The 112581-nt window shown below is 71.2% G+C and carries 103 protein-coding genes, 2 tRNA genes and 5 pseudogenes (2 of these 110 running past the window's edge); 51 read left to right on the top strand and 59 right to left on the bottom strand.

Annotation, left to right across the window (positions count from 1 at the left end):
• Positions 1-273, bottom strand: the 5' portion of a protein-coding gene (locus QBL25_RS22665) for a GatB/YqeY domain-containing protein (protein WP_365825907.1). 192 nt of this gene lie to the left of the window's left edge; only the first 273 of its 465 coding nucleotides appear in the window; the start codon lies at positions 271-273; its stop codon lies beyond the left edge, outside the window.
• A gap of 75 nt (positions 274-348) precedes the next feature.
• Between QBL25_RS22665 and QBL25_RS22660 the strand changes: the two genes are divergently transcribed.
• From QBL25_RS22660 to QBL25_RS22650, 3 genes are all read left to right on the top strand, one after another.
• Complete coding sequence (locus tag QBL25_RS22660) at positions 349-1290, top strand: metallophosphoesterase (protein WP_409058846.1); 942 nt, start codon at positions 349-351, stop codon at positions 1288-1290.
• 353 nt (positions 1291-1643) lie between these two features.
• On the top strand, positions 1644-2390 hold the full coding sequence (locus QBL25_RS22655; protein ID WP_409058845.1) for a Pr6Pr family membrane protein: 747 nt from the start codon (positions 1644-1646) through the stop codon (positions 2388-2390).
• Positions 2391-2444: 54 nt separating this feature from the next.
• Positions 2445-2518, top strand: a tRNA-Pro gene (locus tag QBL25_RS22650).
• Between the two features lie 75 nt (positions 2519-2593).
• Here QBL25_RS22650 and QBL25_RS22645 read toward each other — a convergent pair.
• Positions 2594-2812 (bottom strand): annotated as a pseudogene (locus tag QBL25_RS22645) (site-specific integrase); the annotation flags it as partial.
• Between the two features lie 133 nt (positions 2813-2945).
• On the opposite strand from QBL25_RS22645, the gene QBL25_RS22640 reads away from it, so the two are divergent.
• The 4 genes from QBL25_RS22640 (at position 2946) to QBL25_RS22625 (ending at position 7152) form a co-directional block, all read left to right on the top strand.
• On the top strand, positions 2946-3371 hold the full coding sequence (locus QBL25_RS22640; protein ID WP_409058844.1) for a hypothetical protein: 426 nt from the start codon (positions 2946-2948) through the stop codon (positions 3369-3371).
• A gap of 383 nt (positions 3372-3754) precedes the next feature.
• The gene (locus QBL25_RS22635) at positions 3755-4102 is read left to right on the top strand and encodes a hypothetical protein (RefSeq protein WP_409058843.1); all 348 of its coding nucleotides are present in this window, start codon (positions 3755-3757) and stop codon (positions 4100-4102) included.
• 141 nt (positions 4103-4243) lie between these two features.
• Positions 4244-4927 carry an ABC transporter ATP-binding protein gene (locus QBL25_RS22630; RefSeq protein WP_409058842.1) on the top strand — a complete coding sequence of 228 codons (684 nt, stop codon included), beginning with the start codon at positions 4244-4246 and terminating at the stop codon, positions 4925-4927.
• A complete protein-coding gene (locus QBL25_RS22625; RefSeq protein WP_409058841.1) occupies positions 4927-7152 on the top strand; it encodes a permease in 2226 nt (741 codons plus the stop codon). Before QBL25_RS22630 ends, QBL25_RS22625 begins: the two co-directional genes overlap by 1 nt.
• A gap of 147 nt (positions 7153-7299) precedes the next feature.
• Here the strand turns inward: QBL25_RS22625 and QBL25_RS22620 are convergent, their stop codons facing one another.
• Entirely contained in the window at positions 7300-7548 is a 249-nt protein-coding gene (locus QBL25_RS22620) for a hypothetical protein (protein WP_409058840.1), read from the bottom strand.
• A 117-nt stretch (positions 7549-7665) separates the two neighbouring features.
• Positions 7666-8211: a hypothetical protein gene (locus QBL25_RS22615; protein WP_409058839.1), complete on the bottom strand. Its 546-nt coding sequence runs from the start codon at positions 8209-8211 to the stop codon at positions 7666-7668.
• 206 nt (positions 8212-8417) lie between these two features.
• Here QBL25_RS22615 and QBL25_RS22610 point away from each other — a divergent pair, with 206 nt between their 5' ends.
• On the top strand, positions 8418-9032 hold the full coding sequence (locus tag QBL25_RS22610; RefSeq protein ID WP_409058838.1) for a hypothetical protein: 615 nt from the start codon (positions 8418-8420) through the stop codon (positions 9030-9032).
• 180 nt (positions 9033-9212) lie between these two features.
• On the opposite strand, the gene QBL25_RS22605 is transcribed toward QBL25_RS22610, so the two are convergent.
• On the bottom strand, positions 9213-10052 hold the full coding sequence (locus QBL25_RS22605; RefSeq protein ID WP_409058837.1) for a class I SAM-dependent methyltransferase: 840 nt from the start codon (positions 10050-10052) through the stop codon (positions 9213-9215).
• A gap of 185 nt (positions 10053-10237) precedes the next feature.
• On the opposite strand from QBL25_RS22605, the gene QBL25_RS22600 reads away from it, so the two are divergent.
• Together QBL25_RS22600 and QBL25_RS22595 are read left to right on the top strand one after the other, a co-directional pair.
• A complete protein-coding gene (locus QBL25_RS22600; RefSeq protein WP_409062739.1) occupies positions 10238-12013 on the top strand; it encodes a prolyl oligopeptidase family serine peptidase in 1776 nt (591 codons plus the stop codon).
• A 147-nt stretch (positions 12014-12160) separates the two neighbouring features.
• The gene (locus tag QBL25_RS22595; RefSeq protein ID WP_409058836.1) at positions 12161-12985 is read left to right on the top strand and encodes an SURF1 family protein; all 825 of its coding nucleotides are present in this window, start codon (positions 12161-12163) and stop codon (positions 12983-12985) included.
• Positions 12986-13271: 286 nt separating this feature from the next.
• Here QBL25_RS22595 and QBL25_RS22590 read toward each other — a convergent pair whose 3' ends face one another.
• Both QBL25_RS22590 and QBL25_RS22585 read right to left on the bottom strand, forming a co-directional pair.
• Positions 13272-14387, bottom strand: coding sequence for a hypothetical protein (locus QBL25_RS22590; protein ID WP_409058835.1), 1116 nt, complete (start codon positions 14385-14387; stop codon positions 13272-13274).
• Positions 14388-14707: 320 nt separating this feature from the next.
• Entirely contained in the window at positions 14708-15367 is a 660-nt protein-coding gene (locus QBL25_RS22585; RefSeq protein ID WP_409058834.1) for a SigE family RNA polymerase sigma factor, read from the bottom strand.
• A gap of 663 nt (positions 15368-16030) precedes the next feature.
• Here QBL25_RS22585 and QBL25_RS22580 point away from each other — a divergent pair.
• Positions 16031-17242 carry an IS110 family transposase gene (locus QBL25_RS22580; RefSeq protein ID WP_409058833.1) on the top strand — a complete coding sequence of 404 codons (1212 nt, stop codon included), beginning with the start codon at positions 16031-16033 and terminating at the stop codon, positions 17240-17242.
• 73 nt (positions 17243-17315) lie between these two features.
• Here QBL25_RS22580 and QBL25_RS22575 read toward each other — a convergent pair whose 3' ends face one another.
• Both QBL25_RS22575 and QBL25_RS22570 read right to left on the bottom strand, forming a co-directional pair.
• Positions 17316-18380, bottom strand: a complete 1065-nt coding sequence (locus QBL25_RS22575) for an aspartate-semialdehyde dehydrogenase (RefSeq protein ID WP_409058832.1) — start codon at positions 18378-18380, stop codon at positions 17316-17318.
• Positions 18377-19648, bottom strand: a complete 1272-nt coding sequence (locus tag QBL25_RS22570; protein WP_249588720.1) for an aspartate kinase — start codon at positions 19646-19648, stop codon at positions 18377-18379. Before QBL25_RS22570 ends, QBL25_RS22575 begins: the two co-directional genes overlap by 4 nt.
• Positions 19649-20050: 402 nt before the next feature.
• Between QBL25_RS22570 and QBL25_RS22565 the strand changes: the two genes are divergently transcribed.
• Positions 20051-20461, top strand: coding sequence for a PadR family transcriptional regulator (locus QBL25_RS22565; protein WP_409058831.1), 411 nt, complete (start codon positions 20051-20053; stop codon positions 20459-20461).
• Positions 20462-20493: 32 nt separating this feature from the next.
• Entirely contained in the window at positions 20494-21618 is a 1125-nt protein-coding gene (locus QBL25_RS22560; RefSeq protein WP_409058830.1) for a hypothetical protein, read from the top strand.
• Between the two features lie 324 nt (positions 21619-21942).
• Here the strand turns inward: QBL25_RS22560 and QBL25_RS22555 are convergent, their stop codons facing one another.
• The 3 genes from QBL25_RS22555 to QBL25_RS22545 form a co-directional block, all read right to left on the bottom strand.
• Entirely contained in the window at positions 21943-22686 is a 744-nt protein-coding gene (locus QBL25_RS22555) for a DUF5063 domain-containing protein (protein ID WP_409058829.1), read from the bottom strand.
• On the bottom strand, positions 22679-23278 hold the full coding sequence (gene recR, locus QBL25_RS22550; protein ID WP_383329406.1) for a recombination mediator RecR: 600 nt from the start codon (positions 23276-23278) through the stop codon (positions 22679-22681). The genes QBL25_RS22555 and recR overlap by 8 nt, the downstream gene beginning before the upstream one ends.
• A 67-nt stretch (positions 23279-23345) precedes the next feature.
• Positions 23346-23687 (bottom strand): YbaB/EbfC family nucleoid-associated protein, encoded by a 342-nt coding sequence (locus tag QBL25_RS22545; protein ID WP_409058828.1) that lies wholly within the window; start codon positions 23685-23687, stop codon positions 23346-23348.
• A gap of 346 nt (positions 23688-24033) precedes the next feature.
• Between QBL25_RS22545 and QBL25_RS22540 the strand changes: the two genes are divergently transcribed.
• Entirely contained in the window at positions 24034-24816 is a 783-nt protein-coding gene (locus QBL25_RS22540; protein WP_409058827.1) for an SLATT domain-containing protein, read from the top strand.
• Between the two features lie 168 nt (positions 24817-24984).
• Here the strand turns inward: QBL25_RS22540 and QBL25_RS22535 are convergent, their stop codons facing one another.
• The 5 genes from QBL25_RS22535 to QBL25_RS22515 form a co-directional block, all read right to left on the bottom strand.
• A complete protein-coding gene (locus QBL25_RS22535; RefSeq protein WP_409058826.1) occupies positions 24985-25635 on the bottom strand; it encodes a hypothetical protein in 651 nt (216 codons plus the stop codon).
• 91 nt (positions 25636-25726) lie between these two features.
• Positions 25727-28357: a glycosyltransferase gene (locus tag QBL25_RS22530; RefSeq protein ID WP_409058825.1), complete on the bottom strand. Its 2631-nt coding sequence runs from the start codon at positions 28355-28357 to the stop codon at positions 25727-25729.
• The gene (locus tag QBL25_RS22525) at positions 28354-29067 is read right to left on the bottom strand and encodes a GntR family transcriptional regulator (RefSeq protein WP_409058824.1); all 714 of its coding nucleotides are present in this window, start codon (positions 29065-29067) and stop codon (positions 28354-28356) included. The genes QBL25_RS22530 and QBL25_RS22525 overlap by 4 nt, the downstream gene beginning before the upstream one ends.
• Positions 29068-29257: 190 nt before the next feature.
• The gene (locus QBL25_RS22520; RefSeq protein ID WP_409058823.1) at positions 29258-30619 is read right to left on the bottom strand and encodes an aspartate aminotransferase family protein; all 1362 of its coding nucleotides are present in this window, start codon (positions 30617-30619) and stop codon (positions 29258-29260) included.
• A 343-nt stretch (positions 30620-30962) separates the two neighbouring features.
• Positions 30963-31445, bottom strand: a complete 483-nt coding sequence (locus tag QBL25_RS22515; RefSeq protein WP_409058822.1) for a hypothetical protein — start codon at positions 31443-31445, stop codon at positions 30963-30965.
• 72 nt (positions 31446-31517) lie between these two features.
• Here QBL25_RS22515 and QBL25_RS22510 point away from each other — a divergent pair, with 72 nt between their 5' ends.
• Complete coding sequence (locus tag QBL25_RS22510; RefSeq protein WP_409058821.1) at positions 31518-32336, top strand: response regulator transcription factor; 819 nt, start codon at positions 31518-31520, stop codon at positions 32334-32336.
• Complete coding sequence (locus tag QBL25_RS22505) at positions 32336-33688, top strand: sensor histidine kinase (RefSeq protein ID WP_409058820.1); 1353 nt, start codon at positions 32336-32338, stop codon at positions 33686-33688. Before QBL25_RS22510 ends, QBL25_RS22505 begins: the two co-directional genes overlap by 1 nt.
• On the opposite strand, the gene QBL25_RS22500 is transcribed toward QBL25_RS22505, so the two are convergent.
• Complete coding sequence (locus tag QBL25_RS22500) at positions 33621-34433, bottom strand: VTC domain-containing protein (RefSeq protein ID WP_409058819.1); 813 nt, start codon at positions 34431-34433, stop codon at positions 33621-33623. The two genes, QBL25_RS22505 and QBL25_RS22500, sit on opposite strands and share 68 nt — an antisense overlap.
• Positions 34430-35095: a DUF4956 domain-containing protein gene (locus tag QBL25_RS22495; RefSeq protein ID WP_409058818.1), complete on the bottom strand. Its 666-nt coding sequence runs from the start codon at positions 35093-35095 to the stop codon at positions 34430-34432. The genes QBL25_RS22500 and QBL25_RS22495 overlap by 4 nt, the downstream gene beginning before the upstream one ends.
• A gap of 193 nt (positions 35096-35288) precedes the next feature.
• Here QBL25_RS22495 and QBL25_RS22490 point away from each other — a divergent pair, with 193 nt between their 5' ends.
• The 4 genes from QBL25_RS22490 to QBL25_RS22475 all read left to right on the top strand — a co-directional run bounded on the left by QBL25_RS22490 (position 35289) and on the right by QBL25_RS22475 (position 40189).
• Positions 35289-35882: a DJ-1/PfpI family protein gene (locus QBL25_RS22490; RefSeq protein WP_409058817.1), complete on the top strand. Its 594-nt coding sequence runs from the start codon at positions 35289-35291 to the stop codon at positions 35880-35882.
• Between the two features lie 29 nt (positions 35883-35911).
• Positions 35912-36427, top strand: a complete 516-nt coding sequence (locus tag QBL25_RS22485) for a MarR family winged helix-turn-helix transcriptional regulator (RefSeq protein WP_409062738.1) — start codon at positions 35912-35914, stop codon at positions 36425-36427.
• Positions 36428-36506: 79 nt separating this feature from the next.
• Positions 36507-38507 carry a serine/threonine-protein kinase gene (locus QBL25_RS22480; RefSeq protein ID WP_409058816.1) on the top strand — a complete coding sequence of 667 codons (2001 nt, stop codon included), beginning with the start codon at positions 36507-36509 and terminating at the stop codon, positions 38505-38507.
• A 134-nt stretch (positions 38508-38641) separates the two neighbouring features.
• Positions 38642-40189: a substrate-binding domain-containing protein gene (locus QBL25_RS22475; protein ID WP_409058815.1), complete on the top strand. Its 1548-nt coding sequence runs from the start codon at positions 38642-38644 to the stop codon at positions 40187-40189.
• Here the strand turns inward: QBL25_RS22475 and QBL25_RS22470 are convergent.
• A complete protein-coding gene (locus tag QBL25_RS22470; RefSeq protein ID WP_409058814.1) occupies positions 40186-41469 on the bottom strand; it encodes an adenylosuccinate synthase in 1284 nt (427 codons plus the stop codon). The two genes, QBL25_RS22475 and QBL25_RS22470, sit on opposite strands and share 4 nt — an antisense overlap.
• A gap of 131 nt (positions 41470-41600) precedes the next feature.
• On the opposite strand from QBL25_RS22470, the gene QBL25_RS22465 reads away from it, so the two are divergent.
• On the top strand, positions 41601-42458 hold the full coding sequence (locus tag QBL25_RS22465) for a diacylglycerol kinase family protein (protein WP_409058813.1): 858 nt from the start codon (positions 41601-41603) through the stop codon (positions 42456-42458).
• 80 nt (positions 42459-42538) lie between these two features.
• Here the strand turns inward: QBL25_RS22465 and QBL25_RS22460 are convergent, their stop codons facing one another.
• Entirely contained in the window at positions 42539-43048 is a 510-nt protein-coding gene (locus QBL25_RS22460; RefSeq protein ID WP_409058812.1) for a GbsR/MarR family transcriptional regulator, read from the bottom strand.
• A gap of 92 nt (positions 43049-43140) precedes the next feature.
• Here QBL25_RS22460 and QBL25_RS22455 point away from each other — a divergent pair, with 92 nt between their 5' ends.
• The 5 genes from QBL25_RS22455 (at position 43141) to QBL25_RS22435 (ending at position 49041) form a co-directional block, all read left to right on the top strand.
• A complete protein-coding gene (locus QBL25_RS22455) occupies positions 43141-44073 on the top strand; it encodes an ATP-binding cassette domain-containing protein (RefSeq protein ID WP_409058811.1) in 933 nt (310 codons plus the stop codon).
• Positions 44070-45686 carry an ABC transporter permease gene (locus QBL25_RS22450; protein ID WP_409058810.1) on the top strand — a complete coding sequence of 539 codons (1617 nt, stop codon included), beginning with the start codon at positions 44070-44072 and terminating at the stop codon, positions 45684-45686. The genes QBL25_RS22455 and QBL25_RS22450 overlap by 4 nt, the downstream gene beginning before the upstream one ends.
• 136 nt (positions 45687-45822) lie before the next feature.
• Entirely contained in the window at positions 45823-47148 is a 1326-nt protein-coding gene (locus QBL25_RS22445; RefSeq protein WP_409058809.1) for a sensor histidine kinase, read from the top strand.
• Positions 47145-47813: a response regulator gene (locus QBL25_RS22440; protein ID WP_409058808.1), complete on the top strand. Its 669-nt coding sequence runs from the start codon at positions 47145-47147 to the stop codon at positions 47811-47813. Before QBL25_RS22445 ends, QBL25_RS22440 begins: the two co-directional genes overlap by 4 nt.
• Before the next feature lie 19 nt (positions 47814-47832).
• Positions 47833-49041, top strand: a complete 1209-nt coding sequence (locus QBL25_RS22435; protein WP_409058807.1) for a cytochrome P450 — start codon at positions 47833-47835, stop codon at positions 49039-49041.
• 29 nt (positions 49042-49070) lie between these two features.
• On the opposite strand, the gene QBL25_RS22430 is transcribed toward QBL25_RS22435, so the two are convergent.
• The 10 genes from QBL25_RS22430 to QBL25_RS22385 all read right to left on the bottom strand — a co-directional run bounded on the left by QBL25_RS22430 (position 49071) and on the right by QBL25_RS22385 (position 58438).
• Positions 49071-49952 carry an alpha/beta hydrolase gene (locus QBL25_RS22430; RefSeq protein WP_409058806.1) on the bottom strand — a complete coding sequence of 294 codons (882 nt, stop codon included), beginning with the start codon at positions 49950-49952 and terminating at the stop codon, positions 49071-49073.
• A 144-nt stretch (positions 49953-50096) separates the two neighbouring features.
• Positions 50097-51308, bottom strand: a complete 1212-nt coding sequence (gene kynU, locus QBL25_RS22425) for a kynureninase (RefSeq protein WP_409058805.1) — start codon at positions 51306-51308, stop codon at positions 50097-50099.
• Positions 51301-52122, bottom strand: a complete 822-nt coding sequence (locus QBL25_RS22420; RefSeq protein WP_409058804.1) for a tryptophan 2,3-dioxygenase family protein — start codon at positions 52120-52122, stop codon at positions 51301-51303. The genes kynU and QBL25_RS22420 overlap by 8 nt, the downstream gene beginning before the upstream one ends.
• Before the next feature lie 160 nt (positions 52123-52282).
• The gene (locus tag QBL25_RS22415; RefSeq protein ID WP_190084104.1) at positions 52283-52696 is read right to left on the bottom strand and encodes a DUF3151 domain-containing protein; all 414 of its coding nucleotides are present in this window, start codon (positions 52694-52696) and stop codon (positions 52283-52285) included.
• Between the two features lie 91 nt (positions 52697-52787).
• Positions 52788-53819, bottom strand: a complete 1032-nt coding sequence (gene fbaA / locus QBL25_RS22410) for a class II fructose-bisphosphate aldolase (protein WP_409058803.1) — start codon at positions 53817-53819, stop codon at positions 52788-52790.
• A 131-nt stretch (positions 53820-53950) separates the two neighbouring features.
• Entirely contained in the window at positions 53951-54502 is a 552-nt protein-coding gene (gene pyrE / locus QBL25_RS22405) for an orotate phosphoribosyltransferase (protein WP_125514075.1), read from the bottom strand.
• Positions 54503-54512: 10 nt separating this feature from the next.
• A complete protein-coding gene (locus QBL25_RS22400; RefSeq protein WP_409058802.1) occupies positions 54513-55301 on the bottom strand; it encodes an aldose 1-epimerase in 789 nt (262 codons plus the stop codon).
• A 31-nt stretch (positions 55302-55332) separates the two neighbouring features.
• Positions 55333-56217, bottom strand: a complete 885-nt coding sequence (locus QBL25_RS22395) for an SRPBCC domain-containing protein (protein ID WP_409058801.1) — start codon at positions 56215-56217, stop codon at positions 55333-55335.
• A 45-nt stretch (positions 56218-56262) separates the two neighbouring features.
• A complete protein-coding gene (locus QBL25_RS22390; RefSeq protein WP_409058800.1) occupies positions 56263-57831 on the bottom strand; it encodes a polyamine aminopropyltransferase in 1569 nt (522 codons plus the stop codon).
• An 88-nt stretch (positions 57832-57919) separates the two neighbouring features.
• Positions 57920-58438 carry a DUF2617 family protein gene (locus QBL25_RS22385; RefSeq protein WP_409058799.1) on the bottom strand — a complete coding sequence of 173 codons (519 nt, stop codon included), beginning with the start codon at positions 58436-58438 and terminating at the stop codon, positions 57920-57922.
• Positions 58439-59163: 725 nt separating this feature from the next.
• Between QBL25_RS22385 and QBL25_RS22380 the strand changes: the two genes are divergently transcribed.
• Complete coding sequence (locus tag QBL25_RS22380; RefSeq protein ID WP_409058798.1) at positions 59164-60372, top strand: pyridoxal phosphate-dependent aminotransferase; 1209 nt, start codon at positions 59164-59166, stop codon at positions 60370-60372.
• Positions 60373-60497: 125 nt separating this feature from the next.
• Here QBL25_RS22380 and QBL25_RS22375 read toward each other — a convergent pair whose 3' ends face one another.
• On the bottom strand, positions 60498-61037 hold the full coding sequence (locus tag QBL25_RS22375) for a YbjN domain-containing protein (protein WP_409058797.1): 540 nt from the start codon (positions 61035-61037) through the stop codon (positions 60498-60500).
• Positions 61038-61257: 220 nt separating this feature from the next.
• Positions 61258-63846 (bottom strand): annotated as a pseudogene (clpB, locus tag QBL25_RS22370) (ATP-dependent chaperone ClpB); the annotation flags it as partial.
• A 262-nt stretch (positions 63847-64108) separates the two neighbouring features.
• On the opposite strand from clpB, the gene QBL25_RS22365 reads away from it, so the two are divergent.
• Positions 64109-64543 carry a pyridoxamine 5'-phosphate oxidase family protein gene (locus QBL25_RS22365; RefSeq protein WP_409058796.1) on the top strand — a complete coding sequence of 145 codons (435 nt, stop codon included), beginning with the start codon at positions 64109-64111 and terminating at the stop codon, positions 64541-64543.
• Between the two features lie 201 nt (positions 64544-64744).
• On the opposite strand, the gene QBL25_RS22360 is transcribed toward QBL25_RS22365, so the two are convergent.
• The gene (locus QBL25_RS22360; protein ID WP_409058795.1) at positions 64745-65128 is read right to left on the bottom strand and encodes a hypothetical protein; all 384 of its coding nucleotides are present in this window, start codon (positions 65126-65128) and stop codon (positions 64745-64747) included.
• Positions 65129-65432: 304 nt separating this feature from the next.
• Here QBL25_RS22360 and QBL25_RS22355 point away from each other — a divergent pair, with 304 nt between their 5' ends.
• The 6 genes from QBL25_RS22355 (at position 65433) to QBL25_RS22330 (ending at position 71291) form a co-directional block, all read left to right on the top strand.
• A complete protein-coding gene (locus tag QBL25_RS22355; protein WP_409058794.1) occupies positions 65433-66422 on the top strand; it encodes a helix-turn-helix transcriptional regulator in 990 nt (329 codons plus the stop codon).
• Entirely contained in the window at positions 66419-67504 is a 1086-nt protein-coding gene (locus tag QBL25_RS22350; protein ID WP_409058793.1) for a LuxR C-terminal-related transcriptional regulator, read from the top strand. The genes QBL25_RS22355 and QBL25_RS22350 overlap by 4 nt, the downstream gene beginning before the upstream one ends.
• 105 nt (positions 67505-67609) lie before the next feature.
• Positions 67610-68584: a LuxR C-terminal-related transcriptional regulator gene (locus tag QBL25_RS22345; protein ID WP_409058792.1), complete on the top strand. Its 975-nt coding sequence runs from the start codon at positions 67610-67612 to the stop codon at positions 68582-68584.
• A gap of 25 nt (positions 68585-68609) precedes the next feature.
• Positions 68610-69386, top strand: coding sequence for an ATP-binding cassette domain-containing protein (locus QBL25_RS22340; RefSeq protein WP_409058791.1), 777 nt, complete (start codon positions 68610-68612; stop codon positions 69384-69386).
• Positions 69380-70681 (top strand): ABC transporter permease, encoded by a 1302-nt coding sequence (locus QBL25_RS22335; RefSeq protein ID WP_409058790.1) that lies wholly within the window; start codon positions 69380-69382, stop codon positions 70679-70681. Before QBL25_RS22340 ends, QBL25_RS22335 begins: the two co-directional genes overlap by 7 nt.
• Positions 70668-71291, top strand: a complete 624-nt coding sequence (locus QBL25_RS22330) for a hypothetical protein (protein WP_409058789.1) — start codon at positions 70668-70670, stop codon at positions 71289-71291. The genes QBL25_RS22335 and QBL25_RS22330 overlap by 14 nt, the downstream gene beginning before the upstream one ends.
• 123 nt (positions 71292-71414) lie before the next feature.
• Here QBL25_RS22330 and QBL25_RS22325 read toward each other — a convergent pair whose 3' ends face one another.
• The 5 genes from QBL25_RS22325 to dnaK form a co-directional block, all read right to left on the bottom strand.
• Positions 71415-71918: a hypothetical protein gene (locus QBL25_RS22325; protein WP_409058788.1), complete on the bottom strand. Its 504-nt coding sequence runs from the start codon at positions 71916-71918 to the stop codon at positions 71415-71417.
• Between the two features lie 154 nt (positions 71919-72072).
• Positions 72073-72537, bottom strand: coding sequence for a heat shock protein transcriptional repressor HspR (locus QBL25_RS22320; protein ID WP_361829121.1), 465 nt, complete (start codon positions 72535-72537; stop codon positions 72073-72075).
• 1 nt (position 72538) lies between these two features.
• On the bottom strand, positions 72539-73747 hold the full coding sequence (dnaJ, locus tag QBL25_RS22315) for a molecular chaperone DnaJ (RefSeq protein WP_409058787.1): 1209 nt from the start codon (positions 73745-73747) through the stop codon (positions 72539-72541).
• Between the two features lie 42 nt (positions 73748-73789).
• On the bottom strand, positions 73790-74539 hold the full coding sequence (gene grpE, locus QBL25_RS22310; RefSeq protein ID WP_409058786.1) for a nucleotide exchange factor GrpE: 750 nt from the start codon (positions 74537-74539) through the stop codon (positions 73790-73792).
• The gene (dnaK, locus tag QBL25_RS22305; RefSeq protein ID WP_409058785.1) at positions 74536-76410 is read right to left on the bottom strand and encodes a molecular chaperone DnaK; all 1875 of its coding nucleotides are present in this window, start codon (positions 76408-76410) and stop codon (positions 74536-74538) included. Before dnaK ends, grpE begins: the two co-directional genes overlap by 4 nt.
• Positions 76411-76765: 355 nt before the next feature.
• Between dnaK and QBL25_RS22300 the strand changes: the two genes are divergently transcribed.
• From QBL25_RS22300 to QBL25_RS22275, 6 genes are all read left to right on the top strand, one after another.
• Complete coding sequence (locus QBL25_RS22300) at positions 76766-79048, top strand: (Fe-S)-binding protein (RefSeq protein WP_409058784.1); 2283 nt, start codon at positions 76766-76768, stop codon at positions 79046-79048.
• 137 nt (positions 79049-79185) lie between these two features.
• Positions 79186-80565 carry a VCBS repeat-containing protein gene (locus tag QBL25_RS22295; RefSeq protein WP_409058783.1) on the top strand — a complete coding sequence of 460 codons (1380 nt, stop codon included), beginning with the start codon at positions 79186-79188 and terminating at the stop codon, positions 80563-80565.
• Between the two features lie 398 nt (positions 80566-80963).
• Positions 80964-82337 carry a hypothetical protein gene (locus QBL25_RS22290; RefSeq protein ID WP_409058782.1) on the top strand — a complete coding sequence of 458 codons (1374 nt, stop codon included), beginning with the start codon at positions 80964-80966 and terminating at the stop codon, positions 82335-82337.
• A gap of 191 nt (positions 82338-82528) precedes the next feature.
• Entirely contained in the window at positions 82529-84013 is a 1485-nt protein-coding gene (locus QBL25_RS22285) for an FG-GAP repeat protein (protein ID WP_409058781.1), read from the top strand.
• A 219-nt stretch (positions 84014-84232) separates the two neighbouring features.
• Positions 84233-85708, top strand: coding sequence for an FG-GAP-like repeat-containing protein (locus QBL25_RS22280; protein WP_409058780.1), 1476 nt, complete (start codon positions 84233-84235; stop codon positions 85706-85708).
• 136 nt (positions 85709-85844) lie between these two features.
• Positions 85845-86798, top strand: coding sequence for a Yip1 family protein (locus tag QBL25_RS22275; RefSeq protein WP_409058779.1), 954 nt, complete (start codon positions 85845-85847; stop codon positions 86796-86798).
• A gap of 83 nt (positions 86799-86881) precedes the next feature.
• Here QBL25_RS22275 and QBL25_RS22270 read toward each other — a convergent pair whose 3' ends face one another.
• Positions 86882-87379, bottom strand: a complete 498-nt coding sequence (locus tag QBL25_RS22270; RefSeq protein WP_409058778.1) for a phosphoribosyltransferase — start codon at positions 87377-87379, stop codon at positions 86882-86884.
• Positions 87380-87387: 8 nt separating this feature from the next.
• Positions 87388-87963, bottom strand: coding sequence for a dCTP deaminase (gene dcd, locus QBL25_RS22265; protein WP_409058777.1), 576 nt, complete (start codon positions 87961-87963; stop codon positions 87388-87390).
• Between the two features lie 514 nt (positions 87964-88477).
• Here dcd and QBL25_RS22260 point away from each other — a divergent pair.
• A tRNA-Gly gene (locus tag QBL25_RS22260) sits at positions 88478-88551 on the top strand.
• Between the two features lie 109 nt (positions 88552-88660).
• Here QBL25_RS22260 and QBL25_RS22255 read toward each other — a convergent pair.
• Positions 88661-89383: a DUF5677 domain-containing protein gene (locus QBL25_RS22255; protein ID WP_409058776.1), complete on the bottom strand. Its 723-nt coding sequence runs from the start codon at positions 89381-89383 to the stop codon at positions 88661-88663.
• Between the two features lie 83 nt (positions 89384-89466).
• Positions 89467-89919 (bottom strand): annotated as a pseudogene (locus tag QBL25_RS22250) (tyrosine-type recombinase/integrase); the annotation flags it as partial.
• Positions 89920-90147: 228 nt separating this feature from the next.
• Between QBL25_RS22250 and QBL25_RS22245 the strand changes: the two are divergent.
• Together QBL25_RS22245 and QBL25_RS22240 are read left to right on the top strand one after the other, a co-directional pair.
• A pseudogene (locus QBL25_RS22245) lies at positions 90148-90471 on the top strand (HNH endonuclease); the annotation flags it as partial.
• 15 nt (positions 90472-90486) lie between these two features.
• A complete protein-coding gene (locus QBL25_RS22240; RefSeq protein WP_409062974.1) occupies positions 90487-90804 on the top strand; it encodes a hypothetical protein in 318 nt (105 codons plus the stop codon).
• Between the two features lie 203 nt (positions 90805-91007).
• Here QBL25_RS22240 and QBL25_RS22235 read toward each other — a convergent pair whose 3' ends face one another.
• Positions 91008-91721: a GIY-YIG nuclease family protein gene (locus QBL25_RS22235; RefSeq protein ID WP_409058775.1), complete on the bottom strand. Its 714-nt coding sequence runs from the start codon at positions 91719-91721 to the stop codon at positions 91008-91010.
• Between the two features lie 386 nt (positions 91722-92107).
• On the bottom strand, positions 92108-92779 hold the full coding sequence (locus tag QBL25_RS22230; RefSeq protein ID WP_409058774.1) for a DUF4097 family beta strand repeat-containing protein: 672 nt from the start codon (positions 92777-92779) through the stop codon (positions 92108-92110).
• Positions 92780-93057: 278 nt separating this feature from the next.
• Between QBL25_RS22230 and QBL25_RS22225 the strand changes: the two genes are divergently transcribed.
• Entirely contained in the window at positions 93058-93798 is a 741-nt protein-coding gene (locus QBL25_RS22225) for a helix-turn-helix domain-containing protein (RefSeq protein ID WP_409058773.1), read from the top strand.
• A gap of 76 nt (positions 93799-93874) precedes the next feature.
• Here the strand turns inward: QBL25_RS22225 and QBL25_RS22220 are convergent, their stop codons facing one another.
• Genes QBL25_RS22220 through QBL25_RS22210 form a run of 3 tightly spaced genes read right to left on the bottom strand, consistent with a single transcriptional unit; the run spans position 93875 to position 97260 of the window.
• Complete coding sequence (locus QBL25_RS22220) at positions 93875-94159, bottom strand: SCO4225 family membrane protein (RefSeq protein WP_409058772.1); 285 nt, start codon at positions 94157-94159, stop codon at positions 93875-93877.
• Between the two features lie 33 nt (positions 94160-94192).
• Positions 94193-94864, bottom strand: coding sequence for a response regulator (locus QBL25_RS22215; RefSeq protein WP_409058771.1), 672 nt, complete (start codon positions 94862-94864; stop codon positions 94193-94195).
• Entirely contained in the window at positions 94861-97260 is a 2400-nt protein-coding gene (locus tag QBL25_RS22210) for a histidine kinase (RefSeq protein ID WP_409058770.1), read from the bottom strand. Before QBL25_RS22210 ends, QBL25_RS22215 begins: the two co-directional genes overlap by 4 nt.
• A gap of 335 nt (positions 97261-97595) precedes the next feature.
• On the opposite strand from QBL25_RS22210, the gene QBL25_RS22205 reads away from it, so the two are divergent.
• Entirely contained in the window at positions 97596-98072 is a 477-nt protein-coding gene (locus QBL25_RS22205) for a DUF5707 domain-containing protein (protein WP_409062737.1), read from the top strand.
• Positions 98073-98135: 63 nt separating this feature from the next.
• On the opposite strand, the gene QBL25_RS22200 is transcribed toward QBL25_RS22205, so the two are convergent.
• Together QBL25_RS22200 and QBL25_RS22195 are read right to left on the bottom strand one after the other, a co-directional pair.
• Complete coding sequence (locus QBL25_RS22200) at positions 98136-98813, bottom strand: TetR/AcrR family transcriptional regulator (RefSeq protein ID WP_409058769.1); 678 nt, start codon at positions 98811-98813, stop codon at positions 98136-98138.
• A gap of 48 nt (positions 98814-98861) precedes the next feature.
• Positions 98862-99335 (bottom strand): carboxymuconolactone decarboxylase family protein, encoded by a 474-nt coding sequence (locus tag QBL25_RS22195; protein WP_409058768.1) that lies wholly within the window; start codon positions 99333-99335, stop codon positions 98862-98864.
• A gap of 184 nt (positions 99336-99519) precedes the next feature.
• Between QBL25_RS22195 and QBL25_RS22190 the strand changes: the two genes are divergently transcribed.
• Together QBL25_RS22190 and QBL25_RS22185 are read left to right on the top strand one after the other, a co-directional pair.
• Positions 99520-99885 carry a PH domain-containing protein gene (locus QBL25_RS22190; protein ID WP_361190664.1) on the top strand — a complete coding sequence of 122 codons (366 nt, stop codon included), beginning with the start codon at positions 99520-99522 and terminating at the stop codon, positions 99883-99885.
• 142 nt (positions 99886-100027) lie between these two features.
• Positions 100028-100453, top strand: coding sequence for a MarR family winged helix-turn-helix transcriptional regulator (locus QBL25_RS22185; protein WP_409062736.1), 426 nt, complete (start codon positions 100028-100030; stop codon positions 100451-100453).
• 35 nt (positions 100454-100488) lie between these two features.
• On the opposite strand, the gene QBL25_RS22180 is transcribed toward QBL25_RS22185, so the two are convergent.
• The 3 genes from QBL25_RS22180 to QBL25_RS22170 form a co-directional block, all read right to left on the bottom strand.
• Positions 100489-101109, bottom strand: a complete 621-nt coding sequence (locus QBL25_RS22180; RefSeq protein WP_409058767.1) for a hypothetical protein — start codon at positions 101107-101109, stop codon at positions 100489-100491.
• 201 nt (positions 101110-101310) lie between these two features.
• The gene (locus QBL25_RS22175; RefSeq protein WP_409058766.1) at positions 101311-102405 is read right to left on the bottom strand and encodes an FAD-dependent oxidoreductase; all 1095 of its coding nucleotides are present in this window, start codon (positions 102403-102405) and stop codon (positions 101311-101313) included.
• A 112-nt stretch (positions 102406-102517) separates the two neighbouring features.
• Positions 102518-102901: a nuclear transport factor 2 family protein gene (locus tag QBL25_RS22170; RefSeq protein ID WP_409062735.1), complete on the bottom strand. Its 384-nt coding sequence runs from the start codon at positions 102899-102901 to the stop codon at positions 102518-102520.
• Between the two features lie 187 nt (positions 102902-103088).
• On the opposite strand from QBL25_RS22170, the gene QBL25_RS22165 reads away from it, so the two are divergent.
• Positions 103089-104069 (top strand): SGNH/GDSL hydrolase family protein, encoded by a 981-nt coding sequence (locus QBL25_RS22165; RefSeq protein ID WP_409058765.1) that lies wholly within the window; start codon positions 103089-103091, stop codon positions 104067-104069.
• Positions 104070-104088: 19 nt separating this feature from the next.
• On the opposite strand, the gene QBL25_RS22160 is transcribed toward QBL25_RS22165, so the two are convergent.
• Together QBL25_RS22160 and QBL25_RS22155 are read right to left on the bottom strand one after the other, a co-directional pair.
• Positions 104089-104367 carry a DUF397 domain-containing protein gene (locus QBL25_RS22160; RefSeq protein ID WP_409058764.1) on the bottom strand — a complete coding sequence of 93 codons (279 nt, stop codon included), beginning with the start codon at positions 104365-104367 and terminating at the stop codon, positions 104089-104091.
• On the bottom strand, positions 104327-105175 hold the full coding sequence (locus QBL25_RS22155; protein WP_409058763.1) for a helix-turn-helix domain-containing protein: 849 nt from the start codon (positions 105173-105175) through the stop codon (positions 104327-104329). Before QBL25_RS22155 ends, QBL25_RS22160 begins: the two co-directional genes overlap by 41 nt.
• 181 nt (positions 105176-105356) lie before the next feature.
• Here QBL25_RS22155 and QBL25_RS22150 point away from each other — a divergent pair.
• Positions 105357-105755 (top strand): annotated as a pseudogene (locus QBL25_RS22150) (hypothetical protein); the annotation flags it as partial.
• Positions 105756-105939: 184 nt separating this feature from the next.
• The gene (locus tag QBL25_RS22145; RefSeq protein ID WP_409058762.1) at positions 105940-107232 is read left to right on the top strand and encodes an ion channel protein; all 1293 of its coding nucleotides are present in this window, start codon (positions 105940-105942) and stop codon (positions 107230-107232) included.
• A gap of 31 nt (positions 107233-107263) precedes the next feature.
• Here the strand turns inward: QBL25_RS22145 and QBL25_RS22140 are convergent, their stop codons facing one another.
• Entirely contained in the window at positions 107264-107893 is a 630-nt protein-coding gene (locus tag QBL25_RS22140) for a MarC family protein (protein ID WP_409058761.1), read from the bottom strand.
• 49 nt (positions 107894-107942) lie between these two features.
• Positions 107943-108854 (bottom strand): LysR family transcriptional regulator, encoded by a 912-nt coding sequence (locus QBL25_RS22135; RefSeq protein WP_409058760.1) that lies wholly within the window; start codon positions 108852-108854, stop codon positions 107943-107945.
• Between the two features lie 189 nt (positions 108855-109043).
• Between QBL25_RS22135 and QBL25_RS22130 the strand changes: the two genes are divergently transcribed.
• Positions 109044-110351, top strand: coding sequence for an SGNH/GDSL hydrolase family protein (locus tag QBL25_RS22130; RefSeq protein WP_409058759.1), 1308 nt, complete (start codon positions 109044-109046; stop codon positions 110349-110351).
• Positions 110352-110422: 71 nt separating this feature from the next.
• Here QBL25_RS22130 and QBL25_RS22125 read toward each other — a convergent pair whose 3' ends face one another.
• Entirely contained in the window at positions 110423-112387 is a 1965-nt protein-coding gene (locus QBL25_RS22125) for an FUSC family protein (RefSeq protein WP_409058758.1), read from the bottom strand.
• Positions 112388-112438: 51 nt separating this feature from the next.
• A protein-coding gene (locus QBL25_RS22120) for an endonuclease/exonuclease/phosphatase family protein (protein WP_409062734.1) crosses the window boundary here: on the bottom strand, positions 112439-112581 show its 3' end. The gene runs 853 nt beyond the window's last position; the window shows 143 of its 996 coding nt (coding positions 854-996); the start codon falls outside the window, past its right edge; its stop codon occupies positions 112439-112441.

Raw genomic sequence — 112581 nt, 5'->3', positions numbered from 1 at the left:
CTCGGCGAGGACCTCGCCCTCCGCCTTCTCCTTGGCGGCCTGCTCGGCGCGGCCACCCTGGGCGAAGGCCTCCGCGGCCTCGCGGCGCTTCTTCGCCTCGCGGGCGATCACCTTCTGCACCTCGTCGTCGGAGAGCTCGCGGGCCGTCTTGCCCGAGACCTCCTCCTTGGTGATGGCGGTGAGGGTCAGCCGGAGCGTCGAGGAGCGCAGCTCGTCACGCCCCCTGATCGCGGCGGTGAGGTCTTCCTGAAGCTTCGACTTGAGCGTGGTCATGCGGTGATTGTCGCAGGTGCGTACGGCCCGACGCCCGCAGATTTACGGGGCCTTCGGGTCTGACACGATGGGTGGATGCGCGCGCGATACGCAGTACCTCTGGGAATCACGGCGACGGCCGCCGCCGGTCTGGTCTATTCGGTGGGCATCGAGCCCCGCTCCTTCCGCTTGCGCCGGGTCACCGTGCCCGTGCTGCCGCCGGGGATGAGACCGCTCCGGGTCCTCCACCTGTCGGACATCCACATGGTGTCCGGACAGCGCAAGAAGCAGCGGTGGCTCCAGTCCCTCGCGGGTCTTCGCCCCGACTTCGTGGTCAACACCGGGGACAACCTCTCCGACCCCGAGGGCGTACCGGAGACGCTGGACGCGCTCGGCCCGCTGATGCAGTTCCCGGGGGCGTACGTCTTCGGCTCGAACGACTACTACGGGCCCAAGCTGCGCAACCCCGCCCGCTACCTCCTGGAGAAGTCGCAGGGCAAGCACGGCCTGAACGGCAACCCGCCCGCGGTCGGCGTGATCCACAACCCGTGGGAGGACCTGCGCGACGGTTTCGACGCCTCGGGCTGGGTGAACCTGACGAACACGCGGGGTGCGCTCAAGGTCGAGGGCTACGAGATCGGCCTGACGGGGGTCGACGACCCGCACATCAAGCGGGACCGGTACGAGCGGGTGGCGGGCGGCCCCGACGCGGGCGCCGACTTCTCGATGGGCATCGTGCACGCCCCGTACCTGCGGGCCCTCGACTCGTTCACGGCCGACGGCTACCCCTTGATCCTCGCGGGCCACACCCACGGCGGTCAGCTGTGCATTCCCTTCTACGGGGCGCTGGTCACCAACTGCGACCTGGACACGAAGCGCGTGAAGGGCCTGTCGCGCCACGAGGCGGAGGGCCAGCGGTCATACATGCACGTCTCGGCGGGCTGCGGCGCAAGCCGCTACACCCCGATGCGCTTCGCGTGCCCCCCGGAGGCGACGCTGCTGACGCTGACGGCGGCTGGGGATGGCAAGGGGGCTTGATTGTCGGGGGCTGGTGCCTGGCGCTGGGGGGCGGGTTTTTCGGGGGGCCGGGTGCCGGTGAGGGTCCCCGGGGGGAGGGAGGGACGGCTGACGGTGGCCTTCCGCCCTGGCGCCCTTCCGCCCTAGCGACCCTCCACTTCCACCCGGGCCGGGTGCCAGCGGGGCGGCGGACGGTCGCCCCGCGGCGCTGATGGCTCTCCGCCTGGCACTGATGGCCCTCCCCCCTTGGGGCCTGCCCCCTCCGCTACCTGATTGCGCGAGCGGAGGGGCGGGCGAGACGGGGCCGGTGCCGTCCCTCCCCGTGCGGACGCGGTCCGGGGGCGCGCGGGCGGGAGCGTGCATACCGTGGAGCCATGATCACGCCGACGCCGTGGGACGCGCCCACGGAGGCGGTCGTACCGCCGGTGCGCCGCCCCGTGGCAGGGGTGTTCCGCGCGCTGATCGCGCTGGCGGCGGCGACCGGCATCACGATCGACCTGTGCGTGGGCAATCCGCTGCGGGCGCTCAGCTACTTCACGATCCAGAGCAATGTGCTGGTGGCGGTGGTCTTCGCGCTGGCGGCACGCCAGGCGTGGCAGGGCCGGCGGCCGTTGCCGCCGCTGGTGACGGGCGGGACGCTGCTCTTCATCTTGATCACTGGCCTCGTCTACCACCTGATCCTGGCGAACGACGCGAGCGGCTTCTCGATGACGGGAGACGGGCCGGGAGACGCCGCGGCCCGGTCCGCCTGGCACAGCGTCTCGAACACGCTGCTGCATACGGTGACACCGATCGGGGCAGCCCTGAATTGGCTCCTGCTGACGACCCCCGGCACGTTCCGGCTGCGCGACGCCGCGCGCTGGATGCTGTATCCGCTGGCCTACCTGGTCTTCGCCCTGATCCGGGGCGCACTGATGGCCCCGGGCTCGGTGGCGCGGTACCCGTACCCGTTCCTGGACGTAGACACCCATGGCTACCCGGGGGTCCTGGCCAACGCGGTCTTCTTCGGCCTGGCCTTCTACGCCCTGGCAGCGCTCCTGGTGGGCCTGGACCGCATCCGCCCGGCTCCTCCGCCCAGGGGCCCGAAAACCGGATTTCGTCTCCGGGCGCTGGTCCGCTAAAGTAATCGATGTCGCCACGGCCAGCAGCAATGCGGGCAAGTGGAGCAACGACATCGGGGTGTAGCGCAGCTTGGCAGCGCGCTTCGTTCGGGACGAAGAGGTCGTGGGTTCAAATCCCGCCACCCCGACAGCTAAGCAGCAGGTCAGAGGGCCGGTACTGATTTCAGTACCGGCCCTCTGGCGTTGTGCGTGACTCCGAGTGCCTACCGCTTCGGCGGCGGTGCCGTACCGAAGATGCCGTCCATGGCGATGGCCCCCGTCTGGATCACCGGGCGGATCTGCTTCCGGTAGACCTCCTCGGTCACGGCCGTGCTGGAGTGCCCGACGAGCCGAGGGATCTCTTCGAGCGGGATCCCGCCATCCGACAAGATCGAGACGAAGGACGTACGGGTCTCCCGAGGTGTCCACTCGTGAGACTCGATCTCAATGCCGGGCATCTTCGCAGCCTGGGCTGCACTCAGCCCATCGAGCGATTGTGGGCACTGCACCGGCACTGTACGTTCCCGCTCACGGATCGCTGTAGCTCAACGGATCGCTGTAGATCAGGGGGCGGTGATGGCTGGATACGGCCGCGCGGACAGTGAATGGGAAGAGCTGGTACACGCCGGTCGTGGCTTCCTCGTCGAGCGCGCGAAGTTGGGCAAGCTCACCTCGTACACCGAGTTCAACGTGACTCTGAGCAGGCGAACAGGCTGCCGTCCCTTCGACTTCGAGCGGGCTGACGAGCGTGCCGCGATGGGGCATCTGCTCGGACTCATAGTGGAACGCGACCAGGAGATCGCCCCCTGCGACCCGCCTGTCATGCTCTCGGCGCTGGTGAACTACCTGGATGCCAATGACGCTGGCTCTGGCTTCTATCAGTTGGCCAAGGAGCTCCAGCTTCTGCCCATGAGCGCAACGGCAGATGAGAAGTTCGGCTTCTGGGTCAAACAAGTGAAGCAGCTGTACGAACGTCATGGAGCTGATCCAGCGCTGGCCTGAGGTCGAGCCCCCTGCGGGCGTCTGCGGACCATCGCAGGGCTCCGTCACCCTCGGCGGGGTGAGACGGATCACATGGTGGTTGGACGTTGAAGCGTCAACCGTCTACTTGTCGGTAAGAAAGCGCCAGGTCACAGGTGATCAATGCGCCTCGGCGGGAGGCCTTTCGGCTCAACTGGGAGGGCTGCGTCCGCTTGGTCTGCACCTAACTTGCAGTTAACTCCCGCCACTTGTGTGTCATCTGTGTTTACGTTTGCCGTGTCCTGCAGGGGGGCTCCAGCAGGGACACGCCGGCACAGCACCATTCAAAAGCCGTCGGCCACACGCCCCGTGGCCGTCGCTTCTTCGGCGTGCCCTCAACGTGTTCAGACAAAGGAGAAGGACGCATGACGAGAATGAAGATCGTTGCTGCTGCGCTGCTCACGGCGGCACTCGCGGTTCCTACGGCGACCGCCGTCGCGGCTGACTCCTATGGTGGCGGCGCCCATGCCTGGGCTCCTGCTGCCGGTGACACCGGGCGGATATCCGTCAAGGACAACAGCAGTGACGGAGACCCGGTGAAGGCCGAGTACTACCGGACGGCCAGCGCGGACACGAAGCGGACCCTGTGGAACCACAGCGGCCCGGGGACGACCGCCACCTCCGGTGACGGATCCAAGATCTACAAGTTCAAGGCTTGCGACGAGAACTACGGCAACCCGGACGACTGCGCGGATCACTGGACCATCCGCTAGTCCGGATCTCCCGGCTATCTCGGATCTCTCGGATATCCCGGAAGATCCCGGGTCTTCCGGATATCCACCGTCGCTTCTGCCGCACCAGCCCGGGACGGGCTGGTGCGGCGCCCCCTTTTCTGACACAAGAGGCCAGATTCTGTGAACCGAAATGATTCGTCCGGGCTCCACGTGAGCGGTCTGTGCTACCAAGTCGAGGGGCGGACTCTCCTCGACAGCGTGGAACTGTCCGTCGCCCCGGGTGAGTCGGTCGCGGTGACCGGGCCCAGCGGATCCGGCAAGTCGACGCTGCTGATGTGCATCCTCGGGCTGATCAAGCCGCAGGCTGGCTCCATCACAGCCGGCGGCAGGGAGATCACCGGGCTCCGGTCCGCGCAGCTCGCGCAGGCACGGCGGGAGACTCTGGGCATGGTCTTCCAGTTCGGCGAACTCCTCCCCGAACTGACCCCGGTGGAGAACGTCGCCCTGCCCATCCTGCTCGACGGAGGCCGCCACCACGACGCCTACCGGCGCGCGGAGGAGCTCCTGGACGAACTCGGCGTCCCCACCAGTACCACCCCCACCGGCATGCTCTCCGGAGGAGAGCGTCAACGGACCGCCGTGGCGCGCGCCTTGATCACCGAGCCCGCCGTCCTCCTCGCTGACGAGCCCACCGGCGCCCTCGACCCCGAGGCCAAGGACGGAGTCGCACGCCTGCTCTTCACCACGGCCCGTGAGCGCGGCTGCGCACTGCTCCTGGTCACGCACGACCCCTCGGTCGCCGACCGGGCCGACCGCCGCCATCAGCTCCAGGGCGGGGTCCTGGCCGAAGTCGGAGCCGTCTGATGCGAACGAGGACGCCGGCGGAGGGCACACGCGCGGAGGGCACCCGCACGGGCACGGAGGGCACCCTCACGGGGACGGCGCACACAGCAGGCACCCTGCTGAGGATCGGCCTTGCCGCAGGGCGCTCCACTCCCGGCGACCGTCTGCGCTGGTGGGGACTCTTCAGCGCAGCCTTCGCCGTCGCCTTCGTCGCCCTGGCGAGCATCGCCACCGTCGCCACCTTTGACGGCCGGGAGACCAGAGCGGACGCCCGCGGAGCGGTGATCACCGACAACAAGCATGCCGCGCTGCTGTATCGGGAAGGCGCCGACTCCGTCGGCAGCCGCCCCGTATCCGTCATTTTCCTCCACCCCCTCACGCAGAAGGCCCCTCTGCCCGCCGGTATCACGCACTGGCCCAAGCCGGGCGAGGTGCTGCTCTCTCCCGAACTCCTGCGCACCGGCGGCTCGGAGGGGATCCGCAGCCGGTACGGTTCGTTCGCCGGGACCGTCACCACCGATGGCCTGGTCACTCCCTCCGAGCGGATCGCCTACGTCCGGGTGGCGGACACTCCGCCCAAGGACGATGACCGGTGGATGCCTGTGGCCGCCTTCGGCTCCGGTGGCGGAGCCACGGGTGAGATGCCCGATCAGCCGCCGGTGACCTCGCCTCTCCTCGCGCTGTGGTCCCTGGCCGGCCTCCCCGCCCTCGCCTTGACCGTCGTAGCCGCGCGGGTGGGCTCCCGCTCTCGTGACCGGCGCAGCAGCCTGCTGCAAGCCCTCGGCGGGACATGGCGGCACCGGATGATCGTCAACGTCGGTGAGGCCGCGCTCCCGGCGGCGTTGGGCACCCTCGCCGCACTCATCCCGTACGCCGTCGCCTCCTCCTGGGACCTCCGCCTCGGGCCCACCGGATACATCCTCGACCACCGCGACGTACTGACCGCCTGGCCCACCGCGGTCGCGGCGGCCGTCGTATCGCTGCTGGCCGTGCTGGGCATCGTCGTGGGCACGCACCGCGTCCACCGGGACGGCAGGTCCACCCGCCCGGCGTCCTTCACCTCGCGTGTTCCCGCGTGGCGCCTGGCCGTCTGCGGCGTCGGTATCGCGCTGGTCCTGACAAGCCAGTACGCGCCGCAGAAGGCGCAGTTGGCCGTGTTCACCTGCGGCACCGTCGTGATGTGGGCGTTTCTGTCCTCCGTCGTGGCGCTCGTCACCCGGCACTTGGGCTCCTGGCTCGCCGAGAACGGCAGGCGCAAGGGGCACGCGGGCCGCCTGATCGGCGGACGGTGGACGCATACTCATCCCGGCGTCATCGTCCGGCTGGCTCTGGCGATGGTGATCGGCATCGGGATCGTCGCGCAGATGCAGGTGTGGACCAGCAGGCTCGGAGTGCGGTCGCAGGTGGCCGCCGAGACTCACCACCGGATCAAGGACACGGTCATCCAGCTGACCACCGGTGGCATGACGGCGGCACAGACGGAACAGTTCCGCTCCTCCCTTCCCGCCGGGTCGCTCCTGCTCGTCCGCGCCTTCCACGATCCGGGCCCGCCGAAGGATCCGTGGGTGACGATCGCAGGCTCCTGCGCAGACCTGCGTACCCTGCGGGTCGCCTGTCCCGGCGACACGAAGACACCGGTCGGCACCAGCCCTCAAGTGCAGGAGATGCGCCGCTGGTACGGCAACGTCAAGTTCGCACAGACCACCCGGGTCTCCGTGCGGCCGGACGGCTCACAGTCCCTCGTCGTCGTGACTCCCGAGCCGGGTCAGCTCACCGCGGTGAAGGAAGCCGCGTACACGCTTCCCAATCCTTCGGTGCAGGTCGAGACGCTGGGGGGAAACTGGCTTGGCTCCTCGCGCGCCCATCTGGCGAACTGGATCCAGCTGTTCGGTGTCACCGGCATCCTCTTCATCCTCCTGGCGGGTGCGGTCAGCGCGGCCGCCGAATTCGTCCGCATCCGCCATGCGCTGGCCCCGCTCTCCGTCCTGACGGGTCGTCGCCGGGTCTTCCGGTCCGTGAGCTCATGGCACCTGACCGTCCCCTTGCTCATCGCCACGGTCCTGACCGGGGCAGTCACGGCGTGGCACTCGGTGTTCTTCATCTCCCTGGTGCAGGAAGGATCCGTGTCGTGGACCGTCCTGGCAGCGGGCATCTCGACGTGCGCCGTGGTCTCACTCGCCGTCGGGTTCCTCGGCGCCCGCGCGGCAGCACGAGAGGCCGACCAGTGGAAGCCCGTCGCGGATTGAGCGGCTGCCGGTCGCGCACACGAAGCGGGGCTTGATGGCCGCTTCGGTCGCGTATGGGGGCCAGGTACGGGGGCGCAGGGCGTAGTCCGGTGAGGCACCTACGGGTTTTCGTAGGTGCCTCGGCTGTACTTGTGCGTGCGTCCTGCGTCAGTTCTTTCGGCGGCGGCCCTGTGCATAGGGGCCGTCGCGTTCATACCGTCGATATTCCTCGTCGGTGGGGTCGCGGTCGTCGGCGGTCGTGCCGTCTCCCGGGGCCGCTATGTGTTCCCCCTTGTCGATCTTGGCCAATAACGAGGCAAGGGGGTCCGGCGGATCGTCGCTGAAGCGGCCGGGGACGCGCTTCGGTGGCGTGTCCTGCTTCGATGGCGTGTCCGGCTTCCCTGTCGTTCCGCTCATGAGCAGCCCCCTCCGACTCTCAGCGATCCACTGGGGATCTTTCCCCAGAAGGGCCCGGGGCACTCGGCTTCGGGAGTGTCAGTGTTGTGCGGGATCAAGTGCTGCGTCGTTGTGCGTCTACGGGTGGCGTGGGGCTGTTTCTTCGAGGGCCGGGTCTTCGGTTCGGAAGCGGAAGGCCTCGGTGACACCGAGGCTTTTTCGGGCGGCCAAGTAGAACGCGTCGCGCTTCTCCTGGAACTGACGGAGAGCCTGAAGCCAGTCCGCCGGAGTCGCCGGGCGCTGCTCGCGGGCGATCTGCTCCAGGATCCAGGCGTGGCGTTGCAGTGCTCGGGCCGCCGAGATGGTTTCGGCGTCTCCCATGAGGAGGACGGCCTCGAACGCGTAACCCCGCTCCAGTTCGGCGTCGGCCAGCATCGTCAGACCGGCCTCCTGCTCCAGGGGTTGAGGGAGGTCGAACAGCCCTCTGTTTGCCGCCAGCCGCCCTGCCAAGGAAGTGAACCTCTTGATCGCGTCGGCGTATCGGAGGTAGGCCTCCAGGCGGCGTTCGTCCCAGCGCGTGGAGAGTTGGCGGCGCCAGCGCGATCTCTCCATGAGGGCCCCGCCCACATAGGACGCCGCCGCGCCGACAAGTACCCCTATCAACGTGAACAGCTGTCCGGACATCGCTCCCCCGTCACTCGTTTCGCACCTCGGGTGACCCTACTGTCAGGGGAAGTTGGGCTTCGCGGCGGTGGGGCGGGAGCAGGGTCAAGACTTTGGCCAGGGATGTCGTGCCCCGTTCCGCTCGCCCTTTCGTGGTGCCACCATGCGGAGTCCATGGGTACCGAGGGGGCTGGCGCCTTTCTCGGCGGGGGCGGGTGGAGGAACTGATGGCTGAGGTGTTCTTGCGGCGGCTGACGCGGTGGCAGGCGGAGCAGCAGCGGGAGGCGGTCGCCGACCTCTATGTCGAGGCCTACGAAGGAGACGCCGGCGCCGAGTACCGGGACCGGCAGGGTTTTCTGCGTGTTTTCGAAAGCACCGTGCAGCGGCTCGACTTCGACATGGTCGTCGCCGGCGCGGCGGGGCTGGTCGGCTGCCTCTACGGCTACCGCGCGGCGCGTACCGGCGACTGGTGGGAGGGGTTCCGCGGGGTGCTGCCGCCGGAGGTCGAGGAGAGTACGGCGGCGGGCCGTGTCTTCATCCTCACCGAGCTGATGGTGCTGCCCGCCTATCGGCGCCAGGGGGTGTCCGACCGTCTGCGTACGTTGCTGCTCGTCCGGCACGCCACGGATCTCGTCGTCGCCGTCATCAAACGGGACGACGACCTGGGGCGTGAGGTCCTGCGGTCCTGGGGGTGGACCAAGCTCGGCGAGTTCGATCCGGCCGGGCCCGGCTCGACCGCGCCGCCCCGCCGCGGGGAGGGCGAGGCCGCGGCGTCACCGCCCGAGGGGCTGGTGTGGGAGGGGTGGATGCGGCCGGTCGGCGGCAGTGTCGGCGTCGGCTAGGCGAGGAGTCGGCCGGGGAGCGGCGGCGGCTTGTGGCGTTCCCCGGCTCGCCTTCTGGGGCGTCCTCGGCTCGTGGGGCGTCCTCGGCTTTGGGGCGTCCTCACCTCGTAGGGCGGGTTGTCTTCGGCTTGTGGGGCGGTCTCGTCTCCCTTTTAAGGCGTCCGTCTGGCTCGCGTTCTCTTACGGCTTCGTCTTGCGGGGCTTGCTTGCCCGTAGGGAGTACATGAGGGGGATCCGGGGCCGGGCCGTCGGGAAGCGGTAGGTGTCGCCGCTGCGTTCGAGGGTGCCGAAGCGCTCGAAGAGCGTCGTGTCGTGCTCGTGGAGGAAGTCGATCCGCAGGCCCGCCGCCGCCAGGGCCGAGACGACCTCGCCCACCGGGTGCTGCCACTCCACCGTGCGGTTGTGGACCGTGGGGGTGGTCATGTCCGCGTAACCGCCGGGGGTGTCCTCGATCCAGGCGTCGCGGGCGAAGTAGTCGTACTCGATCTTTGAGCCCGTCGCGTCGTCCAGGATGTCCGCCAGCGGATGGAACTCGGAGAGGTAGAGGAAGCCGCCGGGCGCGACGAGCGCGGCCGCGGTCTCGGCCCACCGCTGGATGTCGGGGAGCCAGCACAGGGCGCCCACCCCGGTGTAGACGATGTCGTACGAGGAGTCGGGCACCGCCTCTGCGGCGTCGTACACGTCCGCGGCCACGAAGGACGCCTGGTCGGCGCTGAGGCCGAGCTCGGCGGCGAGGTCGCGCGCCGCCTCCACGGCGGGTTCGGAGAAGTCGAGGCCGACCACGCGGGAGGCCCCGTGCCGGGCCCAGGAGAGGGTGTCCAGGCCGATGTGGCACTGGAGGTGGAGCAGCGAGCGCCCGGTGACGTCGCCGACCTCGGCGAGCTCGAAGTCGCGCAGCGGGTCCTTGCCGGCGCGGAAGGCTTCGAGGTCGTAGTAGTCGCTGGCGAGGTGGAGGGGGACGCGCTCGTCCCAGCGTCTTCGGTTGGCCTCGCGCCAGTCGGACGGGGTCGGTGAGTACATTCAAGAAAGTTATCCACAGGCTGGGGACCCTCGCCAGCGGATTGTCGGCGTGGACGTGCACTATGGGGTCCATGAGCGACTTGGGTGCGGGTGCAGGGAACGGCGCGGGAAACGCGGGGGACGCGGAGAACGCAGCAGAGGCGAGGACGGGCGCGGGGACGGGCGCGAGCGCGGGCGGCGCGGAGATGGCGGACTGGGAGAAGCGGTTCCGGGCGCCGCGCGTGTCCCTGCCCGACTGGGCCGAGGACGCCCCTGACCGCTCCTTGTTCGTGTCGAACGCGACGGGGACGTACGAGCTGTACGCGTGGGACCGCGCGAGCGGCGAGCAGCGCCAGGTGACGGACCGGCCGAACGGCACGACGGACGGGATCCTCTCGCCGGACGGCGAGTGGATCTGGTGGTTCAACGACACGGACGGCGACGAGTTCGGCGTGTGGATGCGCCAGCCGTTCGCGGGCGGCGGCACCGACGAGCCCGCGGTGCCGGGTCTCGAGGCGTCGTATCCGTCGGGTCTCGCGCTCGCGCGGGACGGGCGGATGGCCGTCGTCGGCCGCTCGACGGACGACGACGGCTCGACGATCCACGTCGTACGCGCGCCGGGCGCCGACCCCGTCGAGATCTACCGCCACCGCGAGTCCGCGGGCGTCGGCGACCTCTCCCACGACGGTTCGCTGATCGCCGTCGAGCACACGGAGCACGGCGATGCGATGCACTCCACCCTCCGGGTGATCAGGCCGGACGGTTCCACGGTCGCCGAGCTCGACGACACCAAGGGCGGCACGGTCGAGCTGGGCCTTGAGGTCCTCGGTTTCGCGCCGGTCGGCGGGGACACGCGGCTGCTCGTCGGGCATCAGCGGCGCGGCCGCTGGGAGCCGATGGTGTGGGACGTCGCGTCGGGCGAGGAGACGGAGCTCGTGCTCGACCTGCCGGGTGACGTGAGCGCCGAGTGGTATCCGGACGGCTCCGCCCTGCTCGTCGCGCACAGCTTCGAAGCCCGCAGCGAGCTGTTCCGGTACGTGTTCGCCTCCAGTGAGCTGATCGAGGTCGAGACGCCCGCGGGGTCGGTGTCGGGGGCGACGGCACGGCCGGACGGCAGCGTGGAGTACTTGTGGTCGTCGGCCGCCGAGCCGCCGGTCGTGCGCTCGACGTCCGGCGGAGTCGTGCTGGACCCGCCGGGCATGAAGGCTCCGGCGTCCGTCCCGGTGGAGGACGTGTGGGTGGAGGGCCCCGGCGGCCGGGTCCACGCCCTCGTGCAGAAGCCTGCCGGCGCGAGTGGCCCCCTCCCGACCATTTTCGAGATCCACGGCGGGCCGACGTGGCACGACAGCGACGCGTTCGCCGCGGGCCCGGCGGCCTGGGTGGACCACGGGTACGCGGTGGTGCGCGTCAACTACCGCGGCTCGACGGGGTACGGCCGTGAGTGGACGGACGCCCTCAAGCACCGGGTCGGCCTGATCGAGCTGGAGGACATCGCGGCGGTACGGGAGTGGGCCGTGACGTCGGGCCTCGCGGACCCGGACCGCATCGTCCTGGCCGGCGGCTCCTGGGGCGGGTACCTCACGCTCCTCGGCGTCGGCACGCAGCCGGACTCCTGGGCGGTGGGCCTGGCGGCCGTCCCGGTCGCGGACTACGTGACGGCGTACCACGACGAGATGGAAGCCCTGAAGGCCATGGACCGCACGCTGCTCGGCGGTACGCCCGAGGAGGTTCCCGAGCGCTTCGAGGCGTCGTCCCCGCTGACGTACGTGGACGCGGTGAAGGCCCCGGTCTACATCTCCGCGGGCGTGAACGACCCGCGCTGCCCGATCCGCCAGGTCGAGAACTACGTGGACCGGCTCAAGGCGCGGGACGCGGTGCACGAGGTGTACCGGTACGACGCGGGGCACGGCTCGCTGGTCGTGGACGAGCGGATCAAGCAGGTGCGGTTGGAACTGGACTTCGCCGCGCGGCACCTTCGGTAGGCGAGAGGGGCCGGGGCGGGGGGAGGCGTGGGTGTGTGTGGGGGGGGTGGGGCTGCGGTTGTGGCATCTCCCCCCTCGCCTCCCGGCCCCGCTGGTTTCGCGAACCCCGCGAGGCCTCTCCGCCGGGCGCCCCCGTACCGTGGGGGTGTGTACCGGTTCCTGCTGACGCCCCGATGGTGGGGGATCAACGTCTTCGTACTGCTGGCCATCCCCGTCTGCATCTTCATGGGGTCATGGCAGCTGGGGCGGTTCGAGGACCGCGTCGAGGCGCATGACGCCGCTCAGGAGCAGGCGGACCGGCAGGCGTCGCCCACGCGGGCGCAGGAGAAGCCCCGGCCGCTGGACTCGATGCTCCCCGTGGACAAGGAGACGTCCGGGGAACTCGTGTCGGCCAAAGGGCGGTACGGCAAGCAATTGCTGGTGCCCGACCGGGAGTTGGACGACAAGTCCGGCTACTACGTCCTGACCCTGCTGCGCACCGGCGACGGCAAGGACCTGCCCGTCGTACGCGGCTGGCTCCCCGGGGACGCGAGTGCGGCCAAGGCTCCCGCCGCGCCCACCGGCGAGGTCACCGTGAAGGGCGCGCTCCAGGCTTCCGAGAGCCCTGGTTCGAACGGGGTCAGCGCCACCGGAGGGCTGCCGGACGGGCAGCTGGGCGCCATCAGCGCGGCCTCGCTGGTGAACCTGGTCGAGGGCGATGTCTACGACGCCTGGGTCACCCTGGAGAAGGGCGACTCCGGGATGAAGGCGGTGCCGGCGGCGGCGCCGGAGAACTCCGGGCTCGACCTCAAGGCCTTCCAGAACCTCGGTTACACCGGGGAGTGGTTCGTGTTCGCGGGGTTCGTCGTCTTCATGTGGTTCCGGTTGTTCCGCCGGGAGCGGGAGTTCGCGCGCGACGCCGAGCTGGGGCTCCTGCCGGAGGATTCCGCCACGGCTGACGGGGCCAGGGCAGCCGGGGTCCGCGCGGGCTGAGGCCCTGCCCGGGCGACCGTCACTTCCCCGGGCCACCGCCCACTCCGAGCCACGGTCACTCCCCCAAGCCGCCGTCTTTCTCCCGGGCCACCGTCACTCCCCCGGGCCGTCCTCACTTCCGGCCGCCCCAGCCCACCCGAGCTGCACCCGAGCTGCACCCGAGCTGCACCCGAGCTGCACCCGACGTCGAACGGGCCGGATCCCCAGAAGGATCCGGCCCGTCTCGTTTGGTTCGTACTGCTGGCGCTGCCTACGGCGCCCACATCGCTGACGACGCCCGCCTCGCCTACGAAGCCGACAGCATTCCCGTCCGGTACACCGTCCCCGCGCACGCGTTGGCGATCGTCGCGCCCGCCGCGGGTGAGCCCTGGGAGGCGGTCAGGGAGACCGTGACGCTGCCGTCCAGTACGCCGCCGTCCTCGCGGACCATCTGGGGCTCCACGCCGCCCGGCGAGCCGCTCTCGGAGCCGCCGCCCTCGGTGGGGCTCGGGTCGGGCGACGGTTCACCGCTGTCCGTCGGGCACGCTTCCGTGGGCACCCAGGCGAACTTCACCTCGTACGCGGCGCCCGGCTGGAGGACCAGCGAGCTGAGGGCCTGCGACGGGTCCGGAAGGCCCGTCGCCGCGTCGCCCGCCACGTGGTCGGTGACGACGATCTTCGCGGGGTCGGCCGCACCCGCCGCGGCCGTGCTCACGCCGCCGGGCGAGGTGACCGTACAGCTGCTGCCGGAGACGTTGGCGATGCGGAAGGTGCCGTACACCTTGCCGTCGGCCTCCGCGCCGCCCGTGCTACCGCTGGCGTTGCCGAGCTGGTCCACCGTGCAGGCGGGCGAGTCGGCTGATGCCGTACCCGCCGGGTCGGGACCGCCGGTCGCACCGCTGCTGGCCTCGCCCTTCCCCTTGTCGCCCTTCTTGTCCTTCTTGTCTTTCTTGTCCTTCGACTTGGAGGGGCCGGAACCGCTGTTCTTGCCCTTCTCACCGCCGTCGGGGCCCTTGCCCTGGCTCGATCCGCCCTGGGTCTGCTCGCTGTTGCCCGCGATCGAGGGCCGGTCGTCAGAGCCGCCGCCGGAGTTCGTGACGTGCACGAGAGCGGGGATGGCGGTGCCGATGAAGAGCGCGGCGGCAGCCATGCCGACCACAGCCTGGCGCTTGCGCTGCCTGCGCGCCGGAACCGCGTGCCGCAGGCGCTCCAGGGCGTGGTCCCCCGGCTCGATCTCCTGGACGGCCGAGCGCATCAGCCTGCGCAGGGCCAGCTCGTCGGCGTCGGCGTTCGCGTCGGCGTCGGCGTTCGCATCGGCATCGGAGCCGTCCTGGCCGCCGAAGAGGGAGCTGATCCCGGAGCTCGCGGGCACAGCCCCGGCCTTCACGCCGGAGCCGCCCTCAGCCTTGGAACCTTCCGGCACAACACCTTCCGGCCCGGAACCCTCCGGCCCAGCACCTTCGGCCCCAACACCTTCCGTCCCGGAACCCTCCGTCCCGGAACCCTCCGGCCCAGCACCTTCCGTCCGGGACCCCTCGGCCCCGGCACTCTCGGCCCCGGCACTCTCGACCCCGGCGCTCTTCGTGCCGGAAACCTCCGCCCCGGCGGCCCCGCTCTCGGATGACCCGGACCCGCTCTCGGACGCGGTGGGCTCGACACCCTCGGCGTGATTCACAGTTCCGTCCCCAGCATGCCGCTCAAACTCGGCGCTCTCGTGATGCTCGCGCCCGTACTCGTGCTTGCTCATGCCGGTGCCTCCATGGCGACCCGCAGAGCCGCGATCCCGCGCGAGCCGTACGCCTTCACCGACCCGAGCGATATGCCCAGGGTCTCGGCGACCTGCGCCTCGGTCATGTCCGCGAAGTACCGCAGGACCAGGACCTCGCGCTGGCGGCGCTGGAGGCCGCGCATCGCCTTGATCAGTTCGTCCCGCTCAAGGAGGTCGTACGCGCCCTCCTCGGCGCTCGCCATGTCGGGCATCGGCTTCGAGAGGAGCTTGAGCCCGAGGATGCGGCGGCGCAGCGCGGACCGCGAGAGGTTCACTACGGTCTGCCGCAGGTACGCGAGCGTCTTCTCCGGGTCCCGCACGCGTTTGCGCGCCGAGTGCACCCGGATGAACGCCTCCTGTACGACGTCCTCGCAGGAGGCCGTGTCGTCGAGAAGCAGCGCCGCCAGGCCGAGGAGCGACCTGTAGTGGGCGCGGTACGTCTCGGTCAGGTGGTCGACTGTGGTGCCCGCGCTCATTGCCTCCTCAGCGCCCTCGCGCTGCGTCGGAATGCGGGCTGATCTCGTGGTGGGCATGGGGGCGATCACCGGCATGCCGGCGGGCGCACGGGGACGGCGAGGCGGGCGAAGGACCGCACCCCTCGCCTGAACCGCTGTGAAATCGAGTACCTCTGCCACGCCTGTTGGACACGCCTACCCCCTGGAGGGTTGTACGCATCGCGCGGCGCGTTTGCGGCAGGCATCGTCGTCGTTGGTGACGATGCATCAATTGCCCCCATGCGTACCAGCTCTTCCCCTATGCCCAAAATTTCGCAGCGCTCAGGTCATGCCCCCGGGAGGGCGCTCGCAAAGACGCGCCCCGCCCGGCTGCCGGTTGCAGAGGACGGGGACGAATATTGCGAATCTTCGAACGCGGCAATGGTCCAGTTCAAGCGATCCTGGCCACCGAGTTGGACACAGAACTTACACAGATCCTGCAAAGGCTTGCGCCCCGGGGAGCCCTCCGAGGGCGCCACACCCGCCCGTCTGGACCCTTGTGCACCCTTCTGCGGCTTTCCGCACCACCCACCACGCAGGTCCAGACCTTCTCAAGCCTTCCCAGACCTTCCCAAGCGGCCCATTACCTTCGTTGTAGAGCCCGGTTCGGGTTCGTGGCCTCCGGGGCCGGTATGACTGGTTGCCCCTGTCCTTGATGATCCGGGGGGTGCTGTCGCCGGTCCTGGCGGCACCGGATGGTCGCTGATGGAAGCGTGTCCGCCGACAGGCAGGGCTGCGTAATGTAGCTGCCGATCTCCGGTGCCCGGGCGGGCCACCGGTTGCGACTCCGGGGAGGGAAACCCGGTGACCAGCAACGACTTCACGTCGATCGATGTGTTCTGTGCCCTGGACGTGGGCAAGTCCAGCCACCACGGCACGGCCTTGCAGGCCGACGGCCGCCTCACCTTCGACAAGCCGCTGCCCAACGGCGAGCCCCAGTTGCGGGAGCTGTTCACCCGCCTCCAGCGCAAGGGGAAGGTGCTGGTGGTGGTCGACCAGCCGGCCTCCATCGGCACCCTGGCGGTGACCGTCGCCCGCGCCTGCGGCTGCGAGGTCGCCTATCTGCCCGGCCTCTCGATGCGCCGGCTGGCCGACCTGCACCCCGGCACCGGCAAGACCGACGCCCGCGATGCCCATGTCATCGCCGATGCCGCCCGCACCCTGCCCCACCTGCTGCATTCCATCGACGTCGACGAGAGCGTGCGGGCCGAACTGACCATGGTCCTGGGCCACGACGACGGCCTCGCCCAGGACGCCACCCGCACCTCCAACCGGCTGCGCGGCCTGCTCACCTCGATCCATCCGGCCCTCGAACGCATCCTGGGGCCGCGCCTGCGCCACCCGGCCGTGCTGGCCCTGCTCCAGACGTTCGGCTCCCCGGCCGCACTGGCCCAGGCCGGCACCCAGGAGCTCATCGAGGTCATGACCGACGCTGCCCCGCGCATGCGCACCCCGCGGGAGCTGGCCGATCAGATCCATGCCGCGCTGGCCGAGCAGACCGTCCAGGTCCCGGGCACGGCATCGGCCGGCGAGATCATCTCCGGCCTGGCCGAAGCCCTCGCGGTCCTGCTCAAGCGCCGCGACATCCTGGAAAGCCGCGTCGCCGCCCTGCTGGAGGCCCACCCTCTCGCAAAGGTCCTGACCTCCATGCCCGGGGTCGCGGTCAGGACCGGCGCCCGCATCCTGGCCGAGATCGGCGACGCCGGCGCCTTCCCCACCGCCGCCCACCTGGCCTCCTACGCGGGACTGACCCCCACCACCCGTCGATCCGGGACCTCCATCCGGGGCGAAGGACCGCCCCGCGGCGGCAACAAGGCGCTCAAACGGGCCCTGTTCCTGGCCTCGTTCGCCTCGCTGAGCACTCCCGAATCCCGCGCCTACTACGACAGGAAACGAGCAGAGAACAAGCGCCATAACGCAGCCCTCATCTGCCTCACACGCCGCCGCGTCGACGTCCTGCACGCCATGCTCAAACACCGCACCCACTACCAACCCAGGCACGAACAGACAGCCTGACCAAACCCACAGACCTTGACCGAACAGATAGAAGCACCCCCCAGGGGCGACACAAGACCGGCTCAGGACCGGCTCAGGAATGGCGGCCGGTGAGTTCCCCCGCCACCAGCTCCGCGATCTGGACGGTGTTCAGCGCGGCTCCCTTGCGCAGGTTGTCCCCGCACACGAAGAGCTCAAGGGCGGTCGGATCGTCCAGCGCGCGCCGCACCCGGCCCACCCACGTGGGGTCGGTACCGACCACGTCGGCGGGGGTCGGGAACTCCCCGGCGGCCGGATCGTCGAACAGCACGACACCCGGGGCGGTGGCCAGGATCTCGCGCGCGCGGTCCACCGTGACCTCGTCCTCGAAGCGGGCGTGCACGGTCACCGAGTGCGTGGTCACGACCGGTACGCGTACGCAGGTGACCGCGACCTTCAGACCGGGCAGGCCGAGGATCTTGCGGGACTCGTCCCGCACCTTCATCTCCTCGGACGACCAGCCGTCGTCCCGCAGCGTCCCGGCCCACGGCACCACGTTCAGCGCCACGGGCTCAGGGAAGGGCCCGGTGTCGTCCCCGACGGCACGCCGTACGTCACCGGGGCTGGTGCCGAGCTCCGACCCTGCGACCAGCTTCATCTGGCGGCGCAGCGTGTCGACGCCGTCGCGACCGGCACCGCTCACCGCCTGGTACGAGGAGACGATCAGCTCGCGCAGCCCGAACTCGGCGTGCAGCGCGCCGATGGCCACGATCATCGACAGAGCCGTGCAGTTCGGGTTGGCGACGATGCCACGCGGGCGTACGCGCGCGGCGTGCGGATTGACCTCGGGGACGACCAGCGGCACGTCCGGGTCCATCCGGAAGGCGGCGGAGTTGTCCACGACGACGACGTCCTTGGACGCCGCCACGGGAGCCCACTGCGCGCTCACCTCGTCGGGCACGTCGAACATCGCCACGTCGACGCCGTCGAAGGCCTCTTCGCTCAGCGCGACGACCTCGACCTCCTCACCGCGCACGGCCAGCTTCTTGCCGGCCGAGCGCGGTGAGGCCACGAGTCGGATCTCGCCCCATATGTCGGCGTGCTGCGACAGGATCTGGAGCATGACCGCGCCGACGGCCCCGGTCGCCCCGACGACCGCGAGCGTCGGCTTTCCGGTCATCGTCCGGTGCCTCCATAGACCACGGCCTCGTCCGTGTCGGAGTCGAGGCCGAAGGCGGTGTGCACGGCGCGGACGGACTCGTTCGCGTCATCGGCGCGGGTCACGACCGAGATGCGGATCTCGGAGGTCGAGATCAGTTCGATGTTCACGCCCGCGTCGCTGAGCGCCTCGAAGAAGGCGGCGGTGACGCCGGGGTTCGTCTTCATGCCCGCGCCGACCAGCGAGATCTTGGCGATCTGGTCGTCGTAGCGCAGGGAGTCGAAGCCGATCGCCGAGCGCGTCTTCTCCAGCGCGTCGATCGCCTTGCGGCCCTCGGCCTTGGGCAGCGTGAACGAGATGTCCGTCAGTCCGGTCGAAGCGGCCGAGACGTTCTGGACGATCATGTCGATGTTGACGCCGGAGTCCGCGATGGCACGGAAGATCGAGGCGGCCTCACCGGGCTTGTCCGGCACGCCGACGACCGTGATCTTGGCCTCCGAGGTGTCGTGCGCGACACCGGAGATGATGGCCTGCTCCACCTTGCGGTCCCCTTGCGGTTCGTTGCTGACCCATGTGCCCTGGAGTCCCGAGAAGGACGAGCGCACGTGGATCGGGATGTTGTATCGGCGGGCGTACTCCACACAGCGGTGGAGGAGCACCTTGGACCCGGAGCTCGCGAGCTCCAGCATGTCCTCGAACGAGATCCAGTCGATCTTCTGGGCCTTCTTGACCACACGGGGGTCGGCGGTGAAAACGCCGTCCACGTCCGTGTAGATCTCGCAGACCTCCGCGTCGAGCGCGGCCGCGAGGGCGACAGCGGTCGTGTCGGATCCACCACGGCCGAGCGTGGTGATGTTCTTGCCTTCCTGGCTGACGCCCTGGAACCCGGCGACGATGGCGATGTTGCCCTCGTCGATCGAGGCCCGGATGCGGCCCGGCGTGACATCGATGATCCGCGCTTTGTTGTGGACGGAGTCGGTGATGACACCGGCCTGGCTGCCCGTGAACGACTGGGCCGCGTGACCCAGGTTTTTGATCGCCATGGCCAGGAGGGCCATGGAGATCCGCTCCCCGGCGGTCAGCAGCATGTCGAATTCACGCCCGGCAGGGATCGGGGATACCTGCCCGGCAAGATCGATCAACTCATCCGTCGTGTCACCCATGGCGGACACCACGACAACGACCTGATGGCCGTTCTTCTTGGCGTCGACAATCCTCTTGGCGACCCGCTTGATGCCCTCGGCATCGGCTACGGAGGAGCCTCCGTACTTCTGCACGACAAGGCTCACGTGCGCTCCTCGCTCAGTCCGTCTCTTACCGCACTGCTGCGGTCGGCTCAGTCTAACGAGCGGCCGAAATTCGCCGCGCGAATATCGCATGGTGAGATGTCCCGCCCACCAAGTGATCACCCACCGGCATACGCGCCCGCTCACCGGGACGTACGTTTCGACCGCTCGGCTTGGCACATGCCCGCTGGGGAGTGGAGCACTCCGAAAGTGGGGCGGGTCACAGGACGGTGACGCGGCCTTGGGTCTGGTCGGGTGGGTCCAGCCGGGTGGGTCCGGACGGGGTCTGGCCGGGTGGGTCTGGCCGGGGTGGTCCCGGTCGGAGTCTGGCCGCCGGGTGGGTCTGGTGGATGTCCGAGACTTCGACTATTCTGAAATCTGAACTAGTCGGGGAGGCGGACGGACATGACGGAATTCAGCTCCGCGTGGCTGCGTGCGGCGTTGCCGTTGTGCCTGCTCGGGATGTTGGAGCGGGGCGAGAGCTATGGGTACGCGCTGCTGCAGGAGCTGAGCGCGGCCGGGCTGTCGAACGCCAAGCCGGCGACGCTCTATCCGGCCCTGACCAGGCTGGAAGAGGAAGGCGCTGTCGACATCCGCTGGAGCGCGGGCGAGGGCGGGCCGGGCCGGAAGTACTACAGCCTCACCGAAGCGGGACGCACGCGGCTGGCCGTCGAGTACAGCGCCTGGCGGGACTTCGACGGCGTGGTGACGGCCTTGGCCGAGGGCGACAGGGCGAGCACGGCGGATGTGGCGGACACGGCCACTGCTGAGACCGCTGACACCGCTGACACCGCCGCCACGGCTGAACACGGCTGACGCGGCGGATTGACCGGGACTGGGGGAAGTTGATGACGAGCACCGAGAACGTAGAAAACGTGGAGCGGAACGCGGGCTGGCCGAGCGGCGACGACGTGCGGTGGGCCGCGGAGTTCGAGCTCGCACTGGCCGTGGAACACAATCCGCCCGAGGGACTCGCAGAGCAGGTCCTTGAGGAGGCCCGGCTGACCGCCGTCGAGGCGGGAGCACCCGTCCGTGAGGTACTCGGCGATCCCGCGGCGTACGCCGCGACGGTGGCCGCCGAGCGGATCGACGAGGCCCACCGCAGCTCGGTCGACGTCGAGGGGTACGCCCCCGGCGACCGGTTCACCAGCTCCCTGCTGCTGGCCGGGGCCCAGGTCGGTCTCTTCGGCGTGGTGCTGTGGGCCGCCAACGGGCTGTGGATACGGCTCGGCTGGCCCACCGGTGGGGCCGGGCTGCTGCTCGCCGTGCTGATCGTGCTCGTGACCGGCGTCGTACCCGAACTGCGTGCTGCCGGGCGGCTGCGTGCCGGCCGGAGGGTCGTTGCCTGTGCCGCCGTGCTCGTCGTGGTCTGCGCCGCGCTGTTCACCGCCGTCCCGCGCGGGCCGCAAGTGAGCGTTCCGGCGCCCTCGTTGTTCGTGGCCGGGGCGCTGCTCGGGGTGCTGGGGTGGCGGATTCCTCCCACGGCCGTCGGCCGATGGTTCCGTGGGCGGGGCGTGTCCGCCGAAGGGATACGGGGTGACCGGGAAGGTGCCGCAGGGGACGAGGCCTGGCTCGCGCGGCTGTTCGCGCTGCTGCGGGGGCGGCACGGGATGTCGGCGGAGAGTGCCCGGCGCTGCGTGGCCGAGGCACGGGACCATCTCGCCGCCTCGGGCGGCAGTGCCGTGGGCGAGTTCGGGGACGTCGAGGTCTATGCGCTGCGGCTCGGCGAGGGGCCGGGGAAGACGCGGCGCGCGGCCCGGGCCGAGGTGATACCCACGGTCCTGTTCACCGGCGGGCTCCTGTGGTGGGGCATAGACCTGCTGGCCACCCCGGAGCCGACGTCCCTCTGGTTCTGGGCGAAGGCGCTGGTGCTGATCGCCGGCGGCTGGGCCTGGGCCACGACGACCTGGTCCCTATGGCAGAAACTCCGCCCGAGCGACACTGGCCGCGGGGGCGGCGGCGCGGGGGCTTAGGCGGGGCCTGGGGCTGGGGGCAACGCAGGTGGCCCGGGGGCTTGATCAGCGCAGGTGGCCCGGGGCTTGATCAGAACGCGCGGCCCCGGGGGGTCTGATCAGCGCACGTGGTTCGGGGGCGCAGACGGCGCTGGGGGTGCGCTGTTCTGGACGGTGCGTTCGGGCCGGGTGGCGGAGGCTCTGGACGGTGCGTTCGGGCCCCGTGGTGGAGGCTCCGGTGGCGGAGGTTCTGGGGGTGGAGGCTGGGGGCGGGAACGGGAGGCGCCACCCGCGCCGCGCCGCGGGGCGCGGGTGGCGGGGCGCGGGGTGCGGGTGGGTGGTTCGTTACTGGACCGAGCGGAGGCCCAGGGGCCCGGCGATCTCTTCGGCCATGACCTTGCCCGCCGCTTCCGCGAGGGCGTCGTCGGCCAGGTCCTCGTCGGTGTCCAGGCCGTCGAGGTCCTCCAGGGGCTGGTTCAGGCGGACGTGCGCCACCAGGGACTGGAGGGCGCGCAGGGCGCCCGAGGCCGTGGAGCCCCAGTTCGAGAAGTACGAGAACTGCCACCACCACAGGGCCTCTGTCGTGCGGCCCGCGCGGTAGTGGGCGAGGCCGTGGGAGAGGTCGGCGACGACGTCCGCCAGGTCGTCCGAGATCCGGCAGGCGACCGGGGCCTTGCGGGGCTCGTACGGGTCGAAGACCTCGGAGTAGACGTCGATCGGCTCCAGCATGGCGGCCAGGCGCTCGCGCAGGTCGTCGACGTCGCGCTCCGGACCGAGGTCCGGTTCGTAGCGCTCGTCGGGGAGGATGTCCTCGTGCGCGCCCAGGCGGCCGCCGGCCAGGAGGAGTTGGGAGACCTCCAGGAGCAGGAAGGGGACGGCCGAGTCCGGCTCGTCGCCCTTCGCGACCTCCGTCACCGCGACGATGAAGCTCTCGATCTGGTCGGAGATCTGGACCGCGAAGGAGGCCGGGTCCTGGGCCGAGGCGTGCAGGAGCACCGTCGCCTCGGGGGTGATGACCGGATCGGTGGCGGAGGACGGCTCCGGGGAGGCAGCCGCTGCCGGATTCGTGGACTTCTGCTTCTCAGACATCTAGGAGTCGTCTCCCCTCGAAGGCGCGGCCCAGGGTGACCTCGTCCGCGTATTCCAGATCTCCCCCGACAGGGAGCCCGCTGGCCAGGCGGGTGACCTTCAGGCCCATGGGCTTGATCATGCGCGCGAGGTACGTCGCCGTCGCCTCGCCCTCCAGGTTCGGGTCCGTGGCCAGGATCAGCTCCGTGACCGCGCCGTCCGCCAGGCGCGCGAGGAGTTCTCGTATACGCAGGTCGTCAGGGCCCACCCCCTCGATCGGGCTGATCGCTCCGCCCAGCACGTGGTACTTCCCGCGGAACTCGCGCGTCCGCTCGATCGCCACGACGTCCTTCGGCTCCTCGACCACGCAGATGACGCTGAGGTCGCGGCGCGGGTCGCGGCAGATGTTGCAGAGCTCTTCCTGCGCGACGTTGCCACAGGTCGCGCAGAAGCGGACCTTGTCCTTCACCTCAAGGAGGGCGTGGGCGAGTCGGCGTACGTCCGTCGGCTCCGTCTGCAGGATGTGGAAGGCGATCCGCTGCGCGCTCTTGGGACCGACGCCGGGCAGCCTGCCCAACTCGTCGATGAGGTCCTGAACCACGCCTTCGTACACGGGGTGCCTTTCCTGCTTTTGCCGAGTATCGCGCTTTGGTACGTACGGTAGTTGGCCTGGGGCCCTCTTAGAAGGGAAGGCCCGGGATGCCTCCGCCGCCCAGGCCCTGCGCGAGCGGGCCCAGCTTCTCCTGCTGGAGCGCCTGCGCGTTGTCGTTCGCCGCCTGGACCGCGGCGACCACCAGGTCCGCGAGCGTCTCGGTGTCCTCGGGGTCGACCGCCTTGGGGTCGATCACCAGGCCGCGCAGTTCGCCGGAGCCGTTGACCGTCGCCTTGACGAGGCCGCCGCCAGCCTGGCCTTCGACCTCGGTGCGCGCGAGTTCCTCCTGCGCCGCCGCGAGGTCCTGCTGCATCTTCTGGGCCTGCTGGAGCAGCTGCTGCATGTTGGGCTGGCCACCACCGGGGATCACGATCAGCTCCTGTCTCGGTTGGTCCGGGTTGGTTCGGAACGGTCTGTGGAGGTATTTACGGCGGATTTTCCACCTGGAACGAGCCTACGTGGTCGTGGGTGCCCTCGCCCCAGCACTCTTTCGAGTGAGATCGGCCGTCCTCCTATACCTGATCAAGCACCTCTTCCGGGCGGAAATACCGCGAAAAAGGGCTCATGGCCACCCATTGGGCGGTAGGACTGGGGCTGCGCATGAGCAGACGACATCTGTCGCATCAGCACCAGTCAGTACCTACTGTCACAGCGCGCGCACCGTACGGAACCGCCGCAGGGAACAGTCAGGGATCTCGTAGAGGTAGGAGTGCCGGGTGAGCCAGCCGGAGATGCAGCCCGAGGGGGTGCCCCATGAGGGGCAGGGTGGCGGGGCGGGTGCGCAGGGGGGCGTTCCTGGTGGCGGGACCGGTGGCGGGGACGGCTCTCGGCTCGGTGATCTGACGGGGCGGGTCTTTCCCCTCGGCGACTGGGGAGAGCCGGCGTCGCGGCTCGACGAGTTGTACCGGTGGGTGGAGCGGGGCGCGCTCAACACCGCCGAGTGGTACTTGTCCGACCGCGCGTGGAAGCGGCGCGGGGCGCGGCTCGCGCGCGTCGGGGCGGCGGTGGGGGCGGTCGGCGCGGGGGTGTTTCCGCTGCTCGATCTGGCGGGGGCGGTGGGGAACGTGGCCACCTGGGGGTTCGTCTCGCTGCTCGCGGGCGCGGCGTGCGTGGCGTGCGACCGGTTCTTCGGGCTCACGTCCGGGTGGATGCGGGACGTGGCCACCGCGCAGGCCGTGCAGCGGCGGCTTCAGGTGCTTCAGTTCGACTGGGCGTCGGAGAACGTGCGGGAGGTGCTCGGGCCCACCGAGGGGACGGCAAGTGAGGCCGCCGAGCGGTGTCTCGGGGTGCTGCGACGGTTCTCGGAGGACGTGACGGAGCTGGTGCGGTCCGAGACCGCGGACTGGATGGTGGAGTTTCGGTCCGGGCCCGCGCCCTTGGCCATGCAGGCCGTGGTGCCCTCCTCCCGGGGGGAGGCGGGGGTTCCTCCTGTACGGGCCGCCTTGCCGCCCGGGGCTCGACCCAACATGCCCCGGCAGCGGCCGCCGGAGCCTCGCTGAGGGGGCCCGGGGCAGGGCCTCGGGGCGGAGCCTTGGGGGCGGGGCCTTGGGGCGGGTGGGGGCCCTGCGGGGCTTTCCCCCATCCCGCCCCTTACCGAAACCGGGGCTCCGCCCCAGACCCCGCTCCCCGAGCGCCGGAGGGGCCGGAAAGCAGCCTGTGTGCCGGGGTCAGCTGTAGATGATCATTGAGCCCTGGGCCAGGCTTCGGGTTGTTGCCGCGTGCAGGCCCAGCCAGACGTGGCGTTCCCTCGCGAAGGGGCTGTCGTCCGGTGGGGCCGGGGCCGCGGGTTCCTCCAGGGAGGTGGGGGCCTCGGGCGGGGTCGGTGGGCGCGGAGGGTTGGACGCGTCGATGCCGATGGAGGGGGCCACGAACTCCAGTTCCCTCAGCAGCGCCTGGGCCGAGCCCAACGGCCCTCCGCCGGAGAGGAGTTCGTCGTTCGAGAGAGGCGCGGGGAAGTCGACGGGGACGTACGCCCCCGCGTGGTCGTAGTGCCACACCAGATGCGACTGCTGGGCCGTGGTGTCGAACATCTCCAGCAACTGCTCGTAGTCCCCGCCCAGTTCGTCCACCGGTGTGACCTCCAGGCCACAGACCTGGAGGAGATACGCCCGGCGCAGGAAGTGCAGCGCGTCGTAGTCGAATCCAGCGACCGGGGCCACGTCCCCGGAGAGGCCCGGCATGTAGGCGAAGACGGGGACAGGGGGGAGGCCGGCCTCGTGCAGCGCCTTGTCGTACGCCGCGATCTCCTCCGCGAAGGGGTTGTCGGGGCTGTGGCACAGCACGTCGACGAGCGGGACCAGCCACAGGTCACAGGCCAAGGGTGCTCCTCAGGTCAGGGTCATACGCGGACGGCATATCGGACGTCGGACGTTCCTCGCGTGCAGGCAGCGTAGTCCGGGCGGGCGCCCCCTAGCTCCCCTTGTGCAGATCCCAGATCCACACCCCGTCTACCCACTTTGCGGGCCGGTCAAGGAGTTCCTCCACCGTCGTCCGCAGCGCGTCGTCGTGCTCCTGCGGCGCGAGGACCACGACGCCCGCGTTCCAGTACGCCAGGTCCTCGCGCGCGACCCTGCGCCACGCGTCCGTGATCTGCGGGGCCCGACCCGAGGCGCGGACGTCCCGCAGGAGGTTGGAGGTGTTGCGGGGCGAGGCGCCGTAGATGCCCACGCGGTCCGGGCCCCAGGGCCCGTTGAAGTAGCCGCCGGGGAGGCGGAAGCCCAGGCCGGCGGTGGTCTGCCAGTGCAGTGCCTCCGCGCCCGCCGGGTCCGGGAGCGGCACCGGCACGAGGGACTCGCCCTCCCCCACGTACTTCTTCCAGGTCCCTTCGGCGATGAACGCGGGAGGCTGCGCCCGCTCCACGGCCCGCAGCGGCGCCGGCACGATCGGCAGCAGCGCGAGGGCCACCGCGGCCACACCCGCGTACCGCGCGGCCGTCGCCCCCCGGGGAGCACGGCCCGGCGCATGGTCCGGCGCACTGCTCGGCGCTCGGTCCGGCGCATGGTCCGGCGCATGGCTCGGCGAACGGCGCGGGGTAGCGAGCAGGGGAGCCAGCGCGAGGGCCACCAGCATGCCGAGCGCCGGGGCGCACACCATCGCCACCCGCGACTCGATGACCGACTCGAACAGCGGGAGCTTGGCCAGCGCCGCCCAGGGGCCGGGGAGCACGATGTCCGTCAGCGGAACGCGGAACTTCGGGCCCAGGGAGAGGACGGCCGCCGCGAGGACCGTGAAGGCCAGCGCCTTCACCACCGCCCGCTCCCACAGCCGTACGACGATCGCGAAGGAGAGGGCGACCAGGGGCCAGCCGTAGAACGCGTTCTGCTCGGTGGGGTTCTGGGCGAGGGCGGACGCCGTCTCCACGTTGCCCGCGAGCGAGCGTTCCGCGAAGGAGAGGAGCGCGAGCGGACTGTTGCCCGCGTTGTCGCCGTGCAGCACGTTCGTGTAGCTCTGCGGGCCGAAGAACTGCCAGTAGAGCGGGAAGGCGACCAGCGGCACGGTCACCGCCACGGCGATCCCGAGGCCGCGCGCCAGGGGCCGGAACGCGCGCCGGGCCACGTCCGGGCGCGCCGCGCCGTAGGCCGCCGCGAACAGCAGCATGCCCACCGCCGCGAGCAGGAGGGGCTCCTCGCCGAGGAAGATCTGGTACGTCGTGAAGAGCCCGAGGACGACTCCGTCGCGGACGACCCGGGTGGCCTGGATGTCCCGGGTGGCACGGATGTCCCCAGTGTCTCTGATGCCCTGGGGGTCTCTGATGCCCCGAGCGTCCCCGGCCTCGCAGAGCCGCAGGGCCCTGTCGATGATCAGCGGGATCATGAACAGGACCATGAAGTTCGGGTGCGCGTGGGCATGGCTGACCATCGGTGGCGCGAAGGCCGCCAGTGCCGCGCCGACCGCTGCCGCGCCCCGGTGCCGTACGAGACGCTTGCGGAGCAGCCAGTACCAGGCGACGGCGGTCGCGGCCAGGCCCAGCGTCATCGCCGCGTTGAGGGCGACCGCGGGGCCGAGGAGCCAGGTCACGGGGGCGAAGGGGACGGAGAGGCCGAGCATGACCGTGTTGGCCATGAGGTTCACGCCGTCGGGGGCGTTCTGGAGGGTCGTGAAGAGGGGGTTCTGGAGGTGGCGGACGTTGTCCGCCGTCACCGCGAAGAACCACTCCCACTGATTCTGGTCCTGGAGGGAGTCGGGGAGATAGCGCCCGCCCGGTGCCACCCAGCGGCCCGAGTAGAGGGTGATGGCCATGGCCAGGAAGAACGCGGCGACCAGGAGGTCCTTGGGGCGGATGGCGCGGGCCTTGAGCGAGGTCAGTTCGGCGAGGACCTTCGCGTAGTCGAACGGGCGGACCTTCGAGCCCTCTTGGTGCGCCCAGCGCACCGGCACCTCGGCGACCGGCCAGCCGGAGCGGCGGAAGTACTGGAGTATCTCGACGTCTATGCCCCAGCCGCGCAGGCGCGAGGCGGCGAAGGCTTCACGGGCACGGTCGCCGTCGAAGAGCTTGAAGCCGCACTGGGTGTCGCGGACTCCGGGGACGGCGACCGTACGTATCAGGAAATTGCCGGTACGGCCGAGGAGCTCGCGCAGGCGGTGCTGGTGCCTCGCGATCGTCGCGCCGGGGCGGGCGCGGGAGCCTATCGCTGCCGCGTGGCCCTCGGCGAGCGCCTTGTCCAGGCACTCCAGCTCCTCGATCGGGGTCGCCAGGTCGGCGTCGGTGATCAGGACGCGGTCGCCGCGGGAGGCGAGGACGCCCAGGCGCAGGGCGTGGCCCTTGCCGCGGTTGCGGGGGGAGTGGACGAGGCGGACGCGGGAGTCGGCGGCCTCGGCGTCGGCCGCGACGTCGAGGGTGCCGTCGGTGGAGCCGTCGTCCACGACGATGAGCTCCCAGCTGGGGCGGTGGCCGCTCTCGGCCTTGCCGCCGCCTCCGGTTCCGGAGGCGGTTCCCTGCTCGTTTCCGTCGTCCAGGTAGGCCCGGATCGCGGCGAGGGTCGGGGCCAGGCGCCGCTCCTCGTTGTAGGCGGGGACGACGACGGTCAGATCCACGCTCATGCAGCGGCCAGCCGCTCGATGAGGGCGAGGGAGTGCGCGTTGTACTCGTCGACGATCGCGTGCGCGGCCTTCGGGTCGCGGTGCGCGAGGGCGTCGACGAGCTCGGTGTGCCGGGCCCAGAGGGTGCCGCGCAGATCGCCGTCGCCGCGTTCGACGGCGCGGCGGAGGTAGGTGACGGCGCAGACCCAGGACTGGACGCGGATGCGGTGCAGGAAGTCCGAGAGGTAGGGGTTGCCGAAGAGGGCGCTGAGCTCGCGCCAGAAGCGGAGGTCGTAGCCGATGAGGACGTTCAGGTCGCCCGCGCAGGCGGCGCGTGCGGCTTCCTCGCCCCGGCGGCGTACGGAGATGAGGGCGGCGGTGGCTTCCTTCGGGCCCTTGGGCCCGAGGGGGGTGCCCTTCTTCACCAGATCGCGGAAGATCCCGTCCGCGACGAGGCCGCGGGCCTCCAGCATGCCCCGGTAGTCGGCGAGGGAGTGCTCGTGGACGCGGTAGCCGCGGTGCTGGTCGGCGTCGAGGAGGCCTTGCGCGGCGAGGTTCACCAGGGCCTCGCGGACCGGGGTCGCGGAGACGCCGTACTGCTCGGCGATCTCCTTGACCGTGAATTCCTGGCCCGGCTCCAGTCGGCCGCCGAGGATCTCGTCGCGCAGCGCGTCGGCGATCTGCTGGCGCAGAGTGCTGCGGATGACGGCGGAGCCGTCGGTGCCGGGCATCTGGATTCCCTCGGAAGTCTTGGCCTTGTTCCTGCTTACGAGCACGTCAGACTACGCGGTCGGGGTTCCCGGGGGCGGGGGTGTTTCTCCGAGGGGCGCCGCCGCCCTGCTGCGGGCGGCGCCGGTGGGCCCCGTACCGCCCGGCCGGGGGTGGGAGGCGGTCCGGCCGGGCGGTTGGGGGCCCCAGGGGTCAGGACGTGTGGGCGTCCGCCGCGGTGAGCGCGGTGTCCAGGGCCGCCAGGCCCTCCTTCGCCTCCGTCTCCGTGATGTTGCACGGGGGCACCACGTGCGTACGGTTCATGTTGATGAAGGGCCACAGGCCCTGCTTCTTCGCGGCGGCGCCGAACGCGGTCATCGGGGCGTTCGCCTCACCCGTGGCGTTGTACGGGACCAGCGGCTCGCGGGTCTCCTTGTCCTTGACCAGCTCCAGGGCCCAGAACATGCCCAGACCGCGGACCTCCCCGACGCTCGGGTGCCGCTCGGCCAGCTCCGCGAGGGCCGGGGCGATGATCTCCGTGCCGACGCGGGCCGCGTTCTCGACGACGCCCTCGTCCTCCATGACGTTGATCGTCGCCACGGCCGCCGCGCAGGCCAGCGGGTGGCCGGAGTACGTGAGACCGCCCGGGTAGGGCCTGCGGGCGAAGGTCTCGGCGATGGCGGAGGAGATCGCCACGCCGCCCAGCGGGACGTAACCCGAGTTCACGCCCTTCGCGAAGGTGAGGAGGTCGGGCACGATGCCGCCGTCGAAGTGGTCGGCCGCGAACCACTTGCCGGTGCGGCCGAAGCCCGCCATGACCTCGTCCAGGACGAAGACGATGCCGTGCCGGTCGCAGATCTCGCGTACGCCCTTGAGGTAGCCCGGCGGCGGGATCATGATGCCCGCCGTGCCCGGGACGGTCTCCAGGATGATCGCCGCGATCGTCTGCGGGCCCTCGAAGGCGATGGTGTCCTCGAGGTGCTGGAGGGCGCGCTCGCACTCCTGCCGCTCGTTCTCGGCGTAGAAGGGGCTGCGGTACAGGAACGGCGCCCAGAAGTGGACGACGCCCGCCGTGCCGTTGTCGGAGGGCCAGCGCCGGGGGTCGCCGGTGAGGTTGATCGCGGCGGAGGTGGCGCCGTGGTACGAGCGGTAGGCGGAGAGGACCTTGGGGCGGCCGGTGTGGAGGCGCGCCATGCGGGTCGCGTTCTCCACGGCCTCCGCGCCGCCGTTGGTGAAGAAGATCTTGTCGAGGTCGCCGGGGGTCCGCTCGGCGATGAGGCGTGCGGCCTCGGAGCGGGCTTCCACGGCGAAGGCGGGGGCGAAGGTCGTCATCGTCGCCGCCTGCTCCTGGATCGCGGCGACGACCTTGGGGTGCTGGTATCCGATGTTCGTGAAGACGAGGCCGCTGGTGAAGTCGAGGTAGCGGTTGCCGTCGTAGTCCCAGAAGTACGAGCCCTCGGCGCCGGCTACGGCGAGGGGGTCGATCAGTTCCTGGGCGGACCAGGAGTGGAACACGTGCGCGCGGTCCGTCGCCTTGACGGCGGCGCCGACCTGGGGGTTCGGCTGAGGGGTCATGTGGGCGAGGGTAAATGTCCACGGTGTGGACACGACATGGGCGGTCTGTTTTGCGGGGGTGGGGGGTACTGGACAGTGTGTCGGGGCTTGGGCCCCCCGGGGGGGGTGGGGCCTCCGTGGATTCGCCCCCGGCTGCGGGCGGCGCCTTATTTTTCCCCGACCCCGCCCCTTCCCGAAAACCCGCTCCGGCGCGGGGGCCTTGGTCACCGTCATCGCCGGCTGCGCCGAGCTCGTCCTCAAACGCCGGACCGGCTGTAACCGCACACCCGCACCACCGACTGCCCTCAGCTCGTCCCCAAACGCCGGACCGGCTGAAAAAACAACCCGCCCCGACCCCGCCCCCTCAGTCGTCCGTGTCCGCCACCACCCGCGCCACCGGGCGGCCCTGCTTCCCGCAGTCGATCTCGTACGGGAGGTCCTCGCGTTCGTCGTCGTCGCTCGGTTCTGCCTCCAGACGGGCCGTCGCCGCCGGGCCCCGTTCCACGTCGTCGTCGATGTGGAAGCCGTCCGCCGGGCTCCAGGAGACCAGGTACACCGTCCCGTCGCCCCTGCACTCCACCGTCGCCGTCCCGCCCGTGAACCGCAGCGTCGATCTCTCGGCGGGCTTCGGGGAGTGCGTCCGCGACCCCGACGGCGTGGGCGCCGGAGGGGACGGTGTCGCCGATGTCGCCGCCAGCGCCCTCTCCACCGCCTCCTCGTCCAGCGGACGACTGTGCGCCGCCACTCCGCTGTCCGCCGTGGCCAACTGCCAGGCGCCCAGGGCCCCCGCGGCCGTGCCCACTCCCACCCATGCCGCGGTCACCACCGCGCTCCGCCACTTCCTCATCCGGCCACTGTGCCGCACAGTTTCCTAACGCCCGGTTAAGGGCTGCCCAAAGCAGCTGACTACGGTGGATGTATGGCCCATCTTCTTGTCGTGGAGGACGATCCCCAGTTGCGCGGCGCCCTGGTGCGGGCCCTGCGCGACAGAGGGCACGCCGTCGCCACCGCGCCCAGCGGCATGGCGGGCCTGGACACCGCGGTCACCCACCGCCCCGACCTCGTCGTGCTCGACCTGGGGCTCCCGGACGTGGACGGCGCCCAGGTCCTGCGGATGCTCCGCGCCGTCAGCGACGTGCCCGTCATCGTGGCGACCGCGCGCGACGACGAGCCGGAGATGGTGGCGGTCCTGGAGGACGGGGCCGACGACTACATCGTCAAGCCGTTCGGCGCCGCCCAGCTCGACGCCCGCATCAAGGCCGTCCTGCGCAGGCTCGGCGCGACCGAGGCGGCCGAGGAGCCCCTGCGCGTCGGCGGCCTCGCCATCGACCCCGCTTCCCGCGAAGTCACCCTGGACGACCGGCCGCTGGACCTCACCCCGCGCGAGTTCGACCTCCTCGCCTACCTCGCCCACCGGGCCGGCCAGGTCGTCTCCCGCCGTGAACTCCTCGCCGAGGTGTGGCAGCAGCCCCTCGGGGGTGCCGACAAGACCGTCGACGTCCATCTCTCCTGGCTCCGCAGGAAACTCGGCGAGACGGCCCAGGCCCCCCGCTACCTCCACACCGTCCGCACGGTGGGCGTCAAGCTCACGCCGCCCGGAGCATGCCCCGCCGATCCCCCCGACGGGCCTCCTGACGGGCCTCCCGACGGACCACCGGAAGCCCGTCCCGGCCCGACGCCCGCTTCCGGTCCCGCGGCTTCCGGTCCCGCCCCGACCCCCGGTCCCAGGGCCCTCTGATGCGCCGCAGCCTTCTCCTTCTCACCGCCGCCACCACCGCCCTCGTCCTGACCGCGCTCCTCGTCCCCCTCACCCTCCTCACCCGCACCCACGCCGCCGACCGCACCACCGCCGAAGCCACCGCCCGGGCCCAGTGGGTGGCGCACGCCCTCGGGCCCGCGCTGGCCACCCCGGACGAGCGCGAGACCGCCGAGCAGACCGTGGAGAGCGTCAACACCCAGGACCTGCCGGTCACTTCGCTCGTGCTCGGGGACGGCACCGTCATCGGGCCCGACCCCGGGCAGCGCGGCCGCGGCCGGGTCACGGACGCCATCCGGCTGGCCCGCACCGGACGCGCCTTCACCTACGAGCCCTCCACCGGCGGCCGCGAGGTCCTCGTCCCCGTGCAGGGCGCGGCCGGCGGCACCGCCGTCGTGCGGGTCACGCTCACCGAGCGGCAGCTGTACGCGGGCACCATGACGTCCTGGCTCGTCCTCGCCGGGATCGGGGTGGGCCTCGTCCTCGTCGGGCTGCTGCTCGCCGACCGCCTCGGCGCCCGGCTGGTGGGCGCGACCCGCCGCCTCGCCGGGACCGCGGACCGGCTCGCTGCGGGCGACCTCACCGCGCGCGCCACCCCCGAGGGGCCGCCCGAACTCCGCCTGGTCGCGGGCGAGCTGAACCACCTGGCCACCCGCATCGGCGAGCTGCTCACCGCCGAGCGCGAGAACGCCGCCGACCTCGCGCACCGCCTGCGCACCCCCGTCGCCGCCCTGCGCCTGGACGCCGAGACCCTGCGCGACGCGGAGGAGGCGCACCGCATCGCCGCGGACGTCGCCGCCCTGGAACGCAGCGTCGACGACGTGATCCGCAAGGCCCGGCGTCCCCTGCGGGACGCGCCGTACGCGGATCTGGCCGCCGTGACGCGCGAACGCGTCGCGTTCTGGCTGCCGTTGGCCGAGGACCAGGGCCGAACGACGGAGCTCTCGGCGCTCGGCGGCACGCACCCCGTGCCCGTCCCCGAGGACGATCTGACCGCCGCCGTCGACGCCCTCATCGGCAACGTCCTCGACCACACGCCCCAGGGCACGCCGCTGCGGATCACCGTGCGCACCACTCCGGCGGGCGAGGCCGAACTCACCGTCGCCGACGAGGGACCCGGCCTGCCGCCCACCTACGCGGCACAGCGCGGCACCAGCGGCGGCGGCTCCACCGGCCTCGGCCTGGACATCGCCCGGCGGACGGCACAGGACGCGGGCGGCACCTTCGACATCGCCTCGGACGCGACCCGCGGCACCCGGGTGACCCTCACGTTCCCGCCGGCGCCTGCGCGGCCCGCGGAAACGCGACCCGGACGGCCCGGGCCCACCGGTTGACGCCCAGTTCGGGCCGCAGGGCGGCGAATCCGCCGCAGTACTTCGTGAACTCCGCGGCCCGCACCCCGTACCGGTGGAGGACGCGGTCCGCCTCCGTCAGATGCCCCTGCGTCTTGGTCTCCACCAGGACGAGCCCGGGGTCGGCCGCCACCGAGCGGCCCGTGGCCACGTCCCGCACGACCAGGCCCGCGTCGCACGTGATCCGCTGGCCGTCGGCCACGAAGGTCGCCCGCCGGTACTCGGTGACCAGCGCCGTCGTCAGCCCGGCCGGCGCCTCGATGCCGTACGACCCGCTCAGCACCCCGGCGAGGAACCCCTGGCGCTCGGGATCGAGCACGCGGTCGTCGCCCTCCAGGCGCCGGCGGTGCTTGACCGTCTCGCCGCGGCCGCTCTTCAGCTTGATCTCGAACTGCCGCTCGCCGCTGTCCCGGTAGACCCGCTCCCGGATGCGGTAGCGCAGCCGTCTGCCCTGCCGGTGGTGGTGGTAGGTGAGCAGCTCGGGGGTGTCGTAGTACGTCGAGTGGTACGAGAACCAGCGCTTTCCGCCGATGCTCAGCGCCCGGAAGGGGCCCGAGGGGCGGCGGGGGTCCGTGAGCAGCGCGGCCAGGTCGTCGAAGATCTCCACCGGCACGAGATAGCTGTTGTCGAAGCGGGCGAGCAGTTCGGCGCGTGCGTTGAGCTCGTCGAGCGCGATGGGGTGCGCGGCGAGCGCGGCTCGGCCGATGGCGCGTACGGCGGGGTTCACACGGTCTCCTTCTGGTGGGGGACGGCAGGCGTGCGGGACCGGGTCGTGCGGCGTCGTGGTGCTGTAGGGACGAACTCCCCGGACAGCGCGGAAGGTTCCGGCTGACGGAAACGGACTTCCAGAACCATGAGGTCGCGGACGTAGTCGACCTCCCGGACGGTCCAGCCGAGCGGCTCCCCCAGGCGCCGAGCGAGTTCGGCACGGAGTGCGTCCTCCTCGCGGTACACGGCGTCCAGGGTGATGACCGCGCGCCGGTCGCCGGAGAAGAGGCGGGGGTGGTCGGCGGCGTACATCACCAGGAGCAGCACGGCCGCGAGTCCGGCGGCGACCGGCAGGCCGAGCCCCGGAAGCCCGCACAGCAGGCCCAGGACGAGGGTGATGAAGTAGTACGCCACTTCCTGGTGCTGGAGCGCGTCCGAGCGCAGCCGCACGATGGACAGCACCCCGAAGAGCCCGAAGCCGAGCGCGAGGCCGCCGTTGCCGCCGGCGCTCGCGAGGGCGGAGACGACCGCGAAGAGCGCCACGTTCAGGGCGAGGTAGGCGGGGACCAACTCCCTTCTGCGGTGCCGTGGATAGAAGACCCCGAAGGTCAGGAGGGTCACGGCGACCAGGTCGAGCCCGAGGTGGGCGGCCATCTGTCCGAGGTTCTCTGCGCTGTCCATGACCGGGACGCTAGGGACCGGCGGGTTAAGGCCGCCCCCGGCGGGAGTTAACGCGGGCGGGGAGTGCTTCCCGGAGCCTCTTGACAGCATGCTGTCTATTTGACAGCATGCTTACACAAGCACAGCGAAGCACGTACAGCGCACAGCACTCAGCGGCACCCCACCCCGTGGACCAGGACCAGTGGAGGCAGTCATGACCCGCAAGCCCGTGCACCTCGCCGTTTACGACACGCTCGCCGACTGGGAGCCCGGATACGCCACCGCGTACCTCGCCCGCGCCGGGTACGAGATCCGGACCGTCGCCGCGACCCTCGACCCCGTCACCACCACCGGCGGCCTGCGCGTCCAGCCCGACCTGGCCCTCGCCGACCTGCGGCCCGAGGACAGCGCGCTGCTGATACTGCCGGGCGCCGACCTGTGGGACACCGGTGACGACCTCGCCCCCTTCGGCCGCGCGGCCCGCGCCTTCCTCGACGCGGACGTGCCGGTCGCCGCGATCTGCGGGGCCACCGCGGGGCTCGCCAAGGAGGGACTGCTCGACGACCGCACGCACACCAGCGCGGTGTCGTTCTACCTCGCGGCCACCGGATACAAGGGAGGTGAGCGGTACGTCGACGCGGACGCCGTCACCGACGGCGGCCTGACCACGGCGGGTCCGACCGAGCCCGTGGCCTTCGCCCGCGAGATCCTCGGGCGGCTCGGCGCCTTCGAGGGCGCGAAGCTCGACGCCTGGTACCGCCTGTTCCACGACTCGGACGCCTCCGCCTACGAGGTGCTCGAATCGTGAGCGGGCCCGGCGATGACACGGACCGCGCGGTGCGGGAGCGGCAGCAGGAGCTGCTCTCCCGCACGGCCCTCGGCGTCTTCCGGCTCAACGGCCAGTTCCTCACCGTGGCCGACGAGTTGGCCAGGCCGGGCGGCCTCACCGCCGCCTGGTGGCAGGTGCTCGGCGCCGTCCTGCGCGAGCCCCTGCCGGTCGCCGGGATCGCCCGCGCGATGGGCATCACCCGGCAGAGCGTGCAGCGCATCGCCGATCTCCTCGTGCGGCGCGGCCTCGCCGAGTACGTGCCGAACCCGGCCCACCGCCGCGCCAAGCTGCTGCGCCCCACGGACGAGGGCCTGGCCGCCGTGCGGAGGATCGGCCCCGGTCACGCGGAGGTGGCCGCCCGGCTCGCCGACGCGCTCGGAGAAGCCGAATTCGCCGAGACCGTACGGGTGTTGGAGCGGCTTTCCGGGGTTCTGGGTGAGGCGGTCCTTCCCCATATGGCCGGGAATCCGGTTATCACGGGGAATTCGGCCACGGATTCGGAACAACCCGTTACGGAGCCGTAGCAGGCAGTCCGTGCCCCGATGTCCTACCGCCCCACTATCCTCGGTCTGTTGCACACCAACGGGGGAGGTCGGCGCGGCGATGGAGAAACTGGGACCCGGGGATCCACAGCGAATAGGCGCCTATCGGCTGCTCGCGCGACTCGGCGCGGGCGGCATGGGGCACGTCTATCTCGCACGGTCCGACCGTGGGCGCACGGTCGCGGTGAAGCTGGTGCGGGAAGAGCTCGCCGAGCAGGAGGAGTTCAGGAACCGCTTCCGCCAGGAAGTGAAGGCGGCGCGGCGGGTGGGCGGGGCGTGGACGGCCCCGGTGCTCGACGCGGACACCGAGGCGGCGATCCCCTGGCTGGCCACGGGATATGTCGCCGGCCCCTCGCTCCAGAGCGTCATCTCGCACGACCACGGGCCGCTGCCCGAGCGGTCGGTGAAGATCCTGGCGGCCGGTCTCGCCCACGCCCTCAAGGACATCCACGCGGCGAACCTCATCCACCGCGACCTCAAGCCGTCGAACGTGCTCGTCACGATCGACGGCCCGCGCGTCATCGACTTCGGCATCGCCCGCGCGCTCGAAACGGTCACCGACGGCGGCCTGACCCGCACCGGCGCCCTCGTCGGCTCGCCCGGCTTCATGGCGCCCGAGCAGGTGCGGGGCGACCGGATCACCCCGGCCTGCGACGTGTTCTGCCTGGGTTCGGTCCTGGCGTACGCGGCGTCGGGCGCACTGCCCTTCGGCACGGCCAACAGCGGTGTGCACGCGATGATGTTCCGCATCGCGCAGGAGGAGCCGGACCTGGAGGGGCTGCCGGAGGAGCTGTCGGAGCTGGTCGCCGACTGCCTGCGGAAGAATCCCGCGGACCGGCCGACGCTGGAGCAGGTCCTGGAGCGTACGGGCGCGGAGGACACCCTCGGCGACGGCGGCCGCACGCGCGATCCCTGGCTGCCGGGCGCGCTCGTGGCCCAGCTGGGCCGGCACGCCGTGCAGTTGCTGGACACGGAGGACCCGGACGAGGGCGGTGCGCAGGCCTCGCCCGCGCCCGGCCCGAACGGCCCCGTCCCGCCGGTCTCGCTCGCGCCGCCGAAGGAGCTGGCCGGGGGGAACGGCGCGGACGCCGCCAAGTCCGCCGAAGCGGGCTCCCGGGCGGTCGACGCCGCCGGTGCCGCCGCCGCGGCCGGGGCGGCCGCCGCAGCCGTGTCCCCCGACGGGAACGGCTCCAGGCCGGGCCCCGCCGACGGCGACACCCCGCCGCCGCCCGGCAGACCCGGCGACGCGGCGGCCCTGAACCACCTCCCCACGATGATCACGGGCCAGGCACCGCCGCCCACTCCCCCGCCGGGCCAGGCGGCGTACGGCTATCCCCAGCAGCACCGCCAGCCCCAGCAGCAGCCGCCGCCGGGGTACGGCTATCCGCAGCAGGGTCCGTACGGGCCCACGCCTCCGTACGGCCCGACACCTCCGTACGGCCCGCTCGTGCACCCCCAGGGCGAGCCCCCGCGCCGCAGCGGGCGGTCCACCGCCGCGCTCATCGCGGTGGCCGTCATAGTGGCCATAGGAGCGGGCGGCACGGTGTACGCGGTGATGAAGGGCGACGGCACCACGAAGGCGGGCGGCACGAACTCCGACTCGCCGTCGAACAGCGCGCCCACGACGCCGGGCACCCCCTCCGACGACGGCTCGACGGACCCCGGGTCCCCGCCCACCTCCCCCGCCTCCAAGGAGGAGGACGAGGAGGGCACGATCCCGGAGAAGTTCCTCGGCACGTGGAACGGCTCCATCCAGAACGACCTGGGCAGCAACTCCCGGCGTCTGGTGCTCCAGCAGGGCGAGGTCGGCGACACCGTCGTCTCGATCACGGCGGACGGCCCGACCGACACGGGCGGCACGTACCACTGCGTGTTCCAGGGCAAGCTGGAGTCCGCGAGCGGCAACACCCTGCGCATCGGACCGACGGACGTGATCGTCGGGGAGCCCGCGAGCTCCTGCAAGCCGGGCCAGCCGAGCACGGTGACCCTCCTGTCGAACGGCAGGCTGCACCGCGAGAACACCGGCACGGACAAGGGCCTGACGTACGACAAGGAGGGCTGAGCAACCGCCGCACGAGCCCGTGCACGACGGTGGACGAGCCCGTGCACGGCGGTAGTTGAACCCCGGGCGAACAACTCCCGTCCGGACGGACAAGCACCGCCCGGTGGGTCGACCCGCCGCTTACGGTGCCGCCCATGAACTGGTTGAGCACCGAAAACGTCATCGCCGTGCTCGCCATCCTGGTCGGCATCGCCGGTGCGTTCGTCCCGGTGCTGCTCGAACGCCGCGTGCCGCGCCGCAAGCGCATCGGCTACCGCAAGCAGCTGGACACGGCGATAGGCGACAACGTCCGTACGGGCGACGCGAACGCGCGCCTGGGCCTGTTCGACGAGGCCCCGGAGATGTCGGACGCCACGCTGGTGCTGCTGCGCGTCGAGAACGACGGATCGCTGCCGATCGACGTGGCCGACTACACCGGCCGCTCGCCGCACGGTCTGACGGTGGTCTTCGAGCACCGCACCATCCGCGCGGTGGCGGTGACGCTGCCGCCCGAGGCCGACCACCTGATGGAGCACTTCGCGCCCGGCACGGGCCTGGGCTACGAGTCCGGCAGGCTGCACATCCCGCGCGTGCCGCTCAACCGGGGCGAGTACTACAAGCTCCTGGTCCTGCTGACCGGCGGCCCCGTGGACAGCGGCTACACCGTCGTCGGCGGTATCCAGGGCGGCGAGACCCACGAGAACCACAGCGCGGCGCCCGACGAGAAGCCGCCGGTGTTCAGCCGCCTCTCGCAGCGGGTGGCCATCGCGCTGAGCCTGGTGATCCTCGGCCTCGCGGGCCTCATCCTGCGCCCCGACAGCCGGCCGCCGCCCTCGTACTGCGAGACGGGCAGCCTCACCCTGACCGGGTCGACGGCGTTCGAGCCGGTGGCCACCGAGCTCGCGGACAAGTACATGAAGGACTGCGGGGGCTCGGACATCAAGGTGAGCGCGCACGGAAGCCGGGGCGGCGTCCGGGAGTTGGCCGCCGCGGACGCCGGGCCCGGCGAGGGCTCACCGGCGGTGATCGCCTTCTCCGACGGGCCGCGCCCCGGCAGCTACACGCAGCTGAGCGAGACGCGGGTGGCGGTCTCGCTCTTCGCCCTCGTCCTGAACGACCGGGTGCCGGTCAAGAACCTCTCCACGCAGGACGTGCGCCGGCTCTTCACCGGCGAGATCCGCAACTGGAAGGAGCTGCGGGGCGGCCCCGACCTGCCGGTGGTCCTGGTCAGCCGGGGGTCGAGCTCCGGCACCCGGGTCACGCTCCAGCAGCGGGTCCTCAAGGGCGCCCCGGAGGTCCAGGAGTCCTCCAGCGACTGCCTGACGAAGGACATCGGCCCCCGGGCGCCGGTGGTCCGCTGCGAACTCGACTCCACGGAACAGGTCCTGGACACGGTCGCCGCGACGCCGGGCGCGGTCGGCTACAGCGAGCTGCGCCACGCGGCCACCCTCAAGGGCGTGCACCGACTGAACCTCGACGGCCACACCCCGTCCGTCGACCACATCCAGTCGAGCGGCTATCCGTACCGCGAGATCGAGTACGCGTACACCTACGGCAGCCCGCCCGCCGACTCGCTGGCGTCGAGCTTCCTCGCGTACGCGATCCGCGGGAGCGGGCAGGACGTCGTCCGCACCCACGGGCACCTGCCGTGCCAGACGCCCGTGGGACTGCGGATGTGCGGGGAGGACCGGACCGCTCGCTAGACGAAGGAGTTGATCTCGATCGTCTCCGTGCGGCCCGGGCCCACGCCGATCGCCGAGATCGGCGCGCCGGACATCTCCTCCAGGGCCTTCACGTAACCCTGCGCGTTCTTCGGCAGGTCGGAGAAGGTCTGGGCCTTGGTGATGTCCTCGGACCAGCCGGGGAAGTACTCGTAGACGGGCTTCGCGTGGTGGAAGTCCGTCTGGTTGTACGGGAGCTCCTCGACGCGCTTGCCGTCGATCTCGTACGCGACGCAGACCGGGATCTGCTCCCAGCCCGTCAGGACGTCCAGCTTCGTGAGGAAGAAGTCCGTCAGGCCGTTCACACGGGTCGCGTAGCGCGCGATCGGCGCGTCGAACCAGCCGCAGCGGCGGTCACGGCCGGTGGTGACACCGCGCTCGCCGCCGATGCGGCGCAGGTCCTCGCCGTCCTGGTCGAAGAGCTCCGTGGGGAAGGGGCCCGCGCCGACACGCGTGGTGTAGGCCTTCAGGATGCCGATGACGCGGCTGATCTTCGTCGGGCCGACGCCCGTACCCGTGCAGGCGCCGCCCGCGGTCGGGTTCGAGGAGGTGACGAAGGGGTACGTGCCGTGGTCCACGTCCAGGAGCGTGCCCTGGCCGCCCTCGAAGAGGACGACCTTGTCCTCGTCGAGCGCGTCGTTGAGGATCAGCGTCGTGTCGGCGACGTACTGCTTGATGTTCTCGCCGTGCTCCAGGAGCTGCTCGACGATCTGGCCGACCTCGATGGCGCGGCGGTTGTAGAGCTTGGTGAGGAGCTGGTTCTTGACCTCGAGAGCCGCCTCGACCTTCTGCTCCAGGATCGACTGGTCGTAGAGGTCCTGGACGCGGATGCCGGTGCGGTTGATCTTGTCGGCGTACGTCGGGCCGATGCCGCGGCCGGTCGTGCCGATCTTGCGCTTGCCGAGGAAGCGTTCCGTCACCTTGTCGACGGTCACGTTGTACGGCGTGATGATGTGCGCGTTACCGCTGATCAGCAGCTTCGACGTGTCGACGCCGCGCTCGTTCAGACCGCTCAGCTCGGAGAGCAGGACCGACGGGTCGACGACGACTCCGTTGCCGATGACGGGCACGCAGTCCGGGGAGAGAATCCCGGAAGGGAGGAGATGCAGCGCGTACTTCTGGTCGCCTACGACGACCGTGTGACCGGCGTTGTTGCCGCCCTGGTATCGCACCACATAGTCCACGGAGCCACCGAGCAGGTCGGTGGCCTTTCCCTTGCCTTCGTCACCCCACTGAGCACCGAGCAGCACAAGTGCGGGCACAGGCGTACACCCCTTCCGGGCGGGGCATGTCCAAGGTCAGGGGCCGTAGCCGCCATATGGGTGTGCCTTGGATGCTGCCCCGGAATAGACGAAGCCCCTGGCGCAATAGCGCAAGGGGCTCTTGCACAAAGATGCTACCCGAGGACTCTGAAAAGGGGCGCACGTTGTCGGCTCGCGACCAGCTGCTAGTCGTCATCGACCCGGTCGCCCGGCGCACGGACGGTGAGTCGGTACGGATCGCGAAGGATGTGCTCGGCGCGGGCGCCGCCATCCGGGTCTGCCTCCCCGAAGGACCGGAGGATTACGCGAAAGCCCTGGCCAGGAGGGGTGCGCGCCGCCCCGTGGTGATCGGCGACGACCGGGCGCTGCTGCGCGCGGTGGGGGCCCTGCACCGCGAGCGCGAGCTCGGTTCCTGCGCGGTCTCGGTCGTTCCGGTGGGCGCCGCGCACGGGCTTTCCCGATCTCTCGGAGTGCCGCCGGGAGCCGTCGCGGCGGCCCGTGCGGTGCTCGAAGGGGCCGAGCGGCGGCTGGATCTGCTCGTCGACGACAGCGACGGAGTGGTCCTCGGGACGCTGCGGATCCCGCCCGTCGTCGCGGCCGCCGGGAGCACGGCGATGGACGGCCACCCCTGGCTGCGCACCTGCCAGTCCTTCGTCCGCACGCTGGCGCGGCCCTCCTCGCGCGTGGCCTCCGCGCCCGGGCCGGGGCCCGCGCGGCTGCGGGTGGAGGCGGACGGGGAGCTGGTGGTCGACCTGGACCAGCCGGTGGAGGGGGTCTGGCTGCGTCCGGGGGCCGACGGTCTCGCGGAGGTGGAGGTGCGGCCGTCCTCGGTGGGCGCGGCGGCGCAGGCCCTGCGGGTGCGGGCGCGGACGATCACGGTGTCCGGGGCGGATTTCCACTACCGGGCGGACGCGGTGGTCGGAGGGCCGGTGCGGACGCGGACGTGGGCGGTGCGGGCCGGCGCCTGGGGCCTGATGCTGCCCCGCTGATCGGGGACGGCCCCTCCCCTACGGTCCCTCCTTGAAGGCCCCTCCCTGGGGGCCGGTCGCACACCGGGCCGGCCATCCGCCTACTTGCCGAAGAGGCCTTCCCGGTGCACCCGCCAGCGGTCCAGCATGCCCGCGAGCTCCTGCTCGACGAACTCGAAGAAGGCCAGCGTCTCGGCGATCCGCAGGCCCGCCGGGGTGTCGGCGCCCAGGCTGCTGACGCCCTCGCGCAGGGCGGACTCCCAGCGCCTGAGGATTCCGTCGCGGTTGGCCAGGGTCTCGTACCACTGGTTGTCGTGGACCCGGAAGAGGTCGCGCCGGGAGCCCGGCTCGCGCTCCCTGGTCACCATGTGCTGCTGGGTGAGGTAGCGGACCGCGCCCGAGACCGCCGCGGGGCTCACCTGGAGCCGCTCGCCCAGCTCCGCCGACGTCAGCGCGCCCGAGTCCGACGCGAGCAGCGCGGCGAAGATCCTCGCGGGCATCCTCGGCATGCCCGCCTCGACCATCTGCGCGGCGAACTGTTCGACGAAGCGTGAGACGACGTGCTCGTCACGTCGCGTCTCCTGCGTGGACCCCTCGGACCCCTTGGGCATCTGCCGATCATCTCCCCTGCGTGCTGTTCGCGGTCGAGTTTATACGCTTCCTTAACTTCACAAATTTGTGAAAGCAGCGTACGTTCCGAAACATGACGAAGGCAATCACCGTCTCCGGACTGCACAAGTCGTTCGGACGGACGCACGCGCTGGACGGCCTCGACCTCGACGTCGAGGCCGGCGAGGTCCACGGCTTCCTCGGCCCGAACGGCGCCGGGAAGTCCACGACCATCCGGGTCCTTCTGGGCCTGCTCCGCGCCGACTCCGGCGCCGCCCAGCTCCTCGGCAAGGACCCGTGGAACGACGCGGTGGAACTGCACCGGCGCGTGGCGTACGTGCCGGGCGACGTCACCCTGTGGCGCAACCTCTCGGGCGGCGAGGTCATCGATCTGTACGGGAAGCTGCGCGGCGGCCTCGACCGCGCCCGGCGGGCCGACCTGATCGAGCGGTACGAACTCGACCCGACCAAGAAGGGGCGCACGTACTCCAAGGGCAACCGGCAGAAGGTCGCCCTCGTCGCCGCCTTCGCCTCGGACGTCGACGTGCTGATCCTCGACGAGCCCACCTCCGGCCTCGACCCCCTCATGGAGGAGGTCTTCCAGGCCTGCGTCGAGCAGGAGCGCGGACGCGGGCGGACGATCCTGCTCTCCTCGCACATCCTCAGCGAGGTGGAGACGCTCTGCGACCGCGTCAGCATCATCAGGAAGGGGCGGACCGTCGAGAGCGGATCCCTCGCCGACCTGCGCCATCTGACGCGGACCAGCGTCACCGCCGAGCTCGCGGGGCGGCCCGACGGGCTCACGCGGCTGCCGGGCGTGCACGACGTGGAGGTGTCCGGGCACCGCGTGAAGCTCCAGGTCGACACCGACAAGCTGGACGCCGTGCTGCGCTCGCTCACCGACACCGGGGTCCGCTCGCTCCTGTCCACGCCGCCGACGCTGGAGGAGCTCTTCCTGCGGCACTACCAGGAGGACGTACGGGCCGCCGGTACCGGCGCCGCCGGCGAGAAGGCGGTCGCGCGGTGACCGCCGTCGCCGAAGCCCCGGCCCTCGCCCCGCGCACCGGGGGGACCCGCCAACTCGCCGGTACGGGAACGCTGTTGAGGCTCGCGCTGCGGCGGGACCGCGTGATGATGCCGGTCTGGGTCGTCGTCGTGGCCGGGATGGTCGTCTCGATGCCGGGCGCGCTGGGCAAGACGTACGGCACGGCCGCCGAGCGGGCCGACGCCATGCGGTCGATGAACGCCAACTCCTCGATGCGGGCGCTGTACTCGCCGGTGTTCGGGGACTCCCTCGGCGCGCTCTCCGCCTGGCGCATCGGGGTCTACGCCGGGGTGCTGGCCGCCGTGATGAGCCTGATCGTCGTCGTACGGCACACGCGCGACGAGGAGGAGACCGGCCGCCAGGAGATGCTCTCCGCCGCGATGGTGGGGCGGCGGGCGCCGCTGACCGCCGCGCTGCTCGCCGCGTTCGTGGCGAACGCGGCCGTGGCCCTGATCGTCGCGGGCGGCCTCGCCGGACAGGACCCGGCCGGGGCGCTCGGCCTCGGGCTCGGCATCGCGGGCATCGGCATGCTCTTCGCCACCATGGCGGCGATCGTCGCCCAGCTCACGGAGAGCGCGCGGCTCGCCAAGGGGCTCACGGCCGGGGTGCTGGGGGCCGCGTACGTGCTCAAGGCCGCCGGTGACGCGGGGAGCGAGCGCGGGGAGTCCGTCCTGACCTGGATCTCGCCGCTCGGCTGGACGGAGAACCTCCGTGCCTTCGCCGGGGAGCGGTGGTGGGTGCTGCTCCTGACCGCCGCCGCGATCGGGGCGCAGGGCACGGTGGCGTACGTCCTGGCGGGGCGGCGCGACGTGGGCATGAGCTTCCTGCCGACCCGGCCGGGGCCCGCCGAGGGGCGGATCGCCACGGCGGGCGGGCTGGCGTGGCGGCTCCAGCGGGGCGGGGTGCTCGGCTGGACGCTGGGGTTCTTCGTCTCCGGTGTCGTCTTCGGCGGGATGACCGAAGGGGCGGCGGACATCGTGGGCGACAACGCCAACACCCGGGACATCATCGAGCGGATGGGCGGGCAGTCCGGCCTCACGGACGCCTTCCTCGCCACGATGGTCGGCATGCTCGGGATGGTCGCCTCGCTGTACGCGGTCGCCTCCGTGCTGCGGCTGAACGGCGAGGAGACCTCCCAGCGGGCGGAACCGGTCCTCGCCAACGCGGTGGGGCGGCTGCGGTGGGCCGCGGGGCACCTGGTGATCGCCTTCGGCGGTGCGGTGCTCCTGATGCTGGTGGGCGGGCTCGGGCTCACCCTCGGATACGGCAAGGACCTCGGGCCGATCCTGGGGGCGTGCCTGGTGCAGGTGGCGGCGGTGTGGGCGCTGGGCGGGCTCGCGGTGCTCCTGGTGGGGGCCTTTCCCCGGGCCGCGGTGGCCGCGTGGGGGGTGGCGGGGGTGTGCCTGGCGATCGGCTGGCTCGGCCCGGCCCTCGACCTGCCCCGGACGGCCATGAACCTCTCCCCCTTCGGCCACCTCCCGAAGCTGCCGGGCTCCGAGATGGCGTGGGCCCCGGTGGCGGCGCTGCTGGGGGTCGCGTGCGGGCTGGTGGCGGCGGGCCTGGCGGGTCTGCGCCGCCGGGACATGATCAGCTGAGGGCCACCTCCGTCCCGGCATCGCGGGGCGTCGTCCGGCGCCGCCCCCGGGTCGCCGTGTAGTACCTGGGACGGAGCCGCGGGGACCCCCCTCTGGCGGGACGACCCGGGCCGAGGGGCCCCGTACCTTCGACAACGTGACTGACGCGACCAAGACCGATACCGGCGGAACCCGCAGCCCGGAGTTCCGGCTGGCCATGGGGGCGCTCGCCGGCCTGAGGCAGGACCTCTTCCGGGACGCCTTCGCCTACCGCCCGCTGGGGGCGAGGCGGACGGACGGCCCGCTGGCCCGCCGCATCCCCGCCCGCATACGCCCGTACGCGGGCTGGGCACCGCACGCGGCGGTCGGGATCGCCGCCTTCTTCACCGTCCTCCTCGGGTACGCGGACGAACCCCTGGGCCTCGACTACGTGGTCACCGGGCTCGTCCCGGCGGGCGCCGTCCTCATGACCCTGCTCAGGCCCGTCGGCGCCTGGTGGGTCCTGATGGCGGTGACCCCCTTCGCCGGGGTCCTCGGCGGCGCGTGGGGCGACTACCCGTGGCCCGTGAGCGTCTTCTTCGCGGACCTCGTCGTGATGACGGTGGTCACCCTGCGGACCCGCCCCCGCACCGCCGCGTGGATGTGGGTCGGCACGGCGCTGTACGGGACCGCGGCCGAGGTGTTCCTCAGCCGCGGGTACGGCTCCAACACCCCGGAGATGCTCTTCCTCTCCGCGCTGGCCCTCCTCGCCGCCTCCCTCGTGCACATCCGCCGCGAGGCGCAGCACGAGGTCAGCGTCCAGCGCACGGTCACCGAGATGGAACGCGGCAGGCGCACGCTCCTGGAGGAGCGCACGACCATCGCCCGCGAGCTGCACGACGTCGTCGCGCACCACATGTCGGTGGTCGCCATCCAGGCCGAGGCCGCGCCCTACCGCGTGGAGAACCCGCCGCCGGAGCTGGAGCAGGCCTTCGTCACGATCCGCGAGAACGCCGTGGCCGCGCTGACGGAGCTGCGCCGCGTCCTCGGTGTCGTACGCGCGGAGGACTACGAGGCGCCGGACGCCCCGCAGCCCACGCTCGGCGACCTGGACCGGCTCATCGCCAACGTCCGCGAGACCGGCCTGGACGTCGAGAAGGTGGTCACCGGAGCCGTCCGCGAGCTGCCGCAGGGCGTCGAGCTCTCCGCGTACCGCATCGTCCAGGAGGCCCTGAGCAACACCCTGCGCCACGCGCCCGGCGCCACGGCCCGCGTCGAGGTCGGCTACGTCCTCGGCGGCCTGGGACTGCGCGTCGTCAACGGCCCGGCCACCGGCCTGGTCAAGCCGTCCCCGGGAGCCGGCCACGGCCTCACCGGCATGCGGGAGCGTGTCACCATGCTGGACGGCGAGATGACGACCGAGGAGAGCGCCGACGGGGGCTACGAGGTCACCGTCTTCCTGCCGGTCGCGTCCCTGCCGGAATCCACCGGAGGCAAGGAATGACGATCCGCGTACTGATCGCCGACGATCAGATGATGGTCCGCGAGGGCTTCTCGGTGCTGCTCAACGCGATGCCGGACTTCGAGGTCGTGGGCGAGGCGGTCAACGGCCGCGAGGCGGTCGACCGCGTCCGCGCCCTCAACCCGGACGTCGTCCTGATGGACATCCGCATGCCCGAGCTGAACGGCATCGAGGCGACCCGCGAGATCGTCGCGGCGGACGTCACGTCGAAGGTCCTCGTCCTGACCACGTTCGACCTCGACGAGTACGTCTACCAGGCGCTGCGGGCCGGCGCCTCCGGCTTCCTCCTGAAGGACGCCTCCGCACGCCAGCTCGCCGACGGCGTACGGGTGGTGGCGGCGGGCGAGGCCCTGCTCGCGCCCTCCGTGACGCGCCGCCTCATCACGGAGTTCTCCAAGCTGGGCGAGACCCCGCGGCTCTCCGCGACCGTGCAGGCCCAGCAGTACGGCGAGCTGACCGAGCGCGAGACGGAGGTCCTCGTCCTCATCGCCCAGGGCCTGTCCAACGGAGAGATCGCCTCGCGCCTCGTGGTCGCCGAGTCCACGATCAAGACCCACGTGAGCCGCATCCTGGTGAAACTGGGCCTGCGCGACCGCACGCAGGCGGCCGTCTTCGCGTACGAGGCACGTCTGGTCACACCGGGCTGACCGCGACTACCGTCCCTCCATGGACGCTCCCTTCGCCCCCTGGTCCCCGGAGTTCGTCGCCGACCCCTACCCGGCCTACGCACGCCTGCGGGCCGCCGGGCGGGTCCACTACTTCGCACCCACCGACCAGTGGCTCGTCCCGCACCACGCCGACGTCTCCGCGCTGCTGCGGGACCGGCGGCTCGGGCGGACCTATCTGCACCGCTTCACGCACGAGGAGTTCGGGCGGCAGGCCCCGCCGCCCGAGCACGAGCCGTTCCACGTCCTGAACGACCACGGCATGCTCGACCTGGAGGCGCCCACCCACACCCGCATCCGGCGCCTGGTGTCGAAGGCGTTCACGCCGCGCACGGTGGAGGGACTGCGGCCGTACGTCGAGGACCTCGCCGACCGGCTCGTACGGGACCTGGTGGCGGACGGGGGCGGTGACCTCGCCGCCCGCGTCGCCGAACCGCTGCCGGTGGCGGTGATCGCGCAGATGCTGGGCATCCCGGAGGGCGACAGGGACCGGCTGCGGCCCTGGTCGGCCGACATCTGCGGGATGTACGAGCTGAACCCCTCCGAGGAGACCGCGCGGCGCGCGGTCGACGCCTCCCTCGCGTTCTCGGCGTATCTGCGCGAACTCATCGCCGTGCGCCGCGAGAAGCCGGGCGACGACCTGATCTCCGGGCTCATCGCCGCCCACGAGGACGGGGAGTCCCTCAGCGAGCAGGAGATGATCTCCACCTGCGTGCTGCTGCTCAACGCGGGGCACGAGGCGACGGTCAACGCCACCGTCAACGGCTGGCACGCGCTCTTCCGCCACCCCGCGCAGCTGGCCGCCCTGCGCGCGGACCCCGCGCGGCTGATCCCCACCGCCGTGGAGGAGCTGATGCGCCACGACACCCCGCTCCAGCTCTTCGAGCGGTGGGTCCTCGACGACATCGAGATCGACGGCACCGTCATCCCGCGCGGCAGCGAGGTCGCCCTGCTCTTCGGCTCGGCCAACCACGACCCGGCGGTCTTCACCGCCCCCGCCGAGCTGGACCTGGCCCGCGCCGACAACCCGCACATCTCCTTCAGCGCGGGCATCCACTACTGCATCGGCGCGCCCCTGGCCCGCATCGAACTGGCCGCCTCGCTCGGCGCGTTGCTCCGCAGGGCGCCGGGCCTGACGCTCGCCGCCGAGCCGGAGCGCAAGCCGAACTTCGTGATCCGGGGGCTGCGGGAGCTCCTCGTGGAGGTGTGAGGCCGCGCGCGGCGAAGCGCCCGCGCCCGTCAGAACGCCAGTTGCGCGATCTCCTCCGCCACCACCGCGCAGGCGTCCGCCGCCGGGTCGATCAGCGGGAAGTGCCCGACCTCTTCGAGGAGCGTCACCCCGACGACCTCGCCCGCCTTCGCCGCCGCGTCGGCGTACGCCTCGGCGACCGCCTGCGGCACGACGAGGTCGGTACGCCCCTGCACGACGGTCGTGGCGATGCCGGTGGGCAGCAGGGCCGCCGGGTCCGCGTGCGGCAGGCGCTCGTCGAAGTGCGCGTCACCGCCGAGGAGTTGCAGCGCGGCGCCCGAGCAGACGCCCAGCTCTTGGGCGACGCGGAAGTCGGCGATGGGCGCGAGCGCGACGACACCGCGGAAGGGGGCGGGCCGGTCGATGCGCCACGGGGAGCCGGTGGGCAGCACGTGCCGGGCCGCGGCCCAGAGCGCGAGGTGGCCGCCGGCCGAGTGCCCGGTGACGACCGTGCGGCGCAGATCCGCCGAGGGCAGGAATTCGGCGGCGAGCGCGGGCAGCGCGTCGAAGGCGGCGGCCACGTCGTCGAAGGTCTCGGGCCAGCGCCCGGCGACGGGACCGTCACCGCCCTGCGCGGGGATCGAACCGCCGCGCCGGTACTCGACGTTGGCCACCGCGAAGCCCCGCCGGGCCAGGAAGTCCGCGAAGGGCGTGAGGTGTTGCCGGTCGTACGGGGCGCGCCAGGCGCCGCCGTGCAGGACGACGACGAGGGGGGCGGGGCTTCCCGTGGTGGTCCGGGGTTCGTAGAAGTCGACCACCTGGTCGGGGTGCTCGCCGTACGCGGCGGTGGCGTCGGGCGGCACCGCGGGGTGCGAGAAGGCGGCCTCGGCCTCGGCGGCGTCGCGGGCCACTGCGTAGGCGTCGTCCGGCATGCGACAACCTCTCTGCGGGGGTGGGCGTGGGGTTCTGGTCTTTTGATCTTCCCCTACGCCGCCGCCTCCCGATACCGGGGTGACACCCCGGACTCCGCTCCCGGGAAGGGCGGGAGCGGGCCGGGGCGTCATCCGGTGCCGACGTCAGACGGTGTCGCCGGCCAGCGTCCGCGCGAGCACCCGCGCCGCCCGCTCCACGTCGGCGAAGCCCACGTACAGAGGCGTGAACCCGAACCGCAGCACGTCCGGCGCCCGGAAGTCGCCGACCACGCCCCGCTCGGCGAGGCGGCGCATCACGTCACCCGCATCGTCGGACCGCAGGGCGACCTGGCTGCCGCGCTCCTCGTGGGCGGCCGGGGTGAGCACCTCGACCCGGCCCTCGGGGACGTAGGCCCGCACGCACTCGACGAAGAAGTCCGTCAGGGCGAGGGACTTGGCGCGCACGGCCTCGACGGACACGCCGTCCCAGACGTCCAGCGCCGCGTCGAGCGCGAGCATCGAGAGGATGTCGGGCGTACCGACCCGGCCGCGCACCGCGCCCTGCGCCGGCTCGAACTCCGGCCGCATCCCGAAGGGCTCGGCGTGCCCGTTCCACCCGGGCAGCGGGGAGTCGAAGCGGGGCTGAAGATCCGCCCGTACGTAGAGGTACGCGGGTGAGCCCGGACCCCCGTTCAGGTACTTGTAGGTGCAGCCGACCGCGAGGTCCACGCCGTGCGCGTCGAGCCCGACGGGCAGCGCTCCCGCGGTGTGGCACAGGTCCCAGACCACGAGCGCGCCCGCCTCGTGCACGGCCGCCGTCAGGCCGGGCAGGTCGTGCAGGCGTCCGGTGCGGTAGTCGGCGTGGTTGAGCAGCACGGCGGCCGTGCGCGGGCCGAGTACGCCGCGCACCCCGTCCGGGTCGACCGGCACCAGACGGCAGTCGGTCAGCCGGGCCGCGGACCGCGCGATGTACCCGTCCGTGGGGAACGTCGTCGCGTCAACGACGATCTCGTCCCGCCCCTCGCCCGAGTCACGGGCCATGCGTACGGCGGCCACCAGGGCCTTGAAGATGTTCACGCTCGTCGAGTCGCCGACCACGATCTGACCGGGGGCGGCGCCCACGAGGGGGGCTATGCGGTCACCGATGCGCTCGGGGGCGGTCCACCAGCCGCTCTCGTCCCAGGAGCGGATGCGGAGCTGCCCCCACTGGCGGGTGATGACGTCCGCGACCCGCTCCTGCACGACGGCGGGCAGGGCGCCCAGCGAGTTCCCGTCCAGATAGACGGCGTCGTCCAGGACGAACTCCGCGCGCTTCGCGGCGAGTTCGTCGTCCGCGTCCCGCTTTGCCGCCTGTGCCCGGAGATCCTGCTCAGACATGGCTCCTCGCAGTCCACAGCTCGGGGAACACGTTCTTCGTCGCGCGCTTCTCCAGCCAGGCCACGCCGGCCGAGCCGCCCGTACCCGTCTTGGAGCCCATCGCGCGCCGGGTCGCCACCAGGTGGTCGTTGCGCCAGCGCCACACCAGCTCGGCGACATCGGTCATCGTCTCGCCGAGGCGGGCGAGTTCGTCGCTCTCGTCACCGGCGTACAGATCGGTCCACACCTTCTCGACCTCGGGCGACGGCTCGTACCGCTGGGTCAGGTCGCGCCGGAGCACGGAGTCCGGGACGGCGTGGCCGCGGCGGGCGAGCAGAGCGAGCACCTCGTCGTACAGGCTCGGTTCCTGGAGGGCCTTCTCCAGCTCGGCGTGGACGCGGGGCGCGCCCCGGTGCGGCACCAGCATGGAAGCGGACTTGTCGCCGAGCAGGAACTCCATGCGGCGGTACATCGCGGACTGGAATCCGGATCCCTCGCCGAGCGCGGAACGGTAGGAGTTGAACTGCCCGGGGGTCAGCTGGGCGAGCGGGCGCCACGAGGCGTTCAGCGCCTCCAGCTCGCGCAGGCTCCGCTTGAGGGCGGCCACGGCGGTGGGGATGTCGTCGCGGCGCAGCGCGTGCGTCGCCGTCTCCCACTCGTGCACGATGACCGTGAACCACAGCTCCATCACCTGGGTGGTGACCAGGAAGACCATCTCTCCGGGGTCGTCGGAGCGCAGGTGCTGGAGGTGCGTGAGGACGTCCGCCTGGACGTAGTCCTCGTACGGGGTGGTTCCTGCGAAGTCGAGGTTCGGGGTGTCCACGTCTTGGGACATCGCGATCTCCTTGATGCGTACTCCGGGTAGCGGTCCGCCCCTGCCGTTACCGACACGGGGGCCCCGGTCCCCACCGGCATCCTCCGCAACATCCCACAAAACGGCAAGACCTGCCTGGTCACAGCGGCGTCCAGGCAGGTCGGGCACGTGCGGGGAGGGCTCAGCCGAGGGTGTCGGCGGCCGTCTCGGAGGAGTCCCGCAGGAAGGACGAGCAGCGCTCGTACTCCTCCTGCTCGCCGATCGACTGGGCGGCGCGGGCCAGGCCGTGCAGGGCACGCAGGAAGCCGCGGTTCGGCTCGTGCTCCCACGGCACCGGGCCGTGGCCCTTCCAGCCGCTGCGGCGCAGCGAGTCGAGGCCGCGGTGGTAGCCGGTGCGGGCGTACGCGTACGACTCGACGACGCTGCCCCGCTCGAACGCCTCGTCGGCGAGCTGCGCCCAGGCGAGCGAGGAGGTGGGGTACTTCGCGGCGACGTCCGCGGGCGCCGCGCCGTTCGCGAGGAGCTCGCGCGGCTCCGGGTCGTCGGGCAGGTGGGTCGGGGGCGGTCCCCCGAGCAGATCCTTGTGAATGGCCATGGGTTCCAGTCTGCGGCATGGCGGGACGCGAAGGGCCCGGTACCCCCTCCTGGGAGGGGGTACCGGGCCCTTCGGTGGTCTACGGCGGTGCCTACTTCAGCTTCGTGCCCGTGGAGCGCAGGTTCGCGCACGCCTCGGTGACGCGCTTGGCCATGCCCGCCTCGGCGGACTTGCCCCAGGTGCGGGGGTCGTACGTCTTCTTCGAGCCGACCTCGCCGTCGACCTTCAGGACGCCGTCGTAGTTCTTGAACATGTGGTCGGCGACGGGACGCGTGAAGGCGTACTGCGTGTCCGTGTCGAGGTTCATCTTCACGACGCCGTTCTCCAGGGCGGTCGCGATCTCCTCGGGGGTGGAGCCGGAGCCGCCGTGGAAGACGAAGTCGAACGGCTGCGAGCCCGCGGGCTTGCCGTACTTGGCGGCGACGCCTTCCTGGAGGTCCTTGAGGAGCTCCGGGCGCAGGACGACGTTGCCCGGCTTGTAGACGCCGTGGACGTTGCCGAAGGACGCGGCCAGGAGGTAGCGGCCCTTCTCGCCCAGGCCCAGGGCCTCGGCGGTGCGCAGCGCGTCGTCGACGGTGGTGTACAGCTCGTCGTTGATCTCGTGCGTGACGCCGTCCTCCTCACCGCCGGTCGGGGTGATCTCGACCTCAAGGATGATCTTCGCGGCGGCGGCCTTCGCGAGCAGCTCCTGGCCGATGGCCAGGTTGTCGGCGAGGGTCTCGGCGGAGCCGTCCCACATGTGGGACTGGAAGAGCGGGTCGCGGCCGGCCTTGACGCGCTCGGCGGAGATGTCGAGCAGCGGACGGACGTACGTGTCCAGCTTGTCCTTGGGGCAGTGGTCGGTGTGCAGCGCGACGGTGATGTCGTACTTCGCGGCGACGATGTGCGCGAACTCGGCGAGGGCCACGGCGCCCGTCACCATGTCCTTGTTGTACTGGCCGCCCAGGAACTCCGCACCACCGGTGGAGATCTGGATGATGCCGTCGCTCTCGGCCTCCGCGAAGCCGCGCAGGGCGGCGTGCAGCGTCTGCGAGGAGGTCACGTTGATGGCCGGGTAGGCGAACTTGCCTGCCTTCGCCCGGTCCAGCATCTCGGCGTAGACCTCGGGGGTTGCGATGGGCATGTGTCCGCTCCTTGTGATGTGCGGGTGTGTGCTTGGCCCTGACCTAAGGGGGCGACGTCATCGTCGCCCCCATCTTTCCAGATCCACCGGGCGGCTCCGGCCGCCCGCCACATACTGGATCCGGTCCGGATCTAGTCCAGGCCGAGGTCGTCCTTGGAGTACGCGAAGAGGTACGGCACCCCGGCGCCCTCGGTGATCTTCTCGCCGGCGCCGGTGGCGCGGTCCACGATGGTCGCGACGCCGACCACCTCGGCGCCGGCCTCGCGCACGGCCTCGACGGCCGTGAGCGGGGAGCCGCCGGTGGTGGAGGTGTCCTCGACGACGAGCACGCGGCGGCCCTTGATGTCCGGGCCCTCGACGCGGCGCTGCATGCCGTGCGCCTTGGCGGCCTTGCGCACGACGAAGGCGTCCAGGCGCTTGCCGCGCGCGGCGGAGGCGTGCAGCATCGCGCCGGCGACGGGGTCGGCGCCCATGGTGAGGCCGCCCACGGCGTCGAAGTCGAGGTCGGCGGTGAGGTCGAGGAGGACCTGGCCGACCAGGGGGGCGGCCTCGCCGTCGAGGGTGATGCGGCGCAGGTCGATGTAGTAATCGGCTTCGAGACCCGAGGAGAGGGTCACCTTGCCGTGCACCACGGCCTTGTCCTTGATCTGCTGAAGCAGGGCGCCACGTACGTCGTCAGTCATGCCTGTCAGCTTAAAGCCGCGTCCAGGTCCAGGTCGTCGACGCCTCCAGGGGGTCGATGGGGGTGACCAGGCGCGGCAGGGTGTTGAGGCCGTCCGGCGGGCCGGTCTGCGGCTCGACGCACACGGCGGCTTCCTGCTCGTCGTAGACGACGACCCAGGGCTCGCGGCTCTTGACGGCGAGCTCCAGCTGCCCGGGCCAGGTGAGGGTGACGTCGACGCCGTCGGGCATGCCGAAGCAGTCGTCCCAGGGGCCGGGGGCGGGCGCGACGCGCTTGCCGGTGGGCAGGTGGTCCTCGCCGCGCTCCTCCTGCCAGGCGGGGCTGAAGTCGATGCGGACGTCCTCGCCCCCGATCTCGCGCCGGAACCAGGGGTGCCAGCCCGCCTGGGCCGGGAAGGAGTCGCCGTACGTCTCGATGCCGAGCGTGAGGGTGAGGGAGTCCTCGGTGAGGGCGACGATCTGCGTGACGCGGCCTTCGTAGGGCCAGGGGTCGGTCAGGTCGTACGTGAACGCGGCCTCGCTCTCCGTGGCGCGGGCCGTGCGCCATGCCGCGTCCCTGGCGAAGCCGTGGATGGCGTGGGGCGGGGAGTTGAGGGGCATCTGGTGGGTCGTGCCGCCGTTGCGGAACCTGCCCTCGCGGATGCGGCCGGCCCAGGGGGCCATGGGGAAGCAGCCGTAGCGCTCGCCCTGCCTCAGTAGTTCCGTCCCGCCGATCCGCAGGCTCCCCACCCGGCAGCCGTTCCCCGCCTGCACGGTAACTTCCGCGTCGCCCGCGGTCAGTGTCACGTCATCGCTACTCACGGGGACGAGCCTACGGCTTCGGCCGCGGCGGTCAGCGCCTGCGGCGAAGCACCCGGCCCGCGACGATCGCCGAGGCCACGACCACCGCGGCGGCGGGTGCGGCCCAGCGCAGGGTGTCCCGGGTGGAGGCCGACTCCGCGGCGGGCGCGGGGGCGTACCTGCCGCGGGGCGGTGCGTGGTCGACCTCTTCGGCGCTGCGGCCGATCATCGTCCGGCGGGCGTGCGCGGCTTCCGCGGGCGGCACGAGGACGTCCTCGGCGTTCTGGATCTCGTCGATCTCGTCGATCTCGTCGAGCTCATCGATCTCGTCGAGCTCGTCGAACGACGACGGCGGCACCTCCGTCTCGAAGACGGAGACGCCTTCGGCGGACTGGTCCTGCTGGTCCGGCTGGACCGGCTCGGCGGGCTCGATCGGCTCGACCACGACGGCCTCGGGCCCGGGTCCGGCCCCGGGTTCGGGAGCAGCGGGCGCCGCGGGTCGCGCCGCCCGTCCGAGGCCTTCCCCGAACCGCTCCAGAAGCCGGTGCACGGCGTTCTCCACGGCCTGTGCGGACGCCTCGGTGATCCGGCCGTCGCCCGCGCCCGTCCCGGTGAAGACCAGCCGCGTACCGGCCGCGCCCTCCTCGGCGGATTCCAGCCGCACCGTCAGCGAGAGCTTCACGGAGCCGCCGCCCCGCACCTCGACGCCCTCGCCCTCGACCGCGAAGGAGGAGTCGCCGCGCGCGGCGACCCGCGCCGCGCCGCGGTACGTGATCGTGTGCCCGCCGATCCGCACCTTGAGGCGGCCGGAGAGCGGCGACGCGGACTCGTCGGCGTCGCGCGTCAGCCCGGGCACCGCCCCGGCGACCTGCTCGGGGTCACCCAGCACCTGCTGAAGACGGTCGGCGGGAACCGGAACGAACACCTCATGCTCCATGGCTTGGAGCCTACCCACGTGGCCGAGAGCATGTACGTCAGTTCGTCAGTTCGCGTAGCGCGGGTGGACCAGGGTGGAGGGGGACAGCCCGCGCATCCGCGTCCGTTCGGCGGACGCGACGCCGACCCGGAGCAGCGCCGCCGTCCCGGGCGGTTCGAGGACCGGCCGCGATCCGGCCGCGAGGACGAAGCCCCAGTCGCGGGACGCGGACGCGCCTTCCGTCGTCCGGTCGGGCCCCGCCGCGAACCCGGAGACCCGGCCGCCCACGCGGTACGGCTCGGTCAGCAGGCCCGCCGCCCGCAGTGTCGCCTCCACCGTCCAGAAGACGCGGGGCCGGTCGGCCATCGGCCCGGCGTGCACGGCCAGGCGCCCGTCCGCGGTGAGGGCCCGGCGCACGAGGCCGTAGAACTCCTGGGAGTACAGCTTGGTGCTTGCGGTGATGCCGGGGTCGGGCAGATCGGAGATCACCACGTCGTACGTACGGGGAGGTGAGCGCAGCCAGCGGAAGGCGTCCGCGTGCACCACCCGCACCCGGGGGTCGCTGAACACGTGTTCGTTCAGTTCGCTCAGGGCCGGGTCGTGGCGTGCCAGCCGTACGACCCCCGGATCCAGTTCGACGACGTCCACCCGCCGCACCCGCGGGTGCCGCAGCACCTCGCGCGCCGCGAGGCCGTCGCCGCCGCCGAGGATCAGCACGCGCGCGTGCCGTCCGTTCATCGCGGGGCCGACGAGCGCCCGGTGGTAGCGGTGCTCGTCGCGGCCGCTCACCCGCAGCCGCCCGTCGAGGTAGAGGTCGAGCGAATCGTGCCTGCCGCCGGTGAGGACCACTTCCTGGACGTCGGTCTGCACGGCGACCCGGACGTCCTTGCCGTAGACGGCCCGGCGCGCCGCCGCCTCGAAGTCGCCGACCAGGACGGCCGCCGACGCGAGCAGGCCGAGGACCGTGGCGTTCGTGACGAGCAGCACCCATCTGCCCCGCACGCTCAGGTCCTTGTGGAAGAGGCCGAACACGAGCGCGCCGCCCGCGAGCGCGTTGACCGCGCCGGTGATCAGGGCCCCGGTGAGCTGCCCGAGCAGCGGCAGCAGCAGGAAGGGGAAGGCGAGACCGCCCACCAGCGCGCCCACGTAGTCGGCGGCGAACAGGTCGGAGACGGCACCGCTGGGGTCCTGCCGTCTGATCCGCTGGATCAGGACCATGAGCAGCGGTACCTCGGCGCCGATGAGCAGGCCGATGGCGAGCGAGAACGCGACGAGGAGGTACCGGGAGCCGCTCGCCCAGACCTCGCCGCGGTCGCCGGTCCAGGCGAACGCGGCGTACAACGCCATCGCGCTCAGGCCGCCGACCAGGGCGAGTGCCGCCTCGACGAGGCCGAACCCGACGGCGGCCCGGCACCGCAGGTGCTTGGCGAGCAGGGAGCCGATGCCCATGGCGAAGACCATCACCGAGAGCACCACCGACGCCTGCGTGACCGAGTCCCCGATCAAGTACGAGGCGAGGGCGACGAGTTCCAGTTCGTACACCAGACCGCAGGCCGCGCAGATGAAAACGCCCACCAAGACGAGGAACCGTCCCGTCCGCGGCGTCACCGGTAAATGCGTTGACGGCTCGATCACCTGGGGAACGCTACGTCACCGAACTCGCACATCCAGTCACCCACAAGGGTGCAACTCGCCGCCAGAGGTGTATATGGGGCGCGGGCCGTCAGAGCACCGCCGGCATCCGCACACCCACGCGGGTGCGGGTCGCCACGAGTTGGCCGTCCTGTGGATAGGCGTGCCAGGTGCGCCATTGCACCGCGCCTTCGTGCCGCTGGGCCAGCATGGCCGTGAACGCGTGCGGACTGCCGGGAAAGACCCCGGCGAGCCCATGGGGATGTTCGGACACCAGGGCGAGTAATTCCTGGGCGCGGCCCGCGAACTGGCCGCGCGAGAGGGTTTCGACGCGTGCCGCGAATTCGTACTCCCATTCGCCCAGGCGCTTGGAGACGCCGAGCGGGAGAGGCGTGCTGCTGCCCGGAATGCAGGCGACGGTCTCGGAGCAGGTGCCTCGCTCCTCTTCGAGGATCACCTGGTGCGACGCGCCGAGGAGCCTGAGCTCCATCCTCGCGTCGGCAAGCTCCAGTTCGAGTGTGGCGAGCGCGGGCAACGGCTCGCGCCCAAGGGTCCAGGCAAGGTCCGCGGCGCACGTGTCGGTATAGACAGTTTTCAGGGTCGTGAGCATGGGTCGGCTCCGCTAACACGCAATGGAGGTGGTGCCGGCGCACCCGGTCGGAGACCGGGCGGTCGGAATGCCGGCTCGTGCCCACGTGGTCGGACGGCCTGTTTGCCCAAGTCGTCCCTACGGGGGCGGTGCTGACGATTAAGAGGGAATCATGGACTGATGCACTGCCACTGCGCTTTTACCCAACTTCGGAGGGTTTCCACCCACGCGGGGGCTGCACAGTTCAACTGTTCAATGGGTCAACGACAGAGTGCCCGACAGGAGTTGCCTCCTGCCGGGCACTTCAACGGATCGACGGACCAGCTGCCCCGTGTCAGCTGCCTCCGCCACCGCCACAACCGCCCCCGCCACCGCCGCCGCACGAAGAGCTGCCGCCGCACGAGGAGCCACCGCCACACGAAGAGCCGCCGCCGCACGACGAGCCACCGCCGTGGTGACCGCCACCACTGCCGGCCCACCAGCTGCCGCCCGAAGCGGTCACGCCCGACGCGCCGGAGCGCGCGCTGCCGCCGTTCCGCCTGCCCGCGTACGTGGCGAGTGCGACGATCAGAACCACCGCGATCAACACGAAGACCAAGATCATGACCTTCACGCCCCTTTCCGTTCCCCCGAAGCAGGCCCCCCGTGGGTCCGCGTTCTGTCCGGTTGTTCTCGTGTGAAAGGGCAATGCCCTCGCGCACACCGGCCCAAAGCAGAGTTGAGGAACTCCAGAGGTTCGGCGCAGGATGGCGGCCATGACCTCCACTTCCGGGAGCGGGCGCCCGTTGCTCAATCGCCGCCTCGCCGAGTTCGGTACGACGATTTTCGCCGAGATGTCCGCCCTCGCGGTGAAAACGGGTGCCATCAACCTCGGGCAGGGCTTTCCCGACACGGACGGCCCCGAGGAGATCCGCGAGGCCGCGGTGCGCGCCCTGCGGGACGGCCGCGGCAACCAGTACCCGCCGGGCCCCGGCGTCCCCGAGCTCCGCACGGCGATCGCCGCGCACCAGCGGCGCCGGTACGGCCTCGCGTACGACCCCGACCGCGAGGTCCTGGTCACGGCGGGTGCCACCGAGGCCATCGCCGCCTCCCTGCTCGCTCTGGTCGAACCCGGCGACGAGGTCATCGCCCTGGAGCCGTACTACGACTCGTACGCCGCCTCGATCGCGCTCGCGGGCGGCAAGCGGGTGCCCGTGACGCTGCGCCCGGACGCCGCCGAGGGGCGCTTTCGCCTCGACCTCGACGAGCTGCGCGACGCGATCACGCCCCACACCCGGCTGCTGCTCCTGAACACCCCGCACAACCCGACCGGCACGGTCCTGACCCGCGCCGAGCTGGCCGAGATCGCGCGGCTCGCGGTCGAGCGTGACCTCCTGGTCGTCACCGACGAGGTGTACGAGCACCTGGTCTTCGACGACGGCGAGGGCACGGCGCACATCCCCCTCGCCTCGTTCCCCGGCATGCGCGAGCGCACGGTGTCGATCGGCTCGGCGGGCAAGACGTTCTCCTTCACCGGCTGGAAGGTCGGCTGGATCACGTCGTCGCCGGAGCTCGTGACGGCGGTCCGCTCGGCGAAGCAGTTCCTCACCTATGTGTCGTCGGGCCCGTTCCAGTACGCGGTCGCGGAGGCCCTGGCCCTGCCCGACACGTATTTCACGTCCTTCGCCGAGGGCATGCGCGCCAAGCGGGACCTCCTGAGCGAGGGCCTGACCGCCGCGGGCTTCGACGTCTACCGCCCGGCCGGCACGTACTTCGTCACGACCGACGTCCGGCCGCTCGGCGAACCGGACGGCTTCGCCTTCTGCCGGGCCCTGCCCGAGCGCGTCGGCGTGGTCGCCATCCCGAACGCGGTCTTCTACGACCACCGGGACGCCGGGGCGCCCTTCGTGCGCTTCGCCTTCTGCAAGAAGGACGAGGTCCTGGCCGAGGCCGTCTCCCGGCTGAAGTCCCTCTGAGGCCCGGGCGCTGCTGACGCGGGGCCTGACGGGGGCCGTAGCGGGGGGCCTGACGCGAAAAGCCCGGCCGGGGCGCGTCCACCTGCTGGTGGGGCGTCCCGGCCGGGCTCTCGGTCCGGCGTGGCCTAGGCCTCGTCGTCGGGCTTCTGCTCACCCTCGGTGGCGTCGACCTCGGCTTCGAGGCCGAGCTGCTCGACGAGCCAGCGGTCGAACTCGATCGCGGCCCGCACCCAGCTCACCGTCGACGAAACGAAGTGCTCGAGCGCGACGCCCGTGCCGATCAGCATCTGCGCCTCGCCGATGAGGCGGACGGTGCCGTCGTCGTGCGTGTGCGTGTAGACCTTCGGCCACAGGGTGCGGCGGTTCCAGTCGTCGATCGCCTCGAGGATCTGGGCCTTCTCCTCGATGCCGTGCGCACGGTCGTAGAACGTCCGCACCGAGAAGACCTGCTGGTCGTCCTCGCCACGGAACATGAAGTACGTGCGGAACTCCTCCCACGGCGCCGCGAGGTCTCCCTCTTCGTCGACGACGTGCTTGAGCTCCATCTGGTCCAGGAGCTGCTTGACCAGGTCCTGGTCGGGGACAACGGGGCCCGCCGGTCCATCGCCCTGCTGCGGTTCGGGCTGTCCCCCGAAATTCGGAATCGAGGACGGGTCGATGCTCACGTGCTTAGTCCCTTCGTACGGATTCCGCCATCCTGCCCCATGTCGGGCGGGGGCCCGCAACCCCCGCCCCCGATGTGACCGGGTTATGCCGTCGGGAAGGCCCTCACAGGCTCTTTCCGGCGGTGTTTCCCGTGCTGTCGGCCGTGCCTCCGGCCGCGGTTCCGTCCGTGTTTTCGGCCGTGGTTCCGGCCGTGCCTCCGGCCGCCGTGCTTCCCGCGGGCCTCCCGGTCGCCGGTCCGACGATCAGACCGTCGCCGAAGGTGTCCACGCGGACCGTGTCCCCGTCCTTCACCTCGCCCGACAGGATCTCCTTGGCCAGCCGGTCGCCGATCGACGTCTGGATGAGACGCCGCAGGGGCCGCGCGCCGTACGCCGGGTCGTTGCCCTCGTCCGCCAGCCAGGCCAGCGCGTCCGGGGAGACCTCCAGCGTGAGCCGCCGCTCGGCCAGCCGGGCGGCGAGCCGGTCGATCTGGAGCCGGGCGATGTGCGCCAGCTCGTCCTTGCCGAGCGCCGAGAAGACCACGAGGTCGTCGAGGCGGTTCAGGAATTCCGGCTTGAAAGAGGCCCTGACCACTTCGAGCACCTGCTGCTTCTTCTCCTCCTCGGAGGTCAGCGGCTCGACGAGGTACTGGCTGCCGAGGTTCGAGGTCAGGACGAGGATGGTGTTGCGGAAGTCCACCGTCCGCCCTTGCCCGTCGGTCAGCCGCCCGTCGTCCAGGACCTGGAGCAGCACGTCGAAGACCTCGGGGTGCGCCTTCTCGACCTCGTCGAGCAGCACCACGCTGTACGGGCGCCGCCGTACGGCCTCGGTGAGCTGGCCGCCCTCCTCGTAGCCGACGTATCCGGGCGGGGCGCCGACCAGCCGGGCCACGCTGTGCTTCTCGCCGTACTCGCTCATGTCGATGCGGACCATGGCGCGCTCGTCGTCGAAGAGGAAGTCCGCGAGGGCCTTCGCCAGCTCGGTCTTGCCGACACCCGTCGGCCCCAGGAAGAGGAAGGACCCGGTGGGGCGGTCGGGGTCGGCGATCCCGGCCCGCGTGCGGCGCACGGCGTCGGACACCGCCCGTACGGCCTCGGTCTGGCCGATCAGCCGCTTGCCGAGCTCGTCCTCCATGCGCAGGAGCTTCTGCGTCTCGCCCTCCATGAGGCGTCCGGCGGGGATGCCCGTCCACGCGCCGACCACGTCGGCGATGTCGTCGGGACCCACCTCCTCCTTGACCATGGTGTCCTTGGAGACCTCCTCCTCGGCTTGGGAGGCGACCTCCAGGTCGTGTTCGAGGGTGGGGATCTCGCCGTAGAGCAGCTTGCTCGCGGTGTCGAAGTCGCCGTCTCGCTGGGCGCGCTCGGCCTGGCCGCGCAGCTCGTCGAGCTTCTCCTTCAGCTCACCGACGCGGTTGAGGGACTGCTTCTCCTTCTCCCAGCGCGCGTTGAGCCCGCGCAGCTCCTCCTCCTTGTCGGCGAGGTCGCGGCGCAGCCTCTCCAGGCGCTCCTTGCTCGCGGCGTCGGTCTCCTTGCTGAGCGCGAGCTCCTCCATCTTCAGCCGGTCGACGGAGCGCTGGAGCTCGTCGATCTCCAGCGGGGACGAGTCGATCTCCATGCGCAGCCGGGACGCGGCCTCGTCGACCAGGTCGATGGCCTTGTCGGGCAGGAAGCGCGAGGTGATGTACCGGTCGGAGAGCGCGGCGGCGGCGACGAGCGCGCTGTCGGCGATCTGGACCTTGTGGTGGGCCTCGTACCGCCCCTTGAGCCCGCGGAGGATCGCGATGGAGTCCTCGACGGTGGGCTCGTCCACGAGCACCTGCTGGAAGCGGCGCTCCAGGGCGGGGTCCTTCTCGATCCGCTCGCGGTACTCGTCGAGGGTGGTGGCGCCGACCATGCGCAGCTCGCCGCGGGCGAGCATGGGCTTGAGCATGTTGCCCGCGTCCATGGCGGAGTCGCCCCCGGCCCCTGCTCCGACGACGGTGTGCAACTCATCAATGAAGGTGATGATCTGCCCGTCGCTCTCCTTGATCTCGGAGAGGACGGTCTTGAGGCGCTCCTCGAACTCACCGCGGTACTTGGCGCCCGCGACCATGGCCCCCAGGTCGAGGGAGACGAGCCGCTTGTTCTTCAGCGACTCGGGGACGTCGCCCTTCACGATGCGCTGCGCGAGCCCCTCGACGACGGCGGTCTTGCCCACGCCGGGTTCGCCGATGAGGACGGGGTTGTTCTTGGTGCGCCGGGACAGGACCTGCACCACGCGCCGGATCTCCTGGTCGCGCCCGATGACGGGGTCCAGCTTGCCTTCCCTGGCGGCGGCGGTGAAGTCGGTGCCGAACTTCTCCAGGGCCTTGTACTGACCCTCCGGGTCCGGTGTGGTCACCCGACGTCCTCCCCTTGCCGTCTCGAACGCGTCGAGCAGTTTCTTGGCGGTGGCCCCGTGCTTGCCCAGGACCTCTCCGGCGGAGCCGCCCTTGGCGGCCACACCGATCAGCAGATGTTCGGTGGAGAGGTAATCATCACCCAGCTCCTTGGCCCGCTGCGAGGCGTCGGCGATGACCGCGAGCAGGTCGCGGTTGGGCTGCGGCGGTGCGACGGTCGACCCGGTGACGCTGGGCAGCGCGGCGAGCGTGCGCTCGGCGTCGGCGCGGACGGCGGCCTGGTCGGCGTCGACCGCGGCGAGCAGGTCGGTGATGTTCTCGTTGTCCTGCCCCTCCAGCAGTGCGAGCAGCAGATGCGCGGGGGTCAGGTCGGGGTGTCCGTCCTTCACGGCCAGGCTGCTGGCTGCGTTGATCGCGTCCCGGCTCCTGTTGGTCAGCTCTGCGTCCACGTGGTCGTCTCCTCCTTGCGAGTCCCTGCGAGTCCCGGCGGTACGGGCGAGTCCTGCGAGTTCCTGCGAGTTCCTGCGAGTCCTTGCGAGTCCCCGCGGTACGGGTGGCCTGGCCCACCTGACTTAAACAGCGTACATAAAGTTGAGTCTATTCCGCTCAAGGGTCGGGGGGGAGGTGGATGGGGGGATGGGGGCCGGAGCGGGGGCGGGGCGGGGCGGGGCGGGCGGATGAATGGGCGGGGCAGCGGTTAAGTTCCCTCCCATGTCCATGGATCCGCGCAACCCGACCTCCGCCTATCTCAGCTTCTGGCGAGAACGGCACCTGTGCACGCTGACGACCACACGCCCCGACGGCTCCCCGCACGTGGTGCCGGTCTGCGTGACGTACGACCCCGAGGCGGGAGTGGCCCGCGTACTGGCGAACAAGGCGAGTGCGAAGGTGGCCCACGTCCTCGCGGGGGCGGGGGCGGGCTCCGAGGGACCCGGGGCGCGGGTGGCGGTCTGCCAGGTCGACGGGCGGCGCTGGGCGACGCTGGAGGGGCGCGCGCGGGTGCGCACGGAGCCGGCGGAGATCGCGGAGGGCGAGCGGCGCTACGAGGAGCGGTACGGGAAGCCGCCGAGGGTGAACCCGAACCGGGCGCTGATCGAGATCACGCTGACACGGGCGATGGGGACGCGGTCACTGACGGAGGCGTGAGCGGGTCGGAGAGGGCCGGGAGCTGGCCGGAGGGGCCCGGCATCCGGTGCGGGGCTCTGCACGCGGCCGCCCCGGCGCACAACCGTCCCCGGCGCACAGCCGCCCCCGGCACACACCACAGCGGCGCCACCGTGTTCAGGTCCACGGTGGCGCCGCTGCTGGGGGAAGCACCTGCGCGATGTACAACGACGGGGGATCGCGTCAGGCGCTGCGGGGGGTGGCTGTGATGGCTCTTGTAGTGCTGGAACTGGTGGAACTCTGCTGGTCCTGCTGCTGCCGGCCGCCGGGCTGCCCGGGCTCGCCGACCAGCTGGTGGTCACGCCGGTCGAGATTGACGAAGACCATCCCGTACCGGATGGCGCACCGCACGGGCTGTGGGGCGCCCCGCGGCTTGCGGAGGCACCGGTAGGCCCGGATCTCCTCCTCGTCGTCACGGGTGACGACCACCGGCTCACCGAGGAGCGTGACCATCAACGAGTCGCCTGCGTGGGGTATCGCGGTGGCAAGATCGATGAAGTGCCAACCGGAGCGGTAGGCGGTGGCCATTTCTCGGCGGAAGGTGCGGTCGTCGGGAGGGGTGCTCATGCGTCGCCCCCTGCCGGAGCGACGCCCCAGACGAGATCCCCAGGCAAGGCCGAAACGGAAGACGCCTTCGCGGGCTTGGCCCCCCAGACGAGATCACATGTACTCACCGTGCCCAGGGCCAGCCCTGCGGAGAAGGTGGTGACAAGCACCGAGCGAAGCATGCGCTTAAACATGGTCGGCTTCGTCCTCACTTGGTAGGTTCCTCTCCCCCGGCTCAACAAGACGATGTCTCAATTCAGCACGTCAAAGCCACAGGGTGGATGCATCATGTTCCTGCACGTTCAGGACCCTGGGGGGTGGAGATTTGCTTACAACAGGCGCAATACCGACACATCCTCACCCCTCAACCCCACTTTGTGTCGAGGGATCCGAGCTGTACGCCACTGCTCTGCGTACGGGACGCTTGACGCGGGCCGAGGCCGAGAAAGTTCCCTGTCTAGTGGAATCCGGGCTCATGCACCCGGACCCCGACGACGCCGACTGGCTGCGGCCCGTTCCGCCGTCCGCCGCGCTCGCTCAGCGGCTGCACCCCATCGAGCGCGAAATACAGGAACGCAGAAGGATCGCCGTTGAACTAACCGATGTCTTCGAGCCATTCATGGCGATCACCTCGCAGATGGAACCCTCCACCCAGGGATTCACCGTGCTGGAGGGAGACATCCGTATCGGCGCCGTCATCGAGCGGGCCACGGCGGAGTGCCGTTCCGAGATCCTCACGATCCAGCCGGGCGGCGGACGCAGTGAGAACGTGCTCAACCTGGCGATGAAACGCGGACAGACCGTCATCGACCGGGGCATCACCATGCGCACCCTCTACCAGCACACGGTCAGGCACAGCCAGGGAACGTTGGCCTACGCGGCGCGGATGGCCCAGGGGAACGTCGAGGTACGGACCCTGGAGGAGCTGGTCGACCGCCTGATGATCTTCGACCGCACGGTCGCCCTGATACCCGCGCACACCCGTCAGGACGCGGCTCTGGAGCTTCGCCACCCCGGCCTGATCGAGTACCTGGCCAAGGTCTTCGAGCAACTGTGGAGCCGGGCGACCCCCCTGGTCGACGACGTGCCCTACGCGCCGCCCACGAACGGCATCACCGGCGTCCAGCGCACGATCGCCAGAATGCTCATCGAGGGCCACGTCGACGAGGCGATCGCTCGTCGGCTCGGGATGAACGTCCGGACCTGCCGGGCCCACATCGCGAAGATCGCCGCTGCCCTGGGCAGCGGCAGCCGCGCTCAGCTCGGCTATCTGATCGCCCAGTCCAACATCCTCGACCAAGACCGCCCCGGATGACGTCGGAGGCACACGGCGGAGCCCAGGTCGGAGCCCAGGTCGGGGCCCACTTCCACGGCCCCGACGAGCTGTGCGACGCCGGGAAAGAGCTGTACGCGCGCGCTCTGCGCGAGCGCCGGCTCCCGCGCCAGGACGCGCGGCCGGCGCCCTGCCTCACCGACTTCGGCCTGCTCCGCCCGGACGAGACGGATGACGGATGGCTGAAACCGAGCCCCCCTGCCGTCGCCCTGCCCCGGCTCCTCGCAGCCGTCTCCGCACGCGTCGCGGAGCAGCGGCACCGCGAGGCCCGGCTGGCCGCCGCGTTCGAGCCGCTGATGGCGCTCGTGGCGAGCGATGCCTCTGCCGGTAGCGATACCGGTGCCGATACCGATACGGACGCCGGTACCGGTACCGATGCCGGTACCGCCCAAGCCTTCGCCTCGCCCACCTCCGCCGTCACCGTGCTGCGGGGATTTCCGCGGATCACCGAGGCTGTCGACCGGGCCGCGAAAGCGAGCTCGGAAGAAGTCCTCACGATTCAGCCCGGCGGCGCCCGGCCGCCCGACGTATTGGCGGCGGCCGTCTCGCTCGAACAGTCCCTGCTCTCCCGCGGGGCTCGGATGCGCACCCTTTACCAGCACACGACCCGCCATTCCCTGGCGACCCTCGCGCATTTCGAGCAGCTCGACGGAGACGTGGAAGTACGCACTCTGGACGAGGTGACGGACCGGCTGTTCCTCTTCGACCGCACGGTCGCGTTCATCCCCGCCAGCGCGGACCGCTCCGTGGCCCTGGAACTGCGTCATCCCGCCGTCATCGAATTCCTCGTCACGGCTTTCCACCGCCAGTGGCGCCTTGCCACGCCCATGTTCCCGTACGCCGCTCCCCAGCCCGCGAAAGACGGCGTCACCACCCGTCAGCGCGCCATCGCCGCCCTTCTCGTCGAGGGCCTGACGGACACCGAGATCGCCGCCCGTCTCGGCATGAACGTTCGTACGGCCCGCGTCCACATCGCCAAACTCGCGGCCACGCTCGGCAGCGAAAGCCGTACGCAACTCGGTTATCTCATAGGGCAGTCCGGCATTCTGGAGCCCGCGAAATGAAAGCGGAGACGCAGGGACGCGGAAAGGCGGGAACCGGACACCGCGATCGAACCGCCGAGCCGTACGGAATGCGGATCGGACAGGGCGGAGGGGAGAGCACCGCACATGGCCGGGAAACACGTGCCGCACGCCGTTGAGCAGCTCTGCGAACCGGGCTTGACCGTCTACGCGCAGGCCCTGCGGGAGGGCCGCGTCAGCGGCCTGGACGCCGAGCGGGTCCCCTGCCTCGTCGACTTCGGCCTGCTGCATCCCGACGTGGACGACATGCGGTGGCTGCGGCCCACCGCCCCCGCCGTCGCCCTGCCCCGCCTGCTCCAGGCCTTCGAGGACCGCGTGGAGGAGCAGCAGCACCTCGAGACGCGCCTCACCTCGGCGTTCGAGCCTTTCATCGCCCTGGACGCGGGACGCGACTCCGGCACCGAGACTCCCGGCATCGTCGTGCTGGACGGTCTTGAACGCATCAACGCGGCCATCGACCGGGCCATGCGCGAGGTCACGGAGGAATTCCTCGCCATCCAGCCGGGCGGCACCCGCCCTCCGGAGACCTTGGCGGAGGCGTTTCCCCGGGACCAGGCGATCCTCAGCCGCGGCTGCCGCATGCGCACGCTCTACCAGCACACGACACGCCATGCCCTGCCCGTGCTCGGCTACTTCGAACAGCTCGACGGCGACGCCGAGGCCCGCACCCTCGACGAAGTCACCGAGCGCCTCTTCGTCTTCGACCGGACCGTGGCCTTCATCCCGGCCAACAAGGACCGCAGCGTGGCCCTCGAACTGCGCCACCCCGCGCTCGTCGAGTACTTCGCGACCACGTTCTGGCGCCTGTGGCGGCTGGCCACCCCCATGTGGCCCCAGGCCGCCCTCCAGCCCTCCGAGAACGGCATCACCCCTCGCCAGCGCGCCATAGCCACCCTCCTGGTGGAGGGCCTGACCGACTCCGAGATCGCCACCCGCCTCGGCATGAACGTCCGCACGGTCCGCGTCCACATCGCCAAACTGGCCACCACCCTGGGCAGCCAAAGCCGAGCCCAACTCGGCTACTACATAAGCCAGTCAGAAATCCTGCTCCAAGAGGCCTGACTCTCGCAGCTTGGGAAAACCATCTATGACGACTCACCCCATAGCCCGGCTGGCGGACCTCTCTCAGGGGTACGGTCGTCGGTGCGTCATTGAGGGGCTTGACCTGGTCATTTCGCCGGGGGTCACCGGATTGCTGGGGCCCAACGGGGCGGGGAAGACCACTCTGTTCCGTACGCTTTCCACCGTCGCGCCGCCGCGTGGCGGAGAGTTGGAGCTCTTCGGGGAAGCCGTCGTCACCGAGCGGGACGTCCGGCGCGTCCGGCCTCGTATCGGATATCTGCCGCAGGACTTCGGCTATTACCCGGCCTTCTCCCTCACCGATTTCGTGCGCTATTGCGCCTGGTTGCGCGAGGTGCCGTCCAAAGAGGCCGGGGCAGCGACCCAGGAGGCGCTGGCCGCCGTCGGGCTGACCGACCGGGCCCGCGACCGCATGAAGTCCCTGTCCGGCGGCATGCTCCGGCGGGCCGGGATCGCCGCCGCCATCGTCGGCTCTCCCTCCCTGCTCCTCCTCGACGAGCCCACCGTCGGCCTCGACCCCGCGCAGCGCCTCGACTTCCGCGCCCTCATCCGCTCGCTCGCCCGCGCCGGAGCCGCCGTCGTGCTCAGCACGCACCTGGTGGAGGACGTGGGCGCCGCCTGCGACACCGTCCTCGTGCTCAGCGACGGCCGGGTCGTCCACAGCGGTACGCCCCAGGAACTGGCGGGCCGGTCCACGCCGACGGCCCCGGGAGACAGCCCGCTGGAGCGCGGCTACATGTCGGTCCTGGGCAGCCACGGGACGACCGAGGGAGCGGCATGCTGAACGCGTACCGCGTCGAGCTGCGCCGCTCGCCCCTCCTCACCGCCTTCCCCGTGCTGATCGCCGTGGACCTGCTGGTGCTCTTCGGGCGGTCCCGGTACTGGATCGGCGTGTGGCCCGAGGCGAGCGTGGCGGCGCAGGTCGTGACGCTCTTCCTGGGGCCCGTGCTGGCCGGTGTCTCCGCCTGGCAGGCCGGACGTGCGTCCCGGGCGGGGATGCCCGAGTTCCTCCTCGCGGCCGCCCGGCCGGCCTGGCGGATCGAGGCCGTACGGCTGGCCGCCACCCTCACGCTCGGATTCCTCGCGTACGGGGCCGGCTGCCTCACCGCCGCCGCCGTCTCGCTCGGCGAAGCGGGACCGGGCTTCCTGTGGCCGTCCTACCTGCTCCTCGGCGCCTCGACCCTGATCATCTTCGCGTCCGCGGGACACCTGGCCGGCCGCTGGTGGCCCTCTGCGGCCTTCACGCCCGTCGTGTGCGCGCTGTGCTGCTTCATCGGCATGCTGGCCCTGCCGTTCAAGTTCACCGTCCTCGCGGGGCCTCCGGACACCCACATGAGCCCTCTGCCGGTCGCCCTTCGCCTGCTGTGCGCGCTCGCTCTCGCCGTACTGGCCGTGACGGCGCCGCCGCTGCGGAGGCGGGCCGAGCGCCCGGCGCCCCACCGGAAGTCGCCGCGGCACGTCCGTGGTGTGGCCGTCGGGTCGGTGGCCGTCTCGCTCGCCGCGCTGGCCGCGGCCCCGGCCGCCGGTGAACTGCGCGTGGACCGTCCGGCGTCGGCGGTCACGCCGCTGTGCGACCGGGCCGCCGCGAGCGCCCCGAGGGTGTGCGTCTGGCCCGAGCACCGCAAGTACCTGCCGGAGCTGACCGCGATGGCCCGGCGCCTCGACCGGGTCACGATGCCCTGGATCAAGGTGCCCGCCGAGTTCCGCGAGTTCGGACTCCGGCGAACCGGCCTGGGCGACGCGGGCTTCGACATCGCCGAAGGGCACGTGCGCACCGCGGCGATCGCCATGGCCGACCAGGTGTTCACCGAGTCGTTCGGCCTGTGCGGGCCACCCCAGGAGGAGCGCCGCGCGTGGCGGTCCATGGACAACATCCACCTGTGGCTCGAATACGAGGCCATGGGGCAGGACCCGGCCGTCGCGGACGCGGGCCTCCACGTCGAAGGAGTCTCGGCCGCCCGGCGCGACGCGGCCAGGGCGGTGCGGATGCCGTCGGCCGAACAGCGGGACTGGGTCGAGCGGGAACGCGGCCACGTCCTTCGCGAGAGTTCGTGGTGCGAGCCCGATGAACGCCACTGACCTGCTCCGTTACGCGAGGGTCCACCGGGGTGCGGCGGTCCTGGCCGGGACCGCGGTGGTCGCCCTGCTGTCCGCGCTCTTCGGCGGCACCCACATCGCGCTGCCCTCACTAGGCAGCGGAGGCGTCACCACCGGCGTGCCCTACCGGCAGGAACTCCCGCTTCTGTCCGCGGTGTTCCTCTGCGCCGCCCTCGACGGAGCCATGTCCGCCCACGACGCGATGGGAGCGTCCGCGCTGCGTCGGCTGCGGGCCGTGTACTGCACGGCGCTGACCCTGACGGTGTGCGCCTTCTCGTTCGGAGCGGAGGCCCTCGCCAACGGTCCGGACTCCGGGGTCGTCTTCGTCCGGTCCGTCGTGATCTGGCTGGGGCTCGCCCTGGTCTCCGCCGAGCTGCTGGGGCCGCAGCTCGGCTGGGCCGTCCCGCTGGCCTCGGTCCTCCCGCTGGTCTGGTACCCCTCCACCTGGTGGGACTGGACGGCCCGGCCGGGCGCCGACCTCTTCAGCTGGACGGTCGCCGCGGTCGCCCTGGGCCTCGGCGTCACGGCGACGGCGGCGACTCCCTGGCGCCGGAAGGTCTTCCTCCGCCGGCTCCGTGGGCGGCCCTCGTGAGGTGCCCAGGCGTACGCGGCTCTGGTGGCGGCAGGAATCCGCCGGCATCAGGATCCGTCGGGATTGCGTTCGCGTCGGGATCGTTCGCGTCGGGATTGCGTTGGCGGAGGGATTAGGACGCCGTCAGGAGTTCGTCCATGTGCGGAGCAGTGTTTCGCGGGTTGAGGGGTTTGGGGTGGTGCCCTCGTGGTGGCGGCCCCAGTCCGCCATCGCCGACAGGGTCGTCAGGAGGGTCGCCGCGCCCTGCGTGAGGTGGGTGAGGAGGGCGAGGGAGAGGTCGTGCTCCGTGCGGGAGTAGCCCGTCGCCGCTGCCGTGTACACCGTCAGGTCCGTGTCGCCCTCGGCGCCCGAGACCCGCAGCGTCATCGTCGGGGCCTCGTCGCCGCCGCCCAGGCCCACCGTCAGCGCGAGGTCCACCAGGACGCCCACGTTGCGTTTCAGGGACTTCACGGGGGCGTCCTCGACGGTCAGGGCCCGGACGTCCTCCCAGGGCCACAGGCCCGCCTGCTTGTCCCCCAGGGCCAGCACGCCCTCCGGCGTCAGCCGCACCCCCGCGGCAAGACCCGAGGGCTTCGCGCCCACGTACACATCGCCCTCGGCGATCCAGAACAGTCCCACCATGGCCATGGCGAGTCCCCCGCTTTCCCGGCACCAGCATGCAGGGCAGCGCACGCCACGCACCGCACGTCACGCACTGCCAAAAAATCTTCGGTCGTCTCCGCAAACGCACGCCGGGGCCGGGAGGTTCCCCTCCCGGCCCCGGTCCGTACGGCACGGGAAACTACTGCTCGGACGTCCTCTTCGGACGCCACACCACCAGCGCGCTCGCCTGCTGCACGTCCTGGTACGGAACCAGGTCGCGGCGGTAGGACGCGTGGACCGCCGCCTCGCGCTGCTGCATCGCGGCGGCCGCGCCCTCCACGGCGCTGGAGAGCTCCACCACCCTCGCCTGGAGCGCGGCGACCTGGTTCTCCAGCTCGATGATGCGCTTGATGCCGGCGAGGTTGATGCCCTCTTCCTGCGACAACTGCTGCACCGTGCGGAGCAGTTCGATGTCGCGGGCGGAGTACCGCCGGCCGCGGCCCGCCGTGCGGTCCGGGGAGACCAGGCCGAGGCGGTCGTACTGGCGCAGGGTCTGCGGGTGGAGGCCGCTCAGCTGGGCGGCCACGGAGATGACGTAGACCGGCGTCTCGTCGGTCAGTTGGTACGCCCGCCCGAAATTGGACTGTCGACGACGGCCGTCCATCTCATGCTCCCTTCGCGGCCTGGAACAGTTCTGCCCGCGGATCGTCGTCCGCAGTCGCCTTGCGGTACGCCTCCAGGGCTTCCTTCGCCGCGTCGGAGAGTTCGGTCGGAACCGAGACCTCCACCGTCACGAGCAAGTCGCCCCGTGAACCGTCCTTGCGGACCGCGCCCTTGCCCCGCGCCCGCATCGTACGACCGTTCGGGGTGCCCGGGGGCAGCTTCAGGGTGACCGGCGGGCCGCCCAGAGTGGGGACCTTCACCTCGCCGCCCAGGGCCGCCTCGGTGAACGTCACCGGCACCGTCACGGTCAGGTTGTCGCCCTTGCGGCCGAAGACCGGGTGGGTGTCGACGTGCACCACCACGTACAGATCGCCGGCCGGGCCGCCCCGCTCTCCGGGGCCGCCCTTGCCGCGCAGGCGGATGCGCTGGCCGTCCGACACTCCCGCGGGAATGCGGACCTGCATCGTGCGCGAGGACTTCGCGCGGCCCGAGCCCTTGCAGACGTCGCACGGGTCCTGGGCGATGAGCCCACGGCCCTTGCAGTCCACGCAGGGGTCGGTCAGCGAGAACCCGCCGCCGCCTCCCCGCGTGACCTGGCCGGTGCCGACGCAGGTCGGGCACACACGCGGTGAGCCGTTCTTGTCGCCGGTGCCCGAACAGGCCTTGCAGGGAGCCTGGGAGGACATCCGGAGCGGGACCGTGGCCCCGTCCACCGCCTCCGTGAAGCTCAGCGTGACCTCGGACTCGATGTCCTGGCCGCGCCGGGGCTGCGTACGCGTGCCCGCGCCGCCCGCGCCCGTGCCGCCGCGGTTGAACAGCCCCCCGAAGACGTCGCCCAGACCGCCCCCGAAGCCGCCGCCCGCGCCGCCCGCTCCACCGCCGCCCGGGGCGCCGCCTCCGAAGAGGTCGCCCAGGTCGAAGTTGAACGAGCCGCCGCTGCCCGCGCCTCCGGGGCCTGCCCTGAAGCCGCCGTTGCCGAAGAGAGCACGCGCTTCGTCGTACTCCTTGCGCTTCTTGGGGTCTCCGAGGACGTCGTTCGCCTCGGAGATCTCCTTGAAGCGCTCTTCCGCCTTCGCGTTGCCCTTGTTGGCGTCCGGGTGGTTCTCGCGGGCGAGTTTCCGGTACGCCTTCTTGATCTCGGCCTCGGTGGCGTCCTTGGGGACGCCGAGGACCTTGTAGTAGTCCTTCTCGATGAAGTCCTTGGTGCTCATCCTCGACGCCCCTCCTCTCGCTTCACCAACAAAACGGTCCCATCAGCCCTCGTCGGGGCCACCGGTCTCCTTGTCCTCCGCCGTGTCGGCGGAGTCCGTGGAAGCAGCGGCCGCAGCCTCGTCCGTGGCGCCCTTGACCGTCTGCGCGCCCGGCTGCGGCTCGGCGACGGCCACCCGCGCGGGGCGGATGGTGCGCTCACCGATGCGGTAGCCCGGCTGCAGGATCGCGACGCACGTCGTCTCGGTGACGTCCGGTGCGTACGAGTGCATGAGTGCCTCGTGGATCGTCGGGTCGAAGGGCTCGCCCTCCTTGCCGAACTGCTGAAGGCCCATCTTGGCGACGACCGTCTCCAGCGCCTCCGCGACCGACTTGAAGCCGCCGACCAGCTCGCCGTGTTCACGGGCGCGGCCGACGTCGTCGAGGGTCGGGAGGAGCTCGGACAGGAGGTTCGCCGCGGCGATCTCCTTGACCGTGACCTTGTCCCGCTCCACCCGGCGGCGGTAGTTCTGGTACTCCGCCTGGAGCCGCTGGAGGTCCGCCGTGCGCTCGCCGAGCGCCGTGCGCACCTGGTCCAGCTGGGCGATCAGACCGACGTCCTGGGCGGACGGGCCGGACTGAGCCGACTGCTGGCCCGACTGGGCCGATGCCTTGTTTGCGTCCCCGGCCGGGGCCGCCGGGCCCTCCTCGTGGGAGGGCTCGGCGGCCTGCGGCGCCGCGTCATCAGGGGTGGCGCCGGAGGGGACGTCAGGCTTCTCGGCGTTCTCGCCGAAGCCCGGAGTCTCCTCGGTCATGCGGCGCCGCCCTTCGTGTCACCGGGCTTCTCGTCGTCGACGATCTCGGCGTCGACGACGTCGTCGTCCTTGTCCTTGGACATGTTCGGGGCCTCAGCGCCCTCTGCGCCCGGGGCCGCGCCCTCGGCACCGGCGGCCTGCGCGTCCGCGTACATGGCCTGGCCGAGCTTCTGCGAGACGGCCGCGACCTTCTCGGTGGCCGTGCGGATCTCCGCCGTGTCCTCGCCCTTGAGCTTCTCCTTCAGCTCTTCGACGGCGGACTCGACCTCGGTCTTCACGTCACCGGGGACCTTCTCCGCGTTGTCCGCGAGGAACTTCTCGGTCTGGTAGACGAGCTGCTCGCCCTGGTTGCGGGACTCGGCGGCCTCGCGGCGCTTGTGGTCCTCGTCCGCGTACTGCTCGGCCTCCTGGCGCATGCGGTCGACCTCGTCCTTCGGCAGCGAGGAGCCGCCGGTGACGGTCATCTTCTGCTCCTTGCCGGTGCCGAGGTCCTTGGCCGTCACGTGCATGATGCCGTTGGCGTCGATGTCGAAGGCGACCTCGATCTGCGGGACGCCGCGCGGGGCCGGCGGCAGGCCCGTGAGCTCGAACATCCCGAGCTTCTTGTTGTACGCCGCGATCTCGCGCTCGCCCTGGTAGACCTGGATCTGGACGGACGGCTGGTTGTCCTCGGCCGTCGTGAAGATCTCGGAGCGCTTGGTCGGGATCGTGGTGTTGCGCTCGATGAGCTTGGTCATGATCCCTCCCTTGGTCTCGATGCCGAGGGACAGCGGGGTGACGTCGAGGAGCAGGACGTCCTTGACCTCGCCCTTGAGGACACCGGCCTGGAGCGCGGCGCCGATGGCGACGACCTCGTCCGGGTTCACGCCCTTGTTGGCGTCCTGGCCGCCGGTCAGCTCCTTGACGAGCTCCGCGACGGCGGGCATACGGGTGGAGCCACCGACGAGAACGACGTGGTCGATCTCGGAGAGCTGGATGCCCGCGTCCTTGATGACGTTGTGGAACGGCGTCTTGCAGCGCTCCAGGAGGTCGGACGTGAGCTGCTGGAACTGGGCGCGCGTGAGCTTCTCGTCCAGGTGCAGCGGGCCCTCGGCGGACGCCGTGATGTACGGCAGGTTGATCGTGGTCTCCGTGGAGGAGGACAGCTCGATCTTGGCCTTCTCGGCCGCCTCGCGCAGGCGCTGGAGCGCCATCTTGTCCTTGGAGAGGTCCACGCCGTGGCCGTTGTTGAACTGCTTGACCAGGTAGTCGACGACGCGCTGGTCCCAGTCGTCACCACCGAGGTGGTTGTCGCCGTTCGTGGCCTTCACCTCGACGACGCCGTCGCCGATCTCCAGGAGGGACACGTCGAAGGTGCCGCCACCGAGGTCGAAGACGAGGATCGTCTGGTCGTCCTTGTCGAGGCCGTACGCGAGGGCGGCGGCCGTCGGCTCGTTCACGATGCGCAGGACGTTCAGGCCCGCGATCTCGCCGGCCTCCTTGGTGGCCTGGCGCTCCGAGTCGTTGAAGTACGCCGGGACGGTGATGACCGCGTCGGCCACCTTCTCGCCCAGGTACGACTCCGCGTCGCGCTTCAGCTTCTGCAGGATGAACGCCGAGATCTGCTGGGGGTTGAACCCCTTGTCGTCGATGTCCACCTTCCAGTCGGTGCCCATGTGGCGCTTGACCGACCGGATGGTCCTGTCGACGTTGGTGACCGCCTGGCGCTTGGCCACCTCGCCGACCAGCACCTCGCCGTTCTTCGCGAAGGCGACGACGGACGGCGTGGTCCTGGCGCCCTCGGCGTTGGTGATGACGGTGGGCTCGCCGCCTTCAAGAACGCTGACGACAGAGTTAGTCGTGCCCAGGTCGATGCCGACCGCACGTGCCATTTCGATTCCTCCAGATGTACTTCTTGAGTGGATCTGACTCAAGGATGCATGGTCGCTGCGCTGGCGTCAACAGAACTGAGTCGAGGAGGCTCAAGTCTTATCTCGCGCTTACGCGCAAGTCGGGGCTTCACCTGCGGTACCGGCTCTCGACCGCGGGCCCGTCGTGGCTTGTCGCGCAGTTCCCCGCGCCCCTTCGGGGGCACTCCCTCGCGTCGCGACGCGGCAAGGGTTGCCTGAGCGACGCAGATCACCGCCTCGCTGGCTACAGTGCGGCTGAGTAAGTGGGTAGTCTCAGACGGACTGCATAAGTTACCGCTTAGTAATAGTTCGCCTCGCAGGCCCGAGGAGCCCCCAAATGCAACTCGCCGCGATCATCGTGTCGCTGGTCCTAATCGCGGTCGGCGTCGCGCTGTTCGGCCGTGCCATCGTGCAGATCTACCGGTTCATGCGGCTCGGACAGCCCGTGCCCGCCGGTCTGCGGACCGACAATCCCTGGCAGCGCGCCCTCACCGTGGTCAAGGAGTTCCTCGGCCACACGCGCATGAACAGGTGGGGCATCGTCGGCTTCGCGCACTGGTTCGTGGCGGTCGGCTTCTTCTCGCTGCTGCTGACGATCGTGAACGCCGTCGGCCAGCTCTTCAAGGCCGACTGGATGCTGCCGATCATCGGCGAGTGGGCGCCGTACAACGTCTTCGTCGAGTTCATCGGCACCATGACGGTGCTCGGCATCCTCACGCTGATCGTCATCCGCCAGCTGAACCGCCCCGACAAGCCGGGGCGCAAGTCCCGCTTCGCGGGCTCCAAGACCGGCCAGGCGTACTTCGTCGAGACCGTCATCCTCATCGTCGGCGTCTGCATCTTCACGCTGCACGCCCTCGAGGGTGCCCAGCACCACGTCGACGGCTACGAGGCCTCGTTCTTCATCTCGTACCCGTTCGTCTCCTGGTTCGAGGGGATGGACACCTCCACCCTCCAGAACCTCACGTACTTCTTCGCCGCGCTGAAGATCGCCACCTCGTTCATCTGGATGATCGTGGTCGCCCTGAACACCAACATGGGCGTCGCCTGGCACCGCTTCCTCGCGTTCCCGAACATCTACTTCAAGCGCGAGTCGAACGGCGCCGTGGCGCTCGGCGAGCTCCAGCCCATGACCTCCGGCGGCAAGCCGATCAACTGGGAGGACCCGGGCGAGGACGACGTCTTCGGCGTCAGCCAGGTCGAGCAGTTCTCCTGGAAGGGCCTGCTCGACTTCAGCACCTGCACCGAGTGCGGCCGCTGCCAGTCGCAGTGCCCCGCCTGGAACACCGGCAAGCCGCTCTCGCCGAAGCTCCTGATCATGTCGCTGCGCGACCACGCGCACGCCAAGGCCCCGTACCTGCTCGCCGGTGGCGGCAAGGACATGGAGGGCAACGAGAAGGCGAGCGAGGAGCAGCTCAAGGACGTTCCGGCCGCCGCCATCGCCGAGGCCGAGCGCCCCCTCATCGGCACCGCCGAGGAGAACGGCGTCATCGACCCCGACGTCCTGTGGTCCTGCACCAGCTGCGGCGCCTGCGTCGAGCAGTGCCCGGTGGACATCGAGCACATCGACCACATCGTCGACATGCGCCGCTACCAGGTGATGATCGAGAGCGCGTTCCCGTCCGAGGCCGGGACGATGCTCAAGAACCTGGAGAAGAAGGGCAACCCCTGGGGCCTGGCCAAGAAGCAGCGCCTGGAGTGGCTCAAGGAGCTCGACTTCGAGGTGCCGGTCGTCGGCAAGGACATCGAGGACCTCACCGAGGTCGAGTACCTCTACTGGGTCGGCTGCGCCGGCTCCCTGGAGGACCGGGCGAAGAAGACCACCAAGGCCTTCGCGGAGCTGCTCCACATGGCGGGCGTCAAGTTCGCGATCATGGGCGGCGACGAGAAGTGCACGGGTGACTCCGCCCGCCGCCTGGGCAACGAGCCGCTGTTCCAGCAGCTCGGCCAGGAGAACGTGATGGCGCTGAACATGGCGTTCGGCGAGGAGCTCGACGACGACGGCAAGGTCGTGCCCGAGTCGGCCAAGCCGAAGACCGCGAAGAAGATCGTCGCGACCTGCCCGCACTGCCTCAACACGCTCGGCAACGAGTACCCGCAGCTCGGCGGCGACTACGAGGTCATCCACCACACGCAGCTGCTCCAGCACCTCATCGACGAGGGCAAGCTGATCCCGGTGACGCCCGTCGAGGGCCTCATCACCTACCACGACCCGTGCTACCTGGGCCGGCACAACAAGATCTACACGCCCCCGCGCGAGATCATGTCCGCCGTCCCCGGCCTGCGCCAGCAGGAGATGCACCGCCACAAGGAGCGCGGCTTCTGCTGCGGTGCCGGTGGCGCGCGGATGTGGATGGAGGAGCGGATCGGCAAGCGCATCAACACGGAGCGGGTCGACGAGGCGCTCAGCCTCAACCCCGACATCGTGTCGACCGCCTGCCCGTTCTGCCTGGTGATGCTCACCGACTCGGTCAACGGCAAGAAGAACGACGGCAAGGCCCCGGAGTCCCTCCAGGTCGTGGACGTCGCGCAGCTGCTGCTCGACTCCGTGAAGACCCCGGTGGACCCCGCGGGCGCGGCCGAGACCGCGGACGAGCCGGAGCCCGAGCCGGTCAAGTAACGCCCGCGGCCGACCCCCGCGACACGGCTCTCAGGCCGGTTCCGCCCTCGGGGCGGGACCGGCCTTTCGTGTCCCGCGGAAGGGGGGCATCATGTGCTGGTTGTTGTCGGATGGGGCGGGCGGGGTGGGTGAGAGGCATGCGCAGTGCCGGAATACGTGGCGTGCGACGGGCGCGGCGCGGCGGTGTCGCCGGTACGGCCGCCGTGGTCGGCTGCGCGCTGCTGCTCGCCGGGTGCGGGGGCGGCGACGACGGCTCCGGCAAGGCCGATGCCCGGCACCGGCCCGTCAGCATGGCGGGCAAGGGCGCGGCGCAGCTGCCCGTCCCGCGCGGTGACGGCAGCAAGGTCGACGACGACTTCAACGGTGACGGCGCCCCCGATCTCGTGCTCGACGATCTGGCGCACCCCGACCACGGCGACGACGCGGGCATCGGCGTCGTCTACGGCTCCGAGAGCGGACTGCGGCCCGGTGCGCGGCAGTTGCTGAGCGCGCGGGCCAACGGGGCGCGCACGAAGGGGGAGCTGCCCGCCTCCTTCGAGTCGGAGGCCTCCTGCGACCTCGACAAGGACGGCTTCACCGACCTGCTGGTCTCCACCGACCCGCCGTACGACGGCATCGGCCGGCCGCCCGTGCCGCTCCAGATCCTCTTCGGGTCGCCCCAGGGCCTGAAGGGCAAGGCCGTGAAGCTGAAGGTGCCCGCGCAGGCACGTTTCGGCAACGACTGGCCGGACCAGCCGGTGTGCGGGGACTTCGACGGGGACGGGGCGAGTGATCTCGTCCTGCACGCGAGCGGGGCCCGGCTCACCTTCCTGCGCGGGCCCTTCGAGCGGAGCGGTGCGCCGCGGGCGGCGGGCAAGCCGCTGACCGCGCCCGGCAACGATCTCGTCACCGGCAGGGCCACGGACGTCGACGGCGACGGTTACGACGACGTGCTCGTCCGGAAGGCGGCCGACGCGTCGGGCGCCGCCTCCAGCGCGCTCGTCCTGGGCGGTCCGAAGGGCCCCGCCGAGACCGGGGTGCTCTTCCCCGCGGGCACGGACACCGCGTTCGGGCGCTTCGGCAAGGGCAAGGGGATGGACGCGGCCCTCGCGGGGCCGAAGGGGGTCGCCCTCCGCTACGACGTGCCGGGCACCCTGCGGGGCACGCTGGAGGCGAAGAACGTCGCCGTGGACACGGGGGACCTGGACGGGGACGGCCTGAGCGAGCTCGTCCTGAGCGGGGGCGGCAGCGGGAGCGGGGGCGCCGCCGGGGAGGTCCGGGTCTTCCGGGGCCGCACGGCGGGCCTCGACACGAACGCCTCGGCGCTCGTGAACCCCTCCGCGGAGGGCACCACGGAGGTCCTGCGCATCGAGGACTTCGACGGGGACAAGCGGGCCGACCTGATCCTGCGGACGTACCGGGGGGACGGCGAGGACACGATCGGGGTCTACCCGGGAACACGGACCGACCTGGTGTCGCGCAAGCCGCGGCTGACGTTCTCCAGCGCGGAGATCCAGGCGCTGGGCGAGGGCGGCTGAGAGGTACGGGGCCTTCGGCGGGGGCTTAGGGGGCTGGTGGTTACCGGGCCCGGCTGCGGGTGCCCTCGGGGGGGGCTTCGGGGGCTGGCGGCTGCGGGCGTGCTCGGGGGGGCTTCGGGGCTGGTGGTTGCCGGCCACGGCTGCGGGTGCCCTCGGGAGGCTTCGGGGGCTGGTGGTTACCGGGCCCGGCTGCGGGTGCCCTCGGGGGGCTTCGGGGGGTGGCGGCTGCGGGCGTCCTCGGGGGGCTTCGGGGCTGGCGGTTGCGGGTGCCCTCCGGGGGGCTCGCGGGGCGGGGTGGTTGGCTCCCTCGCGTTTACCCGGGGGACGTCGTCGCACAACCATTCGTACGCCTCGCCCGTCACACCCCCGGAAGCCATCGCCACTCCCGGGAGTCCCACGTGCGCCTTCGAAACCTTGCCGTCGCCGCCAGTGTCGCCGCCCTCGCCGGGGCAGGCCTGACGCTGCCCCTCGCGGGCACGGCGAGCGCCGCGTCGACCCTCAAGGACGACTACAACGGTGACGGTTACCGCGACCTGGCGATCGGCACGCCCCGGTCCAACTCCGTCACGGTGACCTTCGGTTCGGCCTCCGGGGTCTCCGAGCGCCGCTCCGTCACCGTCACCCAGGACACGGCCGGCGTTCCCGGAGTCACCGAGGCCGAGGACGAGTTCGGCGAGAACATCACCAGCGCCGACACGAACGGCGACGGTTACGCCGACCTGATCGTCGGCGCTCCCGGCGAGCAGGTCGAGGGCAAGCCCTCCGGTTCCGTCACCGTCATCAAGGGCGGCAAGAACGGCTTCACCTCCGGCGCCCACGTCCTGAACGCCCCCGCGGACACCGCGGGCCGCTTCGGCGAGGCCACCACCTGGAACGACCTGGACACCGACGGCTCGCCCCAGCTGGCCGTGATCAGCGGCGACAACTGGTGGTTCTACACCGGCGCGGAAGGCAGGCCGTACGGCCTGGAGGTCGACTTCATCCCCGAGGGCGCCCACCTCGACGGCATGGTCGCGGGCCACTTCAAGTACAAGGACGTCTACGGCTTCGTCCTGTACGGCGAGCGCGCGGACGGCGGCGCCTACACCGCGTTCATGAGCGGCGGCGTCGGCGACTACGGCTACCAGGCCGAGGTCCTCGCCGAGGGCGGCGACCGTACGGCCACGCGTGACGCGGCGACCGCCGGGGACGTCGACGGCGACGGCTACGACGACCTGATCACCGGAAACTCCAGCGCCACGAGGGGCGGTTCGGTCACCGTGCGGCTCGGCGGCGACCGGAAGTTCGGCGCCCCCGTGACGTACGACCAGGCCAGTACGGGCATCCCCGGCGCCGACGAGGCGGACGACGGCTTCGGCGCGTCCGTGGCCGCGGGTGACGTCACCGGCGACGGCCTCGTGGACCTCGCGGTGGGCGCGCCCGGCGAGGAGGTCGGCACGGTGGACGGCGCGGGCAGCGTGACGCTCCTCAAGTCCACCGGGGGCAAGTTCACCTCGGGCAAGGCCTGGCACCAGGAGACCGCGGGCGTGCCCGGCGTCGCCGAGGCGGGCGACAGCTTCGGTACGTCCGTGCGCCTGAAGGACATCAACAAGAACGGCAAGGCGGACCTGGCCGTGGGCGCGTCCGGCGAGGACATCGGCACGAAGGTGGACGTCGGCGCCGTCTGGGTCCTGCGCGGCACGTCGACGGGCCTGACGTCGTCGTACGCGGCTTCCTTCAACGGGACCGACTTCGGGCTCGGCGGGGTGAGCTTCGGCACGACCCTGCGGTGACCGCCGGGGGCGGGACTTGATCAACACCCCCAACCCCCGTCCCCCGTACAACCCTTGCCCCCCTCCGCGAGTCTCCCGTTCGCCAACAAGGTGTGATGCCAGGGCCAAGGCCCGGTAAACACGCCCCACCGGCACCCCATCGACTGCGGATGTCCGCCAGGCATCCCCGCACGCAGCAGGAGACCGACGGAATGCCCAAGCACAAGCGCACTTCCCCCCTCCCCCGTTCCAGACGCGGCCGCCTCGCGGCGGCTACGGCCACCGCCGCCGCGCTGACGGGCGGACTCCTCACCCTCACGGCCACCACGGCGACGGCCGCGCCCGCCGCGGCCGTCCAGCCGGACGACGCCGACTTCAACGGCGACGGCACGGCCGACCTCGCCACCTCCGCGCCGCACGCCGGCGTGGGCGGCAAGGACAGGGCGGGCCAGGTCGTCGTCACGTACGGCGGCGCCGAGCAGCGCCACGTCGCCTACAGCCAGAACAGCGCGGGCGTGCCCGGCACCGCCGAGGCGGGCGACGTCTTCGGCGCCGACACCGCGTACGGCGACTTCGACGGCGACGGCTACGACGACCTCGCCGTCGGCGCCGTCGGCGAGGACGTCGGCACGGACGTCGACGGCGGCACCGTCCAGATCCTGTGGGGCTCCCCGAGCGGCCTCTCCGGCGGCGCGACCGTCGCGGACCCGCGCCCCACCAAGCACGACCGGTTCGGCGGGCCCCTCCAGGCGGGCGACTTCGACGGCGACGGCAAGGACGACCTCGCCGTCGGCGCCGCGTCGGGCGCCGCGACCCTCGACGTCTTCGACGGCGGCTTCAGCCGTACCGGGAAGGCCGGCGACCACTACACCGTCCTGCCGCCCATCATCAGCGGCGACGACGCGGGCGCCTTCAACCTGCACTCCGGTGACGTCAACGGCGACGGCAAGGACGACCTGATCGTCGACGGCTTCTCCACCGGCGACGGCTACAACGCCAACCTCTGGCTGCCCGGCAGCGCGAACGGCGTCACGACGGAGGGCGTCCAGCGCCTGCCCGCCGGTTACATCACCGACGTCGGTGACACGGACGGCGACGGCTTCGGCGACGTCATCATCGGCCTGACCTGGGACGAAGGCATCGCCGGCGCCAACAAGGGCGGCACGGTGTACGTCGTCAAGGGCAACCCGAACGGCCCGTACGGCGGCAGCCAGGCCATCACCCAGGACTCGCCGGGCGTGCCGGGCGGCGGCGAGAACGGCGACAACTTCGGCGGCGAGCTCGACCTCGGGGACATCAACGGCGACGGCCACCTCGACCTGGTCGTCGGCACCCCCGGCGAGGACCTGGACGGCGTCGCCGACGCGGGTTCCATCACCGTCATCTACGGCGCGGCGGACGGTTCCGGCCTCTCCACGGCGGGTGCCGTGATGTACAGCCAGGACACCCCGGGCGTCCCCAACACCAACGAGAAGAACGACTTCTTCGGGTCCGACGTCCACGTCGACGACCTGAACGCCGACGGCCGGGGCGACGTCTCCGTCGGCACGCAGGGGGAGAACGGCTCCAACGGCGCGGTCTACACCCTGGACGCCCTGCCGGACGGCAGCCTCGCGGGCACCTCGGGCACGTACACCTCGACGGTCGGCATCTCGTCCGCGGGCACCCCGCGCTTCGGCACCAACTTCGCCGACTGACCGAGCGGCGACCTCTCCGCGCCACCGGGCCCGCGCATCCCGTGCCGCGGGCCCGGCCCTCACCCTGCCCCTCACCGACCCCTGACCGAGCGCGCGGGACATGCGCGCGAGAGCAACCCTTGCCCCACCTCATATGTCACACAGGTGAGCCGGCGCAGCCGGCCCGCCACGTCTGACATCCCGCCGACTCTCCTAGTCCAGCAACAGTTGGAGGCCCTCGTGCCCCTGCACGCCCGCACTCTCGCCCTGGCCGCCGCCACCGCTCTCGCCGCCACCGGGCTCTCCCTTCCCCTCGCCGTCACCGCGAGCGCCGCGCCCGCCGCGCCCGCCGCCGTGCCGCTCGCCAGTGACTTCGACGGGGACGGGTACGAGGACCTCTTCGTCGGTGTGCCCAGCGGGAGCGTCGGCGGGAAGGCCAAGGCCGGGTACGTGAGCGTCGTGTTCGGGGGGCCCGACGGGCCCGGCCCGCACAGCGTGCGGCGGATCACGCAGGCCACCGTCGAGGTGCCCGGCACCCCGGAGGCCGGTGACCGGTTCGGCGGCTCCGTCGCCGCCGCGCACGTCGACGACGACCAGTACGCCGACCTCGTCATCGGCGCCCCCGGCGAGGACATCGACGGCAAGGCCGACGCCGGTTCCGTCACCGTCCTGTACGGCACCGGCGACGGCTTCGCCGTGGCCAACACCGCGGGCCGCGGCGAGAAGGCCGGGGACGCGTACGGAAACGCCCTGGTCGCCGCCGACTTCACCGGTGACACGGACGTCGACCTCGCGATCGGCGGCAAGGACAAGGTCGTCGCGAACTTCAACCCGCTGGCCGCCGACACGCAGCCCCTCATGGCCGACCGCATGGGCGGCCGCGCCCCCGTCATGGCCACCGGCGACTTCGACACCGACGGCCTGCCCGACCTCGCCCTCGCCTACTACACGAAGAACCAGCCCTACACCCAGTCCCACCTGCGCCTCTACGGGTGGAACAAGGACGAGGGCTCCATGGCCAACTTCTGGAACAACTCCAACGGCGCCGCGAACGCCCTCGCCTCGGGCGACTTCGACGGCGACGGGTACGACGACCTCGCCCTCGGCAACTGCCGCGAGATCGCCGACGAGAACATCGACGACCCGTGCGGCCCGGAGAAGCTCACCAAGGGCGGCGGCGTCCACATCCGCTTCGGCGGCCCGAACGGCAGCTTCGGCTGGGAGCAGCAGACGTTCAACCAGGACACCGCGGGCATGCCCGGCGTCGCCGAGACCGGTGACGGCTTCGGCGACGCGCTGGCCGCGGCGGACATCGACGGCGACGGCCACGACGACCTGATCGCGGGCGCCCCCGGCGAGGCCGTCGGCAGCCTGGCGAAGGCGGGCGGCGTCACCGTCCTGAAGGGCGGCGAGATGGGCCTTCTCGACCCGGCCGGGGCGGCGAACCCGGGCACGCGCGCGTACACGCAGAACAGCCCCGGCATCCCGGGGGTCGCCGAGACGGGTGACCTCTTCGGGGCGGCGCTCGCCTTCGGTGACCACGACGGGGACGGCGTCCCGGACCTGTCCGCCGCCGCGCCCGGCGAGGACTCCGCGTCGGGCGGCGTCTGGGACCTGCCCGGGGCCGCGCCCGAGGCCACCGCCGTCACGCCGAAGTCCCTTGGCCAGCCCGCCTCCTTGGACCCGGAGGCGTACGGAGCGGTGCTGGGTCACTAGAGGGGTATCCGGCGACACCGGGACCCTGGGGATAACCCCCTCAGGGTCCCCTAGGGGTTGTCACAGGTCAGCGGCAAAGCCGCTCTCCTCCCGAGGAGGGACGACCCGGGCCCTCCAGACCAGGTACGTTCGATTCGTGGCTGGATTCAGGATCGGACGCGGCCGGGACAACCGCACCCCGCAAGCGCGACCCCAACAACGACCGCGGCAGGAGCCGTACGGGCAGCAGGCCCCGTACGGCTACCCTCAGCCGCCCTCGCAGCAGCAGTACGGCAGGCAGCAGCCGCCGTACGGCCAGGGCCAGGGCGGCCAGGGCCAGGGCGGATACGGCGGACAGCAATGGCCGCAGGCGGGCGGCAACCACGGCAACCACGGCGAGCCGGAGTACTTCGGCGGGCCGGGAGACCCGGGGCACGGAGGCCAGGGCGGCGGTTTCGATCCGTACGCCGCCAACAACCCCGGTCACACCCAGGCCTTCTCCGTGGGCGAGGACCCGTACAACCAGGGCGGCACCTACCGCGCGGGCCAGACCGCCGCGCCGCCCGTGGGCCCGCGCCTGCACTGGAAGGACCTCCTGCGCGGCATCGTGCTGCGGCCGGGGCCGACCTTCCTCCAGATGCGGGACTACGCGATGTGGGCCCCGGCCGTCCTCGTGACGTTCCTCTACGGCCTGCTGGCGATCTTCGGCTTCGACGGCGCCCGCGAGGACGCCATCAAGGCCACCCTCTCCACGGCCGTTCCGTACGTCCTCACGACGGCCGTCGCGATCACGATCAGTGCCTTCATCCTGGGCGTGGTCACGCACACCCTCGCCCGCCAGCTCGGCGGCGACGGCGCCTGGCAGCCGACGGTCGGCCTCTCCATGCTGATCATGTCCATCACGGACGCGCCCCGCGTGGTCGTCGCGATGTTCCTCGGCGGCGGCCAGCCCTTCGTCCAGCTGCTCGGCTGGGCGACCTGGATCGCGGCGGGCGCGCTGCTCACGGCGATGGTGAGCAAGTCCCACGACCTCCCGTGGCCGAAGGCCCTGGGAGCGGCATCGATCCAGCTCCTCGCCATCCTGGCGATCATCAAGCTCGGCACGTTCTAGACCGTTCCGGAACGGTCTAGGCCCACCCGCAGAGGGCCCCCGCGGATCACTCCGCGGGGGCCCTCTGCGTGCACGGCCGCACCTCAGGCGTCAAGAACCTGCCCATCCCGCCGCACCACGGGCGGCTCGACGCTCCACGGGAAGTTGATCCAGTCGTCCGTGCGCTTCCAGACGTATTCGCATTTCACCAGGGACTGGGACTTCTCGTAGATGACCGCCGAGCGGACCTCGGCCACGTGGTCGAGGCAGAAGTCGTGCACCAGCTTCAGCGTCTTGCCGGTGTCGGCGACGTCGTCCGCGATCAGGACCTTCTTGTCGGTGAAGTCGATCGCGTTCGGGACCGGGGCCAGCATGACGGGCATCTCCAGGGTCGTGCCGACCCCGGTGTAGAACTCCACGTTGACCAGGTGGATGTTCTTGCAGTCGAGCGCGTACGCGAGCCCGCCCGCGACGAAGACGCCACCGCGGGCGATGGAGAGGACGACGTCGGGCTGGTAGCCGTCGTCGGCGATCGTCTGCGCGAGCTCCCGCACAGCGCCGCCGAACTTCTCGTACGTAAGGTTCTCGCGCACGTCACTCATGCTGGATGTCACACCTGTGTCCGATGGAAATTGAGGAAGGAACGGGAGGCGGTGGGCCCCCGCTGTCCCTGGTAACGCGACCCGTACCGCTCCGAGCCGTAGGGCGACTCGGCGGGCGAGGTCAGCCGGAACATGCACAGCTGGCCGATCTTCATGCCGGGCCAGAGCTTGATGGGCAGCGTCGCCAGATTCGACAGTTCGAGGGTGACGTGCCCGGAGAAGCCGGGGTCGATGAAGCCGGCCGTGGAGTGGGTCACGAGGCCGAGGCGGCCCAGGCTGGACTTCCCCTCCAGCCTGCTGGCGAGGTCGTCGGGGAGGCTGATGATCTCGTACGTCGAGGCGAGCACGAACTCGCCGGGATGCAGGATGAACGGCTCGTCGCCCTCGGGCTCCACCAGGCGCGTGAGGTCGGCCTGCTCGACGGAGGGGTCGATGTGGGGGTAGCGGTGATTCTCGAACACCCGGAAGAACCGGTCGAGCCGCACGTCGATGCTGGAGGGCTGCACCATGGATTCGTCGTACGGATCGATCCGTACTCGTCCGGCGTCGATCTCGGCCCGGATGTCCTTGTCTGAGAGAAGCACGCACCGAGGATACGCAGAGCGTGCGGGCCCGCCCCAATCGGACGGGCCCGCACGCTGCGGTTCTGCTCTTCCCCGCGCCCCGGCTACCGCTTCTGCGACGCGACCGGCACGGCATGCCGCAACCGGGCGCAGCGTGGACAGCGGATGAGACGACCGGGTCCGAGCCGGTCGGCCTTCTGCATCGGGAACGAAGCAGTGCTGAACACGTGCCCTTCGGCACATCGGACGACGGTGCGCTCCATCAAGTCCTCGAGTCCCTTCCCCAAAGCCGTGGTTGACCTCGCAGCGTCCCGCACTCTGTTCGTACGCGAGCTGACGACGAAAGGTCACATTACGGGACGAAAGGGGCGCCCCTCCAGGCGGCACTCCGGTCCTTCACCGTACGCCCCAACTCCCGCGTCCCGCTGCGCCATCCATGTCCCGGACAGCACGCAGGCCCCGCGGCAAAAGCGCCCGGGGCCTGGGATGAGGTAGAGTGTGCGACGTTACGACACCGCCACAGACGGTGTCTTTCGCGGGTGTAGTTTAGTGGTAGAACATCAGCTTCCCAAGCTGAGAGTGCGAGTTCGATTCTCGTCACCCGCTCCATATGAGACCCCCAGGTCATGGACCCGGGGGTTCTTTGTTGCCCGGATGCTCCGGGCGGGTTGGCGGCCCGCGCACCACAACCGCACCACTAGGCCGTCACCCCGCACCGCTAGTGGATCGCAGGCAAGATCGGCGGCAGGCCCAGCTCCTTCGCCGTTGCGCGCAAAATCTGCTTGCGCGGCTTGCCATTGATCATCTGGTCGAGAGCCCTCCCCGCCCACACCAGGCACATGGCAAGGGTTGCTTCCACCACAGATGCATCGCCGCGCTTGGGCACGGTGCGCAGGCTGGGAGGCTTAGACCTCCACTCGATGAAAGCAGAGGCACTCACAGCACTGGGGTGAGCGTAGCCACAGAGATAGCGATAGACCGAGTAGAGCTCCCGCTTGGAATCGATCTCGTCACACTGAGCCTGGAACCTCCGAAAGATCTCGCTCTCGTCGGTCTTCTCCACTGGCGCATTCAAGATCGCATCCATGAGGTCCTGCGGGACATTGAAGCCCTTTTGCATGTCCTGCGCCGCGTTCCGGTTAGATCGCGTTCCCTCAGCGAACACCCCCAGCGCGGCGTCGTCCCCCTTTTGTGAGAGCCAGTGCAAGCTAACGGTGGTTTCCACCATGGTGCGCAGTAGGATCAACGCCTCGTGCCGATGTCCGCAATCGACAAGACGCAGGGATGCTTCAGCAAGGCGGTGGACTTCAGTGCACCAGCCGTGCCCCAGAAGCACAGATCGGTACTTGCGCTGCTTCGTCTCAATCGGTCGGGCCGCCTTGTAATCAGCAATCAGCTTCTCAGCGGCCTCACGGTACTGCTGTGCACTCACACTGCTCATGTGTCTTCCCGTCCCGAAACAGGACGACAATGCTAGTCGTACCGCCCAGACGGTGCGAGATCTTTTGACCACACAACTCTGTCTCACACGCGCCTCGTTCGAGTCTCATCACGCGGTCCCTTCGCACGCTCGGCACGTACCAAGCTGTCTAGGCCTGCTGCTACGTCGCGCTGCCGCCCCTCGTCAGAATGCTGATAGCCGAGCGCGGCCTTTTCCGACGACTGCCCGGCGCGGACCATCGTGTCCTTGAGCGTGGCGCCCGAGCGGGTCGTCAGCGTGTGTCCCGTGTGGCGGAGGTCGTAGAACCGGAAGTCGTCGGGCAGGCCCACCGCGGCACGAGCCCGCCGCCACTTGCGCCCGAAGCTGGTGCGCCGAAAGGGCGCCCCCTTCTCACCCACGAAGAGCAGCCCATCGGGCCCCTTGGCCTTCTCCGTGTACCAGTCGAGGTGCCACTCCGCCTCACGACGGAGGAACTCGGGGAGGACGACGACGCGGGCACCAGCCTCGGACTTGGTGGGGCCGGGAGCGCGTCTCCCGTTGATGCCCCGCAGACAACAGCCCATGGCCGTGCCACTGTCGTGCCAGAACGGGCGGGGACTCAGGGGGACCCCGTGGCAACGACAGTGCAGGCGCGTGGACTTGCGACAGAGACTGTCTTCGCAGGTCATCTCAGTAACCGCCCAACCTCGCTCCTAAAGCGGTGTTGACAGAGCCCTGCCTTCGCAGGCTCAACATCTATCGGCCGCTCGACCAAGACCCGGCCGATGTCACAGGTGCCTGACATGCTACGAGCAGTAGACAGAGACAGAGGGGGGCCTGTGTCCGTACCGAGTAAGTGGAAAATTGCGCAGCACTGGAACGAAAGCCCGAGAAGGGAGGAATTCGCACCTCACCTGTTGCTCGATGAGCCGTGTTGCTTCGCTTGCGGGTGGTTCTCAGAGCGATGGCAGCGGGCCACTGCCCAATCCTCATGGCAGCGCGCCAACCTCGAACGAGCCCACATCATCCCCAGCAGCCTCGGTGGACCAGACGACGCGAGCAACCTGCTCCTACTCTGTAAGCCTTGCCATCAAGAATCTCCAGACTGGGTGGACCCAGCCCAGATGGCTCGCTGGATCGCGACCAGAGAAGAGCGCCCCAGCAGGGAACTTGAGATTTTCATGGCTTGGTTTGCCGCAGCCGAGAAAGCTCCAGATTTCAAGGACGCCCTAGCCTCTGTCGTCGCGGAGGAGGGGGCAGCTGAGCGAGTGTCTGAGCTCCTTCAGGACCTCCTCGGCCGAGCAGGAACACACTTCGGCGTTGGGTTCAGCCAAGGCACGCGTGTCGCCGTGCTTCAGGCAGCTGCCGATGAGATCAACAGGCATGCTCAGCAGACAGGCTGGGAGGCTGATGAATCTCGGTCGGTTGACATCCAAGACTGACATCAACGCCTGCATACAGCAGCGATCGTGCGCGATCTCGCTCAGCCACAGCGCCCAGACAGTCTTACGGCCGAGCTGAGCCCTTGATCGAACTCCTTAAAGCGGGTGTCGCAGGTTCGAATTGGCCCTTAGCCGTTTCAGGCGCCGTGCCACTACGTCCCCTCGGCGTCCTCTCCAGCCCAAAATCACTCCGCCGACCTCGATCACGCCTCGCCGCGCCATTCGTAGTTTGGCTGCCGCGAAATAAAGGGAATGCGGCCATACTCTGTGTATTCTTTATCGATCCACATGGCGACTTCATGCTCAATGAAATCGAAGCACATTATGAGCGAATAGCTATCCATCTCAAGCAAGATGCGCGCATTTTCCTCTGGATCCCGCGTCGGGTCGAAGGTCGGACGGCCGCCACTTCCTATGAAGTCGAGATCGACTCTATCAACCTTTAGGTCGCTCGATGCAAATGATTCCTGACGCACCGTCTCCAGCGCGCAGGTCGTGACTGTTTGAAGGTAGCCGAGGCCCACCAGGTCACGCCTTAGCCAGCGTCGACACCGGGCATCGAAGGCTGACAATACGTTAATCCTGGTGACTTCCTCATTGTCGAGAAAAGGCGAGAAGCGTGCGATCTTTTGGAGAGCATCAATCGCCTCTTTAGCGGTGACGTGAAAGAACTCCCTACGACCATTGACTCGCTGATGCGAGAATTTCTCATGCAGGCGCTTCTCAACCTCTGCGCAGTCGGCAACTAGTTCGTCATAAGCAACGACGAAAGGCGTCGGGACTCCAGTATTACGGGAGAGATCACTTGCGCGCGCCTTGGAAGTTCCCCTAGTCAATCCGATTTTGACCAGGTCCGGGACGGATGAGTTCACGAGGATGTAGACATATCCGGCCGTCTGCTCAGGCTCGTCGGTCATGGTCATGTTGTAGCAGCAGGGACTGACAAGCCGCCTCGCCTGGGCATGCTGGGCTCGGTGCCAAGCCATGAGCAGACACCCGTACCAAGATCTTGACGGTTGAAGGCGCTGCTCCTTCAACAACCGCCTACGCACCACTACCGCACCAGATCGAGCGGGGAACAGCGGGGAACCACAGTGAACCTGGCCGCGCCCAACGAGGCTACGGACCATGCATTCGCCCAGGCCAGCGTTCAAAGTGGCTCCAAAGGGCCGCAGCTTCCCAAGCTGAGAGTGCGAGTTCGATTCTCGTCACCCGCTCCATAGTTAAGGCCCAGGTCGGCGACCTGGGCCTTTTTGTTGTGCGCGGCATCCGCCGCTGCCTGGGGTCGTGGTTGAACCGGGTGTCAGAGGCTGCGGGCGGTGATGTCGCCCTGGGAGGTCGTCGCCTTGATGGCCAGGCCCGCACCGGCGCCGTCGGCGTTCTTCAGGGCGTTGTCGACGCGGCCGTAGGAGGTACCGGCGTCCAGGGAGGCGGAGACCCCCTGGGCGGCGACGACGGTGATGTCGCCCTGCTGGGTCGTCACCGCGAGGGTGCCGTTCGCGGCCTCGCCGACGTGGACGTCGCCCCGCTGGGTGCTGATCTCGCCCGAACCGTTCAGGCGGACGACCGTGATGTCGGCGTCGTGGCCGGTGAGGCGGACGCCCGCCGCCTCGTCGAGCTTGACCGAGCCGTGGCCGCCGTCAAAGGCGACGTGGCCGAGCCGGCCCACGCCCCGGAACTCCGCCGCGGCCGACTTCGCCTCGACGCCGGAGCCCGCGGGCAGCTGGACGGTGACCTCGACGGAACCGGCGTTGCCGACGAGGCGGTTCGTCGCCTCCGGGCCCTGGATCCGCAGGACGCCGTCGGTGAAGGTGACCTCGGTCTGCTCGGCCGTCCGCACGTCGCGGCTCTTGCCGGCGTCGGCGGGCCGGACCTCGACCACGGTGTCGGTCCGGTCGGCGCCGATGACCTGGATGCGGCCGGCGGGGATGTCGAGGACGGCCTGGACGGCGGCGGGGGTGGCGAACTTCTGCATGGTGGTTCTCCTTCTCCGGTGGGGCGCGCCCTGTTGGCGTGCGCTTTCCGATGAAGGAAAAGCTACGTTGCATTCACCGATCCGACAACACTGTTGTTGCGCCGAAAATCGATAACAGCAGGTGGCAGTAGGAAAGTTGATGCAATGGTCTTGCGCTTAACGCAACGAACGCGCCCGCATTGCGTTGCAATGAAATGAAAGTGAACGCTATAGTCGGGCGCATCAGCCACCACCGGGCCCCTCACGAGACCGTTTCCGGGGCCATGAAGGAGACCGCGATGCCGGGAGGCAGGCTCACCCAGCAGGAACGCCAGCAGATCGCCCTGGGCCTGGCCGACGGCCACGCGTACGCCGAGATCGCCCGCCGCCTGGAGCGGCCCACCTCCACGGTCACGCGCGAGGTGACGCGCAACGGCGGCCCGGCCGGCTACCGCGCGGAAGTGGCCCACCGCGCCACCGAACACCGCGCCCACCGCCGCAAGAAGGCCGCGCCCCGTGACCATGGCCGGCGGTCCTCCCCGCAGCCGCACGGGCGCGACGCGGACGAAGTGCGCGCGTACGAGGAGGTGTTCACCGGCGTGATGACCGCTTCGGGCATGCCCACGATGATGTCCAGGGTGACGGCCAGCCTCATACTGACCGACTCCGGCAGCCTCACCGCGGCCGAACTCGCCGAGCACCTCCAGGTCAGCCCGGCGGCCATCTCCAAGGCGATCACGTTCCTGGAGAGCCAGGGCTTCGTCCGCCGGGAGCGCGGCGAAGGGCGACGCGAGCGTTACGTGGTCGACGACGACGTCTACTACCAGTCCATGATGGCCACCGCCCGCGCCACCGCCCAGGTCGTCGAGACCGCGCGCCAGGGCGTTCCGGTCCTCCGCGCCGGTACCCCGGCCGCCACCCGCCTCGAAAACATCGCCCGCTTCCTGGACTTCGTCTCCGAGAGCACGGCCCGCGCCGCCGAACAGGCCCGCGCCATCCTCCACACCAAGCCGGGGCAGACCCCGGACACCACCGACTGACCAAGGCGCACCCCCGCGCGCAAAACAGCAACAGGGCGGCGGCTCAGCGGCGGCCCAGACCCGGCCCGATGGCGGTTCAGCCCCGGCTCAGCGCCCTTCCGCACCAGTCGATGATCGCCGCGTTGACCAGCGCCCCCACCGCGACGGCCAGGACGACCATCGCGGTGCCGTCCGGCAGAAAGAGCAGCACGAAGCTGGCCGGGGCGGTCGCCAGGAGGGGGATGACGCCCGCCATGGACTCGTCCGACGTGTCGGTCACCGACACCACCAGGGCCCAGATCAACAGGGCGGCGCAGACCGCGAGGTAGCCGAGGGCGACGGCACGGCCCGGGGCGACGCGGCGGAAGAAGGGGACGGACATGGTGGGTGGTGTGCCTCTCGGTCGGTACGCGCGTCAGAGATGGGTGCCCGGCGGATTCGGGCGGGCCAGGCCCAGGTCGTAGGCGAGGATCGTGGCCTGGACGCGGTCGCGCAGGCCGAGCTTGCGCAGCAGGGCGTTCACGTGGGACTTCACCGTGCCGACGGTGATCCGCAGCTCCTGCGCGATCTCCGCGTTGTTCAGGCCCGACGCGAGCAGCGTCAGGACGTTGCGCTGGCTGCCGGTCAGGGTGGCGAGGTCCTGCTCACTCGCTCCGGGGCGGGCCCCGGACGCGTAGTGGCCGATCAGTCGGCGGGTCGCCGACGGGGCGAGCACGCTCTCGCCCGCCGCCACCACCCGGATGCCTTGCAGCAGTTCGGACGCGTGCACGTCCTTGAGCAGGAAGCCCGAGGCTCCCGCGCGCAGGGCGTCGAAGACGTACGCGTCGAGGTCGAACGTGGTCAGGACCAGGACCCGGGGCGCGTTCTCCTTGCCCGTGATGATCCGGGTGGCGGCGATCCCGTCCAGTTCGGGCATCCGTACGTCCATGACGACCACGTCGGGCGCCAGCTCGGCCGCGAGGCGCACCGCGTCGACGCCGTCGGCGGCCTCGCCGACGACCGTCATGTCGTCCTCGGCGTCGATCACCGCGGCGAACCCCGCCCGTACGATCCCCTGGTCGTCGACGACCAGCACCTTCAGGCTCATCGTCCAGCCCCCTCCTCTTCCCCGGCTTCCCCGGCTCCCCCGGCCTTCCCGGCTTCCCCGTCGGCCGGTGGCGTGAGCGGCAGCCGGAGACGGACCGTGCCCTCGGGAGACAGGGTCACGGTGCCGTCCAGCGCCTCCGCGCGCGCAGCGAGCCGCTCCCGTACGGCGGGTCCCGCGGACGGAGGCACTCCGGTGGCCGTCAGCGTCAACGTATCCCCGTCCGCGTCCAGGACCAGCACCGCGGGTGCCTCGCCGCTCGCCGCGAGCAGCGTCTCGGCGGCGTTGTAGGCGACCAGGTCCACACCGACGGGGAGGCGGTCCGGCACGCGGTCGGTCAGCCGCACCTCCACCTCACGGCCGCTCGCCCTGACCTGCCGGGCCAGCAGGTCCAGGGCCTGGAGGGTGGGCTGCGGACGCAACGCACCCGAAGCTCCGAGGCCCGCCGCGGCTCCCGAAGCCCCTGAGTTCCCTGAGTTCCCTGAAGCCTCTTCCTCGCGGACCGTGTCCAAAAGCGCGCGCATCGCCGCCAGGGCGTCCCGGGCACGCTCCGCCGTCGCCTCCAGCCTGCCCGCCTCCGCTTCCGCGACCATGTCCGCGGTCCGCGCGAGGACCGTGGTCTCCAGGCCCCCCGCGATCCGCCGCCGTTCGGCCCACGCGTCGCGCACGGCCTCCCCGGTCCAGGCGGCGAGGCGTTCCTGCCGCGCGCCCGTGGCCGCCGAGTCCCGCCGCCCCGCCGCACGTCCGGCCCCGAGCGCCGCGCCGACCACCAGGCACGCCCCGGCCACCGCCCCCGCGGCGACCGCCCAGGCAGGGACCGCCGTCCCCCGCTCCAGCACGGCGGCGGTCGCGGCAGCGGCGTGCACGAGCGCGGCGGCGAGCGCGACCCCGACCGCCCACCTCCGGCCGGTGCCCCCGCGCCCGCGCGCCGCCCCCGTGGCGAGCGCGACGCAGGTGGCGAGCAGGCTCAGGGCGGGCGGCAGGAGCACGGGCCCGCTGTAGTCGCCCGCGGCCATCGCCACCGGCCACAGCGGGGCGAGCCCGCAGAGCACCACCTGCGCGGTACGGGGTGACCGGCGCAGCCATAGCAGTGCCACCGCCTGGGCCGCGGCGAGGAGCGCGAAGAGCACGCCCGCGGAGACGTGCTGCGCGGCCGACGCCGTGTCCGTCCGGATCACCAGGGCCGGCAGCAGTGGTTGCAGGATGAGGCCCGCCGCGGCCGTCACCTGCGCCCAGCGGTACTTCCCCGTCACGGTCCGCTCGACCGGAGCCGCGGTCCGGCCCGGCAGCGCCGCGCGCACCTCCCAGCCCCCTTCGTCCGTCGGCCCGCTGTGCAGGGTGCCGCCCGCCTCCCGCGCCCGGGACCGCAGGAAGCCCTGGCCCCGGCCGCCGCCGAGCCCCGCCCCGTGGGCCGCCGCACCGCTCGGCGGCGCCGCGCTGGTGATCACGACGTCCGTGCGGGTGTCGCCGTACCGGCACAGCACGCGCGTCCGCGCCCCGGGAGCGTGCCGGGCCACGTTCGTCAGGGCCTCGCGCACGATGCCGTACGCCGCGTCCGCGACCGCGCCGTCCGGCAGGGCGTCGATCTCCAGGTCGACCGGCTGGTCGAGCCGCCGGAAGCCCGCGACCAGGCCCCGGAGACGTTCCTCCGGCGAGGGCAGGTCGTCCCGGGAGGGCGCGGGGGCCCGCACCGCGCCCAGCGCCCGGGTCACCTCACGGCCGGTGTCGACCGCGAACCGCGCTGCCTCGGCGGCCAGTTCGGGCCGGCGCTCGCGTAGTCCGACCGCGGCGCCCACCGTGACCACCACCGCCGTCAGGTGATGGGCGCTGACGTCGTGCAACTCCCGCTCCATCCGGCGCCGTTCGACCGCCGGGAGCCGGTGGCGTTCGGCTTCGGCCCGCTTGAGCCGCTCCTCGGCCGTCCGCCGCGCGCGCTCCCTTCGCCGTACGAGAAGGCCCGCGCCGCACGCGGCGGCGTAGAGCAGGGCGGTCAGGACGAGGTCGAGGCCGTTCGGGTCGCTCAGGCCGTGCAGGCTGATGCCCTGGAGGAGCTGCCAGACGGCGAGTGCCACCGCGCTCAGGACGGCGGTGAAGGTGTCGCGTCCGGTCGCCACGGCGAAGAGGGCGAGCGCGACACCGGCCGTCCCGAGCACCGCCGTCGCCCCGGCGGGCAGCGGGCCCGCGCCCAGCGCGCACGCGGCGGCGACCACCACGAGCGCGACCGCCGGGCGGCTGCGGCGCAGGGTGAGCGCGGCGGTCACCACTCCGCCCACCAGAGCCGCCACGAGGAGGGAGGCACCGGACGGGACGGTCCCGCGCGCCAGCGCCGCACCGGGCCACACCAGGGCCTGGGCGCAGATCAGCAGGACGGGGAGCAGCCGGTCGTCGGTTCGGTTCATGACGGATCAAGGCTAGGGCCGGGGGTGGGGGGTCCGGCTCCCGCCGGGGGCGGATGTCGTTCTCGTACCTGGGTTATAGGGAGGGCCAGGTGGGAGACCTGGTGGGAGACGGCAGGGGCGGCTCTCCACCTCTGGTTCAAGGCGGCGATCGTCCGGCAGCCGGAGGCCGGCGGGGGGCCTCCCGCCCTAGCCTCGATCACATCGAGCTCGCCTCTCACGACCACGGTCACGGTCACGTCGAGCTCGCCGCTCACGACCACGACCACGACCACGGTCACGTCGAGCTCGCCACTCCTTCCACGTCTCACCCAGGAGGTACTCCCATGTCCAAGCCCGTGTCCCGGCGCGTCCTCGTCCCCTCTCTCATCGGTGTCACCGTCCTCGGCGCGGTCGCCGCAGGGGGCATCGCCATGGCCTCGTCCTCGAACTCTTCCCCGTCCTCGAACCCGGCGGAGCCGTCCCTCAAGAACGGCTCCGCCCGCTACACCGCCCCGGCGGCCGGCGGCGGCACCGGCTCGCTCACCTTCACCGCGGACGTGAGCGACGACTCGGGCGTCAAGAACCTCAAGGTCCTGGCCTGGCCCGCGAGTTCGAAGCTCGACCCCACCGAGAAGGAGCTGCGGCACGCGGAGGGCGCCACCTGCCGCGGCACCACCGAGGAGAAGTCCCGCTGCACCTACACCCTGAAGATCACGCGTGCGGAGGCGGCCGAGCTGCCGGAGGGCACCTGGCACGTGTCGGCGCGGGCGACGGCCAAGGACGGCGGCACCGCGTTCGTGCCCCGCGCCGCCACCTTCACCGTCGCCCGCTGACCCGGCCCGCAGCCAGGCCGCCCGCGGCTACCCGCCCGCGGCTGCCGGACCCCGGCCCGCACGTCAGCCGCGAGGCGCCCGGTGCGGCCCCAATTCCCCCAGCACCTGGCCGAGTTCAGCGGCCGTCAGGGAAGACCCCGGCAGCTCCCCGGCACCCGGCGAGGCCCGCAGGCCGTCCAGGAGCAGGGCCAGCGGGCGGCGCCAGGCGTCGGGGGTGGTCGCCGTGGTCAGGGCGGGGATGGCGCGCCCCAGGGCGGCCAGGGCGAACAGGACGTCCTCGGTGGTGGCGTCCGCCCGGACCGTGCCCTGCTCGCGGCCCCGCCGCAGCAGGACGTCCATCGTCTCGCGGTTGTGCGCGTGCACGGCCTGGAGCGCGTCGACGCCCTCCAGATGCGTGGTCATGAGGTCGTTCGTGCCGCGGTCGGCGGCCAGCGTGACGAAGACGTCCCGGAGGTATCCGTTCAGGGCGGCCCAGGCGTCCGGCGCCGACCGCGCCGCGTCGCCCGCGGTCATCGTGCCCGTCAGGAGGTCGCGGAAGACGGCGTCGACGAGGGCGGCGCGGGTGGGGAAGTTCCGGTAGAGCGTCGCGTTCCCCACCCCCGCCCTGCGGGCGATCACGTCCAGCGGCGCCTCCAGGCCCTGCTCCGCGAACACCTCGCGGGCCGCCTCCACCAAGAGGTCCCAGTTGCGTCGCGCGTCGCGCCGCCGCGGGGGCGTCGCACGGTGTGGATCGGCGGCCATCGTCACTCTCCCTGCCATGTGGGGAGCGTCCCCCACATGGCGCAGACGCTAGCCGAACTGGCCCGGCTGGTAGTCCCCCGCGGGCTGACGGACGATGACGTTCACGCGGTTGTAGGCGTTGATGAGGGCGATCAGCGACACGAGCGCGGCGAGCTGGTCGTCGTCGTAGTGCTTGGCGGCGTCCGCCCAGGCCTCGTCCGTGACGCCGCCCGCCGCGTCGGCGATGCGCGTGCCCTGTTCCGTGAGTTCCAGGGCGGCGCGCTCGGCGTCGCTGAACACCTTGGCCTCGCGCCAGGCGGCCACGAGGTTCAGGCGCGTCGCCGTCTCGCCCGCGTGTGTCGCGTCCTTGGTGTGCATGTCGGTGCAGAAGCCGCAGCCGTTGATCTGGCTCGCGCGGATCTTGACGAGTTCCTGGGTCGCCGCGGGCAGGGCCGAGTCCGACACGACCTTCCCCGCCGCGTTGACGTGCTTCAGGACCTTGCCCACGAGGGGGCTGCCGAAGAGGTTCAGACGAGCTTCCATGGTCATCTCCTATGCCGTTGCCGATGCTTCCACTCCTCTGACGCGGGCGCTCGGCAAGATGTGACACGGGTCCGCGGAACGGCGGACGGCCGAAGGAAGCGGAACTCAACTGGGCGGCCTCTCCCCGCAGGGCGCGCGTTACAGTCGGAGATTCCTGTGGGTTCAACTAAATGGGGGGTTTTCCATGGCACTGTTCGGAAACGCGCACACCATCAACCCGGCGACCGCGCAGCAGGACTACGCGCGTCTGCTCGGCCACGGCGAGCAGGTCCAGGCCGCGTTCCTGCTGATCCGCGACACCATGCTCTTCACCGACCGGCGCCTCGTGCTCGTCGACAAGCAGGGGATAACGGGCAAGAAGGTCGAGTACCACTCGGTCCCGTACCGCAGCATCACGCACTTCTCGGTCGAGACCGCCGGGCACTTCGACCTCGACGCCGAGCTCAAGATCTGGATCTCCGGCACCCACGAGCCGATCCAGAAGACGTTCACCAAGGGCGTCGACATCTACGAGGTGCAGGCGATCCTCACGCAGTACGTGGCCCGCTGACGCACCGAAGCGTGGCGGCACCGGCCTGCGCACGGCGGTAGTTCGTGCCACGAATGTCCGTCGGGCGGCTTCCCGATTCCGCTCTTCCCCGCTGTCGTATTCTGGCCCGATGGGGAATACCGAGGGCGACGGGGAAGAGCGGATGGGGGTCGCCGCCGCGCTGGTGCGCTCCTCGTTCCTGGTGAACGCCGTGTACGCCGAGTCGGCCAGGGAATTCGGCCTGACCGCGCAGCAGGGCCAGTTGCTCTGCGTCCTGATGGGTCAGGCGTACGGCATGAGTGAGCTCGGCGCGGTCCTCGGTCTGGCGAAGTCGAGCCTCACCGGACTCGTGGACCGCAGTTCCCGGCACGGCTTGGTGCGCCGCGAGCCCGACCCGCGGGACGGCCGGGCGGTGCAGGTCGCGCTGACGGCCAAGGGGGACGCCCTCGTGACGGAGTTCTACGCGGAGACCAGCCGCCGGATCGACGCCCTGCCGGCGGGCTTCGGCGCGGCGGAGCGCTCGCAGCTGGCGGAGCTGCTCAGCCGGGTGGTGCGGGACAACGAAGTGCCGGTCGTCTTCGGCGACTAGGGCCACCCCGCCGACCGGGACGTCTTCGAGCCCGGTCACCGGTTCTTGACCGGCGGGCAGGTGCCCGTGTCCTCACCGATGCTGTTGATCTCGGCGTTCGAGCGCGGGTCGCCCGCGTAGTCGACCTCGTCGGTGCAGCTCGTCCCGGGCTTGTGGGGCGTGCCCGACGGCTTGGCGCCCTTCTCCGGGGTGGGGCAGGTGCCGGTGTCCGCGCCGATGCTGTTGATCTCGGCGTTCGACCGCGGGTCACCCGCGTAGTTGATCTGGTCCGTGCACTTCTTGCCGGACGTGCCGGACGACGAGCCGGTCGAGCCGGACGTCTTGTCGCCCTTCTCCGGGGTGGGGCAGGTGCCGGTGTCCGCGCCGATGCTGTTGATCTCGGCGTTCGACCGCGGGTCACCCGCGTAGTTGATCTGGTCCGTGCACTTCTTCCCCGACGTGCCGGACGACGAACCGGCCGTGCCCGACGTCTTGGCGTCGGTGGAGGTCCCGCCGCTCTTCTCGGCGGCCGTGGCGGAGGAGGACGCGGAGGCGTCGTTGCTGCCGCCGCCCTGACAGGCGGTGAGACCGAACGCGGCGATCGTGATCACCATGGCGGCCGCGGCCTTGCGGGCGTGGCGGACCTTGCGGGCGGGGCGGAGGGCGGTGTGCGTCATGTTCTTCCCGTTTCTTTCCGGTCGTTCGGGCTCGTGGGAACAAGACTGTCCACCGCCGCTGGTGATCCGCCGCCGTCTGACTAACGCCTCACTAACGTGCGTGCACAGGCCATACACCGCACCGGAAAATAGTCGCCGCCCGCCGATCGTTCCTGGTCAGTGACCTGGCCGCCGGACCGCGCCCCACCCCTGCCCGCGCCCTCAGACCGTGCCGAAGAGTTCGGCGAAGCGGCCCGTCAGCAGGTCCGTCCCCTTGTACTCGCTGACCGTCTCGGCCGGAAGCAGCGTCGCCCCCTCCGGCGTACCCATCTGCCCGATGCCGCCCTTCGGGCCCAGCGGGAGCAGCACCGACGGGACGGGCGCCGGACGGTGCACGGCGGTCGGCCGCTCGCCCCGCACCCGGGCGAGGATGTTCCGCGCGACCACCTCCGCGTGCTTCATCGCGTTCCCCGCCAGCTTGGCCTCGGCCAGGTCGGCGAGGTCGCCGAGCGCGTAGACGTGGTCGTGGCCCGGCACGTTCAGCGTCTCCGTCACCCGCACGCCCCTCGGGGTGCGGGCCGCCGCCAGCTCGCCGGTCAGGTAGTCGCCGGTGACGCGCACGCCGTGGCAGCGGAACCAGATGTCGGCGGTGACCTCGCCTCCGTCGGCCGTCGTCCCCACCGTGAACGTCTTCGTCCGGCCCGGCTCCACCGGCGGCTCCTGCGACAGCCTCGTGCCGAGCCGCAGCTCCACGCCCATCTCGGCCAGCTGGCGGTGCAGTTCCTCGCGCAGCTCGGGCAGGAAGCCCGGCATCAGCTCTTCGGCCGGGTCGACCACCGTCACCCGCTTGTCCGGCCAGACCGCCTTGATCTCCCCGGCGAGCTCCAGGCCCACGGGACCGGCGCCCAGGAGCAGCACCCCTTCCGCGCGGTCGAGTTCGTCGTGCGTGGCGCGCAGCCGCTCCAGTGCCTCGCTGGTCACGTCGGTGTCCGTCTTGGCGGGGTAGGGGTAGCCGGAGCCCGAGGCCAGGACCACGTAGTCGGCGTCGACGCGGGCGCCCGACGTCAGGGTGACCCCGCCGGCGTCCACCGATGCCGCACGCTCGCGCACCACCCTGCCCCGCCGCAGCAGCCTGTCGTACGGGAAGAACATGTTGCCCGCCCAGTCCGGTCGCACCAGCGCCCGCAGGGCTCCCGCGGCGTGCACGAACGCGTCCTTGGGCTCGATGAGCACCACGTCCGTGGCGTCGTCCAGCGCCTTCGCCACGGCGGATCCTCCGTAGCCTCCACCGACGACCGCGACGACGGCACGCGTCATGACTCTCACTCCCAGAAGTCCGGAAACGGAAAAGTGGTTCGCCCTACGAACTGTATTAGTTCGTAGGGCGAACTTCAATGACGGGATCCGGGAACGAGTCGGGCTCAGGGCTTCAGGACGCGGGAACGCGGTCCAGGAAGCCGGCCACCGTGGCGATCCGGCCGTCCTCGTCGAGCGTGACGACGTCGAAACCGGCCACCGGAGCCGAGCCGTCCGCGAGCGACACCAGTTCCCAGCCGAAGCGCGCCACGTGGTGGTGGCCGTCGACCGCCCCGATCCGGCGGAACTCGAAGCCGGGGAACTGCTCGTGCGTCCCCGCGATCACCGCGGCGAGCGCCTCGTGCCCCGAGACGTCGGACAGCGGGTCGGTGTAGCTGCCGCCCTCGCTCCAGGCGGCGGCCACGGCCTTGGCCAGGTCCTCGGCGCCCTGCGTGTTCCAGGCCTCGAAGTAGCGGGCGACGGCGGTCTCGTACGCGGCGGTGTCGTGTGCGGACATGACGGGTGCCTCCTGCGGCTGGTTCATCCGGTGGTTCCTTCGATGCCTTGAGCTTGCCGTGCGGTCGCGAGCGGGTCGATTACGTCCGAGGTAATACGGGGCTCAAAGCGCCACCCCTGTCTTCTCACACGCGGGTGACTGTGCTTGCCTAAGGGGCTCTTTCGGCCGCCTGAACGGGAGTTGGCGTATGCGCAAGCCGTGGATCGGCGGGGTTCTTGCCGCTGTGCTGCTCCTCGGGGCCTGCGGGGACCCCGGCTCCGGCGGCGAGTCCGCCGAGGCCCCCCGCCCTCCCGGGACGCGGACCTCCGACGCCGCGCGGGACCGGCCGCCCGCCGAGCCCTCCGGCTCGGGCCCCGCCTCGACCACCCGCCCCCGCGCGGCCGACCGGGCGAAGAAACCGGACAAGCCCGGGGGCTCCCGGGCCACCGCCCCCAAGGTCCTCTACCTCGGCGACTCCCTCGCCATGGAGAACCAGAACGTCCTCGGCGACCAGCTCCGCACCGGCCTCGGCGCCCGCTACCGCAGCGCGCCCTACTCGGGCACCACCCTCTGCGACTACCTCGACGGCACCGGCAAGGACTCCCTCGTCCCCGACAAGGACAAGGCCGCCGCGCTCGTCCGCGCGGAGCGGCCCGACTACGTCGTGCTCCAGTTCTGGGGCAACGCCTGGGGCTACACGCCCTGCATGGACGGCATCACGTACGACAAGTCACCGCAAAAGTACTTCGACCGGTACGCCGCCGACGCCAAGGAACTCGCCGCGCAGATCCATGACGCGGGCGGGTCCGGCGCGGACCGGCCGCGGATCGTGTGGGTCCTCCAGGGCCCCGACCCGATCACGCCGGACCGCGTACGGCGCGTCAACGGCCTCTACGAGGCCCAGGCACGGGCCTCCGGCGGGGTCCTCGCCGACGCGGGCAAGGCGGTCGCCCCCGCGGCGGACCGGTACACCTGGGTGGAGAAGCTGCCGTGCACGGCGTACGAGAAGAGGAACCCGGCGTACTGCACGGACCCTTCTTCTGGCCGCACGGCCCTGCACCGGGACGACGACTACCTGCACTTCTGCCTGGCGCCGACCACCGCCAAGTCCCGCCCCTGCCCGGCCCGTTCGCCGGGCATCCGCCGGATGACCGCGGAGATCACCCGGGCGGTGGGCTCCGCGGGGTAGCGGCCCGCTCAGGCCGCGGTCACCTCAGCGTGCCGTTGGCTGCGGCCTCGACGAAGGTGGCGAAGGCGCGGGGGGTGGTGGTGAGGGCGCCTTCTTCGGGGTTCTTGCTGTCCCGAAGGGCGATGGCCCCTTCGCGGGGGGCGAATTCGATGCACTCGCCGCCGGTGTTGCCGCTGTACGTCGACTTGCGCCATGCGGCGCCGTTGAGCGGGGCGCATTCAACGCAATCGCCGCCGGTGTTGCCGCTGTACGTCGACTTACGCCACCGCGCGTCCGCCAGGTCCTGACTGTTCGCCATAACGTTCCTCCATCACGCGGCTGATCAGCTCCGCCGATTTACCCTCCGGGAGGGCGGCGGCCTGCAAGTTAGCGTAACGGCGGGCGGCTTCGCGAACAGTCTCGGGATTGGCCGTCATGTGGCCAGAGATCAGGTCCTCCGTATAGACGAGTTCAGGGTCCTCGCCGAACCGCAGCAGGTTGAACGAGCCGACCAGGCTGGAGTGTTCACCAGCCGCGTAGGGGAGCACCTGGATACTCACCCATCGCCGGTCCACGAAGCCCAGCAAGTGGCTGAGTTGCTCTCGCATGACACGTCGGCCGCCGATCGGACGGTGCAGTACGGCCTCGTCGAGCACGACCAGCGACAACGGTGGGCGTTCGCGCTCCAGGATTCGCTGCCGCTCCATGCGCGCGGCCAGCAGTTCATCGAGCTTCCTCGGCATGCCGCTGGCCAGGACAGCGCGGGCGTACCCCTCCGTCTGGAGAAGCCCGTAGACCAACTGGGCCTGATACGTGGAGATGTACGTGGCCTTCGCCTCAAGCTCCGCATACTGCTGGAACCACGGCGGCAGCTGACTCTTCAGCACCAACCCCACTAAACGCGAGAAGAACCCATCCGTCCCCAGCGCCGCATCCACCCGCTCCGAGAAGTCCCTCGTCGGCACCTTCTTCGCCGTCTCGATCTGGCCGATCAGGGACGCCGTACAGAAGATGCAGCTGCCCAGCTGCCCCTGTTTGAGTCCCGCCGCCTCCCGCAGGCGCCGCAGTTCCGCCCCGTAGTAGTCCAGCGGGGAAGCGCTGGGATCGAGGTCGCGGATGTTGACCATGCGTGGGTCACCCCCATAACCATCGCCGTACGGCGAGCAGTTCAGCCGGTAGCCCAGCGTAACCAGCCGACTCCGGTCCGGTGGGGTTAATCGGGCAACTCCCCATTCGGCCCAATCCCACTCGCACGCTCGCCCGGGCCGTCCGACGCTGAGGGTTCCTGTCGAAAGAGAAGAGGTGCCCATGAGCAGCGGCACGAGCGACTCCCGGGGCGTGAGCCCCTGGGCTACAGGCGGCACGGTGTTCGCGGGTGTCCTGATGCTGGTCAGCGGCATCCTCGGCATCCTCGAAGGCATCGCGGGCATCGCCAAGGACGACGTCTACGCCCGCATCGGCGACTACGTCTACAAGTTCAACCTCACCACGTGGGGCTGGATCCACCTGGTCCTCGGCATCCTGGTGGCCGTCGCCGGGTTCGGCATCCTCAAGGGCGCGGCTTGGGCGAAGGCGTGCGGCATCGCGCTCGCGTCGCTCTCCGTGATCCTGCACTTCATGTGGCTGCCGTACCAGCCGATCTGGGCGCTGATCGCGATCGCCATCGGCGTCTTCGTCATCTGGGCGCTCTGCACGGACCACTCGGACCGCGACGGCCGCCGTGACGCGGGGGCGGGTGGCGGCTGGGAGCCCAGGGCCACCTCGTCCGGGCCCGGCCCGTTCGCCGAGGGTTCCGGTGCGCACCGCGGGCCGGCCGACGAGCCCCCGGGTCCCGTCACTCCGCCGCCCGCCACCTGACCGTCGAGGAGGCGGGGGCCGCCCCGGAGGGTTCATGACCGAGACATCCACACCGGGCCGCGGCTCCGCCCTCTGGACGCCGCAGGCGCGCGCCCTGCTTCCCCTGGTGTTTCCCGCGCTGCTGGTGGGCGTCGGGTCCAGCCTGGTCCTGCTGCTGCTCAGCTTCGTCGCCGAGCGGTTGCAGGATCTGCTGTGGGACGCGCTGCCGGACGCGGTCGGCGTCTCCGGCACGTCGGCGGGGTGGATCATCGGCGTGCTCACCGCGGCGGGGCTCGTCGTCGGCCTGATCGTGTGGAAGGTCCCCGGGCACGCCGGGCCCGACCCCGCGACGCTGGGCCTGGTCGATCCGCCGCTGCCGGTCCGGGTGCTGCCGGGTGTCGCGCTGGCCGTGATCGTGGGCCTGGCGGGCGGTGTCAGCCTCGGCCCGGAGAATCCGATCACGGCGATCAACATCGCCCTCGCCTATGCGCTGGGGATGCGGGCGATGCCCCGTACGACCGGGTCGGACTGGGTGGGCCTCGCGGCGGCCGGGACGATCGGGGCGCTCTTCGGCACGCCGGTCGCGGCGGCGCTCGTCCTCTCCGAGACCGTCACCTCCCCCGGCCCGGACCCGCGACCGCTGTGGGACCGGCTGTTCGCGCCGCTGGTCGCGGCCGGCGCGGGGGCGCTGACCACGGTGCTCGTCGCGCACCCGACGTTCCAGATCGACGTCGAGGCGTACTCGGGGCCGCACTGGGGCGACATCCTCTCCGCGATGGTCGTCAGCACCGCGGCGGCGGCCGTCGGGCTGTGCGCCGTGTACGCCTTCCCCTACCTCCACCGCGCCTTCCGCCAGCTCGGGCACCCCGTGCTGATGCTGACCGTGGGCGGGCTCGTGCTCGGCGCCCTGGGCGCGCTCGGCGGGCACCTGACGCTCTTCAAGGGCCTGGAGGAGATGAAGGAGCTGACGGCGGAGGCAGGCGACCACGACGCGGGCAATCTGCTGCTGCTCGCGGTGGTGAAACTCCTGGCGCTCTGCGTGGCCGCCACCTGCGGATTCCGGGGCGGGCGGATCTTCCCCGCGGTCTTCGTGGGCGTGGCGCTCGGCATGCTCGCGCACGCGCTCGTGGACGGCGTGCCCCCTGCCCTGGCCATCACCTGCGCGATCCTGGGCGTGCTGCTCGCCACGACGCGGCAGGGCTGGCTGAGCCTGTTCACGGCGGCCGTCGTGGTGATGGACCTGTCCGTGCTGCCCGTCCTGTGCGTGGCGGCGCTGCCCGCCTGGCTGCTGGTGACGGGGCGCCCGGACATGCTGATCGAGGAGGACGGGCGGGAGAAGGCCGCTTGAAGCAGCCGCTCCCGTCGGCCGCGCGCAGGGGTCAGACGCGCTCCAGGCCCGGCACGCCGAGCGACGCGAGTCCGTCCAGGACCAGGTCCACGCCGACGGCCGCGAGCAGCAGGCCGAGCAGCCGCCCGAAGAGCTCGATCGTGGCGTGATGGGTGCCGCGCAGGAGGCGCGCGAGCAGGACCACGCAGACCAGGTCGAGGGCGATCACGGCGACGTACGCGCCGACGACCGTGGAACGCCACGACCAGGTGTCGCGGGCCGCCGCCTCGATCAGCACGGCGGTCATGGCGAGCGGACTGACGATGTAGGGCATGAGCAGTTCGCGCACGCCGCTGACGAGGTCGGGCGCGTCCTGGTGCGCGCCGTCCGAGCCGAGGTGGACGCCGAGGACGAGGCCGACGGCGTAGATGAAGAAGATGACTCCGCCCGCGAGTTGGAGCGCGGGCGTGGAGATGTGGAACAGCTCGAGGAGCCAGGGGGCGGTGAAGCCCGCGATCAGGCCCACCACGACGGCGGCGCCGGACGAGACGAGGGCGATCATCCGCAGTTCGCGCACCGGATGGTTCTGCGCGAGTCCGCCGAAGGCGAGCAGCACCTTGGGCGGGCCGACGACGGAGAAGAAGGTGATGAAGGCGGCGGAATAGGTCAGGGCAGCGGTCACGCTCGGCATCCTCGCGCGTGCGGGCCCCGCGGGGGCGCCCCGGCGGGCGTCAGAAGCGCGCGGGTCCTCCGTTTGCCGCGACCGCGTCACGCACCGCGCGGACGAACGCGTCGAGACGCGGGGTGCCGGTGGCGGCCGTACGCCAGATGAGCGCGACGTCGGCCGAGGGGACGTCGGACAGGGGGACGAAGACGAGGTCGGGGCGGGCGTAGTACGTCGCCACGGACGCGACGACCGGCGACACGCCCTGCCCGGTGGCGACGAGCGTCATCATCTCCTGGAACCCGGCGACGGACGGGCCCCGGCGGATGGGGAGCCCGGCGGGGGTGCGGGGCGGGACGTGGAAGTCCCACCAGTAGGCGGGGGCGCCGTTGACGACGCCGAAGAAGGTCTCGCCCGCGCACTCTTCGAGGGACACGCTCGCGCGCCCGGCGAAGCGGTGGCCGAGCGGGACGGCGAGCATGCGGGGTTCGTTGATGACGACCGGCCCGACCGTGAGGTCCGGTTCCTCGACGGGCAGGCAGGTGAACAGCGCGTCGGCCTCGCCTGCGCGGAGCGCGCCGAGCGGGTCGCCGTACTGGGTCTCGCGCATCCGGATGTCGCAGCGGGGGCAGCGCTCGCGGAACGTGGAGAGGATGGCGGAGGTCAGCGAGCCCGCGCCGGAACCGAGGAAGGCGACGGTCAGCTCGCCCTCGACGCCGCGCGCCACGTCCTTGGCGCGGGCGAGCGCGGCTTCCATGCGCAGGTGCAGGGGTGCCAGATCGTCGTAGAGCTGGCGTCCCAGCGGGGACATCTCCACCTTGCGGCTGGTGCGTTCGAAGAGCGGGGCGCCTATCTTGCGCTCCAGTCGCTTCACGGTCTGGCTGACGCGGGCCTGGGAGAGCAGGAGGCGCTCGGCGGTGCGGCCGAAGTGGAGTTCTTCGGCGAGGGTCAGAAAGGTCTCCAGTTCCTGGCGTTCCATGCCCCGCCCACCCCGTCCCTCTCGGTCGATCGCCCCTGACCTGCATCGATAAGCCTGAGCGCGCAATCGTTTCACGGATCGCCGTTGATCGGGGGCGGCCGCGGGCGGATCTTGGAGGAGTCAGGCCGGACCGGCCGCCGGGCACCTCCGCCCCGCCGGTCCACCCCGCCCAACTCCCGGGAGAACGCCATGCTTTCACGCACTCGTACGTCCGCCGTCGCCGTCACCGCCGCCCTCGCCCTGACCGCCGGTCTGGGGCTCGCCGTGACGGGGGCCCACGCCTCGGGCCCGCGCGGCTCGAAGCCGTCGGCCGGGCCCGCGTGGACCGCCGCCTGGGCCGCCTCGCCGCAGCGCGCCAGCACGGGCTTCAAGCCCAACTGGTCGGAGGACGGTTTCTCCGGTCAGACCCTGCGGCAGGTCGTCCGGGTCACCGCGGGCGGCGAGCGGGCGCGCATCCGGCTCTCCAACGCGTACGGGACGTCGCCGCTGCACGTCGCGGGGGCGAGCGTCGCGCGGACGGCGAAGGGGGCGGCGGTCGAGGAGGGGTCCTTGCGGCGCCTCACCTTCGAGGGGAGGAGGTCGGTGTCGATCCCGGCGCACGGCCAGCTCTCCAGCGACGAGGCGGGGTTGCGCCTGAAGCCCTTCGAGTCGGTCACGGTGACGCTCCACCTCGCGCGGACCACGGGGCCCGCGACGTTCCACGCGCAGTCGTTCGCGACGAGTTACCGGGCGGACGGCGATCATGTGGCGGATGCCGGGGCGGGGGCGTTCGGGGAGACGACGGAGTCCTGGTACTTCCTGTCGGGCGTGGACGTGCGGGGTGAGCGGGCGCGGGAGCGGGAGGGTGAGCGGGGCGGTGAGCGGCAGGGCGTCGTGCTCTTCGGTGACTCCATCACCGACGGCTTCGCCTCCTCCACCGACCGGAACCGCCGGTGGTCGGACGCGCTGGCCGAGCGGCTCGCCGACGCGGGGACGCCACGGCCCGTCCTGAACGCCGGGATCGGCGGGAACCTCGTCCTCAACGACTCCGCCTGGTACGGCGAGAGGGGTACGGCCCGCTTCGGGCGGGACGCCCTTGACCTGCCGGGGGTGGGGACCGTGGTCGTCCTCGAAGGGCTGAACGACATCGGGTTCAGCGAGAGCGACACGCCCACGTACAAGCCCGCGCCGGAGGTGAGCGCGGAGGAACTCATCGCGGGGCACCGGAAGCTGATCCGGGCCGCGCGGGACAAGGGGGTCCGGGTGGTGGGGGCCACGCTGCTGCCGCTGGGGGGCTCGGATCACTACGGGGAGCGGGCGGCGAAGGTGAGCGACGCGTTCAACGCGTGGGTGCGGACGTCCGGGGAGTACGACGCGTACGTGGACTTCGACCGGGCGCTGGCGGATCCCGCCGACGGCGAGCGGATCGCTCCCGAGTACGACTCGGGGGACCACCTGCACCCGAACGACGCGGGGTACCGGGCCATGGCCCACGCGGTGGACCTCGCCACGCTGTAGTGGCTTCGGCCACCCTCCATCGCCGGCTGCGCCGAGCTCGTCCTCAAACGCCGGACGGGCTGGATCATCCCTCAGCCCCTCGGAGAGGCGATCGCTCGGGCTGCCACCACCTCCTGGCGGAGGGGTTCCAGGACGCTGTCCTGGGGGCCCGTGAACGTGGTCGGGACCTCCTCCAGGGTTTCGGAGTCGCGGAGGCCCTCCGCCAGTTCGCGGAGCTGGCGGGCCACCTCCCCCACCTCGGTGAGGGTCGGCTCCACCGCCCCGTGGCGGATCCGCACCCGCGCCGCGGTGGTGGCGTCCACGATCCGCTCGACGGCGATCACCAGCGGCCACCACGCCGCGGCCCGCGCCCCCATCGGGGGCGGTTCGGTCAGGGCGCGCTGGAACTCCGTGCGGATCACGGACAGGTCCCGGTAAAGACCCCGCCGCATCCGCGCCCGCGCGGCCACGTCCACCGCCGTGCCGAACGCGCTCTCCACGTACGAGGCCGTGTCGGCCACCGCGTCCGCGAGCCGGTCGCCGATCCGGGTGTGCCAGCTCTCGGGCCACAGCAAGTAGCCCGCCACCAGGGAGATCCCGCAGCCGATCAGGCTGTCCACCAGGCGGGGCACGACGAGACCGAAGCCCTGGTGGTTCAGGACGTCGGACAGGAGCAGGATCACCGGGGTGATCGCGGCCGTCTGGTAGCCGTACCCCCGGGTCGTGAACACCGGGATCAGCGCCGCGAGCACCAGCATCACCGGCACGTCCCACCACCCCCGCGGCACCTCCGCGAGGACGGCGGCGGCCACCACGAGCCCGGCGGCCGTGCCGAGCGCCCGCAGCACCGCCCGCGAGAAGACCGAGCCGAAGTCCGGCTTGAGGACGAACGTGACGGTGAGCGCCACCCAGTACGAGCGGGGCACGTCGATCAGGGACACCAGGGACTGCGCGATGCCGATGCACAGGGCCAGGCGCAGGCCGTACCGCCAGGAGGCGCTCGACAGGATGACGTTGCGGGCCGCGCGCCGGGCCCGGACGCGCAGCGCGGCCGGGCGGCCCAGGCGGTCGTCGACGTTCACGATGCCGTGCGGGTCGGGGTCGTTGAGGAGTTCGGCCACGTGCCGCAGGGCGTGGTCGACGGCGTCGCCCGAGGGGTCCGGCGCCACGGGCAGGGAGGGTCCGGCGACCGGAGCGGCCGCCGGGGAGGCCACCTCGTCCGCCAGGCGGCGCACCTCCGCGGGGAACTCCGGCGGCATCGGCACTCCGCACTGGTGCGCGGCGGGCGCGGCCTCGATGACCGGCGTGATCGCGTTCAACTGGGCGATCAGGCGCACCAGGTCGGGGTTGCGGCCGTGCGTGCGGGTGCGGCGGGCGAGGACGAGGTCGTACGCCTGGTTCAGCGAGGTGGTGACGGCCGTGCGCGCCTCGTCGTACCGCTCGGTGCCCGCCGCTTCGAGCAGGGTGGCCACGCTGCGGTAGGTGGCCGCGACGGCGGCCCGCTCCGGGACGCCGGAGCGCAGCGGCCAGGCGAGCAGGGCGAGGAAGAGGACCAGGAGGCCGCCGCCCGTCATCAGGGCCGGGGCCAGCCACCATTCCCCCGGCATCGGGAGGCCCGCGCCGACCACGGAGTTGAGCAGCAGGAGCAGACCGGCCACGGACGCCACGGCGCCGATCGTCGACATCATCCCGGAGACGAGGGCGACCAGCGTGACGACGCCGACCGCGACCCAGCCGTGGCCGAAGACGAGCGAGCCGATGGTGACGCCGAGCGCGCCGAAGAGCTGCGGCACGGCGATGTTGAAGATCCGCATGCGGTAGGCGTCGGCGGTGTCGCCGATGACCCCGGACAGGGCGCCCATCGAGGCGAGCGCGCCGTACGCCGGCTGTCCCGCCGCGAGGCCGACGAGGAGGGGCAGCGCCATGGCGACGGACGCCCGCGCCACCGCGGCCCACGGGACCGGCGCGGCCTGCGGCTTGAGCGTCCTGACCAGCCAGGGCGGCGGGGCGAGGGCGCTCAGCGGGCCCGGTGGTGCGGGTGTCTCGCGGCGGGGCATGGGGCCATTATCGCCGCCGCTGTTGCCGCTGTGCCCGGCCTGACCTGCGTCTTATCGGCCCTTGCCGTGCAGCGTCAGGTCCACCACGAGGGTCCGGTGGTCGGTGTCGCCGATGTCCAGGAAGCGGGCGTCACGGGCCGCGAAGTCCGGGCTGACCAGGACGTGGTCGATCTGGGTGCCGAGCGGTTTCATCA

The organism is Streptomyces sp. SYP-A7185, from assembly GCF_046103685.1.
GTDB lineage: Bacteria > Actinomycetota > Actinomycetes > Streptomycetales > Streptomycetaceae > Streptomyces.
The sequence above is the reverse complement of the archived record's forward strand: the minus strand, read 5'-3'. Positions and strand labels throughout refer to the sequence as shown.

Bases quoted from the DNA above. Each gene is read 5' to 3' on its own strand.
- QBL25_RS22660 (WP_409058846.1), top strand. From the start codon at position 349: ATGCGCGCGCGATACGCAGTACCTCTGGGAATCACGGCGACGGCCGCC.
- QBL25_RS22655 (WP_409058845.1), top strand. From the start codon at position 1,644: ATGATCACGCCGACGCCGTGGGACGCGCCCACGGAGGCGGTCGTACCG.
- QBL25_RS22640 (WP_409058844.1), top strand. From the start codon at position 2,946: ATGGCTGGATACGGCCGCGCGGACAGTGAATGGGAAGAGCTGGTACAC.
- QBL25_RS22635 (WP_409058843.1), top strand. From the start codon at position 3,755: ATGACGAGAATGAAGATCGTTGCTGCTGCGCTGCTCACGGCGGCACTC.
- QBL25_RS22625 (WP_409058841.1), top strand. From the start codon at position 4,927: ATGCGAACGAGGACGCCGGCGGAGGGCACACGCGCGGAGGGCACCCGC.
- QBL25_RS22620 (WP_409058840.1), bottom strand. From the start codon at position 7,548: ATGAGCGGAACGACAGGGAAGCCGGACACGCCATCGAAGCAGGACACG.
- QBL25_RS22615 (WP_409058839.1), bottom strand. From the start codon at position 8,211: ATGTCCGGACAGCTGTTCACGTTGATAGGGGTACTTGTCGGCGCGGCG.
- QBL25_RS22610 (WP_409058838.1), top strand. From the start codon at position 8,418: ATGGCTGAGGTGTTCTTGCGGCGGCTGACGCGGTGGCAGGCGGAGCAG.
- QBL25_RS22605 (WP_409058837.1), bottom strand. From the start codon at position 10,052: ATGTACTCACCGACCCCGTCCGACTGGCGCGAGGCCAACCGAAGACGC.
- QBL25_RS22600 (WP_409062739.1), top strand. From the start codon at position 10,238: ATGGCGGACTGGGAGAAGCGGTTCCGGGCGCCGCGCGTGTCCCTGCCC.
- QBL25_RS22575 (WP_409058832.1), bottom strand. From the start codon at position 18,380: ATGACCGGAAAGCCGACGCTCGCGGTCGTCGGGGCGACCGGGGCCGTC.
- QBL25_RS22565 (WP_409058831.1), top strand. From the start codon at position 20,051: ATGACGGAATTCAGCTCCGCGTGGCTGCGTGCGGCGTTGCCGTTGTGC.
- QBL25_RS22560 (WP_409058830.1), top strand. From the start codon at position 20,494: ATGACGAGCACCGAGAACGTAGAAAACGTGGAGCGGAACGCGGGCTGG.
- QBL25_RS22555 (WP_409058829.1), bottom strand. From the start codon at position 22,686: ATGTCTGAGAAGCAGAAGTCCACGAATCCGGCAGCGGCTGCCTCCCCG.
- QBL25_RS22530 (WP_409058825.1), bottom strand. From the start codon at position 28,357: ATGAGCGTGGATCTGACCGTCGTCGTCCCCGCCTACAACGAGGAGCGG.
- QBL25_RS22525 (WP_409058824.1), bottom strand. From the start codon at position 29,067: ATGCCCGGCACCGACGGCTCCGCCGTCATCCGCAGCACTCTGCGCCAG.
- QBL25_RS22520 (WP_409058823.1), bottom strand. From the start codon at position 30,619: ATGACCCCTCAGCCGAACCCCCAGGTCGGCGCCGCCGTCAAGGCGACG.
- QBL25_RS22515 (WP_409058822.1), bottom strand. From the start codon at position 31,445: ATGAGGAAGTGGCGGAGCGCGGTGGTGACCGCGGCATGGGTGGGAGTG.
- QBL25_RS22510 (WP_409058821.1), top strand. From the start codon at position 31,518: ATGGCCCATCTTCTTGTCGTGGAGGACGATCCCCAGTTGCGCGGCGCC.
- QBL25_RS22505 (WP_409058820.1), top strand. From the start codon at position 32,336: ATGCGCCGCAGCCTTCTCCTTCTCACCGCCGCCACCACCGCCCTCGTC.
- QBL25_RS22495 (WP_409058818.1), bottom strand. From the start codon at position 35,095: ATGGACAGCGCAGAGAACCTCGGACAGATGGCCGCCCACCTCGGGCTC.
- QBL25_RS22490 (WP_409058817.1), top strand. From the start codon at position 35,289: ATGACCCGCAAGCCCGTGCACCTCGCCGTTTACGACACGCTCGCCGAC.
- QBL25_RS22480 (WP_409058816.1), top strand. From the start codon at position 36,507: ATGGAGAAACTGGGACCCGGGGATCCACAGCGAATAGGCGCCTATCGG.
- QBL25_RS22475 (WP_409058815.1), top strand. From the start codon at position 38,642: ATGAACTGGTTGAGCACCGAAAACGTCATCGCCGTGCTCGCCATCCTG.
- QBL25_RS22465 (WP_409058813.1), top strand. From the start codon at position 41,601: ATGCTACCCGAGGACTCTGAAAAGGGGCGCACGTTGTCGGCTCGCGAC.
- QBL25_RS22460 (WP_409058812.1), bottom strand. From the start codon at position 43,048: ATGCCCAAGGGGTCCGAGGGGTCCACGCAGGAGACGCGACGTGACGAG.
- QBL25_RS22455 (WP_409058811.1), top strand. From the start codon at position 43,141: ATGACGAAGGCAATCACCGTCTCCGGACTGCACAAGTCGTTCGGACGG.
- QBL25_RS22440 (WP_409058808.1), top strand. From the start codon at position 47,145: ATGACGATCCGCGTACTGATCGCCGACGATCAGATGATGGTCCGCGAG.
- QBL25_RS22435 (WP_409058807.1), top strand. From the start codon at position 47,833: ATGGACGCTCCCTTCGCCCCCTGGTCCCCGGAGTTCGTCGCCGACCCC.
- QBL25_RS22430 (WP_409058806.1), bottom strand. From the start codon at position 49,952: ATGCCGGACGACGCCTACGCAGTGGCCCGCGACGCCGCCGAGGCCGAG.
- kynU (WP_409058805.1), bottom strand. From the start codon at position 51,308: ATGTCTGAGCAGGATCTCCGGGCACAGGCGGCAAAGCGGGACGCGGAC.
- QBL25_RS22420 (WP_409058804.1), bottom strand. From the start codon at position 52,122: ATGTCCCAAGACGTGGACACCCCGAACCTCGACTTCGCAGGAACCACC.
- QBL25_RS22415 (WP_190084104.1), bottom strand. From the start codon at position 52,696: ATGGCCATTCACAAGGATCTGCTCGGGGGACCGCCCCCGACCCACCTG.
- fbaA (WP_409058803.1), bottom strand. From the start codon at position 53,819: ATGCCCATCGCAACCCCCGAGGTCTACGCCGAGATGCTGGACCGGGCG.
- pyrE (WP_125514075.1), bottom strand. From the start codon at position 54,502: ATGACTGACGACGTACGTGGCGCCCTGCTTCAGCAGATCAAGGACAAG.
- QBL25_RS22395 (WP_409058801.1), bottom strand. From the start codon at position 56,217: ATGGAGCATGAGGTGTTCGTTCCGGTTCCCGCCGACCGTCTTCAGCAG.
- QBL25_RS22385 (WP_409058799.1), bottom strand. From the start codon at position 58,438: ATGCTCACGACCCTGAAAACTGTCTATACCGACACGTGCGCCGCGGAC.
- QBL25_RS22380 (WP_409058798.1), top strand. From the start codon at position 59,164: ATGGCGGCCATGACCTCCACTTCCGGGAGCGGGCGCCCGTTGCTCAAT.
- QBL25_RS22365 (WP_409058796.1), top strand. From the start codon at position 64,109: ATGTCCATGGATCCGCGCAACCCGACCTCCGCCTATCTCAGCTTCTGG.
- QBL25_RS22360 (WP_409058795.1), bottom strand. From the start codon at position 65,128: ATGAGCACCCCTCCCGACGACCGCACCTTCCGCCGAGAAATGGCCACC.
- QBL25_RS22350 (WP_409058793.1), top strand. From the start codon at position 66,419: ATGACGTCGGAGGCACACGGCGGAGCCCAGGTCGGAGCCCAGGTCGGG.
- QBL25_RS22345 (WP_409058792.1), top strand. From the start codon at position 67,610: ATGGCCGGGAAACACGTGCCGCACGCCGTTGAGCAGCTCTGCGAACCG.
- QBL25_RS22340 (WP_409058791.1), top strand. From the start codon at position 68,610: ATGACGACTCACCCCATAGCCCGGCTGGCGGACCTCTCTCAGGGGTAC.
- QBL25_RS22335 (WP_409058790.1), top strand. From the start codon at position 69,380: ATGCTGAACGCGTACCGCGTCGAGCTGCGCCGCTCGCCCCTCCTCACC.
- QBL25_RS22330 (WP_409058789.1), top strand. From the start codon at position 70,668: ATGAACGCCACTGACCTGCTCCGTTACGCGAGGGTCCACCGGGGTGCG.
- QBL25_RS22325 (WP_409058788.1), bottom strand. From the start codon at position 71,918: ATGGCCATGGTGGGACTGTTCTGGATCGCCGAGGGCGATGTGTACGTG.
- QBL25_RS22320 (WP_361829121.1), bottom strand. From the start codon at position 72,537: ATGGACGGCCGTCGTCGACAGTCCAATTTCGGGCGGGCGTACCAACTG.
- dnaJ (WP_409058787.1), bottom strand. From the start codon at position 73,747: ATGAGCACCAAGGACTTCATCGAGAAGGACTACTACAAGGTCCTCGGC.
- grpE (WP_409058786.1), bottom strand. From the start codon at position 74,539: ATGACCGAGGAGACTCCGGGCTTCGGCGAGAACGCCGAGAAGCCTGAC.
- dnaK (WP_409058785.1), bottom strand. From the start codon at position 76,410: ATGGCACGTGCGGTCGGCATCGACCTGGGCACGACTAACTCTGTCGTC.
- QBL25_RS22300 (WP_409058784.1), top strand. From the start codon at position 76,766: ATGCAACTCGCCGCGATCATCGTGTCGCTGGTCCTAATCGCGGTCGGC.
- QBL25_RS22295 (WP_409058783.1), top strand. From the start codon at position 79,186: ATGCGCAGTGCCGGAATACGTGGCGTGCGACGGGCGCGGCGCGGCGGT.
- QBL25_RS22285 (WP_409058781.1), top strand. From the start codon at position 82,529: ATGCCCAAGCACAAGCGCACTTCCCCCCTCCCCCGTTCCAGACGCGGC.
- QBL25_RS22270 (WP_409058778.1), bottom strand. From the start codon at position 87,379: ATGAGTGACGTGCGCGAGAACCTTACGTACGAGAAGTTCGGCGGCGCT.
- QBL25_RS22255 (WP_409058776.1), bottom strand. From the start codon at position 89,383: ATGAGCAGTGTGAGTGCACAGCAGTACCGTGAGGCCGCTGAGAAGCTG.
- QBL25_RS22240 (WP_409062974.1), top strand. From the start codon at position 90,487: ATGGCTCGCTGGATCGCGACCAGAGAAGAGCGCCCCAGCAGGGAACTT.
- QBL25_RS22235 (WP_409058775.1), bottom strand. From the start codon at position 91,721: ATGACCGACGAGCCTGAGCAGACGGCCGGATATGTCTACATCCTCGTG.
- QBL25_RS22230 (WP_409058774.1), bottom strand. From the start codon at position 92,779: ATGCAGAAGTTCGCCACCCCCGCCGCCGTCCAGGCCGTCCTCGACATC.
- QBL25_RS22225 (WP_409058773.1), top strand. From the start codon at position 93,058: ATGCCGGGAGGCAGGCTCACCCAGCAGGAACGCCAGCAGATCGCCCTG.
- QBL25_RS22220 (WP_409058772.1), bottom strand. From the start codon at position 94,159: ATGTCCGTCCCCTTCTTCCGCCGCGTCGCCCCGGGCCGTGCCGTCGCC.
- QBL25_RS22215 (WP_409058771.1), bottom strand. From the start codon at position 94,864: ATGAGCCTGAAGGTGCTGGTCGTCGACGACCAGGGGATCGTACGGGCG.
- QBL25_RS22210 (WP_409058770.1), bottom strand. From the start codon at position 97,260: ATGAACCGAACCGACGACCGGCTGCTCCCCGTCCTGCTGATCTGCGCC.
- QBL25_RS22200 (WP_409058769.1), bottom strand. From the start codon at position 98,813: ATGGCCGCCGATCCACACCGTGCGACGCCCCCGCGGCGGCGCGACGCG.
- QBL25_RS22195 (WP_409058768.1), bottom strand. From the start codon at position 99,335: ATGGAAGCTCGTCTGAACCTCTTCGGCAGCCCCCTCGTGGGCAAGGTC.
- QBL25_RS22190 (WP_361190664.1), top strand. From the start codon at position 99,520: ATGGCACTGTTCGGAAACGCGCACACCATCAACCCGGCGACCGCGCAG.
- QBL25_RS22185 (WP_409062736.1), top strand. From the start codon at position 100,028: ATGGGGGTCGCCGCCGCGCTGGTGCGCTCCTCGTTCCTGGTGAACGCC.
- QBL25_RS22180 (WP_409058767.1), bottom strand. From the start codon at position 101,109: ATGACGCACACCGCCCTCCGCCCCGCCCGCAAGGTCCGCCACGCCCGC.
- QBL25_RS22175 (WP_409058766.1), bottom strand. From the start codon at position 102,405: ATGACGCGTGCCGTCGTCGCGGTCGTCGGTGGAGGCTACGGAGGATCC.
- QBL25_RS22170 (WP_409062735.1), bottom strand. From the start codon at position 102,901: ATGTCCGCACACGACACCGCCGCGTACGAGACCGCCGTCGCCCGCTAC.
- QBL25_RS22165 (WP_409058765.1), top strand. From the start codon at position 103,089: ATGCGCAAGCCGTGGATCGGCGGGGTTCTTGCCGCTGTGCTGCTCCTC.
- QBL25_RS22160 (WP_409058764.1), bottom strand. From the start codon at position 104,367: ATGGCGAACAGTCAGGACCTGGCGGACGCGCGGTGGCGTAAGTCGACG.
- QBL25_RS22155 (WP_409058763.1), bottom strand. From the start codon at position 105,175: ATGGTCAACATCCGCGACCTCGATCCCAGCGCTTCCCCGCTGGACTAC.
- QBL25_RS22145 (WP_409058762.1), top strand. From the start codon at position 105,940: ATGACCGAGACATCCACACCGGGCCGCGGCTCCGCCCTCTGGACGCCG.
- QBL25_RS22135 (WP_409058760.1), bottom strand. From the start codon at position 108,854: ATGGAACGCCAGGAACTGGAGACCTTTCTGACCCTCGCCGAAGAACTC.
- QBL25_RS22130 (WP_409058759.1), top strand. From the start codon at position 109,044: ATGCTTTCACGCACTCGTACGTCCGCCGTCGCCGTCACCGCCGCCCTC.
- QBL25_RS22125 (WP_409058758.1), bottom strand. From the start codon at position 112,387: ATGCCCCGCCGCGAGACACCCGCACCACCGGGCCCGCTGAGCGCCCTC.